This window comes from Deltaproteobacteria bacterium (assembly GCA_016933965.1).
Classification (GTDB): domain Bacteria; phylum Desulfobacterota; class Syntrophia; order Syntrophales; family UBA2210; genus JAFGTS01.
The window spans coordinates 1-81,577 of the sequence record JAFGTS010000029.1; the positions used below are offsets into that span (position 1 = coordinate 1).

Below are 81,577 nucleotides of genomic sequence, written 5' to 3' on the forward strand. Positions count from 1 at the left end.
ATAGGTAATGAAAATTCATTACGGGCGATTATGAGCATATTCAATGGTTCTGTCAAGTATAAAACGGTGGCAAAGCGACAAAGGGGCAGAGGGGCAAAGCGACAAAGTGAAAAGCCCCCCTTTAATAAAGGGGGGTTGGGGGGATTTTACATACACAAATCCCTCCCGGCCTCCCTTTACGAAAGGGAGGAGAAAAACCCCAGGACCCAGACCCAAGATTACGCTTCAGAAGGGATGTGCATCCCGGTAGAAGAACGCCTCTGTAATGTTGGAGTTATGCCACAGGAATTACAGAGATTTTTCCTCTTCCTGTTCCAGCCCCAGCAGCCGGTCGAGATCCAGGTATTTCCTGATTCGTGACTCTGATTTGTACGTTTTGAGATCAACGCCCGATGCCATGATGACGGCGGGGAGTACGATGAGAGCGCCGACAGTGGTGGCCACCATGGTCATTGCCATGAGCACCCCGAAGAGAATGACGGGAATGAAGGTTGACACGGTAAAGACCATGAATCCCAGTATCAGGGCCAGTGATGTGAACGTGATCGCTTTGCCCGCCACGGCAAGGGTGCGGGTGATCGTCTCATCCACGGGGAGCCCCAGGGCCCGGTTGTGCCGGAAAGTATTGAGGAAATGAATGGTATCGTCCACACCGATGCCGATGGTAATGGCCGCGATGAGCGAGGTCACCATGTCAAGATTGATGCCGAGCCATCCCATGATCCCGAAATTCAGTATCACGGCCACGCTCATGGGGACCAGGGCCAGTGGCGCCGCTTTAATTTGATTGAAAAGAAGAGCGACGATGAGTCCCACGATAATAAGGGAAAGAAAGAGACTGGTCATCTGACCCGTTACAATGTAGTGGACAAGTTTCTCCTCGATCATGGGGAATCCCGAGATCGTGTAACCGATGTTACGGGGAAGCTCCGTCCGGAGATACTGGTCCATCCGTTCCGAGACCATCTTTATTTCCGCCGTCCCCACGGAATGGTCTTTTCTCTGCTGAAGCCGGGCCAGGATGTTTACCGTTCTGAATTCTCCATCAACGAAGGGCTCGAACTCGTCGAAGCGGCCGTCGAAGTCATCGTCATCACCGCCGTAGATCTCCAGGTAATCGATAATATCGGACTGCCGCTGAGGGATCGCGTAAAATGTCCGCTCATCGTTATTCATGGCCATGTGCATGGTCTTGACAAGATCGGGAAAGGCATCGGTCCTTCCGATGAAAAGGTCCCTGTTTTCCGGTGCCATGAGCCAGGCACGGAACCGCTCCACGACTTCGAGGAACTCGCGGTCCTTGACACCATCGGGCCTTCTCGAATCGAGAAGGATCGCGAATCCCTCGAACCCCCCGAATTTCTCGGCGATCTCCGTTGCGTTGTCCCGGATCACGTCCCCCTCCTTCATGTAATTGAGGAACACCGTTTCCACGTTGAGCCTGAACGCGCCGGCGATGCCGAAGATGATCAGTATGGTCACGACGGCGAGGACTTTTCTGTAATGAACCACGGCCGCTTTCGTCGTCAGGGCGATCACGCGGTCCACCAGGGTGGTCTTGAGGGTCTTGTCCCGGTTCATGAGAAGGGACGGTATGGTGTGCGGAAGGACGGCCAGTCCCGCCGGGATCAGGGAAGAAGAGATGAAAACGGCGAACATGACCCCCACGGCCGAGTAAAATCCCCAGTCCCTGATGGCGGTGATCTCGCTGGAGATCAGGGTTATGAAGGCGATGAAGGTCGTCAGCCCCGCCAGCAGGACCGTCAGTGATATGTGGGACATGGAGCGGGACAGGCCCTTGCGCTTGTCGTCACCACTGATCATCGCGAAATCGGCGTAATACTGGTTGAGAATGTGGATCGAATAGGAACTTCCCACGGCGATCATAAGCGGCGGCAGGGAAAGGTCCACGGAAGAGATCCTGTGGCCCAGGTACCCCATGAGCCCCATGATCCAGATCTCCGTCAGGCTCAGGGTTATAAAGGGAAGGACCACGCCCCGCAGGGAGCGGAAATTGAAGTAAAAGACGATGATCACCACCAGCATGACGATCGGTACCAGCGTATAGAGATCGCGGTGCATGTAATTATGAAAGCCGATATTGATGATCGGGATACCCGTGGGGACCGTTTTCAGGTCATGGTGCCCGTCGATGAGTTCCTTTATTTCCCGCGCAATAGGGTCCTGGTCCGCCAGGTTGATGAACTTGATCATGACCGAGAAATCGGTTATATTTCCCGTTTTGTCGTCCCGCCGGTAGAGGGCCCCCTCAAAGGAGGGATTGCGTTCCAGCCGCTGCCGGAATGTCCGGATCTCTTCCGGCGACCGGGGGAGCAGGCGTTTCCCCTGATCGTCTTTTTCTATGATGTCATAGGCGGTCAGGACATCGTCTTCGCCGGAGATATCCTTCATGGTAAGGGGTGAAATGACCTCGTCGATGATCTCCTGTTTCTTGAAATCATAAGTTTTCAAAAGCTCAGCGCGTATCTTTTTCAGCTGTCGGCCGCCGAGGTGGTCCGATTCGCCGAAGAGTACCCGGCACTTTCTCTCCAGGTAGCGGTGAAAGGGCGGGTCCTTTTGAAAAGCATCCAGAAGCTCATGACGGGTGAGGTCCCCGGCGCCGGCCAGTTCGTCGAACTTCGCGATCCGCCCGTTTTCCCCTTCGCGGTCGAAATCCTTGTATTCCTCAAGATCGGTCAGGAGTGCGTCGATCCTCGACAGGGTGTCCGGACGCCAGAGGTCACCATCGGAAACCGACAGGATAATGAAGCGGCCGTTGTCACCGTAGATTTCCTTTATTCCTTCATAGAAGAGATATTCATGATCGCTTTTCGGCATGAAGGCTTCGATGGCGTTGCTGAATTGGAGCTTCAGCATGCCCGGTGCCAGCAGTACCGTGATCAGGAGCAAATAGAGGAGAACCACAACGGGTCTTCTCGTAACGAAACCGATGTACCTGTTCATACCATCAATCCCCTTATGTGGCGAATTCGCAGGAAGCGGGATTTTTACAGAGCCGCCCCGGATGCCCAGATCGTACGACTTTTCTCTATCATCTCATTTATATTCTTCAAGTCCGAGAAACCGGTCAAGATTGACCATGTTCCAGAACCAGGATTTTTCTTCCCGCACGGTAAGGTTGATACCCGTCGCCTTGATGGTGGAGGGGAGGACAAGCAGGGCGCCGATGGTCGTGTTGATCATCGTCGATGCCGTCAGTATTCCAAAAAGGATGATGGGCTTGAAGTGAGAGGTGATAAGAACCGAAAATCCGAATATCAGTGCCAGGGAGGTGAAAATGATGGCCTTCCCCGATACCGCCAGAGTGCGGGCGATCGTTTCGTCCACGCCGTGCCCGAGGGCGCGGTTCCGGCGGTAGGTGTTCAGAAAGTGAATGGTATCATCCACGCCGATGCCGATGGTGATGGCCGCAATAACCGAGGTGGCCATATCAAGGGCGATCCCGAACCACCCCATGATGCCGAAATTGATGATAACCGCCGTGCTCATGGGGATCAGCGCCAGGGGCCCCGCCTTCAGCCGCTGAAAGAGGAACATCACGATCAACCCCACTACGAGAAGTGAGAGAAAGAGGCTCTGTATCTGTCCCTTGATGACGTAATAGACGAACTTGACATTCATCATGGGGAATCCCGAAAGGGTATAGGTGAAAGGCGCCGGCAGATTGCTGTCCAGGTAATCGCCTATTTTTGCGAAGATATGCTTGATGATCGTGGTGTTGACCTCTTCCTGCTGTTTCCGGGAGAGCCGTGCCAGGATGTTGGTCGTCTGATAGGTGCCGTCGACGAAGGGCTCGAATTCATCGTATCGTCCGTCGGAGTCATCATCGTCACCGCCGTACAGTTCCAGGTAATCCACGATGTCGATACGGTTCTCCGGGATCCGGTAGCGGTCCCGGTCATCGTTGTTCATGGCCATGTGCATGGTCTTGATGAAGTCCGAGAACGCGTCGGTGCGGCCGATGTTCAGGTCGGCGTTTTCCTCCGCCACGAGCCATTGCCGCAGTTCTTCGACGACGTTCAGCAGGCGGGGGTCTTTGACGCCGTCAGGCGAGCCCGAATTGATGAGGATGTTGAACCCCCAGCCGCCCCCCAGTTTTTCCCCGATGATCTGCGTGTTGACCCGGATCGTGTCATGTTCCTTGAAGTAGGTGAGAAAGGCGGTTTCCACCTTCAATCTGAACATGCCCACGATCGAGATACAAACAATGACACCCACGACGATCAGCACGGCGTAGTAGTGTTCCGTGCTGCCACGCACCGCCAGGCGGATGATGGAATCGATGACGGTCTGCTTCCTTTTATTGTCCTTCGTGAGCATGAGTGCCGGCATTTTGTGGGGCAGGAGCATGAGCCCTGCCGGTATGAGCGAGCAGGATATGGCCACGGCGAACATGACGCCCACGGCAGAGCAGATGCCCCACTCCCTGATGGCGGAGACCTCGCTGGTCGCCAGCGTCATGAAGGCGATGAAGGTCGTGATACCCGCCAGGAGGACCGTCAGGGATATGTGGAACATGGTTGTTCGCAGACCCTCCTGTTTTCCGGCCGCCGTGATGATGTCGAAGTCCGTATAGTACTGGTTCAGGATATGTATAGCGTAGGAACTGCCCACGGCTATCATGAGCGGCGGCAGGGCGACCCCCACGCCGGTGATCTTGACCCCCACGTATCCCATGAGACCGAGGATCCATAATTCAGCCATTCCCAGCGTTGTCAGGGGGAGGAGCACTCCCCGTAAGGAACGGAAATTGAAGTAGAAAATGATGACTACCACCAGAAGGACCAGGGGGACGTTCCGGAACAGGTCATCGTGCATGTAGTCGTTCATCCACATGTTGACGACGGCGACACCGGTGGGAACGATGTGGAGATCGGAATGACCGTCCACGATCTCCATCATTTCCCGGATGGTGGGGTCCTGGTCTTCCAGGTTGATGAACTTGACGATGATACCGAAATCGGTGATCTTCCCCGTTTCAGGAGACCGCGCGTATATTCCCTTCTCAAAGGCCGGGTTTCGCAGGAGCTTTTCCCTGAAGGCCGCTACCTCTTCGGTCGTTGCCGGCAGTATCCGATTCCCTGCGTCGTCCTCCTCTATAAGGTCGTAGGTTTCCAGGACATCGCCCTCACCGGTGATATCCTTCGCCGTCAGGGGCGAAAGGATGGTGTCGATCACCTGCCGCTCCTTGAAAGCGAAGGTCCGGGAGAGCTCCCTTCGCAGCTTCTTCAGGTCCTTTTCACGGAGATAATCCCTCCCGCCGATGTGTTTTTTTATCTTCCGGTCCAGTACACGGAAAAAGGGAGGATCATCCCTGAACATTCCAAGGAGTTGCGTACTTTCCATGCCGCCCTGCGCCATGACGGCGTCGAACCGGTTCAGGCGGTCTTCCTCCCGCTGCCGGTCGAAATCCTTGTACTCTTCCAGGTCGATGATGATATTGTTGATGCGCTTGATAGTTTCGGGGTCCCAGAGGTCTTTGTCGGAAACGGCCATGATGAAGAACCTGCCGTTGTCACCATATATCTTCTTGACCTGTTTATAGTAGATGTACTCGCTGTCATGCTCCGGCATGAAGGATTCGACGGAGTTGTCGAACTCGAGCCTGCCGATACCGGGAATAAGGGCCAGAGTGATGATGAAGAGAATAACGAGGACCGTCACCGGTCTTCGCAGGGCGAAATTGATGTATCTGTTCATGAATATCCGCTTCCGCTCTCGATTTTTCCGGATATACCCCCGAAATGTGACGCGTGATTTAACTATATATGTTTCCCTCTGTCAAACGGTATCTTGTGCGAATTCCCCGGATGGCCTTTCTGTTATGAACACCCGGCCCCATGCCGCTCATCAGGCGACCGCCCCGTCAGGAGGTCCTCAGAGTAACAAGTCGTTGAGAAAAGCATCCATGTATGCTACAGGACAGGAACATGCCGCCGGATTTCGCGGCGGCCAAATTCCCGGAACAGTTATTTCGAAAGGAGGTGGCCATGAATCGAAGGACCTTTTGCTCTCTGATGATGGCCGTTGCGGCGAACGTCTGCCTTTTCGGATGCACCAGCCGGCCCGGCGCGATCAGTTACAGCAGGGACGTTCGGAGTGCCGGGCAGCCCGGTCTTCCCTCTCCGAACGCGATCGTTGTGTTTGACAGCTGGAGTGGCAACACAAAGGCGATAGCGGAGACGATGGCCCAGAGCCTGGGGTGCGCGGCAATGCCGGTGGATGAAGCCTTCGCTCCGTCGATGGGCGAATATGACCTGCTTCTTGTCGGTTCTCCCGTCCACGGCGGGATGCCGACGGGCAAGATCGAAAGGTTTCTTTCCGAGATTGAGGTTCCCCGCGCGTCGGCGGTTTTCGTCACCTATGGGGCTCCCCTCTTCGGGCCTCACACGGCGAACACCTGTCTCGACTCCATGGCGGAAAAGCTGGGCGGGACCTGTTTCGGGACGTTCAAGTGTCACGGCTTTCACCAGATCTTTCGGACCTACCCGGATCATCCCGACGAAACCGACAGGGCCGACGCAACCCGGTTCGCCACCGGCCTGCTGGAACGGTGCTGCAGCGGAGTCAGGGCACTGGCATAGACGGTTTCGGAGACGTCCTGCAGCAGAGGTGTCAGTATGAGAACAGGGGTGGACCTGTAACCTTTCCCCTCCTCGTACGTTTTACCAGATAACGATAACGCGAAAGGGGAAGGTATCATGAAAAAAACATTGGTGATCTTTACGGTCTTGTTCGTGTTGATGTGCGGTATGAGCCCGATGACGGTCTTTGGCGAAGGCGGCAAGAATCACGGCGAGGTCGGTACCGGTGAGACATCGACCGGGGTGGATAATCAGGGAGACGCCGCACAGGACCGTACCGGGAGATAGGATCCCGCTGGCCTGTTCGGGATCAGTAACGGCGGCTGTATTGGGGTTTCGTAAAGGTCAGGGAAAGGGTTGTGCCCTCCGTGCCCTCTATGGTGAGGGTGCCGTCCAGTTGTTCCGTCAGGATCTGGACGAGCTGAAGGCCGAAAGACTTCGCCTCCGACGGTTTCAATCCTTCCGGACAGCCGATGCCGTCGTCACTGACGGTGAGGGTATATGAACCGTCGCTGTTCTTTGCCATGGCGACGAGGATCCTGCCGTTGCGGTTGCCGGGAAAGGCGTGTTTCAACGCGTTCGAGATCAGTTCGTTGGTGATGAGGCCGCAGGGGATCGCCGTCTCGATCTCGAACTCGATGTCCTCTATCCGGGTCTCTAATGAGATGTGGCCGGCCATATCGCTGTATGTCTGAAAGAGATGCTTCGCCAGCCCGTCGAGGTACTCGCCGAAGTTGACCCGTGAAAGGTCCCCCGACAGATAGAGCTTTTCATGGATGAGCGCCATGGAACGCACCCGTGAACGGCTCTCTTCCAGGAGGGCGCGGATGTTCTCGTCATCAGTCTGGTCGAGCTGCAGGCTCATCATGCTGGATATGACCTGCATGTTGTTCTTCACCCGGTGGTGGATTTCCCGGAGCAGCGCTTCCTTCTCCCGAAGGGACCGCTCCCGTTCCTCCTCGGCCTTCTTCCTGCCGGTGATGTCCCGGGCGATCCCCAGGATGGCGTAGGCGCTTCCTTCCCGCACAATGACGGCCGCTTCCGTCTCCACATATATATGAGTTCCGTCCTTGCGCCTGAGCCTGAACTCGGAGAGACTCTTCTGAAACCCCGTTTCCTTCAATTCATCGAGAATAGCCGCCGCCTTCATCATCTGCTCTTCGTCAAGGAATGAAAGAAAATTCAGAGATGAGATTTCGTTCCTGCTGTATCCCAGCATGTTCAGGGCGGCGGTGTTGGCATCGAGAAAATTTCCGTTGAAATCATTGATGAAAACGGCGTCGAGAGACCGGTCGAAGAGCGCCTGGTATCGGCGTTCGCTTTCTTCAACCGCCTCCTTGGCGCGGACCTGTTCCGTGATGTCATAGATGACGCCCGAGGCTCCCCGAAGCTCTCCCTCTTGAAACCGGTACCGGGCATTGAGCAGTATCCAGATGTCCCTGCCCCCCTTCGTTCTGATGCGGTACTCGACCGAGTCGGGGACGCTCTCCCCCCGTGAGAGTTGGTCTATCCGCTGAAGCGCCAGCGCCCTGCTTTCCTCCGTGAAGAGATCGAAGAGTTTCATGGTCAGCAGTTCATCGCGGGTATATCCCGTATATTCGCACATCACGTCGTTAACGCTGATGAAGCGGTTTTCCCGGTAAGCGACCTCATAGATCCCCGCCGGGGCGAATCGTACAAGTTCCCGGTACCGTTTTTCGCTTTCTTCGAGGGCGTTCTCGATCCGTTTCCGCTCCGTGATATCCCGTGCCACGGAGATGACGGCGATGACTTCGCCGTCGCGATAGAGGGGCGCGCCGCTGATCTCTCCGAACCTCCGGCGACCGTCCCTGGTAATGAATTCGTAGGTCGTCGAAGAGACATTTTCTCCCCCCAGTACCCGCTGCGTGTCCGCCAGCGCCTTCTCAAGGTATTCTTCCGGGATAATCCCCAGGTCGGGAAAGAAGGCGCCGATTACTTCCTCGGGCCGGTACCCCAGGATCGGTTTCACCGAGGGTGAAACGGAGAGGACCCTGAAATCCCTGTCAACGGCATAGATCACGTCGTGAACATTTTCAAAGAAGAGCCGGTAATTTTCTTCGCTCCGGCGCAGCGCCTCCTCGGCATTTCTTCGTTCGGTAACGTCTTCGCCGGAGCAGAGGACCGCCGTTGGGCGCCCCGTGTCGTCCCGGAGCAGGACATTGTGCCAGTCGATCATGCGAAGAGTGCCGTCGCTGGTGATGACCTCATTCTCCGCGTCCGTGACCTCGGCGTCCGGTGAGGTGAGTATCTGCTGGAAAAATTCTCTGACACCACGCCGAACATGCTCGGGAAGAAAATTGTCGAACCAGTTCCGCCCTGTGAGCTTGTCCTCGCGGGCGCCGAGTATTTCACACCCCTTTCTGTTGATAAGACGGATCGTTCCGTCGAGGTCCAGGACAAGGATCATGACGCCGGCCACATCGAGATACTGCTGGATCCGGTTTCTCTCTCCGTGAAGCAGGGAATGGGCCTCCTTCAGTTCCGTGATCCGGCGGGATGTTACGGTGGCATAACAGAAGGAAAGAAAAAACAGGGGGAAAAAGACCTCGACAAAGTCCTCGATAGGGTCAAAATAATCCGTAATTTGAAGATGTTGAAGGGTGTTTGACAGGGCCGAAAAAGTCAGGACCAGCAGCGATACAGCGAGAAGCCTTTTGGGCGTTTTCTCCAGAATTGCGTCAGTGATGCGGGGAATGAACATCAAGGCGGTAATGCAAATGATGAGGGTCACTGTTTCAAACAGGGCGCTGTATGTCATGCGCAGTTTCTCCCGGGATGCCCCGCTGCCTGCTCAGCGAAATACATCCGGCGGCGAAGGAAAGTGCCGCGAATGCATAGAACAGGTGTTCCGCGGTATTGAACAGATCAAACCAGCCAACCCCTTCGAGAACAGTGCATATGTCGGTACAGACAACAAAGAAGAAACCGATGAAGAAGGACCTTATCCACGACGGGAGCGCTTCTCTCATGATGTACAGAAGGGGGGTAACGGCCAGGGCCGCGATGAGGTTCATGATCTCGCCTGTCTGAAACATCCGGTGTCAACCTCCTGGCGCATCTTCAGTATGGGGCGGATGTCCGATTATCCTTCTTCCCGATTCTGTTGCAGGTATACGTCAATTTCTCAGACAACGGGGGAAATGTCAATATGTCTTTGCCGCTTCAATGATCGGTTCCAGCCGGCCCATACGAAAGCGCTGCACAATATCGATAAAACGGGGGTCATCGAGAGGGTCGCCGTCCATGGCGAACAGGTGACTGTGACACCGGCAGTTCGACGACCCGAAGCCGGGCACCGGTGCCCGGGCGATCATGCCGACCGCCGCCGCCAGGTCACATTCAAGACGGGCGGAAGACCGTATCGGCAGGGCCGTGCAGCGATCGGCACGTTCCCGAAGGTAATCGATATGCCAGTGGAATCGTTTTCGCTTTCTCAGATGGCGCTCGATCCGCTTTGTCAGGCCGGCCTGTGCCGAACCGACGTAGATATAATGACCGGCACTGAAGGCGATCGTACCCAGTTTGCCGATGCCGATGTTCCCGCCCTCGGGGACGTGCAGGATAAGAAGATAACTTCCACGGTCACGGGCTTCGGACTCGATGACGTGCCAGGGGATCGAAAGCTCCGTAACCCGGGGTTTGAGGGAAAGGTCCCGCTCCCATTCGACGGCGATCGGTTTGCAGGTTAGCATGTCCTTTACTGTGACGAAGGTACGGGCGAATGCCGGGTCGGTGTGGTAGTCGGGGAAAAAATACCGGGCACGAGGCCATTGCACGAGAAAGAGAACCCCCGCCGGCGTTCCTTCTTCAACGTGGCCGGACAGTTCCCGGAGATGCCGTTCCCCCCGCTGAGTGACGGCGTCGGGAAACATGGCGATCGATCTTTCAAAAAGCGTGCAGGACTTGACTTCCAGCAGGAACGGTTTTCCATCCCGGATGAGGAGAAAATCGAACCTGCTCCGTCCCCGGGACACCTCCCTCCCGGTGATGACCGCGTCCTCGAAGCCCGGTACCAGCCGCTTCTTCAGGAGCCATTCCACCACGTCGTTCGCCCGGTGTGTGTGGAGCATAATGAACGAACCCTCGCGCTCAACCGCCACGGCGGTATGGCGCAGCCGTGATCCGGCCCGCCGGCGGTCCCCGGTCAGTATGAGCCGGCGTCCCGGAAGGAGCAGTTCCCTGAGACGGCCGGGGTTCGGCAGATATGCTAGCTCCCGCCGCCCCTGAAGCTCGCATTCCACGGTGAAGCGGTTCAGACGCCGTTCAAAGACGGCCTCGCAGGTATTGTGAAAAAGATGGAGGGATTCACCGTGACGGTTCATGGCGGCATTACCGTTCCCGCGTCCATTCTTCTCCTGCAGCGCCCGTCTATTTGTTGATCAGGTTTTCCTTGATTTTCTCGTGAATATACTTGGACGCGAGAGTATCCCCGGAAAGGCCGACCCTGACGGCGACGAGGGTGATGTCCTTGGACAGGTACTGGATATCGATGCGTACCGTCTCTCCCTCGACGGTCCCCGTGAGCTTCGCCGTGGCGATGTTCTTTTCCCGTGTGATATCGTGGGCACCCAGCTGCTCAAGGGTTTTTTCCGAGGCTGTCCAGACCTCGTTGAAGCCGGCGCCGCTGTATTCCGTCTTGAGGATGCCGTCGGTATAGAAAAATTTTCCTGATTGGACGCCGATCACCCGGTCTCCCACACCCATCTGGAATCCCTGACCACAGGCGGTGATGAGGAAAATAATGATTGCCGGTATCACCATGCGATACGGAGATGTGCCCATACAATCCCTCCCTCGGAATGATTTTGAAAAGTGTACGGGTTCGCCGCTCCAGTTTCAAGTCAAAAGTTCAGGGCGGCGTCCCGGAACATCTCAGGAAGCGAAACTGTAGTACGTGCCCTGGATGACCGCCCATGCCAGGACGGCGATGGTAAGCACAAGACAGAAGAGGGCCAGCAGATGGTGCAGGCCGGTTTCTCTCTTCCGGTCGTTGTATCCCAGAAGAAATCCCAGGGCGATGCCCGCCAGGATGCCCCCGCCGTGCCCCCAGTTATTGATGCCGGGTACGAGAAACCCGAAGAGACCCAGGGCCACGACCCAGCCCATCACCTGGCGGTAGATGGCCTGACCGAAATTGTCACCCCTGCTTCTGCCGTAGTACAGTGTCGCGCCGATGAGCCCGCAGATACTTGCCGACGCGCCGATGGTGAAGCTGACGCCGGCCAGAGCGGACAGGAAAAATCCCGCAATGCCGGTCAGGGTGTAGAGTATGAAGAACCTGCCCACCCCGTATTCATGAATGACAAAGGGACCGATCTGTCGAAGCGCCATCATGTTGAAGAAAATATGGAGCAGCCCGCCGTGGAGGTACGAAGCGGATACCAGGGTCCACCACCACTGGTACTGGTAGAGGGGGATCGTTCCCGTCGCCCCCAGGAGAAAAAGACTCCTGTTCGAGGGTGACAGGAAGAGGAGCGGGTTCGCCGACATGCCGGGCATGGCGCGGTCGAGGAGGAGCGACAGCACGTAAAAAACCACATTGGTATAGATGATGAACCTGATGATCCGGTATGGGTCCCGCAGAAATCCGCGGGAGAGTTTCTGCTTCCACCGTGCTCCGGGGTTCGGAAGCCCGCAGTAGGGACACCGGGGCTCGTCGGAACTGACCAGTTTTCTGCACTGCGGGCAGAGAACAGATTTGCGGGAGTTCTGAGACATGACCGTTCCTTCCGGTACGTATCTTCTACTGGTTCAGGAACCTCATCATCAGCGGGATCGCCACGAAGGTGCCGATGGAGCTGCCGAGGTTCACGAATGCCACCAGGAGCAGGATGCGGGTGATCTTGTTCCGCCAGAACCCGCGGATCGATGATATGTCTTCCCTCAGGTCGATAAAGTCCCTGACCTGGGGTTTTCGGACAGTGGCCTCCACGAGTCCCGCCACCCATCCCGCCGCTATCGTCGGGTTCATCGATGTGATCGGCGCCGCCACGATGGAAGACAGAATGGTCAGCGGATGGGCGAGGACGACGACGGCCCCCAGACCTGCCAGGATCGCGTTCACGGCGACCCACCATTTGATCATGTTGAGGCCGGCCTCGCCCCCGGCTTTGAAAAAACCGGCCGCGATGATGCCGACGATGAACACGGGGATTCCCCAGGCGATCCAGCGTGTCCAGGGCTTCCCGGGCGGTATGGAACTCAGTTCCTCGATATCCGTTTCCGTTCCGATCGAATTCAGAATGCCCCGCACGTGACCGGCGCCGACGACGGCCAGGACCTTCCGGCCCGGGGTCGTGTCTATGGCGTGGGCCATGTAACGGTCCCGTTCATCGATGAGGATCGTCTTGAGGGCGGGCATCTTCTTCCCGAAGGTCTGCATGGCCAGTTCAAGAACATCCTGCTCCTTGAGCTTTTCTATGTCCTCCTCGCTGATATCGTCGGTGCTGAGGAGCGACAGGATAAGTTCGAAGAGAAACCGCATCTTCTTGAGGAAGCTCATGGAGCGCCATGTCCGCGTCATGGTGGTCCGGATATCGCGGTCGGCGAGGACAATCCCGGCTCCCGTTTCTTCCGCCGTCTGAATGGCCCGCAGCATCTCCTCACCGGGGTTGATGCCGAATTTCTCTGCCAGTTTTTTCTGGAACGAAGCCATTATCAGCTGAGAAAGGAGAAGGGCGGTCCGTTTTTCCCGGATGATCTTGAAGATGTCCATTTCCTCCCAGTTCGCCTTCTGCCTGATGGCCTCATAGCGGGAACGGCAGAGTTCGACACAGACGGATTCCGGTTGCTCGTCCCTGATCACCCGTTCCACGAGATCGGCGCTTTCCCGCGATACATGAGCGGTGCCGACGATTATGATCTCCCGTTCCCCCGAGACGACCCGGTGGACGTTCTTGTCTTCGATCATTGCCTGTTTCCTGCAGTTCCCGCCTCCATCCCGAAGCATAGGGGAAGCGGCGGGTCTCACCGCTTGACATGGCGCCGAAAGGGCTGAATTTCCATGGAGCAGCCCTGAAATTCCCGTTCCCGGCGCGGTGAGTGGTGGAAATTATCAGCATTTCCTGTGGAAGTAAAGGAAAATAAGGTCTTGTGGCCGTACGGCGGGGTGTGTATAAGGACGGAATATATTTCGATGACGGGGGAACCCATGAAACAAAGCCTCATGGCGGGGGATCGGGTCACGGTGGCCATCGACAGTGTTGCTTACGGCGGGCAGGGCGTGGGTCGCGTCGATGGACTGGTGTGCTTCGTCCCCTTTACCGTTGATGGTGATGAGGCGGAGGTCGAGATCGTTACGGTAAGGAAGAACCACCGTATCGGCGTCCTCCGGGGGCTGATAAGGGAATCCCCCGCCAGGGTCGCGCCGCCCTGTCCCTATTTCGGTCGGTGCGGCGGGTGTCACTATCAGCATATCGCCGCCGATCATCAATTAGCCGTAAAAGAACAGCAGGTCCGTGAGACCTTTGAAAGGATCGGTGGTCTGCCCGACCCGCCGGTGCGGGCCGTCATACCTTCTCCGCTGACATTTCATTACCGGGGGAAGGCCGAATACCACGCAGAGATAACCGGTGACGGAGGCGTAACTCTTGGTTTCAGGGATGTGACGAACACCGCCGCCGTCGATATCGATGCCTGCGCCGTTGTCGATGATTCGATCAATGAAGCCTGCCGGAGACTGCGCCGCCGCATCAGCACTGGTGAGACGGTCGCTCAGCCGCGGATGACCCTCTGGTCCGGATATGATTTCGCGCAAGCCTCTTTTATAACCCGGCGGGTGGGGGAAATTGAGTTCTGCGTCCCCTACGAGGGATTTTTCCAGGCCAACCTTTCCCTGCTTGACCGGCTTGTGGAACTGGTGGTTGCCAGGTGCGGGCCGGGCAGGACCAATCGCATTGTTGACTGCTACTGCGGGTCGGGCTTCTTCACTCTTTTTCTCGCGTCCCGGGGGTCCACCGTCTTCGGCATAGAAAGGGATGGCCCCTCCCTCGCGTGTGCCCGTCGCAATCTGAAGGACAACGGCATCTCCGGCGCGCGATTCTTCCGGGGACGGGTGGAAACGGTCCTGGAAGAGCGCTTCCGGGGCAGGGACGATGCCGTTGATACGGTCATTCTTGACCCGCCACGGGCCGGCTGCGCCGGGGCCGTTCTCAATACCCTGGTGGAACTGGGACCGGATCGAATCGTCTATGTCTCGTGCAATCCCGCCACCCAGGCCCGGGATATCAGGCGGCTCATTGAAGGGGGGTTCCTGCTGAAGGAACTCCAGCCGATCGACCTGTTTCCCCAGACCGCCCACATCGAGACGATCGCCCTCCTTGAGCGGTGCCGATAGGACACACATCCGTTTGACAGAGCCGCCATTTTTCCCTATAATTCGAAAATCATTCGTAAAAATTGTGCGGGTTGTCGCTCATATGCCGGGTACCTGCGAGTACGGAACGGTTATGATACCAGGACCGCTTGAGTGAGTGTTGATCCGCCGGCAGCGGTTCCGGAAGGCGCGTACCGGACCGTGGGTTCGTCAATGCTCCGGGAAAAAGGAAAGCCACAATGGAAGGAAGAGACCCTCATAAGGAACTGGAGGAACAGATTCTTCGCCTGAACAGCCGGATCGTGGACCTCGAGGAATCCATAAAGGGGTTCGAACGGAAAAACCAGTTCTTTGAGATGCTGATCAAGAGCCTGCCGGGACTTTTCTATGTCTTTGACGACACCTTCCAGATTCACAAGTGGAATAAAAATGTCGAGACCGTCACCGGGTATGACGCGCAGGAAATAATGACGCGCAGCATCTTTGAGATCTTTGACGGCGATGACCTGGTGCTCATACAGAAGGCCATCGAAAACGTCTTCCGCACGGGGACCGGCGTGGCCGAGGCAGACCTTGTCACGAAGGAAGGGCGGAGGATTCCCTATTTCTTCACGGGGGTCAGTGCCGAGATCGGGGGAATACCTTACCTGCTCGGCATGGGCCTCGATATCAGCAAGCGTAAAGAGGCCGAGAACTCCCTGCGCGAGTCAGAGGCGCTCTACCGGATATTTGCCGAACGCATGACCGAGGGGGTGGTGCTCTTCCACGAATTCAGGATCCTTTTCGTCAATAATGCTTTTGCCCTGATGCTGGGGTATTCCGAACCGGACGAGTTGCTGGGCCGGGACATCATGGGCGTGGTGGCCAAGGATTTCGAGATGTATTTCAAGGAGATGTTCGAATCCCTCGAGGCCGGCGTCTCCACTGAGCGGTTCTATCAGGCACGGTGGGGCATGCGGGACCACAAGGAGATATGGATCGAGGGACGGGGAAACCGGATCCAATGGAAGAAACGGCCGGCGGTTCTTCTCACGGCCCGCGATATCACCGAATCGAAGCTGAAAGAGATCACTATGCAGGAAGAGGCGGCCCACCTGAGACGTGAAAATATCACGCTCCGCTCTTCCATCCGCGACCGCTACCGCTTCGGCAACATCATCGGCAAAAGCGGGGCCATGCAGCAGGTGTATGAACTTATACTCAATTCCGCCGCCACGAACGCGAACGTGATCATCTACGGCGAGTCGGGTACGGGAAAGGAACTTGTGGCGAAGGCAATTCATGATATGAGCAGCCGCGCGGGAAAGTCCTTTGTGACCGTGAATTGCGCGGCCATTCCGGAAAGTCTTGTTGAAAGTGAGTTCTTCGGGCATCTTCGGGGGGCCTATACGGGGGCCCATAGTGATAAACAGGGCTACCTCGATTCCGCAGACGGCGGTACATTGTTTCTGGACGAAGTTGGTGAACTGGGATTGAACATGCAGGCAAAACTCCTTCGGGCCATAGAGGGGGGCGGGTATTCACCGGTGGGCGGCACCATAAGCAGGCACTCCGATTTCAGGATCATCGCGGCCACGAACAAGAATCTCCAGGAACTGTCGCGACGGGGGCTCATGCGGGAAGATTTTTTCTACCGTATCCATATCCTTCCGATCCACCTGCCGGCGCTGAGGAATCGCCGCGATGACATTCCGCTTCTGGTGGAACACTTTTTGCGGCTCTATTCGCCGGATCGAAAACTTCCGGCGGTCTCCGGGCAGGTCCTCGAGGCCCTGATAAATTACGACTGGCCCGGTAATGTGCGGGAGTTGCAGAACGTCATCCAGCGGTATCTCACAGTGAAGCGCATCGATTTCCTGACGCGAGCCCCGGGAGACGAGGGCATCGCGCCGGACAGGACGATCGACGCCCCGAGAAAGGAGGATCTTAGAACTCTGAACCTCCGTACGAATGTCGAAAACCTCGAAAGGGAAGTGATCCAGAGGACGCTTGAAGAGTATCACTGGAACCGTTGCAAGACCGCTGAGGCCCTCATGATATCCCGCAAGACCCTTTCGAGAAAGATGAAGCGGTTTGGTCTATCGTGACACATAATGGGTCACGATGACCCTTAATGAATGTCCCTCCCTTCAGAAACAACATAAATCAACGATAACAAATCATTACATCTTATTCAGAACCATAGGGAATGGGACATATCTGTCCCTACAGGCCTTTCTTCGTGGTCGGAATAAATGTAAACAATATCAATCTAATCAATGTGTTAATTGTAATTCGCGGGTTTCTGGCACCGAAATTGCTGTTTATTAAGCGGGTACAATGCCTTTCTCGGAACGGTTCGTCAATCGTCTAAAAAGAGGAGCAATTTGGGCGACCGCCCGTATGAAAGAGACGTGGGAACCGATTTTGTCCCGGGGGGATCTTCATGGGAGAGACGAACAAGATACGGGTTCTTATCGCCAAACCCGGACTGGACGGACATGAACGGGGGGCCCGGGTCGTTGCGTTCGGATTGCGCGATGCCGGGTTCGAGGTCATCTACACGGGGCTGCGACAGACACCCGATCAGATCGTGAACGCCGCGATCCAGGAGGACGTGAACGTGGTGGGACTTTCGATCCTTTCAGGGGCGCATCTCTCACTGACCCGGAAGGTCATGGAGGGATTGCGGGCCCGGAATGCCGATGACATCATGCTCATCGTCGGGGGTATCATCCCCGCCGATGACCTCCCGGCACTCAGGGAAATTGGTGTTTCCGGCGTATTCACGGCCGGCACCGCCATACCGGAAATAGCCGAGTTCATACGCCGGCATATCGCGGGGCCCTGAATATGAAAAATCGCCCTTTGAGCGAGGAGCCTGTCTTATGAATGACGATCGGAAGAGGATCGAAGAGGCCCGGCAGGTCTGGGAAGAGAAACTGTTGCATCCCCGGGTGAAGCGGTTTCGCTTATCTCAGAGCCCCACCCGCTTTTATACTCCCCTTGACCGGGGTGAAGACCGGTTTCTTGAAAAGGTCGGATTCCCTGGATGGTACCCCTTTACGAGCGGGAACAATCCCTTTGATTTCTGGCGGGCCTATGCCGCCGACGCGGCAAAGCTTGGGTTCCGGCCCGATTGGGGAGGCGCGGGAAGGGTCGGAAAATACGGTGGGTTCGGAACGGCCGCCGATTACCGGGATTATCTTCTGAGGATGCAGTCCATGGGGAGGAAAGGGGGGCCGAATATCGCCTTCGATCTGGTGACACAGTGCGGGTATGATTCCGACAGCCCCTATGCCGAGGGAGAGGTGGGACGTGTCGGTGTCGCCGTCGATTCCTTCAGGGATTTTCAGGTCATCTATGAAGCATATACAGGTGACCTGAACATCGACCGCGTCCCTTCAAATTACACCATCAACGCCCCGGCCGCCGTTATCATCGCCATGTACGCCGCGCTGGCGAAGAAGAGAGGCGTACCCCTGGAGGTACTGGAAGGAACGCCTCAGAATGATATCCTCAAGGAGTTCATTGCCCGCGGCACCTACATATTTCCACCTGCCCCATCAATGAGGCTGTTCAGGGACATCTGTGTTTTTTGCACGAAATACATGCCCAAGCTTAACATCTGCAGTATCGGCGGATATCACATCAGGGAGGCGGGTGCCACGAGAGTTCAGGACCTTGCCTTTTCCATGGCGAACGGGAAGGCCTACATCGAGGCTGCCCTGGAGGGCGGCCTTGCCATAGACGAATTCGCCCCGCAGATGACCTTCAACGCCTTTGGCGGCAGCATGGAAATATATCAGGAAATAGCCCTTCAACGTGCGGCGCGTCGCATGTGGGCGCGGATGCTCAAGGAACGTTTCGGTGCGGAAAATCCTCGCAGCATGATGATCCGCCAGCCGATAACGGCCCATATCGGCTGTTCAAGCACGACACTGCAGCGCCCCCTGAACAACCTGGCGCGAGCTGTCGTTGGAGGAATGGCGGCGGGCATGTCGGGCGGCATTCCCGGAGCCTACCCGCCATTTGACGAGCCTCTCGGCCTCGGCCATAGCCTCGAGGCGGTGCAGCTTCAGATAGATGCGACGCGCATCATGATATACGAGGCCAAGGTAGCCGATGTGGCTGATCCCTGGGCGGGCTCCTATTTCATGGAATCCCTGACGGACGAAACGGAGACGGCTGCCCTGGAGGAAATGGAAAAGATCGAGGACATGGGGGGGGCCGTGGAGGCCGTCAGCTACATGGCCGGGGCGGTTGCCCGGAGTGCCTATGAACGGCAGAAAAAGATAGAGAACCAGGAGGAGTTCGTCGTCGGGGTGAACTGTTTCACCGGGGAGACCGAGATGGAGGTGACCGTGAATAGGATGATGGAGGCCACCTATGATCCCGGGCTGATGCGGACCGCCGAGGAACGGCAGAAAGCCGCCCTGGAGCAACTGAAGAGGGAGCGGAACGACCGTGCTGTCTCGAACTCATTGAAAATGCTGGAGAAAAAAGCTGAGGACGTGGGTGAGAACGTCATGCCGGCCGTCTGCGAATGCGTGGAGAATGAAGCGACCCTGCAGGAGATCTGCGATGTTCTCCGCGGTGTTTTCGGTCAGGCGGAACCGATAAAACTCTGAGATGCACAGGATTGTGCGGAATAGAAGCATTCCGTGCGCGGGGGTGGAAACCATGGCAATGAGTGATGGGAACCTGACGCGAGTGCTGGCAGAATTTATAGCAGGCACAGAGGAAACCTCCATTCCCGAATCGGCCTATGAGCACGGCAAGGTCGCCTTCATGGACTGGATCGCCGTAACCATCGGTGGGAAGGATGATCCGCTCGTCGCAAAGCTCATCCGTTACGCAGGCCGCCTTGGTGGAGAGGAGCAGGCGACGATCATCGGTCACGGCATGAGAAAGAACGTCAGCATGGCGGCCCTGATAAACGGCTCGGCGTCGCACGTCCTTGATTACGATGACACGCTCGTCTCCTTTTTCGGACATCCCTCGGTGACACTTTTTCCGTCACTGCTCGCCCTCTCCGAGTGGCTCGGAAAAAGTGGAAGGGAATTCCTGACGGCCTATCTCATCGGTTTGCAGGCGGGGGCCACTGTGGGAGTCTGCGCCGGTCTCGATCACTACATGGCCGGATGGCATGCAACGGCGACCCTCGGTCATATCGCGTCTGCGGCTGGCTGCGCGAGGCTTCTGGGGCTTGATGAGGATCAGTCGGTCCATGCCCTGGGGATCGGTGGGACACAGTCATCGGGACTCAAACGGGTATTCGGGACCATGTGCAAGCCGTTTCACGCGGGAATGTCATCACAGGGGGGACTGACCGCGGCCCTGCTTGCAGCGGACGGCTTTACATCGGCGGAGGACATTCTTGAAGGGCCCCAGGGATTTTTCCAGGTTCTGAAGGGGGCAGTGAATGCCGACGCCGTTGGTCTTCTCGGTCTGGGCTGGGATGTACAGAATCTCTCACAGAAATATCATGCTTCCTGCCACGCCACCCACTCGCCCATCGAGGCCGCGCTGGCTGCCATGGCAGAATGGGGCGGCAGTGTCGATGATATCGGCGCCATCCGTGTCCACTCGTCGGAACTTGCCCTCAGCGCGGCGGGGAAAACGAAACCTCTCTCCGGTCTTGAGGGAAAATTCTGCATATCATACTGCGTCGCAAACGCACTGATCCGGGGAGAGACGGGGACCCGGATGTTCACGGATGAGAAGGTCGCCGATCAGACCGTGCGCTTTCTCATGGAAAAGATCTCCGTTTCCCGTGATCCTGCCATGATCGGCCTTGAATCCCGTGTCGAGTTGGAGACGAACAAGGGAACGGTCTATGAGAAATACTCCGATATCCTTCAGGAAACCCCGCCTCTCGAGACAAAGCGCCAGCGGGTGATGGGGAAATTCAACGATCTGTGCGAGCCGCTGCTCGGAGCGGAACGGGCGGCACGTGTCGCCGGGGCCGTTTCCTCGATAGAGCAGGTGAAGAACATGAGGATCCTGACGCAGGAACTCTGAAGGGTCCCCGCCTTTTCGGACCCCGGTCGTGATGTATGAAGGGAAGCGGGAAATGACCGTGATGGAAGACAGGGAGCTCGTTACCGATATTCAGCGGTTCTCCGTCAACGACGGTCCCGGATTCAGGACGAACGTATATCTGAAGGGCTGCCCGCTGCGGTGCCGATGGTGCCATAATCCGGAGACCATCGCCGTATATCCCGAAATATACTGGAAAAAGAGACTCTGCGTTCAGTGCGGCGCCTGTCTGCAGGCGTGTCCGAAGGAAGCGATCAATCCGCCTGTCGATCCGGTGCTTGCCCGTCAGGAGGATTCCCCCTACCACAAGATCATTCGTTCCCGCTGTGACCTGTGCATGAAGTGTGTCGACGCGTGCAGCTACGATGCCCTGGAAATCGTCGGACGACCCATGACGGTAAAGGAAATTCTCGACGAAGTTGAGAAGGACCGGCCCTTCTATGACAACTCCGGCGGCGGCATGACGTTGAGCGGGGGGGAACCGACGGCACACGCGGATTTCTCTGAAAAATTGCTGAAGGAAGCCCGCAGGCGGGGGATCCACACCTGCCTTGATACCAACGGATTCTGTCCCTGGGAAGTTTTTGAGCGTTTGATCCCGGACGTGGACGTCGTGCTCTATGACATAAAGCATCTTGATCCGGCGAAACATGAAGAGATGACGGGAGCCGGGAACGAGATAATTCTGGCCAATCTTGAGAGACTGCTCTCGGCCGGTGCCCAGGTCTGGGTCAGGGTCCCCGTTATCCCCGGATTTAACGACGACATGGCATTTCATCAGGAGCTGGCGCGTTTTCTGCTGGATGTTCCGCGGCGGGTCTGCCGGGTCGACCTTCTTCCCTATCATAACTGGTGCCAGGACAAGTATGGATGGCTAGGGATCGACTGGGAAATGAAAGAGATAGAATCGGCGGACCCCGGTTTCCTTGAAATATTTGCCGATATCTATCGAGAGGAGGGATTGAAGGCCACCGTCGGCGGTTCCGGCTTTGAAGAGGCCGGCTCGGCCTCAGGCGGGTAAAGCGGGAACGGGGCGGCGGGTATAACCGCTGCCGTATGAACCGTGCGGTCCCCGAATGCAAAAGGGGATCGAGAGATATGTATGAAAATACGGGAGAGACCCGGTGAAGGAGGTGAAACACATGCCTACATGCGAAGAGTGCAAGAATTTTTTTCCTATCGAGGACGAGCCCCGCAAGGGTGATTGTGTGGAGCGGGTTGTCGATCCCCGGCAGGCGTATTACAAGGCGAAGCCCGTGAATGCCGATGATGATGCGACCACGTGTCCGTCATTTCAGAAAAAATAACGGGAACAGCCTTAAAATGGCCGAACCGGAAGCCCGTAACACAGTTCCATTACATTACACAATAAATTCCTTATCCGGTGCGGTGCGGTTCGGGGGTGTCTCTGAACAGTTGAAAAAAAGGGGGATTGTCATGGCGGAAACAGCGGTCAGTATAAAAGAACTGGAAGAAAAACAAGAATGGTGGTGGGTCGCTGAAAAGAAACGTTCGGCGCGGCTTGACTACCTGAGAAAGGCGATGTGGAAAAAGGGTGCCATCGGAGGTCTGTATCCCCAGGGACTGTATGTCGATCTTGAGCGTCCCGTGCTGCAGACCGAAAAGGCGAAAGAACTTGAAAGGTCCCCGGACCCCTATGTGATCAAGTTCGCCCAGATACTTGCCCATGTTCTCGACAACAAGACGATTTTCATTACCGACCACGCGCAACTCGTCGGGTATCTGGGGAGCGCGCCGAACATGATCTCCTGGGACCCCACGCTTGCCGCGGTACTGAATCACGAGGTCGTCAATGATCCGACCTGTCTCCCCGAGCCCCTGGAAGAGAGCCTGAAAACGATCTCGGAGGTGGCCGATTACTGGGCGGGGAAATCGGACCTGGACAAGATCATGCCCTATCTGGACCTTGACGATGCCATGAAGGTTCTCTCCGGCGCCATCGGCTGGGGTGTGCCGCTCTCCAGAGGGGGCTACTCCGGAAAGGATTACGAGTATATCATGACCGGTACGCATGCCTTTGAGGATATCATCGAAGACCTTGATCGACGGATCGATGAAGCCGACGCGAAGGCGCATGAACCGGGAGCTTCGAAAGAGATCAGCGATCTCTATGACAAGATCAATATGTGGGAAGCAATGAAGATAGCCCTGGAGGCCGGTATCCGGCACGCGAAACGTCATGCCCGGCTTGCGCGGATCATCGCGGAGCATTTCGAGACCGACAATGACAGACGGGAAGAACTGCTGAAAATCGCAGAGACCTGCGAACGGGTGCCTGCAAAGCCTCCACGGACCCTGCAGGAGTCGCTCCAGTACGATCTCTTTATCCAGCTTTTCAGCAGAAACGAAGCGATCGAGGGGGCCTGGCCGGCGAGACCGGACTATTACCACGGGCCCTATTATGAAAAGGAAGTTGACATCGACAGGACGCTGACAAAGGAGGAAGCACTTGACCTCGTCGGTGAATTCCTTATCCGTGCCGCGGAAGTGTCCCAGTACAAGGTCAAATGGGCCCGCGAGGGGCTCCAGGGGATCGAGGGAACATGGGTGTGGACGCTGGGCGGCGTCAAGAAGGACGGCAGTGACGCGTGCAACGGCATGACGCTCGCGCTCCTTGAAGCCGCGAGACTGGTAAGGGTGGCGAATCCCACCTTTGCGTTCAGGTGGCATCCAAAGGTGTCGGACGAAGTGATGAGAGAGATCTTTGAATGCATCCGGCACGGCCTCGGATATCCTTCGATACGGAATGACCCGGTGCTTATCGCGAATGCCATGAACTGGCACGGGCATCCCATAGAAGAGGCCCGGACCTGGGCCCACCAGGCATGCATGTCTCCAGCGCCGTGCACCAAGCATGGTTTTCAGCCCATGAGAATGGCGAACGCTACCGTCAATTGCGCAAAGATAATCGAGTATGTCTTCACGAGCGGGTTTGACCCTGTCGTGAACATGCAGATCGGTGCCGAAACACCGGATGCAGCCACATACACGAGTTACGAGCAGGTCTTCGATGCCTGGGTGACGCAGATGAAGACCGTCTTCAGTATCCTTGTCCGGCCGGTGAACAGGGCGCGGATACTGGCACCGAAGATGACACCGAGACCATTTCTGTCGGCGGTATCGGAGCGGTCGATCGACAGCGGCCTGGACGTATGCGATCCTTCCATAAGCCGCGGCAACGCGTGGATAACGGCGTTCACCTGGGTGGAGAACGCGGACAGCCTGGCGGCGATCAAGAAACTCGTTTTCGATGAGAAGAAATACACCATGGCCGAGCTCAAGGAAGCCCTCGCGAACAACTGGGAGGGCAGGGAAGAAATGCGCCTGGATTTCGTGAAGAATGCGCCCAAGTGGGGAAATGACGATGATTACGTTGACGCCATTATGCTCGATTGCCTGCACGAGGCGGCAAAGTTCTCAAGGGAACTCAAGTGCCCCTGCGGAAACACCTGGCCAATCCTTCCCGAGAACGTCAGCGGTAACATCCACTACGCGAATATCGTGGGGGCCCTGCCGAACGGCCGCAGGCTCGGTGACGCTCTCTATGACGGCGGGATTTCCCCCGGACCGGGGCTTGACAAGAAAGGACCCACGGCGGTGCTGAAGTCATGCTCCAAGATAGACCATATTTCGGACGGCAGGGCCTTTCTGCTGAACCAGCGGTTGTCGCCGACCCAGCTTGCCGGAGAAAAGGGATACCAGCTCTGGAAGACATACATGAAGACCTGGGCTGATCTCGGGCTGGACCATGTTCAATTCAACTGCGTGTCCGATGAAACCCTGAGAAGCGCCCAGAGAGACCCTGAGAAATACCAGGAGGTCATCGTGCGGGTGGCAGGATACAGCGCGCATTTCGTGGATATCAGCCGCAAGACACAGGATAACATCATACAGCGGACGGTCCAGGGACTGGGATAAGGTGCGGTAAAGGCGGGTATGTCCTTTCCGTGAAAGAGTGTCCGTCCCACGGATGAACAGGAATACGAGGAGGCTGTGACATGGCGCGAAAAAGCCGTCAGGATTACGCAAAAGCATCAGGGGTGTTCGGCCTGCAGCCCGGGAAATTTAGCACCGTCGAAGATACGGAAACAATTCCGGAGAGACCCTGTGGTCTGTGCAAGCACTTTCTGGAAAGCGCGTGGTCGAGCGATGGAAGGGGAAGCTGCAAGCTTTTGAAAGAGGGTTCCGATATCACCTGTGATCCGCCTGTCTTTGTTCTGGAGGGGAAAAACGGGTACATGATGAGGATCCTTACCGATGCCTCGAGGTGCACCTATTACGAGCGAAACGAGTTTATCGACAAAGACGGGTATGAATGCAGCGATCCTGCGTTCAGAAGGTTCATACGGCAATTCAGGGACAAGTGAGGAATTGCTTCACAGAATAATGCAAAAGGAGGACGTTATGAAATGTCCTGAATGCGGACACGAAGCTCCCGTTGCGGAATTTCGATATCTTTATAATGCACGCATTGATTCCTCGGTAAGCATTAGGCAGTGCACACAATGCCAGGCCTGGCTCGCCGTCGATGAACTGGCGGGTACGGCGAATCAGACGGTCGGTCCGGGAGAGGCCCCGTGGGGGAAATCGGCCGGCATCGAGGGCCTCGCGGAGGACGCATGAACCGGGGAAGAGTATCTCCGCGGAAAGTACAGGGAGTTCCTCGGGCAGGGGGGATGTGCCATGGATCTTGTGTGCCGGATATGCGGGTATCACGGGGACTACCGGGATTTTGATTATCTGTGCAGGAACGGGTGACCGGCCACCGGGGAATCTGATCTCCGGAGATGCCCCAGGTGCGGGGCTGAATGCGTTTTTTCCCGGTCCGAGTCCCTCGAAGATGAGGAAACCCGGATGAGAGAGCTTTCCCGGGAACTGGCCTTGATAACCCGGGGCGACGGGCCGGCACGCCTGGCCGAGGCGAAGAGAATAATCAGAACGCTTCACGAAATGAACAGGCGGTGGAACATACAGCGGCTCAATGAATTTCTCCGTGCGCGGCAGAAGGAACTCTTTTTCTGATGGTGCAAGGTTGCGCGGAGAGGCTGTTTTCGGCAACGGGAGGGACCGGCAGGATGGCTGCGACGTGATCTCGAATCTGCGAAAGGGGGCGTAATGACTCAGACTGACAGGGATTTGGCGGTTCCGAAGAAGGAGCGGCATTTTTTTCTCAGGCAAGAGGTCATTGAAAACCTTGAAAGGGTGGAGAAACTCTCGCAGCGGCATCCCGTGAACGTTCTGGTGACGGGAAAACAGGGGTGCGGTAAATCCACCCTTGTCCGCCAGTTCGCGGCCCGGAACAAGCGGCCATTCGCCGTTTTTCAGATCGGCATCCTTTCCGAACCCGGACAGCTTTTTGGAGAGCACCGGCTCAGGGAAGGTGAAACGTACTATCAGAAATTTCTCTTTCCCCGAGCGATCCAGACACCCGGTTGCGTCATTCACCTGGAGGAGATCAACCGGCCCGAGCACCCGAAGGCATTGAACATGCTTTTTTCAGTACTTTCGGAAGACCGAAAGGTATGGCTCGATGAACTCGGTCTTCTTTCGGTCGCCCGGGGTGTGGTTTTTTTTGCCACGCTTAACGAGGGTGATGAGTTCATCGGGACGGAAATGCTCGATTCGGCGCTCCGCGACCGTTTTTATGTCTCGATGCTTGATTATCTGCCCGCCGACGTAGAAATGAAAGTTCTGTACCTCAAGGCGGGCATCGACGAGGCCGATGCGCTGACGATCGTGAACGTGGCGAACCGTCTCCGCGGCCATGCACAGGAACCGATGGTCGTATCGACCAGACATACGCTGATGATAGCCGAAATGGTCAATGTGGGAGCAACGATAAAGGAAGCTTTTATCAACAGCCTTCAGATCAACCCCGATATTCTCGAGTCCGTCCTGCTGTCCCTGCACGCTGAACTGGGATTGAGGGAGAAGGAGGCGGCAAAGGTCTACGCCCTGTACTGATGAATAGAGCAGGCATGGAAGAGTCAACAGAACAGAGGGCCGGTGTATCTTCCGGGATGGAAGGCCTTTCCGAATTCTGGCGCAGGAACACATCGACGCTTGAATCCGTGGAACTTGCCTGCCTGTTGAAGGCGCTGCGCAAGGTGACCGGTCATCTCGGGCCGAACGCCGGGACCGTCGAATACCCGGGCATGTCCCGCGGGGCAGTCCCCTCGATCATCATAGACCCGGGCCTTGTGGTGGGACGATACCCCGTACCGCCGGAACGGGTCGACGAACTGGTGGGACTGGTGACCCACGAAGCGCTTCATCGTATTGAATGGAGCGAGTATCTCTGGAAGCGCCTGGAACCGGATTTTCAGAGCATGGGCCCGGTGCCACTCGTGATATTTCAAAAGATCATTCATACCGGTGAAGACATCTATGTCGATATGACAGCTGACAGAACGGTTTTCGGCCTTTACACGGCGAAGGTACGGCGCATCGTGTTCGATTCCCTGAGGGAGAAGGCGAAACCGGTCCCGCCGTCCATCGACCGGCTCATGTATCTCTGGTGGACCGCCTCCTGGGAGAGGGATGAAGGGTCGCCCGGGGACGATGTCTACCGGGAACCGCTCAGCGCATTGTTGTCTCTTTCCCGGTGTTTGATGGAAGTGATGAACGAAAGCACCGGACCGGTCGCGCGGTGTGAACGACGCGCGGCACTGTATCGTGAAACCTGGAATGACCTGGGTGAGTCCCTCTTTTCGTGGATGGTGCTCGATAAAAGACTTCAATGGTACCCCGTTGCCGTGGCGGAAAGAGTACACTGCGGCACCGTTCCGCCCGGGAGGGAGCATAAGGAACTTCCCCCGGTGCTTCTTCGCAGAATAGAAACGGAATTGGCGGTCACGTCGTCGGATATCACGCCGCTCATCCGTTCCGTTACGGGATACGACGACGATGATGTGGTCCCCACCTCCCGGTGGGATTATCATATCCCCGCCTATCCCGTCGTGGACCGGCATCTTGTGGGACGTCTCAGGGAAATATTCCGGCGGTACGCGAAACGCCGGCGTACCGTGAGCCGCGGTCTTGCAAGCGGTGTTATCGATGCCCGCCGTCTTTATCGGGCGGCCACGACAGGAGCCTGCTTCAAGATGGCCGGCACCGTACCGAGCCTTGACTGGAACGTGACCTTTCTCATGGATGCGAGCGGTTCAATGAGAGGGAGTACCTGGCGCATCGTAGAGAACACCGTTGCCACCATTCACCGGGCGCTTCTGGGACATCAGAGCCGACTCCAGGCCTATGCCTACTTTGAAAGGGACGGTGTGTGCATGATTTCCCGGCTTATCAAGGGGAGGCGGCTCTTTTCCGTGCCGCCCGGAGGACAGACCGCATCGGGACAGGCGATCATCGCGGCGGCCCTTTTTATGTCCTCCGAACACACCCGCCGGCTCCTCGTGCACGTCACCGACGGAGAATCGAATTTCGGTGTCCCCGTGCAGTGCGGGATCGAGTTCTGCGCGCGGGAAGGCATTCACCTGATCACGCTGGGATGCGGGTGCCGGGACCGGAAAGCGATGGTTGATCAATATGGCAGATCGATCCAGTTTTTTGATCATTTCGACCAGCTTCCCCAGGCGATCGAAAAACTCCTGAGACGGTCCTTCCTGTACGGGTTGTTGCCCTGATGACAGGGGTGCGTTTCATGAAGCGGAGACAGCCATGAATGAAGAACATATTCTTGTAACGGATCAGAAGGAGCATATCGGGACCATCGTATTCAACCGGCCCGGACGGAGGAACGCCCTCTCGCCGGAATTGCTTGCGAAGGTACATCTGACCCTGCGGGAGTGGGCGGCGGAAGATAATGTCCGGGCCGTGGTCATCACCGGAGGTGCCGGGAACATCTTTTCATCAGGTTACGACATCGCCGCGATCCCGACGGACCTGACACCTGAGATCGCGCAGATACTGAAGAACAGCAACCCCCTGGAACTTGCCCTGAACGGCGTGAGGAATTACCCCTATCCCACCATAGCCATGATCGGGGGCGACGTGTTCGGCGCGGGTCTCAACCTGGCGATGTGCTGCGACATCCGTATCGGTGTCGATACCATGCGGGCGGGTATGCCGCCGTCAAGGCTCGGACTTGTCTATCATCCCGAAGGAATACGGCAGTTCGTCGAGGTCCTGGGAATGGCGCGGGCCCGGGAGGTCTTTTTTGCCGCCCGGAACTACCGGGGGCAGGATGCACTGGCCATGGGCCTTGTCGATCATATTGTTCCCGCGGCACAGCTTGAATCCGTCACCTATGAACTCGCCCGTGACATCGCCTCTCGGGCGCCGCTCTCCCTGAAAGGCATGAAGAGAATATTCAACATGTTCGGTGATACGGTCGTTCTGAGTGATGAACAGGTTGCCGAAGCGGAGCGGCTCATCATGGAAGCCTTTAACAGCGATGATCTGAAAGAAGGACAGGCGGCTTTTTTTGAGAAACGGAAGCCGAAATTCACGGGACGATGAGTGGCTGAAAACAACGAAAAAGGACCGGACCGGTGAGCGCCCGCTCCCGGCGGGTGAACCCGGTGAAATGAACCACCGGTCATGGAGGGAGGAAGATCATGTCTGTACAATGGGGCATCGGATACATTCCCTACAAACGGTTTCTGCTGTCTCCTGACAGTACGGCGATCATGTATGAGGACGAAGCGGTCACCTACCGGCAATTGAACGAGGGCATCAATCGTTGTGCCCACCTCATGCAGAAGCGGAGTATCAAGAAAGGTGAACGGGTCGCGGTCCTGCTCCTTAATTGCGTCGAATTCCTTGAGATCTATTTCGCGTCGGCGAAACTCGGTGCCATATTTGTTCCTCTGAACTGGCGGCTGGCGGGTCCTGAACTGGAATATCAGCTCAACAACTGCAGCGCCCGGATGCTTGTTTTTCACGATTCGTTCCTGGGAAGTGTGGACCTGATCCGGACCCGCCTGAAGGTCGAGGAGGACAAGTTCCTCTACCTGAGAAGTGGAAGTCCTGAACTTCCCGGCCTTGAACTGCCCCGGTGTCCCGATTGGGCCGGTGACTACCGGGAACTGGTCAGCGACCAGTCCGCGGAGGAACCGTCCCCCGACCAGCCGGTCACCATGGATGACCCGCTCGCGATTCTCTATACCTCGGGGGTGACCGGTGCTCCGAAAGGAGCCGTGCTCTCCCATCAGCAGACCTTTTTCAAGAATTTCCAGATCGGTCTCTTCATCGATGGTCATCCCACCGATGTGATCATCGCGCAGATGCCCCTCTTTCATTCCGGGGGCCTCTTTATCGTTACCACGCCCGCTCTGAGCATGGGAATGACGATCGTCATGCGCAGGGGGTTCGATCCAAATGAATTCGCCGAGGATATCCAGCGATACCGGGGCACCATCGTCTTTGCCCTGACCACCATGTGGCGCATGATCCTTGAAACGGGAAAACTGGACGAGATCGACTCGAGCAGCGTACGATGCGTTGTGGGCGGCGGCGAGCGCACACCCTTCAGCCTCTTCGAGGACCTTGCCGCGCGGGGTCTTTACATGCAGCAGGGATTCGGTCAGACGGAAAACTCGGCCATGATGGTGGTCCCGCGGGAAGACATACAGCGGAAACTCGGGTCGATCGGGAAGCCGGGATTTTTCACCGATATCTGGATCGCCGGTTCCAATGGGAGGCGGCTGCCGCCGGGTGAGATCGGAGAGATCGTGGCCCGCGGCCCCACCGTAATGAGCGGGTACTGGAACATGCCCGATGAGACGGCGCAGGTGATGGAAAACGGTGTCCTTCACACGGGCGATCTGGGATACATGGACGAAGAGGGATTTTATTACATTGTCGATCGGGCGAAGGATATGTACAGGAGCGGCGGCGAGAATGTTTATCCCGCCGAGGTCGAGAAGATACTCGCCCTCCACCCGAAGATCTCAATGGTGGCTATTATCGGGGTCTCCGATGACAAGTGGGGTGAAACGGGAATGGCCTTCATCGTTCCCGTTCGGGGTGAAAACCTGACGGAGGAAGAAGTTCTTGGTTTTCTCGACGGCAAGGTGGCCCGTTACAAGTACCCCACCAGGATCAGGTTCATGGATGAACTGCCGCTGACGGCGACCATGAAGGTGAAAAAGGGGGAATTGAAGAAACGGTATGCATGAGGCCTGCGCAAAGCGCGGCAAAGAGGTCCGGTCATGGATGACAGATATCGTGAAAGCCTGGAACGGGTAAGAAATATAAAAGCCGCGGCCCGGCAGGGCGGTGGTGATGAAAAGATCACCCGGCTCCATGAAAAGGGAAAAATGTCGGCCCGGGAACGGGTGGCATATCTCCTGGACGAGGAAAGTTTTGTGGAACACAACCTCGTGATCGGCCATCTGGAAGGTATTCCCGCAGACGGCCTTGTCGCGGGACACGGGACCATCGCGGGCAGGACGGTCTGTGTGTATGCGCAGGACACGACGGTCAGGGGCGGTTCCATCGGCCCCATGCACGGGTTCAAGATGTACCGGACCATTGAGTGGGCGCTCGACATGGGAGTTCCCTGCATCGGTATCCTCGATTCTCCGGGCGCCCGCGTACCGGACATGGATTCCCGCAGTGTTTTCGGCGAGGCCATGGAAAAACACGGTGGTGCCGTTTTCTATCCCAACACCCAGGCCTCGGGGTTGATTCCGCAGATTTCCGCCGTCATGGGGAGTTGCGCGGGAATATCCGTGTATTCACCGGCCCTGACGGACTTCATTTACATGGTGGACGGGCAGAGCCACATGTTTGTCACCGGTCCCGCCATCGTCGGTGTCGTGACGGGGGAAACCGTCACCAAGGATGAACTGGGCGGGGCCGAAATGCACTGCAGAAAATCGGGACTGGCGGACGGCAGGTTTCCCGGTGAACGGGAACTTCTGGATGCCGTCAAGGAACTACTGACCTACCTGCCGCAGAATGCCGATGAAAGCCCGGCAACTATTGATGCCGGTGATGACCCGGAACGATCGACGGAAGAACTGATCGACATCGTTCCTTCCTCGTCTTCGCGGGCATATGATGTACGCAAGGCCGTTTCCTGCATTGTCGACGGCGGTCGTTTTTTCGAGATCAAGGCCGAGTTCGCCCCGGAGGTAGTGGTGGGGTTTGCGCGGCTTGGCGGCATGGCGGTCGGGATCGTCGCCAACCAGCCGCGGGTGCTCGCGGGGTGCCTGACCGTGGACAGTTCGGACAAACAGACCCGGTTCATGCGGTTCTGTGACTGTTTCAATATCCCCCTGATCATGCTCGTCGATACTTCGGCCTATCTGCCGGGAAAGGACCAGGAACAGAAAGGCCTGATACGGCATGGCGCCAAGGTCCTCTACGCGCTCTGCGAATCGACGGTGCCCCGGATCGGACTCGTGATGCGCAAGGCTTACGGGGGTGGTAATCTGGGAATGGGCGTCATACCGGGCCAGACGGGAACCGACATGCTCTATTACTGGCCGACGGCCGAACTGGGTGTCATGGGGGCTCAGGCTTCGGTCGAGCTCTATTTCGGTGATGCCATTGCAAAGGCTGAAAATCCCGAGGAAATGCGGGAACAGCTCCTCTCGGCATACCGGGAACGGTACGCCAACCCGTTGCGGGAAGCCTCGGCGAATCCTTTCATCAATGATGTCATAGAACCCCGCGACACACGGCGGGCCCTTATCAGGTCCCTGCGATTCCTGTCGACGAAACGCCGACCGCCGCGGTACCCGAAGCGTCACGGGAACATGCCCGTGTGACCATCAGGTCCCCCATCACCTTTTCCAGAGGAAACAATCTTCCAGTTGGGGGCTGAAAAGAGGTACAAATCTGTAACCTTTCCCCGATTCATACGTTATAATGGCAACATGGACCGCTCCGGTGAATTTTACAGAGAGTACAGGGACAGGATCTTTTCCTATATCATGCGATTGACGGGAGATCACTATCTGTCCGGTGATATCATGCAGGAGAGTTTTACCCGGTATTACGCGCGATACGGGAAAGGAGAGAAGAATCCGAAGATCCTGTACAGGATCGCCAGGAACGTCCTTATCGATCACCTGAGAAAGAGGAAGATGGAAGAAGAGGTCGGGGATGATACTCCCGATCGTTCGGAAGACGCCGAAAGGCGGTACGTCGTGAAGGAAGAATATCAAAACGTGCTGAAAGCCATACAGAAACTGAACAAGGATGATCAAAACATTCTCGCCCTGGTACTGGACGGTGAGTTTTCATACCGCGATATTTCCGATATGACCGGTTTCAGCGAGACGAACGTCAAGGTTCGGGTTCACCGGGCGCGGGTGACGCTGAAAAAATTGATGATGGAAGGTGATGCATGAAGGATTATCTGATCAGCATGTTCATCGATGATGAAATGGATATTGACGAAAAAATGGAATTCGTCCGGCTGATCCACGAAGAAAGGCCGTTCAAGGATGAGACCGTCGGGCTTCTCTCACAGGAAAAGCTGCTGCGCTCGGACCTGATCGAGAATGCCCCCGCCTTTGTTCATAAAGGAAGCAAACGATTCCTCCTTCCCCGCTGGCGGAAGTTCTTCCTCCCGGCCGGTGTGCTTGGATCGGCCCTTGCCGCCGCTCTCCTGGTGGTGGTCCTTTTTTCGGTTTTCACGCCCCTTTCCGTGACGGAAAGGCCGCCGGTGGTTTCCCATCGCTTCGTCATCTATGAACCCGACGCAAATACTGTAGAGATCGCCGGCAGTTTCACGGACTGGAAAACACTTCCGCTCAAGCAGGTGGCGGAGAGCGGTTACTGGGAGATCACCCTTGACGTATCCGGGGGGGAGCATCGGTTTGTCTACATTCTTGACGGTGAACGGGAGTATGCCGACCCGACGGTCCTGGCACGGGAACGGGACGACTTCGGCGGCGAGAACTCTATCCTGCGCGTGGGGGTATAATGCTGAGCATGAAAATGAGCTGTTTCTTCATTCTTATTCCGGTGCTTCTCAGTGCTGGATGTTCCGTGCACTCCTATAAACTCACCGGTGACACGGTGCATCTCTATCTCAGGAAGGACACGGCTCGGGAAGTATATTTCGCGTCTTCACTGGATGGGTTTGTGCTCCATGAGGCACGAAAACGACCGGGCGGTGACTGGGAGATCGTTCTGCCCGGGGGAAATGTGGAATTCCGGTATTTCTATGTCGTGGATGGGGAGGTCTATGTGCCGGCGTGCCGGTTCAGGGAACGGGATGATCTCGGATCGGAAAACTGTCTCTATGTGCCGGGCATGTAACCGATCGTCGCGATGATCGTTACACTAGTAAACATGATTGAAAGGAATCGAGATATGAAAAAAATATGCGTTCTGGTGACACTGCTCTTCTTCTGCGCGGCACCGGCCTTTGGCGATGTGGTTCAGGACGGTCTTTCAGATCAGGCATCGGAGAGGATCATGAACGGCACCAGGGCCCTGATCGCTGCCGGGATGGATGAAGATGCAGCAGTACATCTGACACAGGCAATGATCGGAAGTCACATGAGCGAGGAACTGACATTGCGAGCCCAGGGGGTTTTGAAAGACGCGGCCTCGGAGGGATTGCCCCTGGAGCCGATCATGAACAAGGCGTATGAAGGCATGGCCAAGAAGGTTCATGCCGACAGGGTGGTCCGTGCGATGGAGGCGGTGCGTTCGCGGTACGCGTATGCCTATGAGAAGGTGGGGTTGCTTGTGCAGGAACGGTCACACCTGCGGTCGGCAGGCGATATTCTTGCCGACGGCCTTGCCGCCGGACTCGGTCCTGAAGATGCCCAGCGGCTCGTGACTCGACTGCGTGACATGAAACGGGACCGGACACAAGAGGAGGTTGAAGCATTGGCGGAGGAGACCTTCAGGACGACACGGGATATGGCCCGTGCCGGTGTCTCTTCGTCCCTTGCAACGGAGACGCTCATGCAGGCGCTGCAGCATCGTTTCGGTGTGAGGGAAATGGCCATGCTGAGAGCGTCCTTTATGAGAGGGATCGAACGATCGGAACCCAACCGGCTGGCGCAGAACTATGCTGCGAGGATCGGACGGGGAGAACAGGCCGGAAGTCTTGATTCATCCGGTTCCGGCTCCGGAAAGGGAACCGAATCTTCCGGCGGTTCGGGCAGCGGCGCATCCGGCGGTACGGGAGGTGGCAGCGGGTCCGGTAATAGCGGGTCTGACGGTGGAAATTCCGGAGGTCATGGAAATGGCGGTTCCGGGAAGGGCAGTGGAAGGAACTGAAAAATGCCGGTTCGGGTCGGAGTTCGCTACGGTGTGTACAGCACGACAAGACAGCGGGTCGGCTCGTCCGAGATGCTTTTCAGCTTGTGAGGTGTTTCGGAATTGAAGTGGATCGACTCGTGGGGTTTCAATTTGTGCGGCCGGCCTCCCAGGATCAGTTCGAGCTCGCCTTCCATCACGTAGATGAATTCTTCCCCTTCATGCTTGTACGCCACCGGTTTGTGAACCTGCCTCGGGTCGATGGTGACCATGAAGGAGCGGAGATGTTCATTTACGGCGCCCGGAGTGAGCGTCTGATATGAGTAGTTCTGGGTCCGTTTCGTGAATTGCTGTGCCCGCTGTTCCTTGATGACCGTTTTCTCGCTCTCATGAAGGAATGTGCTCGGGTCGATCTTCAACGCCCGGGAGAGACGGAGAAGAAAGGCGACGGACGGTGAGATCTCGTCCTTTTCGAACTGCTCGATGGATTCCGGCGACTGCCCGGTCGCCTGGGCGAGGGATTCTCTCGTCCATCCCTGCGATTCCCGAAGCTTCAGCAGCTTCTCACCGAAGCCCGAAAGCGGTCTTTCTCCCTCCTGGGTGACTTCCTGGAGGGTGTCCGCCAGCGTACGCATCAGGACCTGTTTCACCTTTGCCGTCAGCACCGGCAGAAAGGTCGCCGCGTCGGCGACGATGCCCACGTCGGCCACCTGAAAGATCGGCGCGTTGGGGTCGCGGTTGACGGCCATTATCGTCCCCGATTCCATGATGCCCGCCGTGTACTGGACGGCTCCCGAGGTGCCCGCCGACAGGAGAAGCCGCGGCCGGATGCGCTTGCCCGTCTGTCCGATGAGCCGGTCTTCCGTCACCCAGTGCTGGAGGATCGGCGGGCGCGTTGCGCCCACGTCGCCGCCCAAGGCGGCCGCAAGCTCCCGTACCATGCTGAATCCGTCGGCTGAACCGAGGCCCGCCCCCCCGACGACAACGACCTGAGCGTCCTCCAGGCGTTTCCGGTCCTTTGCCTCGTACGCACGTGAAAGCAGTTTGACTCCCCGCGGGGTTGCTAGATCCCTTACGGCGATCCGTTCTACCGTCCCCGGAACACCTTGTGTTTCAACGGGTTGAATACCCTGGGGTTGCACGGTGGCGAAGCCGGTATCCTGAAATTCCCCGGCATAGGTTATCTCGGCAAGGATCTCACCGCCCCAGGATGGACAGGCGGCAATGAAATCTCCGTCCTTGTACGTAAGGTCGATGCAGTCGGCGATCAGCCCGGTGGCACGAAGCCGGGCGATCCGGGCTGCCAGTTCCCGTCCGAAATCAGTAAGGGCGAAGAGGAACAGCAGGGGGGACGCCGATGCAACGGCATTGGACATGACGGGGGCATACAGGTCTGCCCGGGGATCTTCCAGCTTGGAATGGTCAAAGAGGTAAACCCTGTCCGCTCCATGGGAAAGGCAGTTCCGGGATGCCTCATCGACGGACAGGCAACCGAGCGCGTCTCCGGCGGCACGCTTTCCGGAATCCCCCGCAATGACCGCCGCCGTCTTTGCCGACGCCGTCCGGGCAAGCCTGCGGGCCTTGGCCATGACCTGGAGGCTCAGGTTGAAGTGCCGTTCGTTTCTCCTGTCGATGAACACCCAGATTTCCCGGTCTTTTCTTCTTCCCATCATGGCTTACCCGACCAATCCGGATTCCCCTATCAACTTGACCACCCGGTCGGCCTGTTCTTCCGTTGTTCCCTCGATGAATTCACACCGTCGCTCCCGTGAGACCCGTTTCATGGAAAGCACTTTCGTGGGAGAGCCAACGCTTCCCACCGAGGCGGAGGTGATCGGGATGTCATCGAGGGTCAGGATCTCAATACCTCTTTCGGAATATGCATCATCGATTCCCCTGAGGGGGATGTCCCGGGGTCGTACCGATGAAGGATCGATCGTGAGCACCGCCGGAAGCGCAACTTCATAGATCTCCCTGAATTCATCCATTTTCCGTTCAACCCGCAGGGTCTTCTTTCTTACCGCAAGGGAGCAGGCGCCGGTGACCAGCGGCAGGTTCAATGATACGGCCGTTTGGGGGCCGACCTGTCCCGTGTCGCTGTCAGCCGTTCTGGTGCCGAAGACGACCAGATCAAAGGGAGCCAGGGCCGTTATCGCCCCGGCGAGGGCCGTTGATGTGGCGAGCGTATCGGAATCGGCAAGACGCCGGTCGTTCAGAAGGACGCCCCGGTGAACGCCCATGGCCATGGCCTCGTAAAGCACGAAGGCACAGGATCCCGGTCCCATGGAAAGGGCCGTCACGGTGCCCTTGCGTTCCCCGGCGATCGTCAGCGCCGTCTCGAGTGCCACCCGGTCAAAGGGATTCATCTCTGCCGTGTCCGCCGTCCGGACGATCCCGTTGTCGGGTGCCTTCGTCAACACCGGCTTTATACAGGCGATAATGTGAAATCCCATGCAGTGTTCCTTCCTGCCGCCGGACCCGTCCGTTACTCGTATTCGCTCAGGACGGACCGCGCGATGACGATCTGATGAATTTCCGATGTTCCCTCGTAGATCCGGGTGACCCGTGCATCCCGGTAATATCGCTCCACGGCATAGGACTTCGAATAGCCGTAGCCGCCGTGGATCTGAACGGCCCTGTCCGTAACGGTGCTCGATATTTCCGAAGCATAGAGCTTTGCCATTGCCGAGGCCTGTGAAAAGGATTTCCCCTGGTCCCTCAGCAGCGCCGCCCGGTACACCATGAGCCGCGCCGCCTCGACCTGCGTCGCCATGTCCGCGAGCATCGCCTGTATGAACTGATGCTTTCCGATGGCGACCCCGAACTGCCGCCGCTGGGTGGCGTATCGCGATGATTCTTCGAGGGCCGCCTGTGCGATACCCACCGCCTGCGCGGCGATACCCACCCTGCCGGTGTCGAGGGCGACCATGCCGATGGTAAGCCCCATTCCCTCCGCTCCGAGCAGGTTGTTCATGGGTACTTTGCAGTCATAAAGGCGGATCGAGCTGACGGGGTTCGCGCGGACCCCGCAGAGGTCCTCCACATCACCGACGACGAAACCGGGAACACCCCGTTCGGCCACAACAACGCTGATCCCCCGTCGCCCCGCCGCCGGATCGGTCCGGGCGAAGATCAGGCAGATGTCGGCCACGCCGCCGTTGGTCACGAACACCTTGTTTGCGTTGATAACATATTGCGTGCCCTGCCGCAGGGCCGTCGACTCGATGCCCGCCGCGTCGGAACCGGCGTTCGGTTCCGTCAGGCAGAAGGCGCCGATCTTTTCGCCCCGGGCAAGAGGCGGTATCCACCGCTTCTTCTGTTCCTCCGTGCCGAATTGAAGGATGGGGTAGACGGCCACGCTGTTGTGGACGGTGACACAGAGACCGAGCGCTCCGCAGACACGCGATATTTCCTCGATGGTCACGGCGTAACTGAGGGAATCGAGACCCGCGCCGCCCAGGTCTTTCGGTACCTGTATGCCGAAGTACCCGAGCTTGCCCATCATTTCCACGACTTCCCAGGGGAACCGGGCTTCCTGGTCGATCTGGGCCGCGATGGGTCCAAGCTCCCTCTCGCAGAAGGACCGCACCGAACGGCGGAGGACCTGCTGTTTTTCCGTGAGAAAGGTGTTCATCCTTTCGGGCTTCCCTCTCCTTTATGGACAGAGCGGCACCCCCGGTGCCGCTGGATTTCACTGGTAAGGCGGGACGCTATCAGAATTTGTAAGGGGAGTCAATAATTTGGTGAGAGACGTTTTAAAATTGACAGGCCTTCAGTCTTCAATTATATTTCGCCGTCACCATTATTTATGGAAGACCCGTGTGTGAGCGGATAACGTGGCGAATTTTCTTGAGTTTCAGGATGTTTCGAAGCATTTCGGCAGCATCCGCGCCGTCGATCACGTATCGTTGTCGATCGGACAGGGAGAGTTTTTTTCCCTGCTCGGCCCGAGCGGGTGCGGTAAGACGACCCTGCTTCGCATTCTCGCCGGTTTCGAACGCCCCGACTCAGGGCGGGTCATTCTGAATGGTGAGGATATCACGTCGCTTCCGCCGAACCGGCGGAAGGTCAACACGATTTTCCAGAGTTACGCGCTCTTTCCCCATCTGACGGTTCGTGAGAATATCGCCTTTGGGCTCAAGCTTGAAAAACGGCCGAAGCGGGAGATCGAAAACGAGGTTGACCGGATGCTGGCCCTGGTTCAGATGGAAGATCAGGCCCAGAAGTATCCTGAAAAGATCAGCGGCGGCCAGAAGCAACGTGTCGCCATCGCCCGGGCGCTCATAAAAAGGCCCCGGGTGCTGCTGCTCGATGAGCCACTGGCGGCGCTTGACCTGAAACTGCGCCAGCGGATGCTCATGGAGCTCGACCTGATACACGACGAGGTGGGCATTACCTTCCTCTATGTGACCCATGACCAGGGCGAGGCCATGAGCCTGAGCGACCGCATCGCGGTCATGAACCTCGGCGTGATCGAGCAGACCGGAACGCCGGCGGAGATCTATGAGGCGCCTCGAAGCAGTTTTGTGGCCGCCTTTATCGGTGATACGAATTTCTTCGAAGGGCGGGTGGCCGAGATTGTCAATCCGGAATACAGCCGGCTTGCCCTCGATGGGTTTCCCGACGTCCTCTGCTTTAATGACAAGCACATTTCACTGGGCAATTCGGTCAATCTGAGCATCCGTCCCGAAAAGTTCCACATATCCCGCGAGCGGCCCCAGTTGAGCGCCAAGCACAACATTGTGCCGGGCATCGTTGAAGACGTCATCTACCAGGGACTGATGACGAAATACTGGGTGCGGGTGCAGGAATACCGGCTCTCCGTGGTGCAGCAGCACAGCCGGTTCCTTCTTGATGAAAAGCCGATCCGCTGGGAGGAACAGGTGTGGATCTCCTGGCATGCCGATGACGGCTTCATGCTGGAGCGTTACAGCGAGTCCGACGAGCAACTGGTGGCACTGCCGCCGGAAACCATCGGTGAACTCAATGGTGAGGTGGAGAGTGATGAACAGTAACGGCCGGCAATTGAAGGAGCCGAACAACTACGGGCCGTCCGCCGGCGAGCTGATGGTGACGCTTCCCTCGTTTTTGTGGCTTCTGATCCTGTTCCTGATACCGACACTCATCATCTTTGCCATCACGTTCAGACCGACGGACCCATACGGGGGCGTCGGCGCCGGCTGGACCCTTGAAACATTGCGGAGCCTGGGAAACCCCAACTATCCCGCGATCATCTGGCGCACGGTGTGGTTGAGCGTCGTTACCACCGCCGTGTGCATTCTCTTCGCCACACCTGTGGGATATTACATGGCACGGGCAGGGGAACGCTGGCGGCGGACGCTCCTCCTGCTGGTCATCATTCCCTTCTGGACGAGCTTCCTCATCCGGATATTCGCGTGGAAAGTGCTCCTCCACCCCGAGGGTCTGATCAAGAAATGCCTGGCCTTTTTTCAGTTCGTGGACGCCGGTACCTCCCTCCTGTATAATCCCTGGGCGGTGCTTCTCGTCATGGTATACTCATTTCTTCCCTTTGCCATTCTCCCGATCTACGCGGCGGCGGAGAAATTCGATTTTCACCTGATCGAGGCGGCCAGGGACCTGGGCGCCAGGCAGTGGCAGGGATTTTACCGGATATTCCTTCCGGGGGTCCGGCGGGGGATCCTGACGGCGGTTCTGGTGGTCTTCATTCCCGCCCTGGGTTCCTACCTGATACCCGACATCGTGGGAGGTGCCGATGCGGAAATGATCGGCAACAAGATCGCCCAGCGGGTGTTTGTCGATCGCAATCTGCCCCACGCGAGCGGTCTCTCGGCGCTTCTGACCCTCGCCGTCTTTCTTCCCATGGCGGCGGTGGTTTTCATGCAGAAGAGAAGAGAAAAACCCGAGACGATCGTGAAGGAGAGCGCATGAAACGGAGCAGGGTGCCCCTTATCGTGACCGTCGCCGTCCTGGTCTTTTTTTATCTGCCCATACTGGTGCTGATCATCAACTCCTTCAATGCATCCCGTTTCGGCAGCACCTGGGAGGGGTGGACCCTCCACTGGTATGCAAGGCTCCTCCACGAGCGGGAGATATGGCATGCCCTGAAGAACAGCCTCATCATCGCCTTCAGCTCTTCCGCCGTTTCCATCGTTCTGGGGAGCCTGGCGGCCTTCGGGCTTCACCGGTACGAGACGCGCTTTCAACGAGCCCAGTTCATGCTTATCTACACTCCTCTGGTCATGCCCGAGATCCTCATGGGCATCAGTCTCCTTCTCTTTTTCGTCGCCGTCGGCATGAACCTGGGACTTCTGACCATTTTCATGGCCCATGTGACGTTCTGTATCAGTTACGTGGCCATGGTCGTACTCGGGAGACTGCAGGATTTTGATTTTTCCGTGGTTGAAGCGGCCCAGGACCTCGGTGCCGACTGGTGGACGACAACGGTGCGCGTTCTCCTGCCGCTCCTGGCACCGGGCATCATTGCCGGGGGGTTGCTCGCCTTCACTCTTTCAATCGATGATTTCGTCATAACCTTTTTCGTCGCGGGTCCCGGCTCGACGACGCTGCCCATTCGGATCTACAGCATGATCAAGCACGGCTCGCCGCCGCTTATCAACGCGCTGTCGACGATACTGCTGGTGGTCACGTTCCTGGCGGTATGGATAAGTCAACACCTGACGGAGGAAAAACAATGAAAAGAACAATTGTACTGTCCGTGATGGTCATCTCGGCGCTGTTCCTTGCCTTTTCCGGGTGCAGCCGGTCCAAGCCGGTTCTGCATGTGTACACCTGGGCGGATTACATCAAACCCGAACTGATCCAGCGGTTCGAACAGGAACAGGGCTGCCAGGTCGTGATCGACACCTTTGATTCCAACGAGGTCATGTACGCCAAGCTCAAGGCGGGCGGTGGCGGGTATGACATTCTCATGCCGAGCAGCTACATGGTGAAGATCATGCATGACCAGGGAATGCTTCGATCCCTCGATCATGCCCTGCTGCCGAATATTCAATATGTCGATCCCGAATATCTTAAGGTCGCCCTCGACCCGCGGATGGACTACAGCGTGCCTTACATGCTGACAACGACGGTCATTGCCTACCTGGAGAGCAGGACGCCCGATTTCATCCCCTCCTGGAGCATGTTCGACCGCGCGGACCTCGCGGGACGGATGACCATGCTGAACGACATGCGGGAGACGATCGGGGCCGCCCTGAAATATCTCGGGTACAGCATCAATACCAGAGATGAAGAGCAACTTGCGGCGGCCCGGGACGTGGTCATCCGCTGGAAAAAGAATCTGGCAAAATTCGAGAACGAACAATACAAGACGGGTCTTGCCTCGGGAGAGTTCGTCGTTGTCCATGGATACAGCGGCGATATCATGCAGGTCCAGGAAGAGAACGAGGATATCGCCTATGCCGTCCCGATGGAGGGAACTTCAATATCCTGCGATGACCTGGTCATTCCGGCGGACGCGAAAGAGGTCAAACTTGCTCACCGGTTCATCAATTTCATACACGACCCCGACGTTGCGGCGGAAAACACGAACTTCATCATGTACCTGTGTCCCAACAGTGAGAGCTACAAAAAGCTCAGCAGCGATGTTCTCGACGATCCCGTCATTTTCCTTCCCGCCGATATCAAGGGGAAATGCGAGATCATCGATGACCTGGGTGAGGACAACGCCAAATACACGAAGGTATGGGACGAAATAAAGGCGAACTGAAAGCGTGAGACGTTAAGAGTGACGCGGTTTGTCAAGAAAATCCTGAAGGGAGTCACGTGGTGCCGTTATACAACGAAAAACTCTTTACATCGGGGGCTACATCTGTTTTAACCGGGCGGTGAATTCAGGAAAGGGGAATTTTCTTCATGGCGGTACGTCCCAGGGACGCGGCGACGGTGATCCTGCTTCGCGACCGCAACGGTTCGGGTGGCGGTGGGATGGAAGTTCTTATGGTGCATCGCCATCCAAAGAGCGATTTCGTGCCTGGTTCCTATGTCTTTCCCGGCGGGGCGATGGAAGAGGAGGATTTCACGCCCGGAATGGGGGTTCTCTGCGCTGGCAGGACATGCGAAGCGGCGTATCAGGCGCTTGCCAATGCCGCCTCACCGGCAAAAGCGCTCGGCGCGTGGGTCACGGCTATCCGGGAAACCTTTGAGGAGGTCGGTCTGCTCATGGCCTACCGTGGTGACGGGACCCTCTTTTGCGCTTCCGATAATGAAGAGTTACACAGATTCGGAGATTATCGAAAGGCCCTCCGTGACGGCTCACTGGGTTTCTATGAATTCCTGGTGCGTGAATCGCTGACGCTGGCTGCGGATCGGCTCCATTATTTTTCGCACTGGATCACCCCGGAAGCGGCGCCGATACGATACGATACACGGTTCTTCATCGGCCGGGCCCCGGCCGGCCAGGATGCTGTTCATGACGGCGTGGAGCTGACGAAACACCGCTGGCTGACACCCCGGGAGGCCCTCGATGCATACGAGAGCGGCGCCTTCGACATGGTGGTCCCCACGGTAATGACGCTGGAGGAACTGGACGGATACGCGACCGTCGATGACGCGATCCTCTCCACGGCGCGCAAGGAGATACCATCACACTGCATCAGGGTGGATGTTGATGAAAAAGAGGGAATTACCATATATGCCCCTGATGGAAGGGTGTTCAAACGGATACCGCCGTCAGTCCGATAGAGAAATATGCCATTAATTCAGAGGAGGTCCATCTATGAAGCTGGAGGAACTGTTCAGTCTTAAGGGGAAAACCGCCCTGGTCACGGGTGGTGGAAGGGGTATCGGTAAATTTATCGCCACCGGTTTCGTTGAGGCGGGGGCGAATGTCATCATCGTATCCCGAAAAATGCAGAATCTCGAAAAGGCCGCGGAGGAACTGTCGTCGGCGTATGGCGCAACGGTTCTGCCCGTCGCCTGCGACATCGCCAGGGAAGAAGATATCGACGCCATGCTGGCGACGGTGCGGGAAAAGTTCCCCCGTATCGATATACTGGTCAATAATGCCGGTGCCACCTGGGGGGCGCCGACACTGAAATTTCCCCTGGAGCGGTGGGACCAGATCTTCAATGTCAATGTCAGGGGTGTCTGGATACTGACCCAGAAGGTTGCCGCCATGATGAAGGAGCAGGGCGGGGGGACCATCATCAACATCTCTTCGGTCATGGGATTCAAAGGGTCCGAGGAAATGGCCCATCCGGCCGTGGCCTACAATTCAAGCAAGGCGGCCATCAATGTGCTGACCATGAATCTTGCCGTAAAGCTGGCCCCCTACAATATCCGGGTGAACGCCATTGCCCCCGGGTTTTTCCGGACCGACATGATGGCCTATATCGAAAAACCGGAATTCAAGGCCGCCTACGATATGACCCTCGATGACATCCCTCTGCGGAGGATCGGTGATGTCGATGATATGAAGGGGATTGCCGTGTTTCTCGCGTCGGACGCGTCGGCCTACATGACGGGACACGTGCTGATCGCCGACGGCGGCATGCTGGCGAAATAAGGAACCCTTAAAAAAAAGAGGCGGGTCATTCCGGACCCGCCTCGATTCTGCCGGCTGACCGTCTTTTATGGCGGCAGCCCATTTTTCACGGCTTATTCAAATTTCACCTGCGGTACCGCGGTGGCCGCCTCGGGAACTTCAAAGAACGTGGCTTTTTCGAAACCGAACATGCTCGCGAAGAGATTCGACGGGAAGGTCCTGACCTTGATATTGTAAGTTTTCACCATCTCGTTGTACCGGCGTCTTTCCACGGCGATGCGGTTCTCCGTTCCCGCCAGTTCGTCCTGGAGCCTGATGAAGTTCTGATCGGACTTTATGTCGGGATATCGCTCCACGGTAACGAGCAGCCTTGCCAGCGCCCCCGACAGCTCGTTATTGGCGGCGATCTTGTCGGGTATGCTGTCCGCCCGTCCGACCTTCGATCGCGCCTCGGCAACGCCCAGAAATACCGCCCGCTCCTGCGAGGCGAACCCCTTGACCGTTTCCACGAGGTTGGGAATGAGATCATAGCGTCGCTGAAGCTGGTTTTCAACCTGGGCCCAGGACGCGCTGACCGATTCGTCCAGGGTGACGAAGCTGTTGTACATTCCCTTTACGTAAGAGTAAGACATCAGTATGAGCACTGCAATGATGGCAATGACGATAATGGCATTCCGTGATCCTTTGTTCATCGGTTTCCTCCTCCTTTTTGACGCGATCCGGAAAATTTTCTACAACTCCATGCGGTCCACAGCTTCCCATAATTTTTTTATTTCCGCAAGGTAGCTCTTCAGGAGGGAGCGTACCTCCTGCGGTGAAAACCGTCCCGTACCCTCCTTGATCTGCAGACAGCGCAAGAAGGTCGTCCTGTCAAGGGCGAATGTGTCGGCGACGGCGCCGATGACCTCCCGGCGTGACGGGGGGATATCCTGTTCTTTGAGATACAGCAGGCCCTTGAATATGGATATGAAGGCGGTCAGGGACGCCGCGATCAGTTCCCTGATGTGCCTGTCCCTGCCTTCCGTTTCAAGGAAGCCCCTGCGAAGCAGCACGAGCTTTCCCTTGATATCACGTTCGCACTGGAGCCTGAGGTCTCCTGCGTCGAAGACAAGCGGTTCGAGCACATCCTCGCCGAATACGAGAACATGCTCGTGTTTCATGGTGAGGAACTCAAGCGGGTATGAGTCCAGGGAGGAAAGTATGTACTGTTTCGTCATGAAGAGGGGAGTGGCCACCTTCTTTTTCCTCCACCGCGCGACCGTCTTGAGGGCCGCCTCGATGGCGCCGATGGCATCCTCGCTCAGGATGATGAGAAAATTGATGTCCGACCCGCCGGGCTGATAATCGATTCCCGCGGCGCTTCCATACAGAATAATGGACTGAAGCCCGTCGCTGAAGATGTTTCGGTAGTCTTCGATGATGGTTGGGAATAAGTCCTTGGGATTACTGACTTTAACCATGGTCCCGCCTTTCCTTAAAATCCTCTGCCGGCGCCGCCGCCGCCGCTCATGCCGCCGCCGAATCCGCCGAATCCGCCGCCGAATCCGCCGAATCCGCCGCCACCGCCGCTCCCTCTGCCGCCCATCATCATCATGAGCAGGATGAAGGGCAGCATCCTTCTCCCCTGGCGGGTTCCCAGAAGGAGGGTGAGCAGGAGTATGAAAACGACATAGGACAGGAAATCGGCCGCCGGTCTTGATCGTTCTCTCTTCGCCGGCACCCGGTAGGGCGTCCCCTCGAGCGAAACGCCGGCATCCGCCGCGATGACGGCGGCCACCGCCGCTTCCGCGTTATAGAGTCCCTTTTCATAGTCGCCCTTCTTGAGAGAGGGCACGACGTAAGTGTCCAGGATCTGACCGACGCGGCCGTCCGGCAGGATCCCTTCAAGCCCGTAGCCCGTCTCGATCCGTATCCGCCGCTCTTTCAGGGTAAGAAAAATGAGAACACCCCGGTCCTCGCCCTTTTTTCCGATGCCCCATGCCTCGTAGAGCCGGTTCGCGTATTCGTCGGTATCGGCATCGCCGATGCTTTTCATGGTGACCACCACGACGGATGCCCCCGTTTTCTGCAGAACTTCCCTGGCAAGCGATTCCATGGAGCGCCGGTACTGTTCGGAGAGCACACCGGCGTAATCGTTGACGGCACCGACGGGTTGCGGGAACGGCTCTGCCCCGAAAAGGGTCGATACCTGAAGGAACAACACCAGGAGAATAAAAAAAGGTAAACAATATCTGTCCGTCTTCACGATAAGGGTCCTTTTCGTTGCGGTCCGTGCCATACATACCATAAAAGGCCGATGTTGGCACATTTTTAAACTTGACAGGATGGTAAATCTAATATAGGAAAACAGCCTTTGAAAATACTCCACGAGGAAGGTGTTTCTTTGGCGAACCACAAGTCAGCTGAAAAGAGAATGAGGCAGAGCGAGCGCAAGAGACAGCGGAACGTATCGGCCAAGTCACATGTCAAGACCCGGGTCAAGGCGGTACTGCAAGCTGTTGAAGAGAACAACGCCACCCTGTCGAAGGAGACGCTCTCCACAGCCGTGCGCGTGATCAGCAAGGCGTCATCCCGGGGCATCATTCACAAGAACAATGCGGCGCGCAAGATCTCACGGCTGACACGAAAGGTGAACAGCCTGACCTCCGGGGAGTAGTTCTCCCGATTCAGAATCCCGCCATCAGGTCCCGGTATGCCCATTCAGCAAGATCGGTGCAGAGTTTCTTGAGGGCTTCCTTTTTATTCCTGTCCGTTATCGCGGGATCCGTTGCCACCCGATAGGCCTCTCTTCCCGAGAGGCTTTTGTTTTCCCAAAGAACCTCGTCCGTGCCGGTTTTTGCAAGCGTGGCCGAGACGGTCATCGCTACCCGGTCTTCCTTGGCGATATCGTTCTTTGCGTAGCTCAGGTGAGATACCGCCACGCCTGTTATGCTTCCCGAAAGCACGACGTCCGCCGCATCCCTGTCGTAGACGAGGGTGAAGCGCTCTCCGGTCCTGAACTCGCTGATGAGACCGTTTCGCAGGTATGTTTCGATGTTCGCCTCACCGGTAAGGTTTGAGAAGGTGTCCACATAAACGGTTCGGATGCTCTTGTCGAAATGTTCACCGGCCGGGGCGAAGTGGTACCCGCATCCCGTGCAGACGATAAGGTACAGTAACAGTAGAGTATATATCCGGTTCATCATGATCGTTGTTTCTCCCGCTTCTCCCCCGCGGCGGGATGCCGGCCCTGTCGCGGGGAGCTACGCACTGATAACGATATTGACGAGCTTCTTCGGAACATACACTTCCTTCAGGATGTTGTGATCTCCGATGAACTGCCGCACCCGTTCATCACTTCTCGCCATTTCCTTTATGACCTCGTCCGCTTCATCGGCGGCGACCTGGAGCCTGCTGCGCACCTTTCCGTTCACCTGTATGACAATGGTGATTTCCTCCTCGGAGGCCGTCTCCGCGTCAAAGGACGGCCAGGTCATGTCGCACAGCATTCCCGTGCCGCCGATCGCCTGCCAGAGCTCCTCCGTTATGTGCGGCACAATGGGATGGAGAAGAACAATGACGGTTTCGACGGCTTTTCTGATAACGGCCAGGGCCCTTTCATCACCCGCTGCGGGCCGTCCCGTCTGATAGAGAACGTTGACCAGTTCCATGACGGCGGCGATCGCCGTATTGAAATGGAACCGGTCTTCAATATCGGTGGTAACCTTTTTAATGGTCTGGTGTATCTTCCGGTTCAGCTTCTTCAGGTCTCCCTCCAGGGGCTGCCCGTTATCAAAAGGCGCGATGCCCATGATGTCGTCGAGATAGTCCATGACGATACGCCAGACCCTGTTCAGAAAGCGGAATGAACCGTCCACTCCCTGATCGCTCCATTCCAGGTCACGCTCCGGCGGCGCCGCGAAGAGGCAGAAGATACGGGCCGTGTCCGCCCCGTATTCCTCGATGATATGGTTCGGGTCTACCACGTTCTTCAGGGATTTTGACATTTTCTCCGTTTTCCCGACGATGACCTCGGCGCCGCAGTGTATGCAGCAATTGTCCTTCACTTCATCGGGGAAGAGGTATCCGTGTTTCCGGCACCGCGTTGTTTCCTTGCACACCATACCCTGGGTAAGCAGGTTGGTGAAAGGCTCGTCCACCCCGAGGACGCCGAAATCCCTGAGCATCTTCGTGTAGAACCGCGCGTAGAGGAGGTGGAGGATGGCGTGCTCGATCCCGCCGATGTACTGGTCCACCGGCATCCAGTAATCCGTCTGTTCCCTGTTCAATCCCGGCTTCTCGTCGAAGGCGGCGGAGCAGTATCGCGCGAAGTACCAGGATGATTCCACAAAGGTGTCCATAGTGTCCGTTTCACGGACGGCGGGGCCGCCGCAGTTCGGACAGGTGGTGTTCCTGAAACTTTCCATCCGCTCCAGCGGAGACCCTCCCTCCCCGGTGAGCTCCACTTCCTGGGGCAGGACAACGGGCAGGTCTTTTTCCGGCACGGTCACGGTGCCGCATTTTTCGCAGTAGGTGACGGGTATCGGGGCCCCCCAGTAGCGCTGCCGCGATATGCCCCAGTCCCTGAGGCGGTATTCCGTCGTGCGTCTCGCCCGTCCGATCGATTCGAGGTGGTCGGCGATATCGTCAAGGGCCTGAAGGTTTTTCATGCCGTTGAAACGTCCCGAGTTGATGAGAACTCCTTCGTCCACGTATGCTTCCGTCATGGTCGCCGCGTCAAGGGGAGCATCGGGATTGTCGATGACCACCACCAGCGGAAGGTCGTATTTTTTCGCGAATTCAAAATCGCGCTGATCGTGGGTCGGAACAGCCATGACGCAGCCGGTCCCGTAGTCGGCAAGCACAAAGTTCGCCGCATAGATGGGCATCTTTTCGTCCGTTACCGGATTCAGGCAGTAAGCGTCGAGAAAGACGCCTTCTTTTTCATAGTAATCGGAGGTCCTGACCATCTTGTCCTGTTTTTTTACCCGCTCCACAAAATCGGTCACTTCCTTTTCGCAGGGTTTTCCCCGGGCGAGGTCCATTACCAGCGGATGTTCGGCGGCGATAAGCATGAAGGTGGCGCCGAAGATGGTGTCCTGGCGGGTCGTGAACACCCTGATAGCGTCATCCGAATCGGCCATGGGAAAGACCAGTTCACACCCGTGGCTTTTCCCGATCCAGTTTTTCTGCATTGTCAGGACCCGTTCGGGCCAGCCCGGCAGTTTGTCACAGTAGTCGAGCAGTTCCTCAACGTAGTCCGTGATCCTGAAGAACCACTGGTCGAGATGTTTTTCGATGACTTCAGTGCCGCACCGCCAGCACTGGCCCGCTTCGACCTGCTCGTTTGCCAGGACCGTCAGGCACTGCGGGCACCAGTTCACGGAACCCCCTTTCTTGTAGGCAAGTCCCTTCTTATACATCCAGATGAAAAAGAGCTGTTCCCACTTGTAATAAAAGGGCTCGCAGGTCGAGATCTCCCTGTTCCAGTCGTAGCTGAAACCCATGCGCTTCAACTGGCTTTTCATGTAGGCGATGTTTTCGTTCGTCCATTTCGATGGATGGATCCCATGCTCGATGGCGGCGTTTTCCGCCGGCATTCCGAAGGAGTCCCATCCCATGGGGTGCATGACGTTGAACCCTCTCATCTTCTTGTACCGGGCCACCACGTCCCCGATCGTATAGTTCCGGACATGTCCCATGTGAATTTTTCCCGATGGGTAGGGAAACATTTCGAGGAGATAGTACTTTTTCTTCCCGGGGTCTTCATCGACGGCGAAGGTGTCGTTCTCGTGCCAGTATTTCTGCCACTTTTCTTCTATCGCGTGAGGTTTGTATTTTCTGTTCATGGTTGCTCCGAATGACGCTTTTATATATGAAAATCAACGAAGGACTCTTATCACAAATTCCCCGACAATCAAAGAAGAGATTGAGATGTCTCATCTATTACCACTTCGTGAATGTTGCAAGGGCGTCATGATATGAATGAAAAACGGCGGCGGGCTGAGCCCGCCGCCGGTCTCTATGGAAACTGAGCGGAGTTGTCTCCCTCAGGTCGTCTTCGGGGGGGGCGCGGTGGGCGGAAAGGAGGGAAGGAAAACCACCCACCGCTTGGTAAGAATCATGAGATCAGGCCATGCCGTCCTGCAGGTCGGCCATGGCGTATATTCAGGCGCGGCTATGAGGTATCTTCAACAGGTCCGTTATGTTCACCTCTTTCAATGAGCCGTATCTTGTACCGTAGTATCTGTATATGATTTCGAGGGCGTCATGCTCAAGCCTCGACCGGATCATGTCGTTCCCGCCGGAGAAGGTGTGGGGAGGACCGGACTCTGAAGCCTGCTTTGCGAAATCCGCCGTGTATGTTTGCGGTTCATGAAATTCCGGTCCTCCCTTGATATCTGTCGACAATTGACCGACCTCCTTTCCTCTGCCGACGGGCTGTTTGTCCGTTTGCGAGCATTGACAATCTTTGTCATAATTACATACACAAATCGTGCCAGATGGACCCTCTTTCCTGAAGGTCCACTCTCTTTGGATCGGTTGTCGTTGACGCTGCTTCCGGCAGGTGGGAAACATGCGATCACGGGTCTTCCTGGATTGCCGGTATGACGTATGTGATGGGAATGTCGTTCAGATATGCAGCAGGATCAAGATGATAGCCTCTCTGTGTCAGATTGACATGGAGAATGTCAATCTGGCATGTCGGAGAACTCCTGCCATTCTTTCAGTTTTCTCTGAAGGGTTCGCAGCCCGATACCGAGGATCTTTGCCGCCTGTGTCCGGTTTCCGTGTGTTTTTTCAAGGGCATGGCGGATATGTATCTTTTCAAGTTCGGCAAGCGTCATGATATCCTCGGCCCTTCTCAATGGCGGGGTATACGAGGAAAGAAGATCGCTGACAGCGGCCGGTGTCAGGGTGCTGCTCGTTTCCATCAGAACGGCCTTGGCGATGATGTTTTCCAGTTCCCGGACATTCCCCGGCAGGGGGTGTGCCATCAGGCAGTGGATCAATTCCGGTTCAATGGAAAGTATGGTTTTGCTGTTCTTGTTCGCGTGGATCTTCATGAAATGCTCGGCCAGGGGTCGCAGGTCGTCCTCTCGTTCCCGCAGGGGGGGGATTTTGATGTGGAACATGTTCAGCCGGTAGAAGAGGTCTTCGCGGAATCGTTCGTTCTGGATCTCATCCAGGATGTCCTTGTTCGTTGCCGATATGATCCGTATGTCCACATTTCTCACTTTCGTACTGCCCAGGCGGTATAATTCACGCTCCTGGATGACACGGAGCATCTTTCCCTGCAGTGACGGGTCCAGTTCGGTTATTTCATCGAGAAAGAGCGTTCCCCCGCGGGCGGCCTCGAAAAATCCCTTTTTGTCCGAGACGGCTCCCGTGTAAGCGCCCTTTTCATGACCGAAGAAGTCATCTTCGAAGAGGGTCTTGCTGAAAGATGCCATGTTTACGGCCACAAAAGGGCCGTCGGAACGATTGCTCAGAGAGTGGATGATCCGGGCTATCATTTCTTTACCCGTTCCGGACTCACCGGTAATGACGATATTGTAATCCGTGGGCGCCGCTACTTCCACCTGGTGGAAAACCATTGCCATCGAAGGGTCGGCGGCAATCATATGGCTGAACGCCTCGGGATGTTTCAAGTCCTTGAATCGCGGGTTTCTTTCGAAGAGCGCGAGCTTGTTCTTCAGGTTATGCCGCTCCAGTGCGCGGTTGACGACGATAATGAGTTTTTCGCTGTCGATTGGTTTTACCAGGTAATCGTAGGCACCGTATTTCATGGCCTGGACCGCGGAGGCCACATCGTCGACGGCCGTTACGATGATGCATTCAATGGAAGGAAATTCCTCCTTTATCTCTTTCAAGAGGTCCATGCCGCCCAGGTTGGGCATGACCAGGTCGAGCAATATGAGATGAAAACTGTTGTTCCGGACAAAATCCATGACCCGGCGGCTGTCCGATATCAGTGCCGGTTCCGGCATGCCGGCGCTGATCAGCGCCGCCTTCATGCTGAGCAGAAGGCCCACATCATCATCCACGACCAGAACCGGTGTATTCTGACGGGGTATCGATTCCATTACGTGTATCACCTTCCGGTATCGGCGGGAACGGCCGGGAAGAGGATTGTGAAGGTTGTCCCTTTTCCGGGGGTGCTCTCGAAGGAAATTTGTCCTCCATGAGCTTCCACGAGGTTGTACGTGATGGGAAGTCCGAGTCCCGTTCCTCCCTCGGACTGTCGTGTCGTGACGAAGGGGTCGAATATCCTGTCCGCGATGGAGGGGTCGATACCCTTACCGTTGTCCTCGATGGAGAGGACCACCTTCCGTGATCTCTTCTTCAGCTCCGTGGATATGCGGATCGTGCCGCCCGATTCATCAAGGGCTTGAACGGCGTTAATGGTGATGTTCATGACGATCTGCTCGATGCTCTGGAGATTGCCTTCGATCATGGGATGGTCACCGGAGAGATTCAGCTCGAGATTGATGCCCGACTTTCTCAGGGTTGTTTCGATGAGACGGATGGCGTTTTCAACGGCCTGGTTCACGGAAACGGGCACTTTTTCCGATATGCTCGACTGCCGGGAATAATGCTTGAGATTTTCAACGGTCCTGACAACCCGGTTCGCCGCCATCTTCATGTCCGCGAGCAGGACGGGGAGGTTTTCCTTCAGAAAATCATAGGTGAGGCCGCCGTACTTTGCGCCGGGGTTCTTTTTTGCGTCCTCTTCGATCAGGGGGATTACATCATTCCAGACCTTTTGCATAAGCGGCATATCGAAAATGATCTTGTTCACGGGATTATTGATCTCGTGGGCGACGCCGGCCACGAGTGTTCCCAGGGCTTCCATTTTCTGGGCGTGCAGGAGCTGGGCCTCCAGGTGCTTCTTTTCATCTTCCGCGCGTTTCTTGTTGGTAATATCGTCAATCATTGCAATGAAATAGAGGGGCTTATCGTTTTCATCCTGAACGACGGAAGCGGTCAGGCTTGCCCAAATGAATCCTCCATCTTTCTTTATGTACCGTTTTTCGGTCTTATAAAACCGCTCATCACCCTGCAACAATCGCGCCACTTCCTTCTTGTCCTGTTCGGCGTGCTCATGGTGGGTGATGTCAAGGTATGTTTTGCCGATCAGTTCGGATTCTTCATAGCCCAGCATTGAACAGATCCGGGTATTGACCTGCTCGAACCGGTAGCCGAGGCTCAGGACCGCTATGCCGAGTGCCCCCCCTTCGAATATCCGGCGGAACCGCTCTTCATTTTCCCGCAGGCGGTTCTCTGTTCGCTTGCGCTGCGTGATATCCCGAAAAATTCCCTGCATCACCCGTTCACCCTGAATGGTTATGAGCTCCGACATGATCTCAACGGGGACCTGCGTTCCGTCGATCCGCTGAACGATGCTCTCGGATATGGGGTCGATCCGTTTGGCGTGATTACTGAACACGGTGGCGGCATCACGCCGGTGTTCCGGTGGATGCAGGCGGGACTGGTGCAGGCCCACCAGGTCGTTCTTCGACATTCCGAGCAGGCGGCAGGCCGCTGGATTCACATCGATGATGATTCCCGTATCTGTCGAGGCAAGGAATATGGCGTCCGGTGCCCCTTCAAAAAGGCTCCGGAACCGCGCTTCGTTTTCCCTGAGCTCCTTCGTCCGTTTCCGTACCTCCCTCCTGAGGAGCTCGGACCATCGGTGTGTCGTGAAAAAGGTAAATCCACCGGCGATGAGAAGAATGATAATGATGGAAGCGAAGGTGTTCAGGGCGGTTGTTCCCGCGCTTCGCAGGATGTAATCGACCTCGTCGGTGGGTGCCACCACAGCGACCGACCAGGTCTGGTTGACGACCCGTGCCGGGCAGTAAGCGATGAGCTTCTCGATCCGCCCTGTCTGGCCGCGGTGCCATCCCGAGATATAACGGCCGATCCCCTCCCTTCCGGCAAGCGTTCCCCGCTGTATGTTGTTGATCGATTCGAAGGACAGTTCCGGGGCTTTTTCCCTTCTCACCGTGAAGGCGCTCCTGCCCACGAAGTCCTCGAAGTAGTGGGCAAGAAAATACCCTTCCTGATTGATAAGCCAGGCATATCCCGTTTCTCCCGAAACGATGGGGGAGATGAAAACATCTGCGATGGACTGCAGGTTGAAGGAGACGACCAGAATGCCCTTGAAAATCTTGTCATCATCCTCTCCCGGTCCCCTCGTGTACACGGGAGCGGCCATTCTGATACGGTTTTCCCCTATTTCGTTGACGGTGATGCCTGAGAGGATGACATTCCCCGTTTCCCGTGCGTTTTTGAAGTATTGGTCTTCTTCGTAATCCCTGCCGATCAGGTCCTCACGCCATCCATCGGAGGGATAGATGCACTTAAGATACCCGTTCTCGTCGATGCGCCGGATCGAGGTCCGGGGAATGAAGCCGAGATACATGTTCTGCATGTATTCCAGGCAGGTCGGTGTCATCAGCTGGATCGATCTGACCTTTGTTGCCGAGACCAGCGCGGCGCGCACCTCGCTGAAGTAGGTCTCGATACCTGCGGCGGCGGAGCGGGCAAGAATCAACTGCTGTTCATTGAACTGACTCAGGGCTGCCTGCCGGCTTGCCTGGTAGGTCTGGTAACCGAGAAATGCCGTCAAGGCCACGGCAACGGCGGTGATGAAAACGATGAACACCTGGATGCGCATCCAGGGACTGCGGATGTCGTCTCGCGAGTCGTCGACTTCGGTATTCGGGGGCATGTTCACAATCTCCCGGATAGACAGGCTTTAACGGTAATGTGTGTGATACTTGAAGGAAATTGATGGCATATTCGGCCGGAAGATGCAAGCATCAAGTTACCCGCTTTCCCCGTTCCGCGGCGGGGCTGGCCGCCGGCGCCGATGCCGTTCGCCTGGAGGCATCCTGCGATATCATTTTTTCCAGAACTCGGGCGTAAGGAGAACAAGGACAGTGTAAATCTCAAGTCTTCCCGCCAGCATGCACAGGGAGAGGACCCACTTGCCCGTCATGGGGATCTCCGAATAGGTCATGGACGGCCCGACACCTGCGAAACCGGGACCCACATTACCGATCGTGGCCGCCACGGAAGAGAAAGCCGTCATGACATCGAGGCCGAGCATCGTCATGACCAGTGACGCCGCTGCCGTCAGGGTGATATAGAGCGCGAAAAAGCCCCAGATGCTGGCCATTGTCTGGGGATAAATGATCTTCTTGCCGAGTTTGACCGCCGTTACGGCATGAGGGTGGACCAGGTGATAGAGTTCTTTATAACTGTGCTTGAGTATCAACAGTATTCTCAAGCACTTGATGCTTCCTCCCGTGGACCCTGCCGAGCCGCCGATAAACATCAGAAGAATGAGAATGATCTTGGAAAGGGCGGGCCATCCGTCAAAATCAGCCGTTGTGAACCCCGTCGTGGTCATGATGGAAACGACCTGGAACGAGGCATACCGGAGAGATGACCCCGACCCCCCTGCCTCCTGGTGATGTTGATGCAGATCACAGGTGACCAGGATCACGGCTATGGCTATGACGGCGATATAGAAGCGGAATTCGCTGTTGGAAAAAAGGGACCTCACATTGCCGATGATCAGGCTGTAGTGGAGTGTGAAATTGACCCCCGCGGCGAGCATGAAAAAGGTGATCACCGAGTCAATGAAAGGACTGTGGAAGTGGGCGATGCTGGCGTCGTGAGTGGAGAACCCTCCCGTCGCCATGGTCGTGAAGGTGTGGCACAGCGCATCGAACACGCTCATGCCCCCGCAGAGCAGGAGGATGAATTCCACGGTGGAGATAATAAAATAGACGATCCAGAGGGTACGTGCCGTTTCCGTCACCCGGGGCGTCAGTTTGTCTTTCACAGGGCTCGGAAGTTCCGCCTTGTAGAGCTGCATGCCGCCGACGCCCAGCAGGGGAAAGATAGCGATGGAGAGGATAATGATCCCCATGCCGCCGAACCACTGGGTCATGGAGCGCCAGAAAAGGATGCCGTGGGGAAGTGAGTCTATGTGATCGATGACCGTCGCGCCCGTAGTGGTGAATCCCGATATCGACTCGAAGAAGGCGTCGCCGAAGGAAGGGACCGTCCCGTGCACCATGTAGGGGATCGCCCCGAAGGCGCCTGCGCAAAGCCACCCCGCCGCGACGATGAGAAATCCTTCCCGGTGTGTCAGGCTGACGTCACCGTCCGAAGGCCTGAAAAGATGGTACAGAAGAGCGCCCGCAAGGGTGGTGATACCGGCGGACGCCGCAAAGGCGATCAGATCGTTTTCCCCGTAGAAAAGGGACCACGCCAGGGGAAGAACCATGGTAAGGCCGAGGAAGAACAGAAAAGTCCCCAGTATATAGAGGATATTTTTTGCGCTCATCCGAAATAATCCATTTTGACGGTCAGGATCTTTTCTACCTTTGGAATGGCGGAACGCAGGGTGACGAGAATGACATGATCACCGGGAAGAATGATCGTTTCCCCCCAGGGAATGATGACCTGGTTGTCCCGCAGGACGGCGCCGATGATGGTGCCCTTGGGGAAATTGATATCCTTCAGAGGTCTGTTCGTGATTTCCGATGTTTCAAGAGCGATGAACTCCACGGCTTCCGCCTTTTCATCGCGGAGCGGGGTGGCCGAAATGATCTTTCCCTTCCGGATAAAATGAAGGATCTTGCCGATCGTCGCGTGCCGGGGATTCATGACCCCGTCGATGCCCACCCGTTCCACAATGTTGCTGTAATCTATCTTGTTTATCAGGCAGATGGACTTTTTCGCTCCCAGTTGCTTCGCCAGGAGGGCCCCCAGGACATTGGCCTCCTCGTCATCGGTTACGGCAACGAAGTAGTCGGCATCCTTGATGTTCTCCTCCCGCAGGAGGTCCTGGCTGGTACCGTCGCCGCGGAGGATGATCGCCTTGTCGAGGGTGCAGGCCAGCGTATCGCACCGCTCCTGGTCCTTCTCGATGATCTTGGTCAACACACCTTTTTTTTCGAGCATCTCCGCGAGCATCAGTCCTGTAGAACCGCCGCCGAGGATGAAGACCCGCTGGGGCTCTTCCGTGTTCTTCCCGAAGAAGCGCAGGATGCTGCGAACATGCTCCGAGGGGGCGAAAAAGAACAGGTGGTCCTTTTCCCTGATCACGGACTTTCCCGAGGGGATAATCGGTTCATCCTTCCTGGTGATGGAAGCAATGAGGATGTCGTGACCGTACATCTCCTTGATCTGCTGAAGGCTTTTCCCCACGGCGACGCATTCGGGGTCGACATAGAACGCGGCGAGCTTGATATTTCCGCCGGCGAAGTCGATGACTTCCGACGCCCCCGGGTATTCCATAAGGTTCATGGCGTTGAGTACCGCCTCACGCTCGGGATTGATTCGAAGGTCGATGTTCAGGTGACTCTTGTCGAAGAGGGCGGAGTTGCTGTTGAGGTCCGGGTTGCGGATCCGCGCGATCTTCAGGGGGACGTTCGACTGTGTGGAGGCGAGGAGGCAGGCGACGATGTTCGTCTCGTCGCTGTCGGTCACGGCGACGACCATTTCCGATTGTTCGAGTCGCGCCTTTTTGAGGATCTGGGGGCTGCTTCCGCTGCCGACGATCGTCTGGACGTCGAGGTTTTCAGCCACATATTTGAGGCGTTCCTCGTTCTTGTCGATAATGATGAGGTCGTTTCCCTCTTTTGAGAGGATATCGGCGATATTGTAACCAACCTCGCCGGCGCCTATCACGACTACCCTCATATGTTCACTCCGTTAATCCCCCTGCCGGTCACGACCGGTGGAACTCATTTATACCATCAAAGATGTCGGTGACATAGTGTTTTTCTCCGAGGATCCGAGCCGACACCGTTCTTTTTCCCCTTTTTATACGGTCGAATTGGTCCGCCATACCCCGCAGCAGTGATGATGCCATGGCCGGGATCGGCAGTGAACACCGCCCGGCGCCGGGTATGTCGACGGCGAAATCATCAAGCGCCAGGGCGGTGAGCGCTCCGGCTATCGTTCGTCCCGCTTCATGGAGAGAATCACAACCGAGGTGGTCCGAGGAACCGAGACCGATGAGCAGGAGTGTTTTCGGCGAGAGCCTCCAGCGGGGCAGGATGGCGACCTGTTCTCCCTCGACGGCCGATATCTTTCCGGCCGCGAGAAGACGGGATACCAGACCGTTCAGATGCCAGTCCGCCTCTCCCGGAAATCCCCGGGGCGGCCGCTCATCGGAAAACAGCCCCAGAACCAGGGCCGCCGGGGTCCGGCCGTCAAGGGGACCCGTCAATACGTCAACCTTCATGCCTTCGTAAAGGGTCATACACGGTAACGGATGGAACGGCTTTTGTAAAAAACTCGGGAAGCGCGGCACGCACATCCCGGCAACGGAGCGTAAAGTGCGCGAAGAACAAAGCAAAATTCGGGACCATGATGCTCCCGATCCCTCCTCATCCCTGACCCCTCTGTGGGTACAGCGCAATGACGAGGGATAAAACGCGCCGCCGCATATGGACTTCTTACAAAGTCTTTAATCTTCATTTCCGACTTTGAGCTTTGAATATATGGCGTCGAGGATACCGTTGATAAAGGACCCCGAATTTTCGGAACCGTACTCCTTCCCGAGGTCGATGGCTTCGTTAAGGGTCGCCTTCGGCGGTATATCTTCACAGTAGAGCAGTTCAAAAACGGCCATCCGAAGGATGTTCTTGTCGACGCGCGCCATCCGGTCCAGTGACCAGTGCTCGGAACAACTCTTGATGAGTCCGTCTATTTCGCGGATATGGTTCCGTGTCCCCCGGATGAGTTCCGATGCGAAATCCCTGACGTTTTCCGCCACGTCGAAATTCATCCAGTAGAGTTCGATCGCCTCTTCGGGGTCGATGCGGGAAACATCGACCTGATACAGGACCTGCAATGCAACTTCTCGAGCTTTTCTTCTGTGACCCATGCGTCCCTCTGATCACAGGAGCTTGAAGAGGTTCACCATCTCGATGGCGGACAGGGCTGCATCCCAGCCTTTATTCCCCGACTTGCTGCCGGCGCGTTCGATCGCCTGTTCAAGGGTGTCCGCCGTGATGACACCGAAGGCGATGGGCGTTTCGGTTTCAAGGGTCACCATAGCGATGCCTTTAGATACCTCGGCGCTTATGTACTCGAAGTGCGGGGTGTCACCCCGTATGACGGCCCCCAGGCAGATAACGCCGTCATAGGCGCCGCTCTTGGCCGCTTTCTTTGCCGCCACCGGGATCTCGAACGCACCCGGGACTCTGACGATGGTGATGCTGTTCTCGTCGGCACCGGACCGTTTCAGGGCATCCAGGGCGCCTTCGATCAGTTTGCCGCAGATGAAATCATTGAACCTGCTGGCAATGATGCAAAACTTGAGTCCCTTGGCCCCGATCTTTCCTTCAATGATTTTTGGCATGCTCATCGCTCCGTTACGTTGTGTTCCCGCCGCCTTCCGGACGGGTCGTTTTCCCTTTCACGGAAGGAACGCCCTTCTAAAATTCCAGAAGGTGTCCCATCTTGTCCTGTTTCGTCTTCAGGTAATGCCGGTTGTTATCATTCGGTTCGATAATGATCGGCACCCGCTCGACGACCTGGACATCGTATCCCTGAAGCGCCACGATCTTCTTGGGATTGTTCGTCATAAGGCGCATTTTCTTTATTCCCAGGTCCACCAGTATCTGAGCGCCGATACCGTAATCCCGCAGGTCGTCCTTGAAGCCGAGCTCGATGTTCGCTTCCACGGTATCTCTGCCTTTTTCCTGAAGGTCGTACGCCTTTATCTTGTTCGTGAGGCCGATACCGCGACCCTCCTGGTGCATGTAGACGATGGCGCCCTTGCCCTCTTCGTCGACCATCTTCATCGCCTGGTGAAGCTGATCGCCGCAGTCGCACCTGAGCGAACCGAAGAGATCTCCCGTAACGCATTCCGAATGGACCCGGACGAGAACTTCATCGTCAGGGCCGATGTCGCCCTTGACCAGGGCGATATGTTTCATGTCGTCCACATCGTTTTCATAGATGATGATCCTGAACTCACCGCCGTACTTCGTGGGGAGGGTCGCCTCGGCGGCCCTCCTGATGAGACGCTCGTTCTGCATCCTGAATTCGATCAGGTCGGCGATGGTGACGATCTTGAGGCCGTGTTCCCCGGCGAACACCTCCAGATCGGGCATGCGTGCCATCGTCCCGTCATCCTTCATGATCTCGCAGATGACCCCCGCCGGTTTCAGCCCTGCCAGGCGGGCCAGGTCCACGGAGCCTTCCGTCTGCCCCGTTCTGACCAGGACGCCTCCTTTCCGGGCCTGTATGGGGAATATGTGTCCCGGCGTGACAATGTCGTCCGGCGTCGCGTCATCACCGATCGCCGTCAGGATCGTCGTGGCCCGGTCATAGGCGGAAATGCCCGTCGTCACGCCGCGCTTCGCCTCGATCGAGACGGTAAAGGCCGTTCCGAAACGGGACTTGTTGTCGGAGCTCATGGGGGTGAGTTTCAATTTTTCAGCGACTTCTTCCGCGAGGGAGAGGCAGATGAGCCCCCTGCCGTGTTTCGCCATGAAATTGATGGCTTCCGGTGTGGTGAACTCCGCCCCTATGCAGAGATCACCTTCATTTTCCCGGTCCTCGTCGTCGACGAGAATGATCATTTTCCCCTGCTTTATGTCATCGATTGCTTCTTTGATTGTGCTGATCATGTCTGTTCCTCTTTATATATTCAATTGCGCGGTGCCTTCTTATGTCAGAAAGCCGTGCTTTGCAAGAAATTCCCGGTCGATCCCTCTTCCCTCGGTCATGAATTTCTCGACATACTTCCCCAGTATGTCCGTTTCAATGTTCACCCGGCTGCCTGTCTTCTTGAACCCCAGGGTCGTCTGGGCCGCCGTGTGGGGGATGATGGTAACATAAAATACCGTTTTTTCACATCGGTTCACGGTCAGGCTGATGCCGTCGACGGCGACGGAGCCTTTTGAAACGACATACCGCATCATGTCACGGTCGATTTCAAAGCCGAAGGCAAGGGAGTGTGCCGGTGCCGACCGTTCCCGTATGGTTCCCACGCAGTCCACGTGACCGAGGACGAAGTGACCGCCCAGCGGGGTGTTTGGGGTCAGCGCCCGTTCGAGGTTCACCCGCTCACCCGGTCGCATGTCGTGCAGCGTCGTCCGGGTCATCGTTTCCATCGATACGTCCGCGCCGAACCTCGTTCCGGAGATGCTCACGACCGTGAGACAGACGCCGTTTATCGATATGCTGTCACCGATATTCGTACTTCCGAGGTCGAAGGGCGCTTCCACTTCAATGACCGCTTCCGCTCCCCGGCGGGTTATGTTCCTGACCGTTCCCAGGCCTTCGACGATTCCCGTGAACATCACTTATCCTTGTGGAGAAAATCTTTGAGCTCGCTGATGAACTCGTTTACATCCCGGAACTCCCGGTAGACCGAGGCGAACCGGACATAGGCCACGCCGTCGATGGCATGGAGTTTCTCCATGATCTTTTCGCCGATGAAGGAGGAGGGGATCTCCTTCAGCAGCGATTCCTGGCATTCCAGCTCTATCTCGCCCACCATCTCTTCGATGACGTCCATGCTGATGGGCCGTTTTTGACAGGCCTTTTTGAGTCCCACCGTGATCTTTGACCGGTCGAAGGGTTCCCGCCGCCCGTCCTTCTTGATGACCACGGGCAGGACCTCTTCAACGTACTCGTACGTGGTGAACCGTTTGCCGCAGTTCAGGCATTCCCGTCTCCGCCTGATGGCGTCGCCGTCCTTGCTCAGGCGGGAATCTATCACCTTGTTCTCACTGTTGGAACAGAAGGGACATTTCATAGTTTCCTCACCTCGATGCCCGCTTCCGCAAGCATTTCCCGTGCCAGTTCGTCGCTGTATCCCTCGTCGTAAATTATGCTTTTGATGCGGGCGTTTATGAGCATTTTGGTGCAGATGATGCAGGGATGGTTCGTGCAGTACAGGGTGGCACCCTCGATGATGACGCCGTGGATGGCCGCCTGGATGATGGCGTTCTGTTCCGCGTGCAGGCCGCGGCACAGTTCGTGCCGTTCGCCCGAGGGGGTCTTTGTCTGCTCGCGCAGGCAGCCCCGTTCGATGCAGTGGGTGATCCCCGAGGGGACGCCGTTGTATCCCGTCGTCAGGATACGCCGTTCCCTGACCAGAACGGCGCCGACCTTTCTCCGCAGGCAGGTAGAACGTTTTGAAACGAGCCGGGCGATGTCCATGAAGTACGTGTCCCAGTTCGGGCGCTCATCGTGAGCCTCGATGTCCGCGTGTCGGAGGTCCTTTATAATTTCCATAGATCCTCTTTTTTGACCGGTTTCCCGTAATATAGTCACCGAAGCCCGAAAAATCAAAGATCAAAAGACAATTTATTGCATCCTGCTGGCATAGAGAGGGAACCGTTCACAGAGCTCCCTTACGCTACCCCGTACCCGCCCGATCAGCGACTCGTTCTCCACGTCGTTGATGATCGACGCGATGAGCCCCGCGATGATCCGCATATCGTCTTCCTTCATGCCGCGTGTGGTGAGTGCCGGGGTCCCGAGGCGGATCCCGCTGGTGATCATGGGACTCTTCGTGTCGAAGGGGATGCCGTTCTTGTTGGTGGTGATGCCGGCACGGTCCAGGGCGGCTTCGACATCCCTGCCCGTCAGCCCCTTGTCGGTCAGGTCGATCAGCATCAGGTGGTTGTCGGTGCCTCCCGACACGAGGCGGATCCCCGCTTCCATGAGGCCATCGGCGAGGGCGGCTGCGTTTTTCACTATCTGTTTCTGATACTCCTTGAATTCAGGCTGCAGGGCTTCCTTGAAAGCGACGGCCTTGGCCGCGATGATGTGCATCAGGGGGCCTCCCTGGCTTCCCGGAAAGACGCGGCTGTTCAGCACCTTGGCATGGTCCTCCGTGCACATGATCATGCCGCCCCGGGGACCGCGGAGGGTCTTGTGAGTCGTCGTCGTGACGAATTCGCAGACGGGGACCGGCGAAGGATGAAGACCGGCGGTGACGAGGCCGGCGATATGGGCGATGTCCGCCATGATGACGGCGCCCGTCATATCGGCTATTTCCCTGAATTTTTCAAAGTCGATGGTCCGCGGATAGGCACTGGCCCCGACGACGATGAGTTTCGGCTTGTGCTTCCGGGCCTGGTCTTCCACCTCGTTGAAGTCGATCGTCTCCGTTTCCCGGTCGACCCCGTAGGCGACGATATTGTACAGACGGCCGGAAAAGTTGACGGGGCTGCCGTGGGTCAGGTGACCGCCGTGTGAAAGATTCATGCCCAGTACCGTGTCTCCCGGCGCGAGAACGGCGAAATAGACCGCCATGTTCGCCTGGGAACCGGAATGGGGCTGAACGTTCACGTGATCGGCGCCGAAAAGCTCTTTCGCCCGCTCAATGGCCAGCTCTTCGGCGATATCGACGAACTCGCATCCGCCGTAGTATCTCTTTCCCGGGTACCCCTCGGCGTACTTGTTCGTCATGATGCACCCCTGCGCTTCCAGGACCGCTTCGCTGACGAAATTTTCCGACGCGATCAGTTCCAGTTTTCCCGCTTCACGTTCCGTCTCCATGCGGATCGCGCGGGCTATCTCGGGGTCCGTTTTTTCCAGAATCGACATTCTCCGTCCTCCAGGGGATATGTTCTATCCGTTCCCGGGTGCAGCTTCCTGCGAGTCCCTTTCAGGACCCGCCGGTCCGGGATCCGATTTCGTTGATCTTATCAAGGCGGCGCTGGTGACGACCACCCTCAAATTCCGTTTCCATCCAGACCGTTGTGATCTCACGGGCCGTTGCCGCATCAGTGCGTCTGCCGGCAAGCACCAGGATGTTCGCGTCGTTATGCATTCTGCTCATCCGGGCAGTCTCGATATCGAGGCACAACGCCGCCCGCACCCCGGAAAACCGGTTCGCCACGATGGACATGCCCACACCGGAACCGCAGACAAGGACACCCCGGTCACAGTCACCGGACGATACCATGCGGGCCACGGCTGCGCCGAAATCAGGGTAGTCGACGGGGTCTGCGCTCTTCGTTCCCGCGTCGACGACGGCGAACCGTCGCTCCCGGAGAAAGGAGCCGATCGCTTCTTTCAGTTCGAATCCCGCGTGGTCGGAGCCGATTGCCACCTTCATCCGCGCTGTTCCTACTCCTCGAATTTCTTGAAAACGACCACGGAGTTGACACCGCCGAAGCCGAAGGAGTTGCTCATGGCCGCCCGGATATCCCGTTTCACGGCGCGGTGGGACGCGTAATCGAGATCGCATCCCTCGTCGGGATTATCCAGGTTTATCGTGGGCGGCACGATCCCGTCACATATCGCCCTGACCGTAAAGATGCCTTCCACTCCTCCCGCTGCGCCCAGCAGGTGCCCCGTCATCGATTTCGTCGAACTGACGGTCAGTTTCGCGCTGTGCGCGCCGAACACCTTCTTTATGGCCACCGTTTCAAAGACGTCGTTGAGCGGTGTCGATGTGCCGTGTGCGTTTATGTAATCGATCTCGTCGGGGCTCATCCCCGCGTCCCTGAGAGCGAGATCCATGCAGCGGGCCGCTCCCTCGTGTCCTTCGGGCGGGGCGGCGATGTGGTAGGCGTCGCTCGTTGAACCCGTGCCGGCCACCTCCGCATAGATGCGGGCTCCCCTGTCCAGGGCGGATTGCATGTCCTCCAGGATCAGGATGCCGCACCCTTCGCTGACGATGAATCCGTCACGTTCCCGGTCGAAGGGACGGCTTGCCTTTGCCGGTTCGTCATTTCGCGTCGAAATGGCCCGCATGGCATTGAACCCTGCTATCGTAAGAGGGCAGACGGCCGCTTCCGATCCCCCGGCGATCATGGCGTCGGCGTATCCGTCGGCGATCAGATTGAAGGAGTCCGATATGGCGCTGTTGCCGGAGGCGCAGGCCGTGACGACACAGTTGATCGGTCCCTTCGCGCCGAACCTGATCGAAACATTGCCCGAAGCGAGGTTCGCCAGAACGGCCGGTATGGCAAAGGGAGATATCTTCCGCGGGCCTTCCTTGACCAGCGTCTCCTTTTCCCGCTCCATGGTGGCGAGCCCTCCGATGGCCGAGCCGATGATAACGCCGGTCCTTTCGGCGTTTCCGGCATCGATCGTAAACCGGGCGTCCTCGAGGGCCATCGCTGTTGATGCCAGGGAATAGATGATGAAATCGTCGAGCCGCCGGCATTCCTTGGCGCTGATGAATGCCGCCGGGTCGAAACGGCGCACCTCACCGGCGATCGCCGTCTTGTGCGCGCTCGCGTCGAATTTCGTGATCCGCTCTATTCCGGATTCACCGGCGCAGGCTTTTCCCCAGCTTTCCTCGACGGTATTGCCCAGTGGGTTCACCGTTCCGAGGCCTGTTACGACAACTCTCCTTCGATTGGGATTCATGCCTTACCCCAGCCTTTGCTTGATGTATTCGATGACGTCCCCGATGGTCACGATCTTGACGAGGTCCTCATCGGGGATCTCGATGCCGAACTCGTCCTCCAGGGCCATCAGAAGTTCGACGATGTCAAGGGAATCCGCCCCGAGGTCATCTATGAACGCCGCGTCAAGCCGGCATTCCTCCTCGGAGAGGTTCAACTGCTCCATGACTGCTTCCTTTACCCTCTTTTCAATGTCAACGGTCATTTACTCACTCCTCCTCATGTTCGCTCACTACTGTCGGATCTTCCGTTCTTTCTTACATGTACAGGCCGCCGTTCACGTGTATCACCTGGCCCGTTATATAGTCCGCGGCGGGTGATACGAGAAAGGCGACGGTCCCGGCGACGTCCTCGGGCGTCCCCATCCTCTTCAGGGGTATCATCTCCAGGAGTTGCGCGCGGTTCATCTCGCCGATGCCGGCGGTCATGTCCGTTTCAGTGAATCCCGGCGCCACGGCGTTGACACAGATGTTCCGGGACCCGAATTCCCGGGCGAGGGACCGGGTGAAACCGATGAGAGCGGCCTTGGTGGCCGCGTAACAGGCCTGACCAGGGTTCCCCGCCTCGGCGACGATGGAGGTCATATTGATGATTCGCCCCCACCGCTGTTTCAGCATGGAGCGGATCGCGCCGCGGGAACAGTTGAACACCCCCTTCAGGTTGGTGTCCACCACGGGGTTCCAGTCGTCCTCCTTCATCCGCAGGAAAATGCCGTCGAGGGTGATGCCGGCGTTGTTCACCAGAATATCAATGCTCCCCCGCTCTTGAACGATGTGTTCGATGGCCTTCGCAACGGCGTCGGCGTCAGCGACATCGAATCGCAGGCACTCTCCGTGACCGCCTTTCTCCTGAATGAGGGCCAGCGTTTCGCGGGCCGCCTCCTCATTCCTCACATAATTGACGTAGGTGAAGATGCCTGTTTCGGCCAGTCTGACGGCAATGGCCCTGCCGATCCCTCTCGATGCTCCCGTTACCAGGGCTGTTTTTCCTTCGATTCGGTCCATCGCACCGTAGTATGTTGTCATGTCCGGTCTGCCAGGCAGGCCGCTGTTTCGGCCAGCGACGCCGCGTCCTCGACGTGCAGGACCCTGATATCGCCCTTTATCCGCCTGATCAGGCCCGAAAGAACCTGTTTCGGTCCGATTTCAACGATGGTACTGATACCCATCGCCGCCGTCATGCGCTCTATCGTTTCCTGCCATCGGACCGGCTCATAGAGCTGTCTTGTCAGAAAATCGATCGTCCTGTCCGCTGAATGGGTCTGGGCCGGGTCGCAATTCGGGATCACCGGGACGCTGCAATCCCCTATGCCGACGGTTTCAATGTCCCTTTTCAGCCTGTCCGCCGCCCCTTTCATCAGGCTGCAATGGGAGGGGATGCTCACGGGGAGGATGACGCTTCGTCTGCCACCCGCCTCTTTCAGTTTCTCCAGGGCTGTTTCGACGGCTTTATGATGACCGGAGATAACGTTCTGGTTGGGACTGTTCATGTTGGCCAGTTCCACCACGAAGCCTTCCGCTGCCGTCTCCCGGCAGATCCGTTCGACCGTCTCCGCGTCGAGGCCCATGACGGCGGCCATCGCTCCCACCCCGGCCGGAACAGCTTCCTGCTGGTGGGTGGCCCGGGCCCGGACCAGTTTTACCGCGTCGGTGAATTCCATGGCACCCGCCGCCTGGAGGGCGCTGTACTCACCAAGACTGTGCCCCGCCATGGCGACCGGGTTCAATCCCGTTTCCCGCGCGAGGACGGCGAAGGCGGCGACGCTCATTGTGAATATGGCCACCTGGGTATTGACCGTCGCGTCCAGGGCTTCGGAAGGACCCTCAAAACAGAGACGTGCCACATCCTCGCCGAGGGCGTCACCGGCGGCTTCAAAGATGTTGCGTACCTCACCGTATGCCGCGTGCAGCTCCCGCCCCATGCCGACATACTGGGATCCCTGGCCCGGAAAAACGGCTCCCACGGAGGTCATGCGATCACTCCCTTCTCACGGCGGCGGCACGGGGTGCCTATTCCGTGGGAATCACCTCACGGCCCTTGTAGGTGCCGCAGTTCAAGCATGCCCTGTGTGGCAGCTTCGGCTCGTTGCACTGGGGGCAGATGGATGTCGCCGGTGCCTTGAGCGCGTCGTGGGACCGCCGCTTGTTCCTGCGCGTCCGTGAATGTCTGTGGGTTGGATTTGCCATATGGTGTCACCCCCTTTTCTTTTTCACCTGAAAATCTTTCAAAACGGCGAAAGGACTCGTCTCGTCCGTCCTCTCGCACGTGCATTCCTTCTCATTCAGATTGACCCCGCATCGGGGGCATATTCCCCTGCACGACTCCATGCAGAGCGGTTTTACCGGTACGTTCAGGATGATCTGTTCCGCCACCAGGTCGGACAGGTCTATCGTTTCATCCCGGTATACCCCGAAATCGAGGTCGTCGGCGGTCAGCTCTTTTTCCGCTTCCGTTTCATGCCCGTCTTCCGTGCTCTCTGCCGGGACAAGCACGTATTTGAAGCGCAACCGCTCCACATCGTCAAACCGTTTCAAACACCGGCAGCACTCGAACTCCATATCGGCCGTTATGGTCCCTTCGACGACGACGTTCTTCAGTGTTTTCACCGCGCGACAGTCAACATGTATTTCCTTGACCCGGAAATCCTGCCGGTTCTCCTCGGGAATCTTGGCATGCAGCCAGTCACCCGCTTTCGTAAACCGGATCGATGCTCCCCCGGCGGGTATTTTCGTCGTCTTGATCAGCAAGGCCTGTCCCGCTTCTGCCGGTTTTGAATAAAGGATGTGAGATAATTACAAATTCATTTCCATGTCAAGAACTTTTTATGATTCCACGGGTGAATAAGCGGAAATCGCCCTGTGTGAAGCAATTCCCATACCACAAAATCTTGTCTATGAATATTCAGTATTTACTTCCGGAGATGGGGGAACGTCCCGGTGTTTCCCGGCGGCAGAGGTGTTGCAAAAAAGACACACTCTCCGGAGGCTGCGCCGGTTCCGCGGCATACCTTGCTTCCACCGGCCTTCGGCGGGTTCGAACGACCCTGCTGCTTTTTGAGCTCAATGATCGTGTTCATGGGGAATATCACCGGACCGGTGGATATGGACGTGCGCGTGGGGAACGAGGGCTTCGCCGGGGGAAAGGGCTCCTTCCTTTAATATGTAGACCTTGTCGGCGACCTTGGCCAGGAAGTCAAGATTGTGAGATATGGTCACCCGTGAATGCTCGAGGGCAAGCAGGGCCGAAACCAGCTTTTCCTCGGCCGCTTCGTCGAGACCGTTCGTTGGTTCATCTAGGAGCAGGATCTCCGGTTCCATGGCAAGGACCCCCGCCAGGGAGACCAGCGTCTTCTCTCCGCCCGAGAGCCGGTAGGTGACGCGGTCCTCGAACGCTGAAAGCCCCAGGCTCGCGAGTGTTTCCCGGGCCTTTGCCGCCGCCTCCTCGGGGGATTTCCCCAGGTTCAGGGGCCCGAAGGCCACATCTTCAAGAACGGTGGGGCTGAAAAGCTGATCGTCGGCGTCCTGAAAGAGGAGGCCGATCCTTCTCCGCGCCTCTGCGAAATCCTTTTCCTTCTCCACCCGTTTTCCAAAAAGCTCTATTGTTCCCCCGCCGGGTTGCAGAAGCCCCATGATGAGGGAAAAGAGGGTCGTCTTGCCGCTTCCCGTGGAACCGACGATGCCGACCCGCTCGCCACGGTGAAGCCGGAAGGAGCACCGGTCGAGGACCGGCCTGCCTCCCCGGTAGGAAAAGGAAATATCCCTGAGGTCGATGATCACGGAATTCTGTTCCATTGCAGAATGACCAGTAGCAGCACGGCGGCTATCATGGCCGCGAAATACAGCATGTCCCTGCCGCCGATGGAATACCGGCAGAGGCTGTGGTACCTGCCGCTGAACCCGCGGCAGAGCATGGCCTGGTGGATGCGTTCGGCCCGGTCATAGCTGCGGGCAAGGAGCATCCCCACCAGGTAGGCGTAGCTCCGGTAGGTATGGACTGTCGTGTCCGGTCTGAATCCCCTGATCTTCATGGCGTTCGTCAGTTTCACGTATTCCCGGAAAATGACGTGGATGTACCGGTAGGTGAACACCATGAGGTTGGTCAGTTTCCCGGGAACATGCAGTTGATCGAGGGCGTACCCGATGGCGAAGACCGGCGTGGTGCCGAGGGCGGCGATGGTGATAATGAGTATGGCATTGCATTTCAGGGTGATCCGCAGGGCGTGCATGAGTCCCTCGGTGGAAAGAACGAGGGGGCCGATCGAGAACAGGGAGGTGCCGTCATAGGTAAAGGGCAGGATGATCCAGATAAAGAAGATCAGGCCGTTGGCGAAGAAAAGGCGGGCGAGGAACGGCTTGACCGGAAGCCGCGCCTGAACGGCCGGGACCAGGGAAATGACCAGGGCGGCAACGAGGGTTTCCAGCCCGTTGGAAAGGGCCACCACCACGGAAAAGGCAACGGTCCCGATTATCTTCACCCGGGGATCGATATGGTGGATCGGCGATTCCCCTGTGACAAATTCTTCACCGAGCATGGCGGTTCATTCTCCTGTCCGTATTGAACCTTCACAAAAAGTAATGGGGTCAGGTCTTGCAATATCACATTCCACTCAGAATCTGCCCCTCCCCATGTGGAATCTTATAAAAATTCTATTGTTTTCGTCGCTGATTTTACTATATAGATCCTCTCGTTGTTTCCCTTCAAGTCTGCAGGCGTTACGATGAAACCCTGTCGTTCGGAAGAGTACCCTAAGGTAAAGCCAATTATTTCTTCGCCATCAAAAAATGTAATCTTGATCTTTCTTCCTCCACCAACGACGGTATCAGTATAACTTTTCTTATGTTCTCTGTTTCCTTCAAAATCCTTTACAAAAAATACAGCCTTCAAATCTTCGATCTGCATTTCTTTTACTGCTGTTCCATCCAGTGGTTCGACATGGAATGTGCTTTTATTCGGAAAGAAATCAACTGTTTGACCTTTCAGAATAGAACCATCCTTATATCTCGCGACGATCTTGTTTTTTTTCATATCTTTCTCCAATTGAGATTGGCTTATTTATGTATTAGCTTCCATGATATGTCAACGAGGATAATACCGTTTTTCTGCTCATGATGATATCGGTCAGCCTTTAAAACACGAGTTGTTTCATTTATACATTTTCAGATAGAAATCAAGGCATAAAAAACGGGAGCCGTATTTAAAATTCAATCAATTCGGTTCGATGAGTATTTAAATAACTTCAAAAATCAGAATTTATTGTTTTCATATCGTTTTACTCCAATCCAAGACCTGAACCCATTTACTTCACTGTCGCCAAGCTTTGTGTTATCCTCGCCACATGACGGCCTGCATTCACGCTTCAATGGTCCGGCCGCTTCTCCTGAAAGCAGAGGAAAGGAGATATGGACGAATTCCTTGATGTGATAATGGTTGTTTTTCTCTATATCGTATTCATTCTCTGCATTCCTGTCGTCATGCTCGTTGCCACTCCTTTTATCCTGATCTGGCCCGGGAGGAAAGGTGCCGGTGGTGTGAGGGAAAAACGTCAGATAAAGAGAAGATATGCCAGGATCTGGAAGATCATGGAAAGTATCGGTGTGGGGTTGCCTACATCATAGATCGGAGTGAGATCGGAGTCTCCTATGCCCAAAACAGAACCCTTTGATGCCTATAGCGATAGATATGATGAGTGGTTTGAAGTGAATCGCGATGCCTATCATGCCGAAATAGAGGCGGTTCAACGAATGGTCCCCTTTCCCCGGGGCTCGGGTCTGGAGGTGGGCGTCGGTTCAGGTAAGTTCGCTGTGCCACTCGGAATAAAGATCGGTGTCGAACCGTCTGAAGCAATGGCAGTGAAAGCCGAAAAACAGGGGATCCGGGTTTTTCGAGGCGTTGCAGAGGACCTGCCGTTCCCTGATTCCAGGTTTGACTTCGTTCTGATGGTAACGACCATCTGTTTTGTCGACGACATTCTCACATCGTTTCGAGAAGCATTCCGGGTGGTAAAACAAGGCGGATGTATTGTTGTGGGATTCGTGGATAAAGAAAGCGAATTGGGGAAAAAGTACAGTGCCATGCGCGATTCGAACGTCTTTTACAGGGAGGCCACCTTCTTCTCCGCACAGGAAGTATCTCAATACCTCACGGACGCCGGCTTCAGTGATCTGACGTTCAAACAAACACTCATCCCCGGAGAAGAAGAAAAAATGGTTCAGGACGGCTTCGGGGAAGGGGCGTTTGTTGTCGTGAAAGGTGTGAAACAGGAGCAGGGGAGCCTTCGACCATGAGTAAAACAAATCAACTGGACGATCCGTTGACCGTTACCATCGGCCATGAACAGCTCATACTGCGCCGTCGTTACGAGATGGCGAGCATCCTCAATGATTTTGTGATCGCGGCCCATATCCACCTGCAGCGAATTCCCGCAAGTCAATGGGAACACTGAAAAAGGGCTTACAACAGGATGTTGTGATTCACAATTCAACAGTCTGTTGCCGGAATCACCTTTTGCCGGCCTGAAACGTTTCTAATACATCTGCAGGCAGTGGTACAGAGGCAAAGTGGTAAAGTGAAAAGTGTGAAGCATGAAGCATTCACGAATCACGGTTCCCGAATCCCGATCCCCGACCCCTTATTTTCTCACGGGATTTCTGAAGGAGCAGGGGACCATGGTGCTGCACTTTCCGCAGACGTCGGCGATACCTTCCCGTTCATAGAGGCGGGCATTTTCCTGAAGCAGTGAATGGCATCGGTGGCGGTCGAAACCTTCTTTTTCAAGGGCACCGACGGGGCACCGCTTCAGGCACTGTCCGCAGTCGATGCCGGCCCGGTCCAGGCAGTATTCGATATCGGGCCGTGCCGTCGGCGGGATCACGGCATCGGTGATGATGCTCCCGAACCTCCCGCAACATCCCTTTTCGGTTATCAGGAGGTGATGGGTCCCGAACTTTCCCAGTCCGGCTATATAGGCGACATGCTTGTGGGACCAGTCGCTCATGAGCTGTTCCTTATCGAAATTGTGGGTCGGCAATGGGCCCACGGCTTGAAAGCCATGGTGTTCCAACGCTTCTGAAAGGTGCTGGTTCAGGTCGATGATCAGCGCGTTGGTCTCAACGTAGGCGACGGCCCATTCCTTTGACGCGTGATAGCCCTTTCTGTTCGAGCGCACCGTATGTTCCTCGAAGGGAATAAAATAGGAGACGACGGTTCCGGCATTATCCAGCAATTCACGGGGGGTTGCATGGGTCGGCCGGACGACCGTTCTGAGATGCTCGAAAAGGGGGTCACCGGCGTCGGCGAAACCCGTCAGCGGTTTTCCCCAGGTGGTCCGCGTTCCCCGTCCGGAAGGTCGTGACGCCGTGAAACGCTCTATTTCTTTACGTATGATATCCTGCATGACGGAGCCGCTTTCGGTTGGTGCCTGCACGGTGTGCTTCCATGAGTGTACGCATTGATGAAAGGGTTTACAAACGCAGGGTGGATCGCTGTTTTTTCTGCGCCCTTCCCATCCCGAATCCCAGGAGAAGTCCGAAGAGAAGGACCAGGGCTCCCGAAAGGAACCACATGTTCCGTTTCGCGGCCACAAGGAGCATGTGTTCATGCTGCGTCTTCTTCAATTGCGCCGTTGTACGGTCCAGTTCTTTCTGAAGCGCGTCGTGGGTTTTTTTCAATGCAAGATAGGTTGATGACCCGGCGAGCAGTTCCTGGTGTTCCGCTTTCAGGCGATCGAGCTCTTCCCCGGCCTTTTTGAGATCAAGTTCCAGGCGGCCGCTCTTTGAGAGGGCCTCCCGCAGCTCCGCTTCCAGGCGGTTCAGCTTTATCTTCAGTTCCTCCGCCTCGGACAGGGCCGCCCGGGCACGGGTCTCCCAGGGCTCGCGCCGGATCAGATACCGGCTCAGGACCCAGCCTTCCCGGACGATGCTTTTCTTTGATTGCCGCACCAGGCTCCAGCCCTCCCGCGATTCCAGGACCTCCACGGCGTCACCGGACGAGAGCATCGCCACGATCTTGTGCTCGGTGCTTGGTCCCGTGCGCATCGTGACCTCGAAGGAGTCTGTGATGTAGGCTGTGTCGGCACGGACCGGCCCGTCGAATGCCGCGAGGCAGAGGACGAGAGCGATCATAAGGGTCGATTTTTTCATTCTCTTTCTCTTTCCCGCATCCCTGTGGATTTCCTGTCGAACGCAATCGAGAAAACCACTTTTCTGGGAGAAAGTCAATATCTGAGTGCCTAAGTGCCTAAGTGCCTAGTACACCTCCCCCTTTTGAAAAAGGGGGATTGAGGGGGATTTTTGAGAGAGTGACAAAGGGGCAGAGCGACAAAGCGACAAAGTGCTCAATACATGTAACGTGAGAGAACTGTAGTTGCCCGATTCATCGGGCGCTTTTTGAAACCGCCGATAAATCGGCACACTACAAAGACAGACCAAACAACATACCTGTCGAATAATCCCTGAATCTCGTTTCCCGGTCCACGTCTCCAGAATCCTGATCCCCGAATCCCGCACTCAGGCACCTAGGCACTTGCCCTATCAATGTGTATAATCCTTGAGCACCTTGGAGGGGTCGGACCGGATGTTGTCCAGTTTTGATTTGAATTCTTCAGTGGGTTCTATGCCGGCCTTCTTGAGCATCCGCTCCGCGTCGAGGCCGATGTTGCGGGTATCCTTGTAAAAGGCATCGTTTTTCGAGGCCCCCGGTTTGTATGAACGCAGCCGGTCAGCCTGGGACGCATGATAGTTCACAGCCGATATGATCCGTTTCGGGCCCTTCGCCCCGCATGATTCGCAGGCCAGACCCTTGGGATCATCGAATCCCCGTACGATAACGCTCATGATGTGCCCGCATTTGCGGCATTGGTACTCGTAAATAGGCATGGGCGGTATATAACAATTCCGTCACCTGATTTCAAATGAAAATAAACGGCCCCCCCACCGTCGCGAAGAGAAAACCTGTTGAAAGGGCGGCAAAATCCTGCTATTGCCACAATGTTTGTCTTTGTTCCTGATAATCATCCAAAGGAGGGAAGCCGATGGAATATACCACTATTGAGTTCAAAAAAGAGGGGCCGATCGGGATCATAACGCTGAACCGTCCTGAATGTTTGAATGCCATCAATTTCACCATGCGTGACGAATTCCGTCATGTCCTGAAGGCCCGGTTCGACGACCTCGATACACGGGTGCTCATCATAACCGGTGCGGGGAAAGGGTTCAGCGCCGGACTCGATATCAGGGACCCGGAGATCATGAACCCAACGGGATATACACCCAAGTCAGCATACGAAAATCAGCGTCTCTATTCCGATTTCATACTTTTCATGAGACAGATCCCGCAGCCCATCGTGGGTGCCATCAACGGTGTGGCTGTGGGCGCCGGGTTTTCCATCGCTATGGCTTGCGACATGCGGCTGGCGGCGCCGAAGGCCAGGTTCCAGGGGGCTTATATCAATCTGGGGTTCGGCGGCGCCGACATGGGTTCGTCGTGGTTGCTGCCGCGGGCCATCGGCATCGGCAACGCGGCGAGATATCTCCTGACGGGAGATTTTATGAGCGCCGATGAGGCCTATCGCACCGGGTTCGTGCAGGCCGTCGTCGAACCGGAGAAACTGATGGACGAAGCAATGGCGCTGGCGCAGAACATGGCGGGAAAATCCCCCCTCGGCCTGCGGCTCACGAAGGAGGCCCTGGACCGGAACACGGGCGGCATGAGCCTTGAAGACGCCATCCGCCTGGAAGACCGCAACCAGGCCCTGACGATCGCTCAGCTTATATCGGGAAACAAATAGAACCCACCCACGGGGTTTCATAAAGATACAAAGAAGGAGGAACGTTCCATGGCGCAGACCTTTATCAGTATGAGGAACCTGAAATTCATGCTTTATGAAATGTTCGATGTTGAGTCCCTCATTCAATATCCATTCTTCGCGGATCACAGCCGTGAAGTTTTCGACATGGTCCTCGAAACGGGAATGCGGATGGGCAGGGACATCCTGTATCCCGTGTTTTCCGACATGGACAAGGAACAGCCGGAGTACACGGGGACGACGGTGCGGGTGCATCCTGTCGTGGAAACGGTCATGAAGGCCTGCGGCGATGGGGGCTGGATCGGTGCCCATACGTCCTACGAACTGGGCGGCCAGCAGATACCGAACAGCATCATGACAGCCTTCCGGGGTATTTTCTCGGCGGCGAACTATTCCGCCTGCGTCTATCCCTTTCTTACCGCCGGTGCGGCCCACCTGATCACGTCCTTCGGTTCGCAGGAGCTCATCGATACCTATGTTCCGAACATGTTTGCCGGGCGGTGGCAGGGGACCATGGCGCTGACTGAACCCCAGGCCGGTTCATCGCTGACCGACGTCAGCACCACGGCCTATCCCACCGATCAGGGATATTACAAACTGAAGGGACAGAAGATCTTCATATCCTGTGCCGATTATGACTGCGTCGAGAACGTGGTGAACCTCATGCTCGCTAAGATCGAAGGCGCCCCCCTGGGGATCAAAGGGATCTCCCTTTTCGTGGTACCCAAGAAGCGCCTGAACGAGGAAGGCGGGCTTGAGGACAATGACATTACCTGCACCGGCATTTACCACAAGCTCGGTTACCGCGGCGCGCCCATCACGCAGCTCAGTCTCGGAGAGAACGACGACTGTCGCGGCTTGCTCGTGGGAGAGCCTCACAAGGGGATCCGGTACATGTTCCAGATGATGAACGAAGCCAGGATCGATGTCGGCATGGGAGCGGCCGCCATTGCCTCGGCGGCCTACTATGCCGCCCTTGAATACACGAAGGAACGTCCCCAGGGGAGAAAGATCACCTCGAAAGACCCTGCCGAACCGCAGGTTCCCATCGTGGAGCACGCCGACGTGAAGCGCATGCTCCTTTTTCAGAAGGCGATCGTTGAAGGGGCCTTTTCATTGATATTCCAGTGCGCCCGGTATACCGACCTGCTCACGGTCCTTGACGACGGTGAGGAAAAGCAGCGATGTGAGCTGCTGCTTGAGATCCTGACACCCATCGCCAAGACCTATCCCTCCGAGATGGGCATCCTGTCCTGCAGCCAGGGGCTTCAGTGCCTGGGCGGCTACGGATACTGCGATGAATTTCCCCTGGAGCAATATTACCGGGACGTGCGGATCCATCCGATCCATGAGGGAACAACGGGTATTCAGGGAATGGACCTGCTGGGCAGAAAAGTAGTGATGAAGAATGGCCGGGCCTTCATGTTCTATCTGGAAGAAGTTCAAAAAACGATAGCCCAGGCCAGGGAAAAAGATCAGCTTGCGCCATACGCCGACCGGCTTGCCGAGGCACTGGAAAAACTGAAGGAGATCACGCAGGTACTGACGACCCTTGCAATCGGCGGCGAGATAGAACTGTTCCTGGCCGATGCGACCCTGTATCTCGAGTTCTTCGGCATTATCGCCATCGCCTGGCAGTGGCTCCTGCAGGCCGTCACAGTCCACAACGCGCTGAAAAGTTCTCCCATTGAAGCGGATATCGATTTTTACCACGGCAAACTTTTCGCCTTCCGGTATTTCTTCGAGTATGAACTGCCCAAGATCGACGGCCTCGCCCGGCGGCTGAAGAACAGCGGCGACGGCCTGACGGTGCAGATGAAGCCGGAGTATTTTTTGTGAGTATCTGAGTGCCTGAGTGTCTGCGTGCGTGACAAAACCCGCCTCCCCGCTGGAAAAGGGGGATTGAGGGGGATTTTGAGAGAGTGACAAAGGGGCAGAGCGACAAAGCGACAGAGTGCTGGATACACATGTAACGTGAGAGAACTGTAGTTGCCCGATTCATCGGGCGCTTTTTAAAAACGCCGATAAATCGGCACACTACAAAGACAGACCCAACAACAGACCTGTCGAATAATCCCCGAATCCCGATTCCCGGATTTGCTCGGGCACCATTTCCTTCTCCCGGTGTTTCCCCTCCCGGTTGCTAATTCCTTCCAAATTATTTACAATCCACCAATATGCGAATGATAAAGGAGGATCAATGATCCAGAGGATCACATTGGGGAAAACCGGCCTCGATATAAACCGCTTCGGATTCGGAGGTATTCCGATCCAGCGTGTCGATGAGAGGCAGGCGGTTGAAACGGTGGCCCACGCGATCAGAAAGGGAGTTGATTTCATTGACACCTCGCGCGCTTACACGACGAGCGAGCGACGCATCGGTATTGCACTGGCGGAAACGGGAAAAGACGTCGTCCTGGCGACGAAATCCATGGAAAAGTCGGCCGACGGGATCCGGCGGGACATTGAAAAAAGTCTTCAGGAACTGCGAAGGAACGAGATAGATCTCTACCAGTGCCATTTCGTCAGGGACACTGAAGCCTATCGCCAGGTCACGGGAAAGGGCGGGGCGCTGGAAGGGCTCCTGAAGGCCCGTGAAGAGGGCATGATCGGGCATATCGGTATCACCAGTCACAGTCTTGACCTCCTGGAGCGGGTTATTGATGATGGCCTCTTTGAGACGATCATGGTCTGTTACAGTTTTCTCGAGCCAAAAGCGGAGGAATCCGTGATCCCCCGGGCGCTGGCGAAGAACATGGGTGTTATCGCCATGAAATCCTTTTCCGGCGGAGCCATTGAAAACCCGCGGCTTGCAATCTGTTACGCCCTGGCCATTCCCGGGACCGCCATCATTCCCGGTGTCGAAAGCATTGAATTGTTCGATGCGAACTGGAACGTCTATCTCGGCGACCTGACCCTCGATGATGCCGACCAGCGGGACATCGAGGCCTTCAGAAATGAATACGGAAAACAGTTCTGCCGGCGTTGTGACTACTGCCAGCCCTGCCCCGAAGGGATTGCCATCCAGTTTGTCCTTGGTGTCCGTTCCATGGTCAAACGGATGGGAACATCCATTCTTGAGACCGGCTGGCAGAAGGCAGTTCTCGAACAGGCAGAAAACTGCACGGAATGCGGCGAATGCATGGAGCGATGCCCCTATGAGCTGCCCATCCCGGAACTGATCAAGAGTAATCTCGAATGGGCGAGGAAGGTCACGAGGGGGAATCCATGATTCGTTATTCGTTTTCCAAAACCCGAATCCCCACTCAGAATCTGATATATCCACCGTCGATGGTGACGGTGTCTCCCGTGTGGTAGGCGCTGGCATCGCTGGCGAAATATACGGCGATGGCGCCGAAGTCTTCGGGGACGCCCCACCGGCGCTGGGGGATGCGTTTCAGGACCGCCTTCTGTATGATCTCCAGGTCGAGGATGTCCTTTGTCATTCCCGTTTCTATCCACCCCGGGATGATGCAGTTGGCGCGTATTCCGTATCTGGCGTATTCGACGGCGATGGAACGGACCATGGCCAGGAGGCCCGCTTTCGTCGCCGCATAATGTTCACCCCGCGGCTGTCCCGAGACGGAGGCGAGGCTGCTGGTCGCGACCAGTGAGCCCCTGATCTCCCGGTCGATCATGTGATTGATCGCCGACCTGAAGGTAAAGAACGCCCCCTCCAGATTGATGCCGACGATCTCCCGCCACTCGGCGGCCGTCGTTGTGTGAAAGGGGGTCCCCCTCTGGCCGACGCCCGCGTTGGCAAAACAGGAATCTACCTTTCCCAGTGTTACGACGGTCCGGGCGAAACATTCCTCAACCCGCCCTTCATCGGACACGTCGCAGGTCAGGGCCAGGACCCGGCGACCGTGCCTGCGGAGTTCTTCCTCCGCTTCCCGGTTCTTTTCCTCAGAACGACCCCAGATGCAGACATCGGCTCCGGCCGCCGCCAGGGCATGGGCCATGCCGAGCCCGATCCCGCTGTTTCCCCCGGTGATCAACGCTACTTTTCCCGTAAGATCGAACATGTAAGAGTCCTTCCTTTCTTTGATCGCTGGTATGAAATTCCTGTCCCGGTTCACGTCACCTCTCTGAACCGGGGAAAAACAAAGTAAAAACCTGCCACGAAAAGGCACAGGAATACACCGCCGATGGCCAGGGAATCAGCGGTTCCAATGCTTTCCGCGAGTGCCCCGAAGGGAACGGCGCTCAGGGGCATGATGCCGAAGGTCATCATCGCCATGCTGACGATACGACCCCGCATTTCAGCGGAGGAATAGAACTGCATGAGCGTCATGTTGAGGGACATGAACACGGCGCTCAGAAAACCGATCAGGAAGAGGGCGGGAAGGGCCGTCGCATAGGTCGTGCAGAAGGCCAGCAGGACAAGTGAGATGCCCCAGGTGAAACCGTTGGCGACCAGAAACAGCCCCCGCCGCTTCAGGTGATTGAAAGAGGCAAGGATCAACGCACCCGCGAGAGAGCCGATGCCGACAAAGGTCATCAGGACCCCCAGGCCGTCGGACTGGATGTTCATGATTTCCCTTCCCCAGGCGGGGAGCAGTGCCAGATAGGGGAACCCGAAAAGGGCGGGGACAAAGGCCATGATGACCAGGGCCAGGATGGTGGGATTCTTCGCTGCGTAACGGAAGCCCTCGCGGATATCGGCGGCCATGCCCTTTCTCGGCCCCCGTGCCGCAGGTATCCTTCCCGTTCTGATGACGGCCGTACAGAGAACGGCGAAGGCATAGAGGACGGCGATCAGGTAGAAAACGCCGGCGGTCTCGATGAATATGATGAGGATCCCCGCCAGGACGGGTCCGATGATCCGTGTCAGGTTCATGCCGGCGCTGCTGAGAGAGATGGCGTTCATGAGGGACTCGTCGGGAACGATCTCCGAGATCAGGGATTGACGGCTGGGCATGTTCAGGGCGGCCATGGTGCCATTGCAGAACCCGAGGACCATGAGATGCCAGAAACGGACGATTCCCGTCATGTCCAGGACGGCCAGGAGCAGGGTCAGGAAGGCGTTCCCGGCCTGGGTCAGCATGATCATCCGCCGCCGGGATATCCGGTCCGCCAGAGCGCCGCCGATCACCGAGGCGAAGGTGAGCGGCAGTGCGAAGGACATCATGACCAGCGAGAGCGCGAGAGGTGAATCATCGGTGAGCCGGAGAATGAGCCATCCCCGGGTGATCTGCTGCATGCCGATGGCCATGAATGAGAAGAACGTCCCCAGCCAGAGCCACCGGTAGTCCCGGAAATGGAATGACTGCAATGCCTGGGAAATCCCTCCCCGAAAGGACCGGGCGGTTTTCGTCGCCTGCGGCGTATGTATGTTTTCTCTTGTCGGATCGGATTCCGGATCCATTCTCCACCGCGCCTTGTGCGATCCCGAGGATTTCAGGATGAGTTTTCGCCGATGGTCCTGTGTTGTACCTTATTTTGAAGGCCGGGGGAAATAAAAAACCCTAAGTGCCTAAGTGCCCTATATGCCTCCCCCTTTGAAAAAGGGGGATTGAGGGGGATTTTGAGAGAGCGACAAAGGGGTAGAGCGACAAAGCGACACAGTGAAAAGCGAGAAGCATTCACGGATAACGAATCACAATTTTCGGTTCCTGGATCCCGCATTCAGGCACTTAGGAACTCAGGTACTCAGGCACTGTTTCTCCTAATCCCCGAATATGGTTGAAACATGCCGCGGTTTCTGCAAGAATC

80 protein-coding genes and 1 pseudogene are annotated in these 81,577 nt (G+C 56.7%); 36 read left to right on the plus strand and 45 right to left on the minus strand.

Features of this window, described 5'->3' with window-relative positions:
• On the plus strand, positions 1-360 hold a 360-nt coding region (locus JXO48_06725), incomplete at its 5' end, for a hypothetical protein (protein ID MBN2283567.1).
• Here the strand turns inward: JXO48_06725 and JXO48_06730 are convergent.
• Both JXO48_06730 and JXO48_06735 read right to left on the minus strand, forming a co-directional pair.
• Positions 289-2,964, minus strand: a complete 2,676-nt coding sequence (locus tag JXO48_06730; GenBank protein MBN2283568.1) for an MMPL family transporter — start codon at positions 2,962-2,964, stop codon at positions 289-291. The two genes, JXO48_06725 and JXO48_06730, sit on opposite strands and share 72 nt — an antisense overlap.
• Before the next feature lie 93 nt (positions 2,965-3,057).
• Positions 3,058-5,721: an MMPL family transporter gene (locus JXO48_06735; protein MBN2283569.1), complete on the minus strand. Its 2,664-nt coding sequence runs from the start codon at positions 5,719-5,721 to the stop codon at positions 3,058-3,060.
• A 290-nt stretch (positions 5,722-6,011) separates the two neighbouring features.
• Between JXO48_06735 and JXO48_06740 the strand changes: the two genes are divergently transcribed.
• Both JXO48_06740 and JXO48_06745 read left to right on the plus strand, forming a co-directional pair.
• On the plus strand, positions 6,012-6,605 hold the full coding sequence (locus tag JXO48_06740) for a hypothetical protein (GenBank protein ID MBN2283570.1): 594 nt from the start codon (positions 6,012-6,014) through the stop codon (positions 6,603-6,605).
• Between the two features lie 117 nt (positions 6,606-6,722).
• Positions 6,723-6,893, plus strand: coding sequence for a hypothetical protein (locus JXO48_06745; protein MBN2283571.1), 171 nt, complete (start codon positions 6,723-6,725; stop codon positions 6,891-6,893).
• Between the two features lie 22 nt (positions 6,894-6,915).
• On the opposite strand, the gene JXO48_06750 is transcribed toward JXO48_06745, so the two are convergent.
• From JXO48_06750 to JXO48_06775, 6 genes are all read right to left on the minus strand, one after another.
• Positions 6,916-9,384 (minus strand): PAS domain S-box protein, encoded by a 2,469-nt coding sequence (locus JXO48_06750; protein ID MBN2283572.1) that lies wholly within the window; start codon positions 9,382-9,384, stop codon positions 6,916-6,918.
• A complete protein-coding gene (locus tag JXO48_06755) occupies positions 9,362-9,661 on the minus strand; it encodes a hypothetical protein (GenBank protein ID MBN2283573.1) in 300 nt (99 codons plus the stop codon). The genes JXO48_06750 and JXO48_06755 overlap by 23 nt, the downstream gene beginning before the upstream one ends.
• Before the next feature lie 108 nt (positions 9,662-9,769).
• Positions 9,770-10,948, minus strand: coding sequence for a DNA/RNA nuclease SfsA (gene sfsA / locus JXO48_06760; protein MBN2283574.1), 1,179 nt, complete (start codon positions 10,946-10,948; stop codon positions 9,770-9,772).
• A gap of 46 nt (positions 10,949-10,994) precedes the next feature.
• The gene (locus JXO48_06765) at positions 10,995-11,408 is read right to left on the minus strand and encodes a DUF3568 family protein (protein ID MBN2283575.1); all 414 of its coding nucleotides are present in this window, start codon (positions 11,406-11,408) and stop codon (positions 10,995-10,997) included.
• 90 nt (positions 11,409-11,498) lie between these two features.
• The gene (locus JXO48_06770) at positions 11,499-12,344 is read right to left on the minus strand and encodes a rhomboid family intramembrane serine protease (GenBank protein MBN2283576.1); all 846 of its coding nucleotides are present in this window, start codon (positions 12,342-12,344) and stop codon (positions 11,499-11,501) included.
• Between the two features lie 25 nt (positions 12,345-12,369).
• Positions 12,370-13,536 carry a TraB/GumN family protein gene (locus tag JXO48_06775; GenBank protein ID MBN2283577.1) on the minus strand — a complete coding sequence of 389 codons (1,167 nt, stop codon included), beginning with the start codon at positions 13,534-13,536 and terminating at the stop codon, positions 12,370-12,372.
• A 240-nt stretch (positions 13,537-13,776) separates the two neighbouring features.
• Between JXO48_06775 and JXO48_06780 the strand changes: the two genes are divergently transcribed.
• From JXO48_06780 to JXO48_06875, 20 genes and pseudogenes are all read left to right on the plus strand, one after another.
• A complete protein-coding gene (locus JXO48_06780) occupies positions 13,777-14,961 on the plus strand; it encodes a class I SAM-dependent RNA methyltransferase (protein MBN2283578.1) in 1,185 nt (394 codons plus the stop codon).
• A gap of 218 nt (positions 14,962-15,179) precedes the next feature.
• Entirely contained in the window at positions 15,180-17,027 is a 1,848-nt protein-coding gene (locus tag JXO48_06785) for a sigma 54-interacting transcriptional regulator (GenBank protein ID MBN2283579.1), read from the plus strand.
• Positions 17,028-17,365: 338 nt separating this feature from the next.
• Positions 17,366-17,770 (plus strand): cobalamin B12-binding domain-containing protein, encoded by a 405-nt coding sequence (locus tag JXO48_06790; GenBank protein MBN2283580.1) that lies wholly within the window; start codon positions 17,366-17,368, stop codon positions 17,768-17,770.
• Between the two features lie 37 nt (positions 17,771-17,807).
• The gene (locus tag JXO48_06795) at positions 17,808-19,550 is read left to right on the plus strand and encodes a methylmalonyl-CoA mutase (GenBank protein ID MBN2283581.1); all 1,743 of its coding nucleotides are present in this window, start codon (positions 17,808-17,810) and stop codon (positions 19,548-19,550) included.
• A 52-nt stretch (positions 19,551-19,602) separates the two neighbouring features.
• The gene (locus JXO48_06800; GenBank protein MBN2283582.1) at positions 19,603-20,943 is read left to right on the plus strand and encodes an MmgE/PrpD family protein; all 1,341 of its coding nucleotides are present in this window, start codon (positions 19,603-19,605) and stop codon (positions 20,941-20,943) included.
• A gap of 61 nt (positions 20,944-21,004) precedes the next feature.
• Positions 21,005-21,982: a glycyl-radical enzyme activating protein gene (locus tag JXO48_06805; GenBank protein MBN2283583.1), complete on the plus strand. Its 978-nt coding sequence runs from the start codon at positions 21,005-21,007 to the stop codon at positions 21,980-21,982.
• 121 nt (positions 21,983-22,103) lie between these two features.
• A complete protein-coding gene (locus JXO48_06810) occupies positions 22,104-22,268 on the plus strand; it encodes a benzylsuccinate synthase gamma subunit family protein (GenBank protein MBN2283584.1) in 165 nt (54 codons plus the stop codon).
• 130 nt (positions 22,269-22,398) lie between these two features.
• Positions 22,399-24,900, plus strand: coding sequence for a formate acetyltransferase (locus tag JXO48_06815; protein MBN2283585.1), 2,502 nt, complete (start codon positions 22,399-22,401; stop codon positions 24,898-24,900).
• A gap of 80 nt (positions 24,901-24,980) precedes the next feature.
• Positions 24,981-25,349: a hypothetical protein gene (locus JXO48_06820; GenBank protein ID MBN2283586.1), complete on the plus strand. Its 369-nt coding sequence runs from the start codon at positions 24,981-24,983 to the stop codon at positions 25,347-25,349.
• 37 nt (positions 25,350-25,386) lie between these two features.
• Entirely contained in the window at positions 25,387-25,605 is a 219-nt protein-coding gene (locus JXO48_06825; GenBank protein ID MBN2283587.1) for a hypothetical protein, read from the plus strand.
• A gap of 60 nt (positions 25,606-25,665) precedes the next feature.
• Positions 25,666-26,004, plus strand: a pseudogene (locus JXO48_06830) (hypothetical protein).
• A gap of 93 nt (positions 26,005-26,097) precedes the next feature.
• On the plus strand, positions 26,098-26,946 hold the full coding sequence (locus JXO48_06835; GenBank protein ID MBN2283588.1) for a MoxR family ATPase: 849 nt from the start codon (positions 26,098-26,100) through the stop codon (positions 26,944-26,946).
• Between the two features lie 14 nt (positions 26,947-26,960).
• Positions 26,961-28,622: a VWA domain-containing protein gene (locus tag JXO48_06840; GenBank protein ID MBN2283589.1), complete on the plus strand. Its 1,662-nt coding sequence runs from the start codon at positions 26,961-26,963 to the stop codon at positions 28,620-28,622.
• A 34-nt stretch (positions 28,623-28,656) separates the two neighbouring features.
• Entirely contained in the window at positions 28,657-29,457 is an 801-nt protein-coding gene (locus JXO48_06845; protein MBN2283590.1) for an enoyl-CoA hydratase/isomerase family protein, read from the plus strand.
• Between the two features lie 98 nt (positions 29,458-29,555).
• Positions 29,556-31,118, plus strand: a complete 1,563-nt coding sequence (locus JXO48_06850; GenBank protein MBN2283591.1) for an AMP-binding protein — start codon at positions 29,556-29,558, stop codon at positions 31,116-31,118.
• A gap of 33 nt (positions 31,119-31,151) precedes the next feature.
• The gene (locus tag JXO48_06855) at positions 31,152-32,717 is read left to right on the plus strand and encodes an acyl-CoA carboxylase subunit beta (protein MBN2283592.1); all 1,566 of its coding nucleotides are present in this window, start codon (positions 31,152-31,154) and stop codon (positions 32,715-32,717) included.
• Positions 32,718-32,825: 108 nt separating this feature from the next.
• Positions 32,826-33,302, plus strand: coding sequence for a sigma-70 family RNA polymerase sigma factor (locus JXO48_06860; GenBank protein MBN2283593.1), 477 nt, complete (start codon positions 32,826-32,828; stop codon positions 33,300-33,302).
• The gene (locus JXO48_06865) at positions 33,299-33,880 is read left to right on the plus strand and encodes a glycogen-binding domain-containing protein (protein ID MBN2283594.1); all 582 of its coding nucleotides are present in this window, start codon (positions 33,299-33,301) and stop codon (positions 33,878-33,880) included. Before JXO48_06860 ends, JXO48_06865 begins: the two co-directional genes overlap by 4 nt.
• Positions 33,880-34,218 carry a hypothetical protein gene (locus JXO48_06870; GenBank protein ID MBN2283595.1) on the plus strand — a complete coding sequence of 113 codons (339 nt, stop codon included), beginning with the start codon at positions 33,880-33,882 and terminating at the stop codon, positions 34,216-34,218. Before JXO48_06865 ends, JXO48_06870 begins: the two co-directional genes overlap by 1 nt.
• A 54-nt stretch (positions 34,219-34,272) precedes the next feature.
• Positions 34,273-35,193, plus strand: coding sequence for a hypothetical protein (locus JXO48_06875; GenBank protein ID MBN2283596.1), 921 nt, complete (start codon positions 34,273-34,275; stop codon positions 35,191-35,193).
• 26 nt (positions 35,194-35,219) lie between these two features.
• Here JXO48_06875 and JXO48_06880 read toward each other — a convergent pair whose 3' ends face one another.
• Genes JXO48_06880 through JXO48_06890 form a run of 3 tightly spaced genes read right to left on the minus strand, consistent with a single transcriptional unit; the run spans position 35,220 to position 38,806 of the window.
• On the minus strand, positions 35,220-36,842 hold the full coding sequence (locus JXO48_06880; GenBank protein ID MBN2283597.1) for an FAD-binding protein: 1,623 nt from the start codon (positions 36,840-36,842) through the stop codon (positions 35,220-35,222).
• 6 nt (positions 36,843-36,848) lie between these two features.
• Entirely contained in the window at positions 36,849-37,625 is a 777-nt protein-coding gene (locus JXO48_06885) for an electron transfer flavoprotein subunit beta/FixA family protein (GenBank protein ID MBN2283598.1), read from the minus strand.
• 32 nt (positions 37,626-37,657) lie between these two features.
• Positions 37,658-38,806 carry an acyl-CoA dehydrogenase family protein gene (locus JXO48_06890; protein ID MBN2283599.1) on the minus strand — a complete coding sequence of 383 codons (1,149 nt, stop codon included), beginning with the start codon at positions 38,804-38,806 and terminating at the stop codon, positions 37,658-37,660.
• Positions 38,807-39,008: 202 nt separating this feature from the next.
• Here JXO48_06890 and JXO48_06895 point away from each other — a divergent pair, with 202 nt between their 5' ends.
• The 6 genes from JXO48_06895 to JXO48_06920 all read left to right on the plus strand — a co-directional run bounded on the left by JXO48_06895 (position 39,009) and on the right by JXO48_06920 (position 44,680).
• Entirely contained in the window at positions 39,009-40,187 is a 1,179-nt protein-coding gene (locus tag JXO48_06895; protein MBN2283600.1) for an ABC transporter ATP-binding protein, read from the plus strand.
• The gene (locus JXO48_06900; protein ID MBN2283601.1) at positions 40,177-41,082 is read left to right on the plus strand and encodes an ABC transporter permease; all 906 of its coding nucleotides are present in this window, start codon (positions 40,177-40,179) and stop codon (positions 41,080-41,082) included. The genes JXO48_06895 and JXO48_06900 overlap by 11 nt, the downstream gene beginning before the upstream one ends.
• Positions 41,079-41,849 carry an ABC transporter permease gene (locus tag JXO48_06905; GenBank protein MBN2283602.1) on the plus strand — a complete coding sequence of 257 codons (771 nt, stop codon included), beginning with the start codon at positions 41,079-41,081 and terminating at the stop codon, positions 41,847-41,849. Before JXO48_06900 ends, JXO48_06905 begins: the two co-directional genes overlap by 4 nt.
• On the plus strand, positions 41,846-42,883 hold the full coding sequence (locus tag JXO48_06910; protein MBN2283603.1) for a spermidine/putrescine ABC transporter substrate-binding protein: 1,038 nt from the start codon (positions 41,846-41,848) through the stop codon (positions 42,881-42,883). Before JXO48_06905 ends, JXO48_06910 begins: the two co-directional genes overlap by 4 nt.
• 146 nt (positions 42,884-43,029) lie before the next feature.
• Complete coding sequence (locus JXO48_06915) at positions 43,030-43,857, plus strand: NUDIX domain-containing protein (protein ID MBN2283604.1); 828 nt, start codon at positions 43,030-43,032, stop codon at positions 43,855-43,857.
• Between the two features lie 34 nt (positions 43,858-43,891).
• The gene (locus JXO48_06920) at positions 43,892-44,680 is read left to right on the plus strand and encodes a glucose 1-dehydrogenase (protein MBN2283605.1); all 789 of its coding nucleotides are present in this window, start codon (positions 43,892-43,894) and stop codon (positions 44,678-44,680) included.
• A gap of 92 nt (positions 44,681-44,772) precedes the next feature.
• Here the strand turns inward: JXO48_06920 and JXO48_06925 are convergent, their stop codons facing one another.
• From JXO48_06925 to JXO48_06935, 3 genes are read right to left on the minus strand one after another with little or no spacing between them, the layout of a single operon-like run.
• A complete protein-coding gene (locus tag JXO48_06925) occupies positions 44,773-45,351 on the minus strand; it encodes a LemA family protein (protein MBN2283606.1) in 579 nt (192 codons plus the stop codon).
• Between the two features lie 39 nt (positions 45,352-45,390).
• Positions 45,391-46,119, minus strand: a complete 729-nt coding sequence (locus JXO48_06930; protein MBN2283607.1) for a hypothetical protein — start codon at positions 46,117-46,119, stop codon at positions 45,391-45,393.
• Positions 46,120-46,133: 14 nt separating this feature from the next.
• Complete coding sequence (locus tag JXO48_06935; GenBank protein ID MBN2283608.1) at positions 46,134-46,904, minus strand: TPM domain-containing protein; 771 nt, start codon at positions 46,902-46,904, stop codon at positions 46,134-46,136.
• A gap of 138 nt (positions 46,905-47,042) precedes the next feature.
• Here JXO48_06935 and rpsT point away from each other — a divergent pair, with 138 nt between their 5' ends.
• Entirely contained in the window at positions 47,043-47,315 is a 273-nt protein-coding gene (rpsT, locus tag JXO48_06940) for a 30S ribosomal protein S20 (protein MBN2283609.1), read from the plus strand.
• A gap of 10 nt (positions 47,316-47,325) precedes the next feature.
• Here the strand turns inward: rpsT and JXO48_06945 are convergent, their stop codons facing one another.
• The 26 genes from JXO48_06945 to JXO48_07070 all read right to left on the minus strand — a co-directional run bounded on the left by JXO48_06945 (position 47,326) and on the right by JXO48_07070 (position 71,085).
• Positions 47,326-47,844 (minus strand): LptE family protein, encoded by a 519-nt coding sequence (locus tag JXO48_06945; protein ID MBN2283610.1) that lies wholly within the window; start codon positions 47,842-47,844, stop codon positions 47,326-47,328.
• Between the two features lie 57 nt (positions 47,845-47,901).
• On the minus strand, positions 47,902-50,487 hold the full coding sequence (locus JXO48_06950; GenBank protein MBN2283611.1) for a leucine--tRNA ligase: 2,586 nt from the start codon (positions 50,485-50,487) through the stop codon (positions 47,902-47,904).
• 319 nt (positions 50,488-50,806) lie between these two features.
• Positions 50,807-51,049 carry a hypothetical protein gene (locus JXO48_06955; protein ID MBN2283612.1) on the minus strand — a complete coding sequence of 81 codons (243 nt, stop codon included), beginning with the start codon at positions 51,047-51,049 and terminating at the stop codon, positions 50,807-50,809.
• 281 nt (positions 51,050-51,330) lie between these two features.
• The gene (locus JXO48_06960) at positions 51,331-52,725 is read right to left on the minus strand and encodes a sigma-54-dependent Fis family transcriptional regulator (GenBank protein MBN2283613.1); all 1,395 of its coding nucleotides are present in this window, start codon (positions 52,723-52,725) and stop codon (positions 51,331-51,333) included.
• An 8-nt stretch (positions 52,726-52,733) separates the two neighbouring features.
• Positions 52,734-55,376, minus strand: a complete 2,643-nt coding sequence (locus JXO48_06965; protein ID MBN2283614.1) for a PAS domain S-box protein — start codon at positions 55,374-55,376, stop codon at positions 52,734-52,736.
• A gap of 171 nt (positions 55,377-55,547) precedes the next feature.
• Complete coding sequence (locus JXO48_06970) at positions 55,548-57,005, minus strand: TrkH family potassium uptake protein (protein ID MBN2283615.1); 1,458 nt, start codon at positions 57,003-57,005, stop codon at positions 55,548-55,550.
• The gene (trkA, locus tag JXO48_06975; protein MBN2283616.1) at positions 57,002-58,366 is read right to left on the minus strand and encodes a Trk system potassium transporter TrkA; all 1,365 of its coding nucleotides are present in this window, start codon (positions 58,364-58,366) and stop codon (positions 57,002-57,004) included. The genes JXO48_06970 and trkA overlap by 4 nt, the downstream gene beginning before the upstream one ends.
• Positions 58,367-58,394: 28 nt before the next feature.
• Positions 58,395-58,913 carry a hypothetical protein gene (locus JXO48_06980; GenBank protein ID MBN2283617.1) on the minus strand — a complete coding sequence of 173 codons (519 nt, stop codon included), beginning with the start codon at positions 58,911-58,913 and terminating at the stop codon, positions 58,395-58,397.
• A 225-nt stretch (positions 58,914-59,138) separates the two neighbouring features.
• Positions 59,139-59,558 (minus strand): transcription antitermination factor NusB, encoded by a 420-nt coding sequence (gene nusB / locus JXO48_06985; protein ID MBN2283618.1) that lies wholly within the window; start codon positions 59,556-59,558, stop codon positions 59,139-59,141.
• 12 nt (positions 59,559-59,570) lie between these two features.
• Positions 59,571-60,035: a 6,7-dimethyl-8-ribityllumazine synthase gene (locus JXO48_06990; protein MBN2283619.1), complete on the minus strand. Its 465-nt coding sequence runs from the start codon at positions 60,033-60,035 to the stop codon at positions 59,571-59,573.
• Between the two features lie 76 nt (positions 60,036-60,111).
• Positions 60,112-61,311, minus strand: coding sequence for a bifunctional 3,4-dihydroxy-2-butanone-4-phosphate synthase/GTP cyclohydrolase II (locus JXO48_06995; protein MBN2283620.1), 1,200 nt, complete (start codon positions 61,309-61,311; stop codon positions 60,112-60,114).
• 39 nt (positions 61,312-61,350) lie between these two features.
• Positions 61,351-61,986, minus strand: a complete 636-nt coding sequence (locus JXO48_07000; protein ID MBN2283621.1) for a riboflavin synthase — start codon at positions 61,984-61,986, stop codon at positions 61,351-61,353.
• Positions 61,986-62,444 carry a transcriptional repressor NrdR gene (gene nrdR / locus JXO48_07005; protein MBN2283622.1) on the minus strand — a complete coding sequence of 153 codons (459 nt, stop codon included), beginning with the start codon at positions 62,442-62,444 and terminating at the stop codon, positions 61,986-61,988. The genes JXO48_07000 and nrdR overlap by 1 nt, the downstream gene beginning before the upstream one ends.
• Positions 62,441-62,926: a cytidine/deoxycytidylate deaminase family protein gene (locus JXO48_07010; protein ID MBN2283623.1), complete on the minus strand. Its 486-nt coding sequence runs from the start codon at positions 62,924-62,926 to the stop codon at positions 62,441-62,443. The genes nrdR and JXO48_07010 overlap by 4 nt, the downstream gene beginning before the upstream one ends.
• A gap of 72 nt (positions 62,927-62,998) precedes the next feature.
• Positions 62,999-64,246, minus strand: coding sequence for a serine hydroxymethyltransferase (locus JXO48_07015; protein MBN2283624.1), 1,248 nt, complete (start codon positions 64,244-64,246; stop codon positions 62,999-63,001).
• 61 nt (positions 64,247-64,307) lie between these two features.
• Complete coding sequence (gene rpiB, locus JXO48_07020; GenBank protein MBN2283625.1) at positions 64,308-64,760, minus strand: ribose 5-phosphate isomerase B; 453 nt, start codon at positions 64,758-64,760, stop codon at positions 64,308-64,310.
• A gap of 11 nt (positions 64,761-64,771) precedes the next feature.
• Positions 64,772-66,022 carry a beta-ketoacyl-ACP synthase II gene (gene fabF / locus JXO48_07025; protein MBN2283626.1) on the minus strand — a complete coding sequence of 417 codons (1,251 nt, stop codon included), beginning with the start codon at positions 66,020-66,022 and terminating at the stop codon, positions 64,772-64,774.
• Between the two features lie 3 nt (positions 66,023-66,025).
• Entirely contained in the window at positions 66,026-66,265 is a 240-nt protein-coding gene (gene acpP / locus JXO48_07030; GenBank protein MBN2283627.1) for an acyl carrier protein, read from the minus strand.
• A 52-nt stretch (positions 66,266-66,317) separates the two neighbouring features.
• Positions 66,318-67,064 carry a 3-oxoacyl-[acyl-carrier-protein] reductase gene (gene fabG, locus JXO48_07035; GenBank protein ID MBN2283628.1) on the minus strand — a complete coding sequence of 249 codons (747 nt, stop codon included), beginning with the start codon at positions 67,062-67,064 and terminating at the stop codon, positions 66,318-66,320.
• A 17-nt stretch (positions 67,065-67,081) separates the two neighbouring features.
• Positions 67,082-68,032 (minus strand): ACP S-malonyltransferase, encoded by a 951-nt coding sequence (gene fabD / locus JXO48_07040; protein ID MBN2283629.1) that lies wholly within the window; start codon positions 68,030-68,032, stop codon positions 67,082-67,084.
• 37 nt (positions 68,033-68,069) lie between these two features.
• Positions 68,070-68,246 carry a 50S ribosomal protein L32 gene (gene rpmF / locus JXO48_07045; protein ID MBN2283630.1) on the minus strand — a complete coding sequence of 59 codons (177 nt, stop codon included), beginning with the start codon at positions 68,244-68,246 and terminating at the stop codon, positions 68,070-68,072.
• A gap of 6 nt (positions 68,247-68,252) precedes the next feature.
• Positions 68,253-68,807 carry a DUF177 domain-containing protein gene (locus JXO48_07050; GenBank protein ID MBN2283631.1) on the minus strand — a complete coding sequence of 185 codons (555 nt, stop codon included), beginning with the start codon at positions 68,805-68,807 and terminating at the stop codon, positions 68,253-68,255.
• 161 nt (positions 68,808-68,968) lie between these two features.
• Positions 68,969-69,136 carry a hypothetical protein gene (locus JXO48_07055; GenBank protein MBN2283632.1) on the minus strand — a complete coding sequence of 56 codons (168 nt, stop codon included), beginning with the start codon at positions 69,134-69,136 and terminating at the stop codon, positions 68,969-68,971.
• Positions 69,120-69,851 (minus strand): ABC transporter ATP-binding protein, encoded by a 732-nt coding sequence (locus JXO48_07060; protein ID MBN2283633.1) that lies wholly within the window; start codon positions 69,849-69,851, stop codon positions 69,120-69,122. Before JXO48_07060 ends, JXO48_07055 begins: the two co-directional genes overlap by 17 nt.
• A complete protein-coding gene (gene cbiQ / locus JXO48_07065) occupies positions 69,833-70,591 on the minus strand; it encodes a cobalt ECF transporter T component CbiQ (protein ID MBN2283634.1) in 759 nt (252 codons plus the stop codon). The genes JXO48_07060 and cbiQ overlap by 19 nt, the downstream gene beginning before the upstream one ends.
• A gap of 104 nt (positions 70,592-70,695) precedes the next feature.
• Positions 70,696-71,085 (minus strand): hypothetical protein, encoded by a 390-nt coding sequence (locus tag JXO48_07070; protein ID MBN2283635.1) that lies wholly within the window; start codon positions 71,083-71,085, stop codon positions 70,696-70,698.
• A 374-nt stretch (positions 71,086-71,459) separates the two neighbouring features.
• Here JXO48_07070 and JXO48_07075 point away from each other — a divergent pair, with 374 nt between their 5' ends.
• The 3 genes from JXO48_07075 to JXO48_07085 are packed head-to-tail and all read left to right on the plus strand — an operon-like array spanning position 71,460 to position 72,502.
• Positions 71,460-71,675, plus strand: a complete 216-nt coding sequence (locus JXO48_07075) for a hypothetical protein (protein MBN2283636.1) — start codon at positions 71,460-71,462, stop codon at positions 71,673-71,675.
• Between the two features lie 24 nt (positions 71,676-71,699).
• Positions 71,700-72,344, plus strand: coding sequence for a class I SAM-dependent methyltransferase (locus JXO48_07080; protein ID MBN2283637.1), 645 nt, complete (start codon positions 71,700-71,702; stop codon positions 72,342-72,344).
• Entirely contained in the window at positions 72,341-72,502 is a 162-nt protein-coding gene (locus JXO48_07085) for a hypothetical protein (GenBank protein ID MBN2283638.1), read from the plus strand. The genes JXO48_07080 and JXO48_07085 overlap by 4 nt, the downstream gene beginning before the upstream one ends.
• A 186-nt stretch (positions 72,503-72,688) precedes the next feature.
• Here JXO48_07085 and JXO48_07090 read toward each other — a convergent pair whose 3' ends face one another.
• The 3 genes from JXO48_07090 to JXO48_07100 form a co-directional block, all read right to left on the minus strand.
• Positions 72,689-73,483: an epoxyqueuosine reductase gene (locus JXO48_07090; GenBank protein MBN2283639.1), complete on the minus strand. Its 795-nt coding sequence runs from the start codon at positions 73,481-73,483 to the stop codon at positions 72,689-72,691.
• A 37-nt stretch (positions 73,484-73,520) separates the two neighbouring features.
• Positions 73,521-74,198 (minus strand): TIGR04211 family SH3 domain-containing protein, encoded by a 678-nt coding sequence (locus JXO48_07095; protein ID MBN2283640.1) that lies wholly within the window; start codon positions 74,196-74,198, stop codon positions 73,521-73,523.
• A 390-nt stretch (positions 74,199-74,588) separates the two neighbouring features.
• The gene (locus JXO48_07100; GenBank protein MBN2283641.1) at positions 74,589-74,933 is read right to left on the minus strand and encodes a hypothetical protein; all 345 of its coding nucleotides are present in this window, start codon (positions 74,931-74,933) and stop codon (positions 74,589-74,591) included.
• 155 nt (positions 74,934-75,088) lie between these two features.
• On the opposite strand from JXO48_07100, the gene JXO48_07105 reads away from it, so the two are divergent.
• The 3 genes from JXO48_07105 (at position 75,089) to JXO48_07115 (ending at position 79,094) form a co-directional block, all read left to right on the plus strand.
• Positions 75,089-75,844: an enoyl-CoA hydratase/isomerase family protein gene (locus tag JXO48_07105; GenBank protein MBN2283642.1), complete on the plus strand. Its 756-nt coding sequence runs from the start codon at positions 75,089-75,091 to the stop codon at positions 75,842-75,844.
• 48 nt (positions 75,845-75,892) lie between these two features.
• Complete coding sequence (locus JXO48_07110) at positions 75,893-77,701, plus strand: acyl-CoA dehydrogenase (protein ID MBN2283643.1); 1,809 nt, start codon at positions 75,893-75,895, stop codon at positions 77,699-77,701.
• A 361-nt stretch (positions 77,702-78,062) separates the two neighbouring features.
• On the plus strand, positions 78,063-79,094 hold the full coding sequence (locus JXO48_07115) for an aldo/keto reductase (protein MBN2283644.1): 1,032 nt from the start codon (positions 78,063-78,065) through the stop codon (positions 79,092-79,094).
• 34 nt (positions 79,095-79,128) lie between these two features.
• Here JXO48_07115 and JXO48_07120 read toward each other — a convergent pair whose 3' ends face one another.
• Together JXO48_07120 and JXO48_07125 are read right to left on the minus strand one after the other, a co-directional pair.
• A complete protein-coding gene (locus JXO48_07120) occupies positions 79,129-79,887 on the minus strand; it encodes an SDR family oxidoreductase (protein ID MBN2283645.1) in 759 nt (252 codons plus the stop codon).
• A gap of 50 nt (positions 79,888-79,937) precedes the next feature.
• Positions 79,938-81,230 carry an MFS transporter gene (locus JXO48_07125; GenBank protein ID MBN2283646.1) on the minus strand — a complete coding sequence of 431 codons (1,293 nt, stop codon included), beginning with the start codon at positions 81,228-81,230 and terminating at the stop codon, positions 79,938-79,940.
• Positions 81,231-81,577 lie beyond the last annotated feature (347 nt).

Excerpts from the sequence above, each read along its gene's own strand:
- JXO48_06730 (MBN2283568.1), bottom strand. The coding sequence starts at position 2,964 with ATGAACAGGTACATCGGTTTCGTTACGAGAAGACCCGTTGTGGTTCTC.
- JXO48_06735 (MBN2283569.1), bottom strand. The coding sequence starts at position 5,721 with ATGAACAGATACATCAATTTCGCCCTGCGAAGACCGGTGACGGTCCTC.
- JXO48_06740 (MBN2283570.1), top strand. The coding sequence starts at position 6,012 with ATGAATCGAAGGACCTTTTGCTCTCTGATGATGGCCGTTGCGGCGAAC.
- JXO48_06745 (MBN2283571.1), top strand. The coding sequence starts at position 6,723 with ATGAAAAAAACATTGGTGATCTTTACGGTCTTGTTCGTGTTGATGTGC.
- JXO48_06750 (MBN2283572.1), bottom strand. The coding sequence starts at position 9,384 with ATGACATACAGCGCCCTGTTTGAAACAGTGACCCTCATCATTTGCATT.
- JXO48_06755 (MBN2283573.1), bottom strand. The coding sequence starts at position 9,661 with ATGTTTCAGACAGGCGAGATCATGAACCTCATCGCGGCCCTGGCCGTT.
- sfsA (MBN2283574.1), bottom strand. The coding sequence starts at position 10,948 with ATGAACCGTCACGGTGAATCCCTCCATCTTTTTCACAATACCTGCGAG.
- JXO48_06765 (MBN2283575.1), bottom strand. The coding sequence starts at position 11,408 with ATGGGCACATCTCCGTATCGCATGGTGATACCGGCAATCATTATTTTC.
- JXO48_06770 (MBN2283576.1), bottom strand. The coding sequence starts at position 12,344 with ATGTCTCAGAACTCCCGCAAATCTGTTCTCTGCCCGCAGTGCAGAAAA.
- JXO48_06775 (MBN2283577.1), bottom strand. The coding sequence starts at position 13,536 with ATGATCGAAGACAAGAACGTCCACCGGGTCGTCTCGGGGGAACGGGAG.
- JXO48_06780 (MBN2283578.1), top strand. The coding sequence starts at position 13,777 with ATGAAACAAAGCCTCATGGCGGGGGATCGGGTCACGGTGGCCATCGAC.
- JXO48_06785 (MBN2283579.1), top strand. The coding sequence starts at position 15,180 with ATGGAAGGAAGAGACCCTCATAAGGAACTGGAGGAACAGATTCTTCGC.
- JXO48_06790 (MBN2283580.1), top strand. The coding sequence starts at position 17,366 with ATGGGAGAGACGAACAAGATACGGGTTCTTATCGCCAAACCCGGACTG.
- JXO48_06795 (MBN2283581.1), top strand. The coding sequence starts at position 17,808 with ATGAATGACGATCGGAAGAGGATCGAAGAGGCCCGGCAGGTCTGGGAA.
- JXO48_06800 (MBN2283582.1), top strand. The coding sequence starts at position 19,603 with ATGGCAATGAGTGATGGGAACCTGACGCGAGTGCTGGCAGAATTTATA.
- JXO48_06805 (MBN2283583.1), top strand. The coding sequence starts at position 21,005 with ATGGAAGACAGGGAGCTCGTTACCGATATTCAGCGGTTCTCCGTCAAC.
- JXO48_06810 (MBN2283584.1), top strand. The coding sequence starts at position 22,104 with ATGCCTACATGCGAAGAGTGCAAGAATTTTTTTCCTATCGAGGACGAG.
- JXO48_06815 (MBN2283585.1), top strand. The coding sequence starts at position 22,399 with ATGGCGGAAACAGCGGTCAGTATAAAAGAACTGGAAGAAAAACAAGAA.
- JXO48_06820 (MBN2283586.1), top strand. The coding sequence starts at position 24,981 with ATGGCGCGAAAAAGCCGTCAGGATTACGCAAAAGCATCAGGGGTGTTC.
- JXO48_06825 (MBN2283587.1), top strand. The coding sequence starts at position 25,387 with ATGAAATGTCCTGAATGCGGACACGAAGCTCCCGTTGCGGAATTTCGA.
- JXO48_06835 (MBN2283588.1), top strand. The coding sequence starts at position 26,098 with ATGACTCAGACTGACAGGGATTTGGCGGTTCCGAAGAAGGAGCGGCAT.
- JXO48_06840 (MBN2283589.1), top strand. The coding sequence starts at position 26,961 with ATGGAAGAGTCAACAGAACAGAGGGCCGGTGTATCTTCCGGGATGGAA.
- JXO48_06845 (MBN2283590.1), top strand. The coding sequence starts at position 28,657 with ATGAATGAAGAACATATTCTTGTAACGGATCAGAAGGAGCATATCGGG.
- JXO48_06850 (MBN2283591.1), top strand. The coding sequence starts at position 29,556 with ATGTCTGTACAATGGGGCATCGGATACATTCCCTACAAACGGTTTCTG.
- JXO48_06855 (MBN2283592.1), top strand. The coding sequence starts at position 31,152 with ATGGATGACAGATATCGTGAAAGCCTGGAACGGGTAAGAAATATAAAA.
- JXO48_06860 (MBN2283593.1), top strand. The coding sequence starts at position 32,826 with ATGGACCGCTCCGGTGAATTTTACAGAGAGTACAGGGACAGGATCTTT.
- JXO48_06865 (MBN2283594.1), top strand. The coding sequence starts at position 33,299 with ATGAAGGATTATCTGATCAGCATGTTCATCGATGATGAAATGGATATT.
- JXO48_06870 (MBN2283595.1), top strand. The coding sequence starts at position 33,880 with ATGCTGAGCATGAAAATGAGCTGTTTCTTCATTCTTATTCCGGTGCTT.
- JXO48_06875 (MBN2283596.1), top strand. The coding sequence starts at position 34,273 with ATGAAAAAAATATGCGTTCTGGTGACACTGCTCTTCTTCTGCGCGGCA.
- JXO48_06880 (MBN2283597.1), bottom strand. The coding sequence starts at position 36,842 with ATGGGAAGAAGAAAAGACCGGGAAATCTGGGTGTTCATCGACAGGAGA.
- JXO48_06885 (MBN2283598.1), bottom strand. The coding sequence starts at position 37,625 with ATGGGATTTCACATTATCGCCTGTATAAAGCCGGTGTTGACGAAGGCA.
- JXO48_06890 (MBN2283599.1), bottom strand. The coding sequence starts at position 38,806 with ATGAACACCTTTCTCACGGAAAAACAGCAGGTCCTCCGCCGTTCGGTG.
- JXO48_06900 (MBN2283601.1), top strand. The coding sequence starts at position 40,177 with ATGAACAGTAACGGCCGGCAATTGAAGGAGCCGAACAACTACGGGCCG.
- JXO48_06905 (MBN2283602.1), top strand. The coding sequence starts at position 41,079 with ATGAAACGGAGCAGGGTGCCCCTTATCGTGACCGTCGCCGTCCTGGTC.
- JXO48_06910 (MBN2283603.1), top strand. The coding sequence starts at position 41,846 with ATGAAAAGAACAATTGTACTGTCCGTGATGGTCATCTCGGCGCTGTTC.
- JXO48_06915 (MBN2283604.1), top strand. The coding sequence starts at position 43,030 with ATGGCGGTACGTCCCAGGGACGCGGCGACGGTGATCCTGCTTCGCGAC.
- JXO48_06920 (MBN2283605.1), top strand. The coding sequence starts at position 43,892 with ATGAAGCTGGAGGAACTGTTCAGTCTTAAGGGGAAAACCGCCCTGGTC.
- JXO48_06925 (MBN2283606.1), bottom strand. The coding sequence starts at position 45,351 with ATGAACAAAGGATCACGGAATGCCATTATCGTCATTGCCATCATTGCA.
- JXO48_06930 (MBN2283607.1), bottom strand. The coding sequence starts at position 46,119 with ATGGTTAAAGTCAGTAATCCCAAGGACTTATTCCCAACCATCATCGAA.
- JXO48_06945 (MBN2283610.1), bottom strand. The coding sequence starts at position 47,844 with ATGATGAACCGGATATATACTCTACTGTTACTGTACCTTATCGTCTGC.
- JXO48_06950 (MBN2283611.1), bottom strand. The coding sequence starts at position 50,487 with ATGAACAGAAAATACAAACCTCACGCGATAGAAGAAAAGTGGCAGAAA.
- JXO48_06960 (MBN2283613.1), bottom strand. The coding sequence starts at position 52,725 with ATGGAATCGATACCCCGTCAGAATACACCGGTTCTGGTCGTGGATGAT.
- JXO48_06965 (MBN2283614.1), bottom strand. The coding sequence starts at position 55,376 with ATGCCCCCGAATACCGAAGTCGACGACTCGCGAGACGACATCCGCAGT.
- JXO48_06970 (MBN2283615.1), bottom strand. The coding sequence starts at position 57,005 with ATGAGCGCAAAAAATATCCTCTATATACTGGGGACTTTTCTGTTCTTC.
- trkA (MBN2283616.1), bottom strand. The coding sequence starts at position 58,366 with ATGAGGGTAGTCGTGATAGGCGCCGGCGAGGTTGGTTACAATATCGCC.
- JXO48_06980 (MBN2283617.1), bottom strand. The coding sequence starts at position 58,913 with ATGAAGGTTGACGTATTGACGGGTCCCCTTGACGGCCGGACCCCGGCG.
- nusB (MBN2283618.1), bottom strand. The coding sequence starts at position 59,558 with ATGGGTCACAGAAGAAAAGCTCGAGAAGTTGCATTGCAGGTCCTGTAT.
- JXO48_06990 (MBN2283619.1), bottom strand. The coding sequence starts at position 60,035 with ATGCCAAAAATCATTGAAGGAAAGATCGGGGCCAAGGGACTCAAGTTT.
- JXO48_06995 (MBN2283620.1), bottom strand. The coding sequence starts at position 61,311 with ATGATCAGCACAATCAAAGAAGCAATCGATGACATAAAGCAGGGGAAA.
- JXO48_07000 (MBN2283621.1), bottom strand. The coding sequence starts at position 61,986 with ATGTTCACGGGAATCGTCGAAGGCCTGGGAACGGTCAGGAACATAACC.
- nrdR (MBN2283622.1), bottom strand. The coding sequence starts at position 62,444 with ATGAAATGTCCCTTCTGTTCCAACAGTGAGAACAAGGTGATAGATTCC.
- JXO48_07010 (MBN2283623.1), bottom strand. The coding sequence starts at position 62,926 with ATGGAAATTATAAAGGACCTCCGACACGCGGACATCGAGGCTCACGAT.
- JXO48_07015 (MBN2283624.1), bottom strand. The coding sequence starts at position 64,246 with ATGTCGATTCTGGAAAAAACGGACCCCGAGATAGCCCGCGCGATCCGC.
- rpiB (MBN2283625.1), bottom strand. The coding sequence starts at position 64,760 with ATGAAGGTGGCAATCGGCTCCGACCACGCGGGATTCGAACTGAAAGAA.
- fabF (MBN2283626.1), bottom strand. The coding sequence starts at position 66,022 with ATGAATCCCAATCGAAGGAGAGTTGTCGTAACAGGCCTCGGAACGGTG.
- acpP (MBN2283627.1), bottom strand. The coding sequence starts at position 66,265 with ATGACCGTTGACATTGAAAAGAGGGTAAAGGAAGCAGTCATGGAGCAG.
- fabG (MBN2283628.1), bottom strand. The coding sequence starts at position 67,064 with ATGGACCGAATCGAAGGAAAAACAGCCCTGGTAACGGGAGCATCGAGA.
- fabD (MBN2283629.1), bottom strand. The coding sequence starts at position 68,032 with ATGACCTCCGTGGGAGCCGTTTTTCCGGGCCAGGGATCCCAGTATGTC.
- rpmF (MBN2283630.1), bottom strand. The coding sequence starts at position 68,246 with ATGGCAAATCCAACCCACAGACATTCACGGACGCGCAGGAACAAGCGG.
- JXO48_07055 (MBN2283632.1), bottom strand. The coding sequence starts at position 69,136 with ATGAACACGATCATTGAGCTCAAAAAGCAGCAGGGTCGTTCGAACCCG.
- JXO48_07060 (MBN2283633.1), bottom strand. The coding sequence starts at position 69,851 with ATGGAACAGAATTCCGTGATCATCGACCTCAGGGATATTTCCTTTTCC.
- cbiQ (MBN2283634.1), bottom strand. The coding sequence starts at position 70,591 with ATGCTCGGTGAAGAATTTGTCACAGGGGAATCGCCGATCCACCATATC.
- JXO48_07070 (MBN2283635.1), bottom strand. The coding sequence starts at position 71,085 with ATGAAAAAAAACAAGATCGTCGCGAGATATAAGGATGGTTCTATTCTG.
- JXO48_07075 (MBN2283636.1), top strand. The coding sequence starts at position 71,460 with ATGGACGAATTCCTTGATGTGATAATGGTTGTTTTTCTCTATATCGTA.
- JXO48_07080 (MBN2283637.1), top strand. The coding sequence starts at position 71,700 with ATGCCCAAAACAGAACCCTTTGATGCCTATAGCGATAGATATGATGAG.
- JXO48_07085 (MBN2283638.1), top strand. The coding sequence starts at position 72,341 with ATGAGTAAAACAAATCAACTGGACGATCCGTTGACCGTTACCATCGGC.
- JXO48_07095 (MBN2283640.1), bottom strand. The coding sequence starts at position 74,198 with ATGAAAAAATCGACCCTTATGATCGCTCTCGTCCTCTGCCTCGCGGCA.
- JXO48_07100 (MBN2283641.1), bottom strand. The coding sequence starts at position 74,933 with ATGCCTATTTACGAGTACCAATGCCGCAAATGCGGGCACATCATGAGC.
- JXO48_07105 (MBN2283642.1), top strand. The coding sequence starts at position 75,089 with ATGGAATATACCACTATTGAGTTCAAAAAAGAGGGGCCGATCGGGATC.
- JXO48_07110 (MBN2283643.1), top strand. The coding sequence starts at position 75,893 with ATGGCGCAGACCTTTATCAGTATGAGGAACCTGAAATTCATGCTTTAT.
- JXO48_07115 (MBN2283644.1), top strand. The coding sequence starts at position 78,063 with ATGATCCAGAGGATCACATTGGGGAAAACCGGCCTCGATATAAACCGC.
- JXO48_07120 (MBN2283645.1), bottom strand. The coding sequence starts at position 79,887 with ATGTTCGATCTTACGGGAAAAGTAGCGTTGATCACCGGGGGAAACAGC.
- JXO48_07125 (MBN2283646.1), bottom strand. The coding sequence starts at position 81,230 with ATGGATCCGGAATCCGATCCGACAAGAGAAAACATACATACGCCGCAG.